The organism is Citromicrobium bathyomarinum (assembly GCF_038594605.1).
In the GTDB taxonomy this organism is placed as follows: domain Bacteria; phylum Pseudomonadota; class Alphaproteobacteria; order Sphingomonadales; family Sphingomonadaceae; genus Alteriqipengyuania; species Alteriqipengyuania bathyomarina_B.
Genome location: NZ_JBCFZM010000002.1, coordinates 668,991 through 779,894 on the forward strand (window position 1 = coordinate 668,991; position 110,904 = coordinate 779,894).

The 110,904-nt window shown below is 65.3% G+C and carries 117 protein-coding genes, 1 tRNA gene and 1 pseudogene (2 of these 119 running past the window's edge); 50 read left to right on the plus strand and 69 right to left on the minus strand.

What is annotated here, in order from left to right:
• Window positions 1–819, plus strand: the 3' portion of a protein-coding gene (locus tag AAG612_RS10335) for an electron transfer flavoprotein subunit alpha/FixB family protein (RefSeq protein ID WP_342509911.1). The gene continues 111 nt to the left of window position 1, outside the view; only the last 819 of its 930 coding nucleotides appear in the window; the start codon falls outside the window, past its left edge; it ends in the stop codon at window positions 817–819.
• A gap of 339 nt (window positions 820–1,158) precedes the next feature.
• On the plus strand, window positions 1,159–1,779 hold the full coding sequence (locus AAG612_RS10340) for an energy transducer TonB (RefSeq protein WP_342509913.1): 621 nt from the start codon (window positions 1,159–1,161) through the stop codon (window positions 1,777–1,779).
• A 19-nt stretch (window positions 1,780–1,798) separates the two neighbouring features.
• On the opposite strand, the gene AAG612_RS10345 is transcribed toward AAG612_RS10340, so the two are convergent.
• The 6 genes from AAG612_RS10345 to AAG612_RS10370 form a co-directional block, all read right to left on the minus strand.
• Window positions 1,799–3,019, minus strand: a complete 1,221-nt coding sequence (locus AAG612_RS10345) for a DUF445 domain-containing protein (RefSeq protein WP_342509916.1) — start codon at window positions 3,017–3,019, stop codon at window positions 1,799–1,801.
• Between the two features lie 74 nt (window positions 3,020–3,093).
• The gene (locus tag AAG612_RS10350; protein ID WP_342509918.1) at window positions 3,094–6,840 is read right to left on the minus strand and encodes an efflux RND transporter permease subunit; all 3,747 of its coding nucleotides are present in this window, start codon (window positions 6,838–6,840) and stop codon (window positions 3,094–3,096) included.
• A 6-nt stretch (window positions 6,841–6,846) separates the two neighbouring features.
• Window positions 6,847–8,055 (minus strand): efflux RND transporter periplasmic adaptor subunit, encoded by a 1,209-nt coding sequence (locus AAG612_RS10355; protein WP_342509919.1) that lies wholly within the window; start codon window positions 8,053–8,055, stop codon window positions 6,847–6,849.
• 258 nt (window positions 8,056–8,313) lie between these two features.
• Window positions 8,314–8,583, minus strand: coding sequence for a GlsB/YeaQ/YmgE family stress response membrane protein (locus tag AAG612_RS10360; protein ID WP_342509921.1), 270 nt, complete (start codon window positions 8,581–8,583; stop codon window positions 8,314–8,316).
• A gap of 125 nt (window positions 8,584–8,708) precedes the next feature.
• Entirely contained in the window at window positions 8,709–9,008 is a 300-nt protein-coding gene (gene sciP, locus AAG612_RS10365) for a CtrA inhibitor SciP (RefSeq protein WP_342509923.1), read from the minus strand.
• Entirely contained in the window at window positions 9,005–9,292 is a 288-nt protein-coding gene (locus AAG612_RS10370; protein ID WP_342509925.1) for a hypothetical protein, read from the minus strand. The genes sciP and AAG612_RS10370 overlap by 4 nt, the downstream gene beginning before the upstream one ends.
• A 122-nt stretch (window positions 9,293–9,414) precedes the next feature.
• On the opposite strand from AAG612_RS10370, the gene mnmA reads away from it, so the two are divergent.
• Window positions 9,415–10,569 carry a tRNA 2-thiouridine(34) synthase MnmA gene (gene mnmA / locus AAG612_RS10375; protein WP_342509927.1) on the plus strand — a complete coding sequence of 385 codons (1,155 nt, stop codon included), beginning with the start codon at window positions 9,415–9,417 and terminating at the stop codon, window positions 10,567–10,569.
• Window positions 10,570–10,596: 27 nt separating this feature from the next.
• Here the strand turns inward: mnmA and AAG612_RS10380 are convergent, their stop codons facing one another.
• A complete protein-coding gene (locus AAG612_RS10380; protein WP_342509929.1) occupies window positions 10,597–10,992 on the minus strand; it encodes a hypothetical protein in 396 nt (131 codons plus the stop codon).
• Between the two features lie 31 nt (window positions 10,993–11,023).
• Here AAG612_RS10380 and AAG612_RS10385 point away from each other — a divergent pair, with 31 nt between their 5' ends.
• Window positions 11,024–12,157 carry a serine hydrolase domain-containing protein gene (locus tag AAG612_RS10385; RefSeq protein WP_342509931.1) on the plus strand — a complete coding sequence of 378 codons (1,134 nt, stop codon included), beginning with the start codon at window positions 11,024–11,026 and terminating at the stop codon, window positions 12,155–12,157.
• 18 nt (window positions 12,158–12,175) lie between these two features.
• Here AAG612_RS10385 and AAG612_RS10390 read toward each other — a convergent pair whose 3' ends face one another.
• Genes AAG612_RS10390 through pdxH form a run of 3 tightly spaced genes read right to left on the minus strand, consistent with a single transcriptional unit; the run spans window position 12,176 to window position 14,600 of the window.
• Complete coding sequence (locus AAG612_RS10390) at window positions 12,176–13,000, minus strand: PhzF family phenazine biosynthesis protein (protein WP_342509934.1); 825 nt, start codon at window positions 12,998–13,000, stop codon at window positions 12,176–12,178.
• Window positions 12,997–13,974: a cation diffusion facilitator family transporter gene (locus tag AAG612_RS10395; RefSeq protein ID WP_342509936.1), complete on the minus strand. Its 978-nt coding sequence runs from the start codon at window positions 13,972–13,974 to the stop codon at window positions 12,997–12,999. The genes AAG612_RS10390 and AAG612_RS10395 overlap by 4 nt, the downstream gene beginning before the upstream one ends.
• A complete protein-coding gene (pdxH, locus tag AAG612_RS10400) occupies window positions 13,971–14,600 on the minus strand; it encodes a pyridoxamine 5'-phosphate oxidase (RefSeq protein WP_425341846.1) in 630 nt (209 codons plus the stop codon). Before pdxH ends, AAG612_RS10395 begins: the two co-directional genes overlap by 4 nt.
• 79 nt (window positions 14,601–14,679) lie before the next feature.
• Between pdxH and AAG612_RS10405 the strand changes: the two genes are divergently transcribed.
• On the plus strand, window positions 14,680–15,696 hold the full coding sequence (locus AAG612_RS10405) for a mannose-1-phosphate guanylyltransferase (protein WP_342509937.1): 1,017 nt from the start codon (window positions 14,680–14,682) through the stop codon (window positions 15,694–15,696).
• Window positions 15,693–16,493, plus strand: coding sequence for a class I mannose-6-phosphate isomerase (locus AAG612_RS10410; protein WP_342509939.1), 801 nt, complete (start codon window positions 15,693–15,695; stop codon window positions 16,491–16,493). Before AAG612_RS10405 ends, AAG612_RS10410 begins: the two co-directional genes overlap by 4 nt.
• A gap of 6 nt (window positions 16,494–16,499) precedes the next feature.
• Here the strand turns inward: AAG612_RS10410 and AAG612_RS10415 are convergent, their stop codons facing one another.
• Entirely contained in the window at window positions 16,500–17,528 is a 1,029-nt protein-coding gene (locus AAG612_RS10415) for a hypothetical protein (protein ID WP_342509940.1), read from the minus strand.
• Window positions 17,529–17,679: 151 nt separating this feature from the next.
• On the opposite strand from AAG612_RS10415, the gene AAG612_RS10420 reads away from it, so the two are divergent.
• From AAG612_RS10420 to fabI, 3 genes are read left to right on the plus strand one after another with little or no spacing between them, the layout of a single operon-like run.
• On the plus strand, window positions 17,680–18,663 hold the full coding sequence (locus AAG612_RS10420; protein ID WP_342509943.1) for a DnaJ C-terminal domain-containing protein: 984 nt from the start codon (window positions 17,680–17,682) through the stop codon (window positions 18,661–18,663).
• A gap of 7 nt (window positions 18,664–18,670) precedes the next feature.
• On the plus strand, window positions 18,671–19,705 hold the full coding sequence (locus tag AAG612_RS10425) for a YihY/virulence factor BrkB family protein (RefSeq protein WP_342509945.1): 1,035 nt from the start codon (window positions 18,671–18,673) through the stop codon (window positions 19,703–19,705).
• Window positions 19,702–20,526 (plus strand): enoyl-ACP reductase FabI, encoded by an 825-nt coding sequence (gene fabI / locus AAG612_RS10430; protein ID WP_342509947.1) that lies wholly within the window; start codon window positions 19,702–19,704, stop codon window positions 20,524–20,526. The genes AAG612_RS10425 and fabI overlap by 4 nt, the downstream gene beginning before the upstream one ends.
• A 3-nt stretch (window positions 20,527–20,529) precedes the next feature.
• Here fabI and wecC read toward each other — a convergent pair whose 3' ends face one another.
• A complete protein-coding gene (wecC, locus tag AAG612_RS10435; protein ID WP_342509949.1) occupies window positions 20,530–21,828 on the minus strand; it encodes a UDP-N-acetyl-D-mannosamine dehydrogenase in 1,299 nt (432 codons plus the stop codon).
• 109 nt (window positions 21,829–21,937) lie between these two features.
• Between wecC and AAG612_RS10440 the strand changes: the two genes are divergently transcribed.
• On the plus strand, window positions 21,938–22,939 hold the full coding sequence (locus AAG612_RS10440; protein WP_342509951.1) for an SDR family NAD(P)-dependent oxidoreductase: 1,002 nt from the start codon (window positions 21,938–21,940) through the stop codon (window positions 22,937–22,939).
• A gap of 109 nt (window positions 22,940–23,048) precedes the next feature.
• Here AAG612_RS10440 and wecB read toward each other — a convergent pair whose 3' ends face one another.
• The 9 genes from wecB to AAG612_RS10485 all read right to left on the minus strand — a co-directional run bounded on the left by wecB (window position 23,049) and on the right by AAG612_RS10485 (window position 30,442).
• Window positions 23,049–24,200, minus strand: coding sequence for a non-hydrolyzing UDP-N-acetylglucosamine 2-epimerase (wecB, locus tag AAG612_RS10445; protein WP_342509953.1), 1,152 nt, complete (start codon window positions 24,198–24,200; stop codon window positions 23,049–23,051).
• A 47-nt stretch (window positions 24,201–24,247) separates the two neighbouring features.
• On the minus strand, window positions 24,248–24,811 hold the full coding sequence (locus AAG612_RS10450; RefSeq protein WP_342509955.1) for a hypothetical protein: 564 nt from the start codon (window positions 24,809–24,811) through the stop codon (window positions 24,248–24,250).
• 113 nt (window positions 24,812–24,924) lie between these two features.
• Window positions 24,925–25,443, minus strand: a complete 519-nt coding sequence (locus tag AAG612_RS10455) for a demethoxyubiquinone hydroxylase family protein (protein ID WP_342509956.1) — start codon at window positions 25,441–25,443, stop codon at window positions 24,925–24,927.
• A complete protein-coding gene (locus AAG612_RS10460; RefSeq protein WP_342509958.1) occupies window positions 25,440–25,916 on the minus strand; it encodes a disulfide bond formation protein B in 477 nt (158 codons plus the stop codon). Before AAG612_RS10460 ends, AAG612_RS10455 begins: the two co-directional genes overlap by 4 nt.
• 17 nt (window positions 25,917–25,933) lie before the next feature.
• Entirely contained in the window at window positions 25,934–27,271 is a 1,338-nt protein-coding gene (locus AAG612_RS10465) for a S41 family peptidase (RefSeq protein WP_342509960.1), read from the minus strand.
• 118 nt (window positions 27,272–27,389) lie between these two features.
• Window positions 27,390–28,631 (minus strand): murein hydrolase activator EnvC family protein, encoded by a 1,242-nt coding sequence (locus tag AAG612_RS10470; protein WP_342509962.1) that lies wholly within the window; start codon window positions 28,629–28,631, stop codon window positions 27,390–27,392.
• A 6-nt stretch (window positions 28,632–28,637) separates the two neighbouring features.
• Window positions 28,638–29,060 (minus strand): 23S rRNA (pseudouridine(1915)-N(3))-methyltransferase RlmH, encoded by a 423-nt coding sequence (locus tag AAG612_RS10475; protein ID WP_342509966.1) that lies wholly within the window; start codon window positions 29,058–29,060, stop codon window positions 28,638–28,640.
• An 83-nt stretch (window positions 29,061–29,143) separates the two neighbouring features.
• Window positions 29,144–29,509, minus strand: coding sequence for a ribosome silencing factor (rsfS, locus tag AAG612_RS10480; RefSeq protein ID WP_425341847.1), 366 nt, complete (start codon window positions 29,507–29,509; stop codon window positions 29,144–29,146).
• Between the two features lie 138 nt (window positions 29,510–29,647).
• Entirely contained in the window at window positions 29,648–30,442 is a 795-nt protein-coding gene (locus tag AAG612_RS10485; protein WP_342509968.1) for a nicotinate-nucleotide adenylyltransferase, read from the minus strand.
• A 177-nt stretch (window positions 30,443–30,619) separates the two neighbouring features.
• Here AAG612_RS10485 and AAG612_RS10490 point away from each other — a divergent pair, with 177 nt between their 5' ends.
• Entirely contained in the window at window positions 30,620–31,780 is a 1,161-nt protein-coding gene (locus AAG612_RS10490) for a peptidoglycan DD-metalloendopeptidase family protein (RefSeq protein WP_342509970.1), read from the plus strand.
• The gene (locus AAG612_RS10495) at window positions 31,773–32,294 is read left to right on the plus strand and encodes a bactofilin family protein (RefSeq protein WP_342509972.1); all 522 of its coding nucleotides are present in this window, start codon (window positions 31,773–31,775) and stop codon (window positions 32,292–32,294) included. The genes AAG612_RS10490 and AAG612_RS10495 overlap by 8 nt, the downstream gene beginning before the upstream one ends.
• 85 nt (window positions 32,295–32,379) lie before the next feature.
• Here AAG612_RS10495 and AAG612_RS10500 read toward each other — a convergent pair whose 3' ends face one another.
• The 5 genes and pseudogenes from AAG612_RS10500 to AAG612_RS10520 form a co-directional block, all read right to left on the minus strand.
• Window positions 32,380–34,047: a long-chain-fatty-acid--CoA ligase gene (locus AAG612_RS10500; RefSeq protein ID WP_342509974.1), complete on the minus strand. Its 1,668-nt coding sequence runs from the start codon at window positions 34,045–34,047 to the stop codon at window positions 32,380–32,382.
• Window positions 34,048–34,293: 246 nt separating this feature from the next.
• Window positions 34,294–34,986, minus strand: a pseudogene (locus AAG612_RS10505) (cell cycle transcriptional regulator TrcR); the annotation flags it as partial.
• A 182-nt stretch (window positions 34,987–35,168) separates the two neighbouring features.
• On the minus strand, window positions 35,169–36,242 hold the full coding sequence (locus AAG612_RS10510) for a glycosyltransferase family 4 protein (protein ID WP_342509976.1): 1,074 nt from the start codon (window positions 36,240–36,242) through the stop codon (window positions 35,169–35,171).
• On the minus strand, window positions 36,242–37,174 hold the full coding sequence (locus tag AAG612_RS10515) for a UDP-2,3-diacylglucosamine diphosphatase (protein ID WP_342509978.1): 933 nt from the start codon (window positions 37,172–37,174) through the stop codon (window positions 36,242–36,244). The genes AAG612_RS10510 and AAG612_RS10515 overlap by 1 nt, the downstream gene beginning before the upstream one ends.
• A gap of 173 nt (window positions 37,175–37,347) precedes the next feature.
• The gene (locus AAG612_RS10520; RefSeq protein ID WP_342510341.1) at window positions 37,348–38,340 is read right to left on the minus strand and encodes an NAD(P)H-quinone oxidoreductase; all 993 of its coding nucleotides are present in this window, start codon (window positions 38,338–38,340) and stop codon (window positions 37,348–37,350) included.
• A gap of 138 nt (window positions 38,341–38,478) precedes the next feature.
• Between AAG612_RS10520 and AAG612_RS10525 the strand changes: the two genes are divergently transcribed.
• The 4 genes from AAG612_RS10525 (at window position 38,479) to AAG612_RS10540 (ending at window position 42,705) form a co-directional block, all read left to right on the plus strand.
• On the plus strand, window positions 38,479–38,685 hold the full coding sequence (locus AAG612_RS10525) for a DUF1192 domain-containing protein (protein WP_342509980.1): 207 nt from the start codon (window positions 38,479–38,481) through the stop codon (window positions 38,683–38,685).
• 138 nt (window positions 38,686–38,823) lie between these two features.
• Window positions 38,824–41,184, plus strand: coding sequence for an ATP-dependent Clp protease ATP-binding subunit ClpA (gene clpA / locus AAG612_RS10530; RefSeq protein ID WP_342509982.1), 2,361 nt, complete (start codon window positions 38,824–38,826; stop codon window positions 41,182–41,184).
• A complete protein-coding gene (locus tag AAG612_RS10535; protein WP_342509984.1) occupies window positions 41,144–41,521 on the plus strand; it encodes a hypothetical protein in 378 nt (125 codons plus the stop codon). Before clpA ends, AAG612_RS10535 begins: the two co-directional genes overlap by 41 nt.
• A gap of 152 nt (window positions 41,522–41,673) precedes the next feature.
• Window positions 41,674–42,705: a ligase-associated DNA damage response exonuclease gene (locus AAG612_RS10540; protein WP_342509986.1), complete on the plus strand. Its 1,032-nt coding sequence runs from the start codon at window positions 41,674–41,676 to the stop codon at window positions 42,703–42,705.
• Window positions 42,706–42,755: 50 nt separating this feature from the next.
• Here AAG612_RS10540 and AAG612_RS10545 read toward each other — a convergent pair whose 3' ends face one another.
• Together AAG612_RS10545 and AAG612_RS10550 are read right to left on the minus strand one after the other, a co-directional pair.
• Complete coding sequence (locus tag AAG612_RS10545; protein ID WP_342509988.1) at window positions 42,756–43,055, minus strand: hypothetical protein; 300 nt, start codon at window positions 43,053–43,055, stop codon at window positions 42,756–42,758.
• Between the two features lie 203 nt (window positions 43,056–43,258).
• On the minus strand, window positions 43,259–43,648 hold the full coding sequence (locus AAG612_RS10550; RefSeq protein ID WP_342509990.1) for a DUF1842 domain-containing protein: 390 nt from the start codon (window positions 43,646–43,648) through the stop codon (window positions 43,259–43,261).
• Window positions 43,649–43,797: 149 nt separating this feature from the next.
• Between AAG612_RS10550 and AAG612_RS10555 the strand changes: the two genes are divergently transcribed.
• The 3 genes from AAG612_RS10555 to AAG612_RS10565 all read left to right on the plus strand — a co-directional run bounded on the left by AAG612_RS10555 (window position 43,798) and on the right by AAG612_RS10565 (window position 47,191).
• A complete protein-coding gene (locus tag AAG612_RS10555; RefSeq protein WP_342509993.1) occupies window positions 43,798–45,390 on the plus strand; it encodes a cisplatin damage response ATP-dependent DNA ligase in 1,593 nt (530 codons plus the stop codon).
• A 102-nt stretch (window positions 45,391–45,492) separates the two neighbouring features.
• Window positions 45,493–46,128, plus strand: a complete 636-nt coding sequence (locus tag AAG612_RS10560) for a YoaK family protein (protein WP_342509995.1) — start codon at window positions 45,493–45,495, stop codon at window positions 46,126–46,128.
• A gap of 70 nt (window positions 46,129–46,198) precedes the next feature.
• The gene (locus tag AAG612_RS10565) at window positions 46,199–47,191 is read left to right on the plus strand and encodes a serine hydrolase domain-containing protein (RefSeq protein WP_342509997.1); all 993 of its coding nucleotides are present in this window, start codon (window positions 46,199–46,201) and stop codon (window positions 47,189–47,191) included.
• A gap of 9 nt (window positions 47,192–47,200) precedes the next feature.
• Here AAG612_RS10565 and AAG612_RS10570 read toward each other — a convergent pair whose 3' ends face one another.
• The 7 genes from AAG612_RS10570 to AAG612_RS10600 form a co-directional block, all read right to left on the minus strand.
• Window positions 47,201–47,479 (minus strand): DUF167 domain-containing protein, encoded by a 279-nt coding sequence (locus tag AAG612_RS10570; protein WP_342509999.1) that lies wholly within the window; start codon window positions 47,477–47,479, stop codon window positions 47,201–47,203.
• Window positions 47,480–47,624: 145 nt separating this feature from the next.
• Window positions 47,625–48,215, minus strand: a complete 591-nt coding sequence (locus AAG612_RS10575; RefSeq protein ID WP_342510001.1) for a gamma carbonic anhydrase family protein — start codon at window positions 48,213–48,215, stop codon at window positions 47,625–47,627.
• Complete coding sequence (locus AAG612_RS10580; protein WP_342510003.1) at window positions 48,215–50,449, minus strand: fused MFS/spermidine synthase; 2,235 nt, start codon at window positions 50,447–50,449, stop codon at window positions 48,215–48,217. Before AAG612_RS10580 ends, AAG612_RS10575 begins: the two co-directional genes overlap by 1 nt.
• Complete coding sequence (locus tag AAG612_RS10585; protein ID WP_342510005.1) at window positions 50,431–51,000, minus strand: GNAT family N-acetyltransferase; 570 nt, start codon at window positions 50,998–51,000, stop codon at window positions 50,431–50,433. The genes AAG612_RS10580 and AAG612_RS10585 overlap by 19 nt, the downstream gene beginning before the upstream one ends.
• The gene (locus AAG612_RS10590; RefSeq protein ID WP_342510007.1) at window positions 50,993–51,550 is read right to left on the minus strand and encodes a GNAT family N-acetyltransferase; all 558 of its coding nucleotides are present in this window, start codon (window positions 51,548–51,550) and stop codon (window positions 50,993–50,995) included. Before AAG612_RS10590 ends, AAG612_RS10585 begins: the two co-directional genes overlap by 8 nt.
• 7 nt (window positions 51,551–51,557) lie before the next feature.
• Window positions 51,558–52,553, minus strand: coding sequence for a porphobilinogen synthase (gene hemB / locus AAG612_RS10595; RefSeq protein WP_342510009.1), 996 nt, complete (start codon window positions 52,551–52,553; stop codon window positions 51,558–51,560).
• Between the two features lie 68 nt (window positions 52,554–52,621).
• Entirely contained in the window at window positions 52,622–54,310 is a 1,689-nt protein-coding gene (locus tag AAG612_RS10600; protein ID WP_342510010.1) for a M23 family metallopeptidase, read from the minus strand.
• 195 nt (window positions 54,311–54,505) lie between these two features.
• Between AAG612_RS10600 and AAG612_RS10605 the strand changes: the two genes are divergently transcribed.
• Genes AAG612_RS10605 through fdxA form a run of 3 tightly spaced genes read left to right on the plus strand, consistent with a single transcriptional unit; the run spans window position 54,506 to window position 57,859 of the window.
• Window positions 54,506–57,163 (plus strand): helicase-related protein, encoded by a 2,658-nt coding sequence (locus AAG612_RS10605; protein ID WP_342510013.1) that lies wholly within the window; start codon window positions 54,506–54,508, stop codon window positions 57,161–57,163.
• Between the two features lie 20 nt (window positions 57,164–57,183).
• Window positions 57,184–57,513, plus strand: a complete 330-nt coding sequence (locus AAG612_RS10610) for an RNA-binding S4 domain-containing protein (protein ID WP_342510015.1) — start codon at window positions 57,184–57,186, stop codon at window positions 57,511–57,513.
• 7 nt (window positions 57,514–57,520) lie between these two features.
• Entirely contained in the window at window positions 57,521–57,859 is a 339-nt protein-coding gene (gene fdxA / locus AAG612_RS10615) for a ferredoxin FdxA (protein WP_342510016.1), read from the plus strand.
• A gap of 40 nt (window positions 57,860–57,899) precedes the next feature.
• On the opposite strand, the gene AAG612_RS10620 is transcribed toward fdxA, so the two are convergent.
• Window positions 57,900–58,838, minus strand: a complete 939-nt coding sequence (locus AAG612_RS10620; RefSeq protein WP_342510018.1) for a tetratricopeptide repeat protein — start codon at window positions 58,836–58,838, stop codon at window positions 57,900–57,902.
• A gap of 107 nt (window positions 58,839–58,945) precedes the next feature.
• Here AAG612_RS10620 and AAG612_RS10625 point away from each other — a divergent pair, with 107 nt between their 5' ends.
• The 4 genes from AAG612_RS10625 to AAG612_RS10640 all read left to right on the plus strand — a co-directional run bounded on the left by AAG612_RS10625 (window position 58,946) and on the right by AAG612_RS10640 (window position 61,743).
• Window positions 58,946–59,737 carry a YihY/virulence factor BrkB family protein gene (locus AAG612_RS10625; protein ID WP_342510020.1) on the plus strand — a complete coding sequence of 264 codons (792 nt, stop codon included), beginning with the start codon at window positions 58,946–58,948 and terminating at the stop codon, window positions 59,735–59,737.
• 215 nt (window positions 59,738–59,952) lie between these two features.
• Entirely contained in the window at window positions 59,953–60,486 is a 534-nt protein-coding gene (locus AAG612_RS10630; protein WP_342510022.1) for a CarD family transcriptional regulator, read from the plus strand.
• Window positions 60,487–60,612: 126 nt separating this feature from the next.
• The gene (locus AAG612_RS10635; protein WP_342510024.1) at window positions 60,613–61,377 is read left to right on the plus strand and encodes a head GIN domain-containing protein; all 765 of its coding nucleotides are present in this window, start codon (window positions 60,613–60,615) and stop codon (window positions 61,375–61,377) included.
• Window positions 61,378–61,416: 39 nt separating this feature from the next.
• The gene (locus AAG612_RS10640; RefSeq protein ID WP_342510026.1) at window positions 61,417–61,743 is read left to right on the plus strand and encodes a hypothetical protein; all 327 of its coding nucleotides are present in this window, start codon (window positions 61,417–61,419) and stop codon (window positions 61,741–61,743) included.
• Here AAG612_RS10640 and AAG612_RS10645 read toward each other — a convergent pair.
• Window positions 61,740–62,699, minus strand: a complete 960-nt coding sequence (locus AAG612_RS10645; protein WP_342510028.1) for an L-threonylcarbamoyladenylate synthase — start codon at window positions 62,697–62,699, stop codon at window positions 61,740–61,742. The two genes, AAG612_RS10640 and AAG612_RS10645, sit on opposite strands and share 4 nt — an antisense overlap.
• Window positions 62,700–62,780: 81 nt before the next feature.
• On the opposite strand from AAG612_RS10645, the gene AAG612_RS10650 reads away from it, so the two are divergent.
• Window positions 62,781–64,520 carry an acyl-CoA dehydrogenase family protein gene (locus AAG612_RS10650; RefSeq protein WP_342510030.1) on the plus strand — a complete coding sequence of 580 codons (1,740 nt, stop codon included), beginning with the start codon at window positions 62,781–62,783 and terminating at the stop codon, window positions 64,518–64,520.
• Window positions 64,521–64,540: 20 nt separating this feature from the next.
• Here AAG612_RS10650 and AAG612_RS10655 read toward each other — a convergent pair whose 3' ends face one another.
• The gene (locus AAG612_RS10655; RefSeq protein ID WP_342510032.1) at window positions 64,541–66,004 is read right to left on the minus strand and encodes a PQQ-dependent sugar dehydrogenase; all 1,464 of its coding nucleotides are present in this window, start codon (window positions 66,002–66,004) and stop codon (window positions 64,541–64,543) included.
• 80 nt (window positions 66,005–66,084) lie between these two features.
• Here AAG612_RS10655 and AAG612_RS10660 point away from each other — a divergent pair, with 80 nt between their 5' ends.
• Window positions 66,085–66,567 carry a GAF domain-containing protein gene (locus AAG612_RS10660; protein ID WP_342510034.1) on the plus strand — a complete coding sequence of 161 codons (483 nt, stop codon included), beginning with the start codon at window positions 66,085–66,087 and terminating at the stop codon, window positions 66,565–66,567.
• A gap of 136 nt (window positions 66,568–66,703) precedes the next feature.
• Window positions 66,704–67,429 carry a hypothetical protein gene (locus tag AAG612_RS10665; RefSeq protein ID WP_342510037.1) on the plus strand — a complete coding sequence of 242 codons (726 nt, stop codon included), beginning with the start codon at window positions 66,704–66,706 and terminating at the stop codon, window positions 67,427–67,429.
• Window positions 67,430–67,492: 63 nt separating this feature from the next.
• Here the strand turns inward: AAG612_RS10665 and AAG612_RS10670 are convergent, their stop codons facing one another.
• From AAG612_RS10670 to AAG612_RS10695, 6 genes are all read right to left on the minus strand, one after another.
• Window positions 67,493–68,497, minus strand: coding sequence for a ParB/RepB/Spo0J family partition protein (locus tag AAG612_RS10670; protein ID WP_342510039.1), 1,005 nt, complete (start codon window positions 68,495–68,497; stop codon window positions 67,493–67,495).
• Window positions 68,494–69,273: a ParA family protein gene (locus AAG612_RS10675; RefSeq protein WP_342510041.1), complete on the minus strand. Its 780-nt coding sequence runs from the start codon at window positions 69,271–69,273 to the stop codon at window positions 68,494–68,496. The genes AAG612_RS10670 and AAG612_RS10675 overlap by 4 nt, the downstream gene beginning before the upstream one ends.
• A complete protein-coding gene (gene rsmG / locus AAG612_RS10680) occupies window positions 69,270–69,905 on the minus strand; it encodes a 16S rRNA (guanine(527)-N(7))-methyltransferase RsmG (protein ID WP_342510342.1) in 636 nt (211 codons plus the stop codon). Before rsmG ends, AAG612_RS10675 begins: the two co-directional genes overlap by 4 nt.
• Window positions 69,905–71,761, minus strand: a complete 1,857-nt coding sequence (gene mnmG, locus AAG612_RS10685; protein WP_342510043.1) for a tRNA uridine-5-carboxymethylaminomethyl(34) synthesis enzyme MnmG — start codon at window positions 71,759–71,761, stop codon at window positions 69,905–69,907. The genes rsmG and mnmG overlap by 1 nt, the downstream gene beginning before the upstream one ends.
• Before the next feature lie 66 nt (window positions 71,762–71,827).
• Entirely contained in the window at window positions 71,828–73,120 is a 1,293-nt protein-coding gene (gene mnmE, locus AAG612_RS10690; RefSeq protein WP_342510343.1) for a tRNA uridine-5-carboxymethylaminomethyl(34) synthesis GTPase MnmE, read from the minus strand.
• Complete coding sequence (locus AAG612_RS10695; protein ID WP_342510045.1) at window positions 73,110–73,382, minus strand: DUF6489 family protein; 273 nt, start codon at window positions 73,380–73,382, stop codon at window positions 73,110–73,112. Before AAG612_RS10695 ends, mnmE begins: the two co-directional genes overlap by 11 nt.
• 93 nt (window positions 73,383–73,475) lie before the next feature.
• Here AAG612_RS10695 and AAG612_RS10700 point away from each other — a divergent pair, with 93 nt between their 5' ends.
• Together AAG612_RS10700 and AAG612_RS10705 are read left to right on the plus strand one after the other, a co-directional pair.
• Window positions 73,476–74,171, plus strand: coding sequence for a dienelactone hydrolase family protein (locus AAG612_RS10700; protein WP_342510047.1), 696 nt, complete (start codon window positions 73,476–73,478; stop codon window positions 74,169–74,171).
• Window positions 74,168–74,569 carry a nuclear transport factor 2 family protein gene (locus tag AAG612_RS10705; RefSeq protein ID WP_342510049.1) on the plus strand — a complete coding sequence of 134 codons (402 nt, stop codon included), beginning with the start codon at window positions 74,168–74,170 and terminating at the stop codon, window positions 74,567–74,569. The genes AAG612_RS10700 and AAG612_RS10705 overlap by 4 nt, the downstream gene beginning before the upstream one ends.
• On the opposite strand, the gene AAG612_RS10710 is transcribed toward AAG612_RS10705, so the two are convergent.
• From AAG612_RS10710 to hemE, 4 genes are all read right to left on the minus strand, one after another.
• Entirely contained in the window at window positions 74,564–75,067 is a 504-nt protein-coding gene (locus AAG612_RS10710) for an AAA family ATPase (RefSeq protein WP_342510051.1), read from the minus strand. The genes AAG612_RS10705 and AAG612_RS10710 overlap by 6 nt on opposite strands.
• A 25-nt stretch (window positions 75,068–75,092) precedes the next feature.
• Window positions 75,093–76,358 (minus strand): transcription termination factor Rho, encoded by a 1,266-nt coding sequence (rho, locus tag AAG612_RS10715; RefSeq protein WP_342510053.1) that lies wholly within the window; start codon window positions 76,356–76,358, stop codon window positions 75,093–75,095.
• A gap of 192 nt (window positions 76,359–76,550) precedes the next feature.
• Entirely contained in the window at window positions 76,551–76,994 is a 444-nt protein-coding gene (locus AAG612_RS10720; RefSeq protein ID WP_342510054.1) for a CopD family protein, read from the minus strand.
• A gap of 18 nt (window positions 76,995–77,012) precedes the next feature.
• Window positions 77,013–78,044: a uroporphyrinogen decarboxylase gene (gene hemE / locus AAG612_RS10725; protein WP_342510056.1), complete on the minus strand. Its 1,032-nt coding sequence runs from the start codon at window positions 78,042–78,044 to the stop codon at window positions 77,013–77,015.
• Between the two features lie 314 nt (window positions 78,045–78,358).
• Here hemE and AAG612_RS10730 point away from each other — a divergent pair, with 314 nt between their 5' ends.
• From AAG612_RS10730 to AAG612_RS10775, 10 genes are all read left to right on the plus strand, one after another.
• Window positions 78,359–79,195, plus strand: a complete 837-nt coding sequence (locus AAG612_RS10730; RefSeq protein WP_342510057.1) for a pyruvate, water dikinase regulatory protein — start codon at window positions 78,359–78,361, stop codon at window positions 79,193–79,195.
• Window positions 79,195–79,779 (plus strand): Maf family protein, encoded by a 585-nt coding sequence (locus AAG612_RS10735; protein ID WP_342510058.1) that lies wholly within the window; start codon window positions 79,195–79,197, stop codon window positions 79,777–79,779. Before AAG612_RS10730 ends, AAG612_RS10735 begins: the two co-directional genes overlap by 1 nt.
• Window positions 79,776–80,633 (plus strand): shikimate dehydrogenase family protein, encoded by an 858-nt coding sequence (locus tag AAG612_RS10740; RefSeq protein ID WP_342510059.1) that lies wholly within the window; start codon window positions 79,776–79,778, stop codon window positions 80,631–80,633. Before AAG612_RS10735 ends, AAG612_RS10740 begins: the two co-directional genes overlap by 4 nt.
• Window positions 80,630–81,226, plus strand: a complete 597-nt coding sequence (gene coaE / locus AAG612_RS10745; RefSeq protein ID WP_342510061.1) for a dephospho-CoA kinase — start codon at window positions 80,630–80,632, stop codon at window positions 81,224–81,226. The genes AAG612_RS10740 and coaE overlap by 4 nt, the downstream gene beginning before the upstream one ends.
• Window positions 81,227–81,302: 76 nt before the next feature.
• Complete coding sequence (gene dnaQ / locus AAG612_RS10750; protein ID WP_342510064.1) at window positions 81,303–82,004, plus strand: DNA polymerase III subunit epsilon; 702 nt, start codon at window positions 81,303–81,305, stop codon at window positions 82,002–82,004.
• Between the two features lie 48 nt (window positions 82,005–82,052).
• Complete coding sequence (gene hpf / locus AAG612_RS10755) at window positions 82,053–82,619, plus strand: ribosome hibernation-promoting factor, HPF/YfiA family (protein ID WP_342510065.1); 567 nt, start codon at window positions 82,053–82,055, stop codon at window positions 82,617–82,619.
• Window positions 82,620–82,770: 151 nt separating this feature from the next.
• Window positions 82,771–83,199: a PTS sugar transporter subunit IIA gene (locus AAG612_RS10760; protein ID WP_342510067.1), complete on the plus strand. Its 429-nt coding sequence runs from the start codon at window positions 82,771–82,773 to the stop codon at window positions 83,197–83,199.
• A complete protein-coding gene (locus AAG612_RS10765) occupies window positions 83,174–83,656 on the plus strand; it encodes a PaaI family thioesterase (protein ID WP_342510344.1) in 483 nt (160 codons plus the stop codon). The genes AAG612_RS10760 and AAG612_RS10765 overlap by 26 nt, the downstream gene beginning before the upstream one ends.
• Window positions 83,653–83,991 carry a DUF1491 family protein gene (locus AAG612_RS10770; RefSeq protein WP_342510069.1) on the plus strand — a complete coding sequence of 113 codons (339 nt, stop codon included), beginning with the start codon at window positions 83,653–83,655 and terminating at the stop codon, window positions 83,989–83,991. The genes AAG612_RS10765 and AAG612_RS10770 overlap by 4 nt, the downstream gene beginning before the upstream one ends.
• Before the next feature lie 214 nt (window positions 83,992–84,205).
• On the plus strand, window positions 84,206–84,856 hold the full coding sequence (locus AAG612_RS10775; RefSeq protein WP_342510071.1) for a cell wall hydrolase: 651 nt from the start codon (window positions 84,206–84,208) through the stop codon (window positions 84,854–84,856).
• Window positions 84,857–84,910: 54 nt separating this feature from the next.
• Here AAG612_RS10775 and xth read toward each other — a convergent pair whose 3' ends face one another.
• The 3 genes from xth to AAG612_RS10790 are packed head-to-tail and all read right to left on the minus strand — an operon-like array spanning window position 84,911 to window position 86,518.
• Entirely contained in the window at window positions 84,911–85,687 is a 777-nt protein-coding gene (xth, locus tag AAG612_RS10780; RefSeq protein WP_342510073.1) for an exodeoxyribonuclease III, read from the minus strand.
• 38 nt (window positions 85,688–85,725) lie between these two features.
• Window positions 85,726–86,055 (minus strand): HesB/IscA family protein, encoded by a 330-nt coding sequence (locus tag AAG612_RS10785; protein ID WP_342510075.1) that lies wholly within the window; start codon window positions 86,053–86,055, stop codon window positions 85,726–85,728.
• Window positions 86,056–86,086: 31 nt separating this feature from the next.
• Entirely contained in the window at window positions 86,087–86,518 is a 432-nt protein-coding gene (locus tag AAG612_RS10790; RefSeq protein WP_342510076.1) for a CBS domain-containing protein, read from the minus strand.
• Between the two features lie 80 nt (window positions 86,519–86,598).
• Between AAG612_RS10790 and AAG612_RS10795 the strand changes: the two genes are divergently transcribed.
• Entirely contained in the window at window positions 86,599–86,907 is a 309-nt protein-coding gene (locus AAG612_RS10795; RefSeq protein ID WP_342510078.1) for a hypothetical protein, read from the plus strand.
• Between the two features lie 5 nt (window positions 86,908–86,912).
• Here the strand turns inward: AAG612_RS10795 and AAG612_RS10800 are convergent, their stop codons facing one another.
• The 5 genes from AAG612_RS10800 to AAG612_RS10820 form a co-directional block, all read right to left on the minus strand.
• On the minus strand, window positions 86,913–87,299 hold the full coding sequence (locus AAG612_RS10800) for a (2Fe-2S) ferredoxin domain-containing protein (protein WP_342510080.1): 387 nt from the start codon (window positions 87,297–87,299) through the stop codon (window positions 86,913–86,915).
• A complete protein-coding gene (locus tag AAG612_RS10805) occupies window positions 87,296–89,425 on the minus strand; it encodes a dipeptidyl-peptidase 5 (protein ID WP_342510082.1) in 2,130 nt (709 codons plus the stop codon). The genes AAG612_RS10800 and AAG612_RS10805 overlap by 4 nt, the downstream gene beginning before the upstream one ends.
• Before the next feature lie 65 nt (window positions 89,426–89,490).
• Complete coding sequence (locus AAG612_RS10810; protein ID WP_342510084.1) at window positions 89,491–89,952, minus strand: DUF2497 domain-containing protein; 462 nt, start codon at window positions 89,950–89,952, stop codon at window positions 89,491–89,493.
• Window positions 89,953–89,964: 12 nt separating this feature from the next.
• Window positions 89,965–91,464 (minus strand): TolC family outer membrane protein, encoded by a 1,500-nt coding sequence (locus AAG612_RS10815; protein WP_342510085.1) that lies wholly within the window; start codon window positions 91,462–91,464, stop codon window positions 89,965–89,967.
• A 2-nt stretch (window positions 91,465–91,466) separates the two neighbouring features.
• A complete protein-coding gene (locus tag AAG612_RS10820; protein ID WP_342510087.1) occupies window positions 91,467–92,084 on the minus strand; it encodes a protein-L-isoaspartate O-methyltransferase family protein in 618 nt (205 codons plus the stop codon).
• A gap of 167 nt (window positions 92,085–92,251) precedes the next feature.
• Between AAG612_RS10820 and AAG612_RS10825 the strand changes: the two genes are divergently transcribed.
• From AAG612_RS10825 to AAG612_RS10835, 3 genes are all read left to right on the plus strand, one after another.
• Window positions 92,252–93,772: a fumarate hydratase gene (locus AAG612_RS10825; protein ID WP_425341855.1), complete on the plus strand. Its 1,521-nt coding sequence runs from the start codon at window positions 92,252–92,254 to the stop codon at window positions 93,770–93,772.
• A 139-nt stretch (window positions 93,773–93,911) separates the two neighbouring features.
• Entirely contained in the window at window positions 93,912–95,111 is a 1,200-nt protein-coding gene (locus AAG612_RS10830) for a sensor histidine kinase (protein ID WP_425341856.1), read from the plus strand.
• Complete coding sequence (locus AAG612_RS10835) at window positions 95,101–95,835, plus strand: LytR/AlgR family response regulator transcription factor (protein WP_342510093.1); 735 nt, start codon at window positions 95,101–95,103, stop codon at window positions 95,833–95,835. The genes AAG612_RS10830 and AAG612_RS10835 overlap by 11 nt, the downstream gene beginning before the upstream one ends.
• 96 nt (window positions 95,836–95,931) lie before the next feature.
• Here the strand turns inward: AAG612_RS10835 and AAG612_RS10840 are convergent, their stop codons facing one another.
• The 11 genes from AAG612_RS10840 to AAG612_RS10890 form a co-directional block, all read right to left on the minus strand.
• A complete protein-coding gene (locus AAG612_RS10840) occupies window positions 95,932–96,285 on the minus strand; it encodes a UrcA family protein (protein WP_342510094.1) in 354 nt (117 codons plus the stop codon).
• Window positions 96,286–96,551: 266 nt separating this feature from the next.
• A complete protein-coding gene (locus tag AAG612_RS10845; RefSeq protein ID WP_342510096.1) occupies window positions 96,552–96,962 on the minus strand; it encodes a DUF3035 domain-containing protein in 411 nt (136 codons plus the stop codon).
• Between the two features lie 2 nt (window positions 96,963–96,964).
• Window positions 96,965–97,495 (minus strand): signal peptidase II, encoded by a 531-nt coding sequence (lspA, locus tag AAG612_RS10850; protein WP_342510098.1) that lies wholly within the window; start codon window positions 97,493–97,495, stop codon window positions 96,965–96,967.
• Window positions 97,495–100,320 (minus strand): isoleucine--tRNA ligase, encoded by a 2,826-nt coding sequence (gene ileS / locus AAG612_RS10855; RefSeq protein ID WP_342510100.1) that lies wholly within the window; start codon window positions 100,318–100,320, stop codon window positions 97,495–97,497. Before ileS ends, lspA begins: the two co-directional genes overlap by 1 nt.
• Before the next feature lie 276 nt (window positions 100,321–100,596).
• On the minus strand, window positions 100,597–101,526 hold the full coding sequence (locus AAG612_RS10860; RefSeq protein WP_342510102.1) for a bifunctional riboflavin kinase/FAD synthetase: 930 nt from the start codon (window positions 101,524–101,526) through the stop codon (window positions 100,597–100,599).
• On the minus strand, window positions 101,523–102,725 hold the full coding sequence (locus AAG612_RS10865) for a dipeptidase (protein ID WP_342510104.1): 1,203 nt from the start codon (window positions 102,723–102,725) through the stop codon (window positions 101,523–101,525). The genes AAG612_RS10860 and AAG612_RS10865 overlap by 4 nt, the downstream gene beginning before the upstream one ends.
• Window positions 102,722–103,213, minus strand: a complete 492-nt coding sequence (locus AAG612_RS10870) for a dihydrofolate reductase (RefSeq protein ID WP_342510106.1) — start codon at window positions 103,211–103,213, stop codon at window positions 102,722–102,724. Before AAG612_RS10870 ends, AAG612_RS10865 begins: the two co-directional genes overlap by 4 nt.
• The gene (locus AAG612_RS10875; protein WP_342510109.1) at window positions 103,210–104,283 is read right to left on the minus strand and encodes a 5-(carboxyamino)imidazole ribonucleotide synthase; all 1,074 of its coding nucleotides are present in this window, start codon (window positions 104,281–104,283) and stop codon (window positions 103,210–103,212) included. The genes AAG612_RS10870 and AAG612_RS10875 overlap by 4 nt, the downstream gene beginning before the upstream one ends.
• Complete coding sequence (purE, locus tag AAG612_RS10880; protein ID WP_342510111.1) at window positions 104,280–104,771, minus strand: 5-(carboxyamino)imidazole ribonucleotide mutase; 492 nt, start codon at window positions 104,769–104,771, stop codon at window positions 104,280–104,282. The genes AAG612_RS10875 and purE overlap by 4 nt, the downstream gene beginning before the upstream one ends.
• Complete coding sequence (gene gpmA / locus AAG612_RS10885; protein WP_342510113.1) at window positions 104,771–105,457, minus strand: 2,3-diphosphoglycerate-dependent phosphoglycerate mutase; 687 nt, start codon at window positions 105,455–105,457, stop codon at window positions 104,771–104,773. Before gpmA ends, purE begins: the two co-directional genes overlap by 1 nt.
• 34 nt (window positions 105,458–105,491) lie before the next feature.
• Complete coding sequence (locus AAG612_RS10890; protein ID WP_342510115.1) at window positions 105,492–105,641, minus strand: hypothetical protein; 150 nt, start codon at window positions 105,639–105,641, stop codon at window positions 105,492–105,494.
• A 125-nt stretch (window positions 105,642–105,766) separates the two neighbouring features.
• Here AAG612_RS10890 and AAG612_RS10895 point away from each other — a divergent pair.
• The 3 genes from AAG612_RS10895 (at window position 105,767) to AAG612_RS10905 (ending at window position 108,058) form a co-directional block, all read left to right on the plus strand.
• Window positions 105,767–105,841 (plus strand) — tRNA-Thr (locus AAG612_RS10895).
• 85 nt (window positions 105,842–105,926) lie between these two features.
• The gene (locus AAG612_RS10900) at window positions 105,927–106,448 is read left to right on the plus strand and encodes a PH domain-containing protein (RefSeq protein ID WP_342510117.1); all 522 of its coding nucleotides are present in this window, start codon (window positions 105,927–105,929) and stop codon (window positions 106,446–106,448) included.
• Complete coding sequence (locus AAG612_RS10905) at window positions 106,445–108,058, plus strand: PH domain-containing protein (RefSeq protein WP_342510119.1); 1,614 nt, start codon at window positions 106,445–106,447, stop codon at window positions 108,056–108,058. The genes AAG612_RS10900 and AAG612_RS10905 overlap by 4 nt, the downstream gene beginning before the upstream one ends.
• A gap of 7 nt (window positions 108,059–108,065) precedes the next feature.
• Here the strand turns inward: AAG612_RS10905 and AAG612_RS10910 are convergent, their stop codons facing one another.
• The gene (locus AAG612_RS10910; RefSeq protein ID WP_342510121.1) at window positions 108,066–108,365 is read right to left on the minus strand and encodes a GNAT family N-acetyltransferase; all 300 of its coding nucleotides are present in this window, start codon (window positions 108,363–108,365) and stop codon (window positions 108,066–108,068) included.
• Between the two features lie 83 nt (window positions 108,366–108,448).
• Between AAG612_RS10910 and AAG612_RS10915 the strand changes: the two genes are divergently transcribed.
• Together AAG612_RS10915 and AAG612_RS10920 are read left to right on the plus strand one after the other, a co-directional pair.
• A complete protein-coding gene (locus tag AAG612_RS10915; RefSeq protein ID WP_342510123.1) occupies window positions 108,449–109,444 on the plus strand; it encodes a threonine aldolase family protein in 996 nt (331 codons plus the stop codon).
• Window positions 109,441–110,397: a DMT family transporter gene (locus AAG612_RS10920; RefSeq protein ID WP_342510126.1), complete on the plus strand. Its 957-nt coding sequence runs from the start codon at window positions 109,441–109,443 to the stop codon at window positions 110,395–110,397. Before AAG612_RS10915 ends, AAG612_RS10920 begins: the two co-directional genes overlap by 4 nt.
• Window positions 110,398–110,412: 15 nt before the next feature.
• Here AAG612_RS10920 and AAG612_RS10925 read toward each other — a convergent pair whose 3' ends face one another.
• On the minus strand, window positions 110,413–110,904 hold the 3' portion of the coding sequence (locus AAG612_RS10925) for a Rossmann-fold NAD(P)-binding domain-containing protein (protein ID WP_342510128.1). It continues 291 nt past the right edge of the window; 492 of the gene's 783 nt are visible here — the last part of the coding sequence; its start codon lies off the right edge, out of view — the gene reads right to left on this strand; the stop codon is at window positions 110,413–110,415.

Sequence of the window (110,904 nt, forward strand, 5' to 3'; positions counted from 1 at the left end):
GCGCATTGCGCGGGCGTTGCCGATCAAGCCGCCAAGATCGCGGGCGTGGGCAAGGTCCACCTCGCCGACGACGCGGCCTACAAGGACATGCTGGCGGAGAATATCGCGCCGCTGGCCGCCAAGCTGATGGCCAACCACGACGCCTTCGTCGCGCCTGCCACCACGACCGGCAAGAACATCGCGCCGCGCGTCGCCGCACTGCTCGACGTGATGCAGATCTCCGAGATCATGAGCGTGGAAGGCGAGAAGACCTTCACCCGCCCGATCTACGCGGGCAACGCGATCGCCACGGTCGAAAGCACCGAGGACAAGCTCGTGCTGACCGTGCGCGGCACCGCATTCGACAAGGCCGAGGCCGAAGGCGGCAGCGGCACCGTGGAGAAGGTGGAGACCACCGGCGATGCGGGCACCTCCGAATTCGTGAGCCGCGAACTCGCCGAAAGCGAGCGCCCCGAACTGACCAGCGCAAGCGTGGTCGTGTCGGGCGGCCGCGCGCTGAAGGACGCGGAGACCTTCGAGGAATACATCACTCCGCTGGCCGACAAGCTCGGCGCCGCGATCGGCGCGAGCCGCGCGGCGGTCGACGCGGGTTATGTGCCCAACGACTATCAGGTCGGCCAGACGGGTAAGATCGTCGCGCCGGAAGCCTATTTCGCAATCGGCATCTCGGGCGCGATCCAGCACCTTGCGGGCATGAAGGACTCCAAGGTCATCATCGCGATCAACAAGGACGAGGACGCCCCGATCTTCCAGGTCGCGGACATCGGCCTGGTGGCGGACCTGTTCAAGGCGGTGCCCGAGCTGACCGAGAAGCTCTGATTGGCAAGTGCCTTGATCCGGCCATGAAGCGGGAATAGCCTCTGCCGGATGATCAGAGGGATATCGAGATTCACAGCCGCCGCCGGGGTTTTTGCCTCGGCGGCGGCTTTTTCGTCGATGGCCAGCGCGCAGGACGTTTCTGAAATCATTCAGCCATCCTCACCCTAGAATCTCGATTATGGGGAAAGCAGGTGCCGGATCGGTCGTACTTTCGGAGAGGGCGACAACAAGCACGTTTTCATCCTGGATCGCTTTGGGCCGGCCGATAGCTTTGACCTGATTGTGGCGGGACCGGCTGTCGAACGTCTCAAGCCCGACAGAAGATCGCCGGGTCTATCCGTGAAATTTGGCCCGGACGAAGCCCTTCAGGATAGGTCCTTCTTCCTCTCGACCTTTCCGGAAATCGGCGCGGCTGTGACAGGGACGATGACATCTGCACCTCGGGGAGAGAAAGAGACGGAGCGAGAATCAGACGATAACCCGATGGTTTATCGCATCTCTTCCGAAAGAGAGGATGCAATCCAATGGTTCGGCATGCGAACCGAAGATTCCAGCGGCTTTCGTTTTGAAACGGGATCGATGGGCAAGATCATGGAGGCGATGCGGGAATGCACGCTCGACCTGATGTCGGGATGGGGAATCGATCTCGAACGTCATAAGAGCATGACGCGCCGGCCCAAGCCAGCAAACGATGCGAGCGACTGGGTGACGGTCTCCGATTACAGAAGTTCTTTGATCAGTCGGGGCGATCAAGGAATTATACGGTTCCGGTTGAGCATCGATACTGATGGACGCCCCACGCAATGTCACATCCAAGGGGGCGATGCGTCGGAAGCTCTGGAGGACTATGCTTGCGGATTGCTCGTTCGAAGAGCTCGGTTCGAGCCCGCCTTGGACAAGAACGGTGAGGCCATGGAAAGTTTTTATCGCGGGTCGGTGCGCTTCACGATCCCAAGGTGATCCGAGTTCCTGAGCGCGCCTAGAACACCTGCACCACCGCATGCAGCGTGATCCCGACCAGCCCGCCGACCAGCGTGCCGTTGATACGGATGAACTGGAGGTCGCGGCCCACGGCGCTTTCGATCCGGTCGCTTACCGTACCAGCATCCCAGCGCTTCACCGTCTCGGACACCAACGCGACGATCTGCGCGCCGTAGCGTGAGGTCATCCCCACCGCCGTGCGCCGCGAGAAGCGGTTGATCTGCGATTGCAGCCGGGCGTCCTGCTGCAGCGCGCGGCCGATCTCGCGCATGCCTTCGCGCAGTTCGGTGCCGATGCCGCTTTCGGGGTTTCGCGCGCGGGCGATCAGCGAGCGGCGGATGCGTTCCCACACGCCCATCCACCAGTCGGCCAGCGCGGGATTTTCCAGCAGGTCCATCTTCACCGCTTCGACCTTAGCCTGCAGCTCAGGATCGGTCTTCAGTTGCGCAGCCAGCTTGACCAGCGCCGTGTCGATCCGCCCGCGCATCGGATGCTCGGGATCGACCAGCACTTCGGCCAGCAGGCGATACACGCCGTCGAGCACCGAGGAGGAGATGCGCGCGTCGAGCCCGGTCCAGCGCAGCACCGAATTGGCGCGGCTGCGGATGATCTCGCGCACCGCCTCCTCATTGTCTTCCAGCGTCAGGCCCGCCCAGCGGATCAGCCCGTCGAGCAACGGGCGATGGCGGCCGTCAGCGATGAGGTTCTCCAGCAGGCTGCCGAGTAGCGTAGCGAGTTCGATCTTGGAAAGCTGTCCCGCAAGCCCGGCGCGAACCCGCAGGCCGAGCCGTTCGGGATCGAGCGATTCGAGCACTTCGGCAATCAGCTCCGCGCCCCCGCCCATGAACCGCGACCGCTCGCCCCCCTCGCGATTGACGAGGAACCCGCCGAGCGCTTCGGCGACGTTCATGCGCCGCATCCGCCGCGCGACCACCGAGGGGGTGAGGAAATTGTCGCGCAGGAACTGCGCCATCGTGTCCGCGATCCGATCCTTCTTGCGCGGGATGATCGCGGTATGCGGGATCGGCACGCTCAGCGGGTGGCGGAACAGCGCGGTCACCGCGAACCAGTCCGCCAGCCCGCCGACCATCGCGGCCTCGGCGAAGGCGTTGACGTAGCCGAGGCCCGGTGCCCATTGCGGGTAAGCACCCATCGCCCAGTGGCTGACCGCGAAAATCGCCGCCATCAGCACCAGCATCGCCGTCGCCGTACGGCGCATGGTCCTGGCCCGATCGGGATCGGGGGGGGCCGGCGTCGCGCCACCGCCGGACAGGGCGATGATGGGCTCGCGCGTCACTCGGCGGGTTCGGGATCCGCTGCGCCGCCAGGGTGGCGGCCGGCCGTGTCATCGCCGGGGCGGTAGCTGAGCATACGCTCGCGCAACCATGGCCCGACGCGCTTCTCGAACCCGTCGGCGAGGCTGAAGCCAGCGGGCACGATCAGCAACGTCAGCACGGTGGAGACGACCAGCCCGCCGATGACCATCGTGCCCATCGGGGCGCGCCATGCTCCGTCGCCCGAGCCGAGCACGCCGGAGAGCGCGGTGGGGATCATCCCGGCGGTCATCGCGAAGGTCGTCATCACGATCGGCTGGGCACGCTTGTGGCCGGCATCGAGGATCGCGTCCATCTTGTCGCGCCCTTCGGCCATCGCCTCGATCGCGAAGTCGATCAGCAGGATCGAGTTCTTGGAAACGATCCCCAGCAACAGCAGCACCCCGATATAGACCGGCATCGACTGCGGCTGGCCGACGAACCAGACGAGGAAGATACCGCCCAGCGGCGCGAGCGCGAGACTGGTCATGTTGACCAGCGGGCTCATCAAGCGCTTGTAGAGCAGCACCAGCACCGCGAACACCAGCAGGATACCGGCGATGACGGCGTACATCAGGCTGACCTGAAGCTCGTCCTGCCATTGCTCCTCGCCAACCGCATCGCGGGTGACGCCTTGCGGGAGGTCCTGCAACGCAGGAAGGCCATCGATCTGCTCGCGCGCGGTGCCGCTGACGACACCCTGCGCAAGATCGGCACCGACCAGCACGCGGCGGCTCTGGTTGTAGCGCTGGATCGCGGTCGGGCCGGAGCCGAAGCTGATATCCGCCACGCGCGACAATGGCACGGTGTTACCGCCCAGCGTGGGCACGGGCAGATTCTCGATCGTGGTCAGGCTCTCGCGCGAGGATTCGGGCAGCTTCACCGTGATCGGGATCTGCCGGTCTGAGAGCGAGAACTTGGCCGCATTCTGCTCGATCTCGCCCAGCGTTGCGATGCGGATGGTCTGGCTCAAAGCTGCAGTCGACACCCCAAGGTCCGCCGCGAGGTCGGGACGCGGCTGGATGATCAGCTCGGGCCGGTTGAGGTCAGCCTCGATCCGCGGCGCCACCAGCGTGTCGAGCCCCTTCATCTGTTCGACCAGCTGCGAAGCGGTCTCTTCGAGCACGGCCGGGTCCGATCCGGCGAGCATGACGGTGATGTCGCGCCCGCTGCCGCCACCGCCGCCCTGCTGCGACTGGAAGCGCACGCGGGCATCGGGGATCTTGGCGAGTTCGGGCGCCAGTTCCCGCTCGAACTGATAGGACTTGCGCTCACGGTCGGGCGACAGCGTGATGTAGAGCGAGGCATTGCCCACCCGCACCCGTTCGAGTGCGCGTTCGACCTCGGGCTGCTCGTAAAGGATTGCGGCAACGCGGTCGGCCACCCTCTCGGTGTCCTCCAGCGTGGTGCCCGGCACCATCTCGATCTGGACCTGGCTGTTGTCGCTATCGACCAGCGGCTGGAACTGTGCCGGTACGCTCATGAACAGCTGGACGGTCAGCAGCAGTGCGAAATAGCCGATCATCAGCATCCACACGCGGTGATCGTAGAACCGCGCGGTCATGTAGCTGACCGCATCCGGGCGACGCCCGAGCAGACGGACGCCGAGGAAGCCGGCCCATCCGCCACCGATCGCGGCGAGCAACGCGAGGAAGCCGACGAAAATCTGCCCGGCCGTCACGGAGGCGAAGTCGAACCCGGCCTGCGCTGCCTCCTGCCCCGCTTCGGGCGCGGCGGCGCCAACGCCGAACAGCATCGAGAAAATACCGCCGACGATGAAGAAGGATGCCGCCGCGGCGAGGAGCACGCCGATGATGCCCAGCACGAACGCGAAAATGCGCGCGATGGGATGCCCCGCCTTCAGCAGGAGCCGCAGCAGTTCGATGCCCTTAACGAGCACCCAGCCCACCAGGAAGGCGCCTGCGATTGCGATGGCGAATTGAACGATCCCGATCAGGCGGTTGTAAAACATGCCCGCCGTGGATTCGGGCGAGGATGCGACCGCGCTGCCCACCTTCTCCGCCAGTCCGAGACCGCCGAGCAGCGAGTGCAGAACGAAGAACGTATAGCCGGTCGCGCCAATCAGCAGCAGCACGGTCAGCAACAGCATGAACATGTAGGCGAAGCGGTTGTGCGGCGCTTCGACCGCCGCGCGGCGGGTGAGCATCTTGCCGCGGTCGAGCGACCAGTGGAGGATGCTCATATAGCGGTCCATCATCGGGCCTTCGCCGTGTTCGGCGTGGCCCTTGGACTTGAGGAAATAGGCTGCCAGCATTGGCGTGATAAGGCGCGCCACGGCGAGCGACATGAGCACCGCGACCACCACGGTGATCCCGAAGTTCTTGAAAAACTGCCCCGAAATGCCGGGCATCAGGCCCACCGGCAGGAATACCGCAACGATGCAGAAACTGGTTGCGACCACGGGCAGGCCGATCTCGTCGGCCGCCTCGATCGATGCCTGATAGGCATTCTTGCCCATTCGCATGTGTCTGACGATGTTCTCGATCTCGACGATCGCATCGTCGACCAGCACGCCTGCGACCAGCGCCAGCGCCAGCAGCGACAGCGAGTTCAGGTTGAACCCCAGCAGATCCATGAACCAGAAGGTCGGGATCGCGGAAAGCGGGATGGCGACGGCGGAAATGAAGGTCGCGCGCCAGTCGCGCAGGAAGAAGAACACCACGACCACCGCGAGCAGCGCGCCCTCGATCATCATCGCCATCGAGCTTTCGTACTGCTCTTCGGTATATTTCACCGAGTCGGTCAGCTGGATGAAGCGCACACCGGGGTTTTCGGCCTCGATCTTTTCAATCTCCGCCAGCGCGCCCTGGAAGGTCGACACGTCCGACGCGCCCTTGGCGCGCGACATGGCGAAATTGACGACCTCCTTGTCCTGCACCTTGCTGATGGAGGTCCGTTCGGAAAAGCCGTCGCGCACCGTGGCGACATCGGCGAGCTTCACGGTCCGCCCGTCGCCGAGCTGGATCTGCTGCTGCGAGAGGGCGTAAGCATCATCGCTGTTGCCCAGCACGCGGACCGACTGGCGCGTTCCGCCCACTTCGGCGGCACCGCCGGCGGCGTTGATATTGTTCTGCCGCAGCACGTTGTTCAGCTGGCTGGCGGTGATGCCGTAAGCCTGGATCCGCTCCAGATCGAGGATCACCTCGATCTCGCGGTCGACCCCGGCAAAGCGGTTGACCTCGGCCATGCCCTCCACGCCCAGCAGGCGCTTGGCGACGACGTCGTCGATGAACCAGCTGAGCTGTTCCAGCGTCATGTCGTTGGCTTCGACCGCGTAAATGCCGAGGAAGCCTCCCGAAACCTCCTGTTTCGAGACGCGCGGCTCCAGAATTCCATCGGGCAGCGATCCGCGGACCGTATCGATCGCGCTGGTCACTTCGGACACCGCATCGTCCGGGTCGATGCCGATCTCGAATTCGATGAAAGTGCTCGAATTGCCTTCCGAAGCGGTCGAGTTGATCGTCTTCACGCCATTGATCGAGCGAACGGCGGATTCGACCAGCTGGGTGATCTGGTTCTCGATCTCGGTCGGCGCAGCACCCGGCTGCGAAATGCTGACGTTCACGGCCGGGAATTCGACGTCGGGATTGTTGACGACGTCCATCGACCGGAAGCTCAGCAAGCCGGCGAACAGCAGCGCGGTGAAGAACACCAGCGGGATCACCGGATTGCGGATCGACCATGCGGAGATATTGCGGAAACCCATGGTCGGTTACTCGTCCCGTGTCACAGGGTCGACGCGTTCGCCCGGATTGAGGAAGCCGCCTGCACGCAGCACGACGCGTTCGTTGCCGGTCAGGCCGCTGGTGATGGAAATGCCGTTGGCGGTGACCATGCCGGTTTCGATCGCGCGGCGCTGCACCGTGTTGTCCTTGTCGACGATATAGACATAGCTGCCATCGCTATCCGCCAGGACCGCGCTTTCGGGCAGCTGCGGCGCCACGGTGGTCCCGCTGCGGATGGTCGCGGTGGCGAATCCTCCGGGGCGCAGGCCGGGCGCGTAGGACAGCGCGATGCGCGCGGTGCCCTGACGGCTCTGTTCGTTCACGGTCGGCTCGATCTGCCAGACCTGCCCGGTGTAGCTTTCGGTCGATCCGACCGGCGAAACATCGGCCTCGACCCCGACGGAGAGCCGCTGCAACTCGTTTTCGCCGACCTGCGCGCGCAGCTCCATCTGGCCACCCTGCGCGATCACGAAAGCGGACGAGGTGCCCGCGCCGACCGTCTGGCCGGGTTCGATATTGCGTTCGAGCACCAGCCCGGCGGCGGGCGCGACGATGTTGAGCCGGGCGGTCCGCTCGCGCAGTTCGCCCAGCTGCGCCTGCGCCACATCGACGCGGGCGCGCGCGGCGTCGCGCGTTGCGGTCAGGCGATCGACGTCGGCGGTCGAGACGAAGCCGCGCTCGACCAGCTGGAGCGCGCGATCGAGATTGTTCTGCGCCAGTTCGGCATCGGCCCGGGCAACCGCGACCTGCGCGGCCTGCGCGCGGGCCTGCTGGTTCTGGACCGAGCGGTCGATCGATGCGAGCACCTGGCCTGCACGGACCCACTGGCCCTGCTCGACATTGACCGAGACGACCCGGCCGCCTTCGCCGACGACGCCCACCGGGAGCGATCGGCGCGCGCCGATCGTGCCGGTGGCGGTGATCGTACCCTCGATCGTCGCGCTGCCCGGCTGCATCACGGTAATCTGCGGGGCCTGCGATTCGGTACCCTCTGCCGCGGGGGTCTGGTTGGCCGAGCGGAGGAAGAACCAGCCTGCGATCAACGCGGCAAGGATCAGCACGGCGACGATGATCGCAATGCGCAGGGCCCCGCCGTTCGACGGTTCAGCTTCCGATGGGTGATCGGCGATCGTTGCGGTGTTCTGGATCATACGGTCGTCTGTGTCCTCATGGCCGACCGGCGGTTGATAATTCATCAGCTGTGATGTCCGTTCGCAGTGGCCTACCCGATGGAAGTGTTCGCCCGGCCCGCGAAGTGGCCGGTTTGAGTTCCCATTTATCAAGGGCGCCTTACGCGTCGCGCATGGCGCAGGCAATCGGGTGCTCTACCAACGGCAGAGGCAGTGGGACGAAGGATTGGCAGAAAACCCGGCCCGTTCGCCTTCGCACATGCAAAAAAGGCGGCCCGACCAATGTCGGACCGCCTGCTTGTTCAGCCTATCTGTTTGGCGCGGTTAGCGTACGCGCCCACGCTGGACGAGATTGGCGATCGCCAGCAGAATCACGGCGCCGACGATGGCAACAAGAAATCCGGTCAGGCTGAATTCCCCGATCGGTCCGCCGACACCGAAAAAGCTGTTGCCGACCCAGTTGCCGATCAGCGAGCCGATCAGGCCGACGATGATGTTCCAGAAGATACCCATCGAGGCATCACGGCCCATGATCATCGAGGCAATCCAGCCCGCTACACCGCCGATGATAATCGCGATAATCCAACTTAGCATATCCCAACTCCTGTTTTTATTGCACCCGTTCGGTTTACGAGGCTGCAACGGAGCCGGAGGATAGGGAGTTCCCGAGCCGCGACGAAATGTCGGTCACTTGCCGCCACCGCGGCGGCATGCGGGGTTCAGTATTTCAGCTGGCGCTCGTAAAGGTCGCGATAGTGCTGGATGCGCGTCACCCGCAGGCCCTGCATGCCCGAACGATCGACCGCGCGCTGCCAGGAAGCGAATTCCTCCAGCGTCAGGCCATAGCGTTCGAGAACCTCTTCGATGGTCAGCAGGCCGCCATTGACGGCAGCCACAACCTCCGCCTTGCGGCGAATCACCCAACGCTTGGTGCGGGGCGAAGGCAGGTCGGCCAGCGTCAGTGGTTCGCCCAGCGGGCCAATCACGTGGTCGGGTTTGATTTTCTGGTTCTCGATCATGGTTTCTCTCGGTCACGCCTAGGGGGAACGCTCTTGGTGGAACCAGCATTGCCCCAGGGTGATTTGCGGCGCGCTAAAGAGCTAAGGTTAACGCCGCGTTGTTCTTTGGCTTCGGCACGGTCGAAGATGGGCCCCACGCGGTCGAGCAGCCCTTCCTCCTCCTCCTGGCCGAGTCCGCGCGAAAGACTGATCGCGGCGGCCAGTTCCGGCCAGCCGACGCGCCTGAGCCCGTCTTTGTCGACCGGCTCGTCGGGTGCGGCAACAGGATTAACGTCTTGAAACATGCGCAGTATGTAACCGCAAGATGGTCAACAACGGGTAAATTTGCCGCCCCCTGAATCATCGCGCGTGCCCCCCTTCGCTTGTCTCGCCCCCGGGGCAGGCTATATGCGCTGGCCTGGTACCTATGGCCGACACCACCTTCCTCTCGAACGCCGAACAGGCCGCGAGCCTGTTCGATCTGCCGCGCGCCGCCGCCGACTGCCGCATCGTCGTCGCCATGTCGGGCGGGGTCGATTCCTCGGTCGTCGCGGCGCTGGCCGCGAAAACCGGCGCCGATGTCGTCGGCATCACGCTCCAGCTTTACGATTACGGCGCGGCGACGGGCCGCAAGGGCGCGTGCTGCGCGGGCGACGATATCGCCGATGCGCGCGCCGTGGCGGACCGGCTGGGCATCGCGCATTATGTGTTCGACCACGAAAGCGCCTTTCGCGAATCGGTGGTTGAACAGTTTGCCGACGATTATCTCGCAGGCCGGACTCCGGTGCCGTGCATCCGTTGCAACATGGGGCCCAAATTCACCGATCTGCTGACCATGGCGCGAGAGCTGGGCGCGGATTGCCTTGCCACCGGGCACTATGTCCGCCGCGCGATGGGCGCGAGCGGGCCCGAACTGCACCGGGCGCAGGACGCCAGCCGGGACCAGTCCTATTTCCTCTTCGCGACCACGCAGGAGCAGCTCGAATTCCTGCGCTACCCGCTGGGCGGCATGCCCAAGACGCTGGTACGCGAGCTGGCCGAGGATGCCGGCCTGCGCAATGCAGCCAAGCCCGACAGCCAGGATATCTGCTTCGTCCCCGACGGAAATTACGCCAAGATCGTCAAGGGCTTGCGCCCGGAAGGCGGGCGCGGGGGCCGGATCGTGCATGCCAAGACCGGGGAGACGCTGGGCGAGCATGCCGGCGTGATCCATTTTACGGTCGGCCAGCGGCGCGGGCTCGACATCGGGGGCCAGCCCGAACCGCTCTATGTGGTGGAGCTGGACGCCGATGCGGCGGAAGTGCGCGTGGGCCCCAAGGCGATGCTGGCGACCGCATCGGCTCGGCTGGTCGAAACCAACCGGATCGGCCCGCTGCCGGATATGCCGCAGAGCGCAAAAGTCCGCTCGCTCGCCAAACCGGTGCCGATCACGCTCGAAGGTTCGCTGGGCGACGAAGCGCCCGTCACCCTGACCTTCGGCGAGCCCGAATTCGGCGTCGCGCCGGGGCAGGCGGCGGTGATCTACGCGGGCGAGCGTGTGGTCGGCGGCGGCTGGATCGACAGCACGACGGCTGCGGCCTGAAAAGCGGACGCCTGAACCCGTGCGGGCCTAGTTTTCGTACGGTTCCAGCACGCAGCCATAGCCTTCGCGAAAGGTCGCGGTCTGACTGGCGACGAGCGGGAAGGTCGCGGTGACGCTCTTTTCCGCGGGATCGTCCGACAGGCGAACCAGTTCCATCCCCGCAACCTTGTCCTTCGCGCAATCGCCGATGTCGCGCCCGCCGATATAGACGCACGAACAGCCGACGCGGGCGGCGTAGGACGCACCCGTCGTCGCATAGCCGTTGATGGCCGTACGGTTCGCGAACCACGCCACCGCCAGCACCGTCACGAGCACCAGCACCGCCACCAGCAGCACACGCGGCCACAGCCTGCGCTTGCCCGACGGCGCGGGTGCGGGCCCGCCCAATTCGGGTCCGTCGGAAAAGGTATCTGTCGTTGCCAAGCGTGCGTCTCTCGTGCGAATTGCTGAGCCCATGTTGTCGCGTCGCACCCTCCTGCTTGCAAGCCCTGTCTGCCTCGTCCTCGCGCTGACCGCTTGCGGTGGCGGAGCGGAGCCCGATCCCGGCCCGACCGAAACCGAGCTGGCGGCGGTTGCGCAAGCTCCCGGCGTGGGCCGCGAACGGCTGGCGATGGAGTTCGGCGACCTGTTCGATGGCGAAGAAGGCCTCGGCGAAACGCGCGCCGCCATCGTCATGCACCGGGGCGAGATCGTGGCCGAGCGCTACGCGCCCGAATACGGCGCGGACACGCGCTTCATCAGCTGGTCGATGGCCAAGACCGTCACTGCGGTGATGGTCGGCATGCTCGTCGCAGATGGCGCGCTGGAACTGGATGCACCCGCGCCGATCGCGCGCTGGCAGCGCCCCGGCGACGCGCGCGCGGAAATCACGCTGCGCCACCTGCTCCAGATGCGGTCCGGCCTCGACCATACCGAAGGCGGCGAGGTGCCCTACGAATCGAGCGAAGTGCGCATGCTATTCCTCGACCAGCGCGACGACATGGCGAAGTTCGCGGAAGAACAGCCGCTGGAGGCCGAGCCGGGCGAGAAGTTCGAATATTCGAGCAACACGACCGTCATTCTCGCCGACATCGCGGCCGATGTGCTGACCGACGGGAGTGGCGATCCCGATAGCCGGCGCGACGCGGTCGACACATATCTGCGCACCCGCCTGTTCGGCCCGCTCGGCATGACCTCGATGGTGCCCGAGTACGACGCTGCCGGTACGCTGATCGGCGGCAGTGCGATCCACGCGACCGCGCGCGACTGGGCGCGCTTCGGCGAATTCCTGCGCAACAAGGGCAGCTATCGCGGCACCCAGCTGGTGCCCCGCAAATGGGTCGAGTTCATGCTCGAGCCGAGCCCGCCAGCGCCCTTCTACGGCGGACAGACCTGGCTGAACACGCAGGCGAGCGATCCGCAGAACCAGCTCTATCCGATCGACAAGCCGGAGGGGGTGTTCGCCGCGATCGGCCATATGGGCCAATACATCGTCGTCTCCCCGAAACAGCGGCTGACCGTCGTGCGGCTGGGCCATTCGGACGCGGAGCAGCGGCGCGCGCTGCTGCGGCAGATCAACGACGTGGTCGAGCTTTATCCGACCGAATAGGCTTTACCCGGATCGCACCTATTCCGGCAGCCTGAACTGGCCCTCGACCACGGTGACGCAGGGGCCACCGAGCCATACGCGCTCGCCATCCATCCGGCATTGCAGCAACCCGCCGCGCCTGGAGGCCTGAAAGGCGCTCATCGTATCGCGCCCCAGCCGCTCGGCCCAGAACGGCGCGAGCGCGGCATGGGCGGAACCGGTCACGCTATCCTCGGGCACGCCCCAGGCCGGCACGAAGACGCGGCTGACGATGTCCGTGCCCGACTCGCCCGGGTCGCCGGGCGCGGTACAGATGACCATCCGGTCGATCTTGGAAAGCGCGCGCATATCGGGATGGAGGGCGCGCACTGCTGCTTCGTCTTCCAGCAGCACGATGGTCGTCTGCTCCGCCCCGCTGACCGATTCGAACAGTGGCGCTTTGACATGCAGGGCGCTGAGCAGAGAGGAATACTGCCCCTCTTCGACCCGCGTGATCGGCAACGCCAGTTCGTAACCCGTATCGGTGCGGCGCACTTCGAGCACACCCGCCTTGCGGGTGCGGAAGGTGACCGTATCGCCAGCGCCGAAGCCGTTCTTCGGGTCCAGCAAGACATGGCCCGCCGCGAGCGTCGCATGACCGCACAGCGCGACCTCGCTGGTGGGCGTGAACCAGCGCAGCTCCCAGTCCGCCGTGCCGGTGGTGTCGCGCACCACGAAGGCGGTTTCGGCAAAGGCGTTTTCTTCGCCGATCGCCTGTAGGGTCGCATCGGGCAGCCACGAGGAAAGCGGCATCACCGCCGCCTGATTGCCCGCAAAGGGGCGGTCCGCAAAGGCATCGACATGCCAGTAGGACAGCCCGCTCATTCCGGCTTTCCGTTCGTGTCGGGGTTCATCGCTGTCTCTCCAAGCTTCTTGAACTGGTCTTCCTCGACCAGCGTATTGGCGGGATCGTCGACATGGCCTTCGGGATCGATATGGATCAGCACCTCCGCATCGGGGAATTCGGCGTGCAGATCCTGTTCGACCCGTTCGATAATGTCGTGAGCCTTCTCAACGGTATAGTCGCCCGGAAGGTCCACATGGAATTGCACGAAGTCGATTCCGCCACTGGTACGCGTCCGCAGATCGTGCAGCCGCGACAGCTCCGGATGGCGCGCAGCCACCGCGACAAAGCGCCGCCGCTTGTCCTCGGGCCATTCGCGATCCATCAGGTGGTCGATCGCCTCGGCCCCGGCGCGCCATGCGCCCCACAGCAGCCATGCAGCGATGGCGAGGCCGAACAGCGGGTCGGCCCCGGCGACGCCGACATAGCGATCGAGCACCAGCGCCACGATCACCGCCAGATTAAGCAGCAGATCGGACTGGTAGTGAACATGATCGGCATGGATCGCGACCGACCGCGTGCGCGCGATGACGAAGCGCTGGTAGGCGAGTAGCGCGAAGGTCGCGAGAATCGCGATCACGCTGACGACGATGCCTTCCTGCGCGGCGGCCACGCGCTCGCCCCCGATCAGCGCCTGGCCTGAGCGCATGGCGATGCCGGTGGCGGAGACCGCGATCAGCATCACCTGGAATATCGCCGCCAGTGCCTCCGCCTTCCCGTGGCCGAAGCGGTGGGTGCGGTCCGCCGGCCGCGCGGCGATGATCACCCCGGTCAGCGTGGCAAGGCTGGCCACGAGGTCGAGCGCGCTGTCGGCCAGGCTGCCGAGCAGCGCCATCGAATCGGTCTGCCACACGGCCCACAGCTTGAGCCCGACCAGCAGCATCGCGGTGGCAATGGAGGCGAACGCGGCGCTCCGCCCGAGGATCGCCCTGTCGCTCGCCGCGCCGTTCCTCATGGATACAGCAGCGTGCTGGTCCAGCCATCGCCGCCGTCACCAACCTTGCGCACGAAAAGCCGCCGGTCGTGCAAACGGTTCTCCCGGTCGAGCCAGAATTCGATCCGCTCGGGCGCCAGCGTGAAGCCGGTCCAGTGGGGCGGACGCTCGACCTCGCCCCCGGCGAAGCGTTCCTCGGCGGCACGATAGCGCTCCACGAAGGTGGCCCTCTCATCGAGCGGGCGCGACTGGTCGGACGCGACCGCGCCCAGCTGCGCAGCGCGCGAACGCGAGTGGAAATATTCGTCCGCGACCTCGTCCGCCACCTGGCTCAGCGGGCCCTCGATACGGATCTGGCGGCGCAGGCTCTTCCAGTGAAACAGCAGCGCGGCGCGCGCATTCGCGCGGATTTCCTCGCCCTTGCGGCTCTGCGCATTGGTATAGAAGGTGAACCCTTCCGGCCCATGGCTTTTGAGCAGCACCATCCGGACCGAGGGGAAGCCATCGGGCGTCGCGGTCGCCAGCGCCATCGCGTTGCCGTCAGCGGGCTCGGCCTCGCGCGCCTCGGCAAACCATCTGGCGCACAGGCCCATCGGATCGTCGGTCGGCAGCGCGCTTGCGGTGGGGGTCGGCTCATGTTCGCTCATGCCGATCTCCTAGCCCCGGCGCGAGACGTGGGCAATTAGGGCATTCAATTTGCGCCTCCCGCTCGCTAGAGCAGCCGCCATGACGGGGACCATCCAGCCAGTAATCCTGTGCGGCGGCGGAGGCACGCGCCTGTGGCCGCGCAGCCGTCGCGCCAAGCCCAAGCCGTTCCTGCCGCTGCTCGGCGAGCGGACGCTGTTTCAAAAAGCGATGGACCGCGTGGGCGATGCGCAGCTGTTCGCCCCGCCGATGGTGGTCGCAGGTGAAGCGCATGTCCCGCTGGTGCTCGAACAGGGTGGCGACACGCTGTCGATCATTGCCGAGCCGATGGGCCGCAACACCGCCCCCGCCATCGCGCTGGCCGCCCTGCGCGCGCGCGAGGGCAGCGTGCTGCTGATCTGTCCCAGCGATCATCACATCGCCGACGAAGCCGCCTTTCGCGAATCGGCGCAGGCCGCGGCGCGGCTGGCGCAGGATGGCTATCTGGTCGCCTTCGGGATCGAGGCGGTCAGTCCGCATACCGGCTATGGCTACCTGCGGCGCGGCGCGGCGCTGCCCGGCGGCTATGCGCTCGACGCGTTCGTCGAGAAGCCCGACCTCGAAACCGCGCAAGGCTTCCTTGCCGACGGGCGTCACAGCTGGAACGGCGGCATCTTCGCCTTCGGGCGCGAACGCCTGCTGGATGAACTGCGCACGCATCGGCCCGAAATGGCGCGACTGTGCGAGGCGGCGGTGGCGCAAGGCGCGCAGGACGGCGCGGTGTTCCGTCCGGCGCAGGCGCCTTTCGCCGAGATCGAGGGCGAATCGATCGACTATGCGGTGATGGAAAACACGACACGCGCCGCGATGGTGCCGGTGTCCATGGGCTGGTCCGACATCGGCAACTGGGACGCCCTGCGCGAAGCGCGCGGCGGGGCCTCTACCGGCCCGCACGAACTGCGCGACTGCACCAACGTGATGGTCGATAGCGACGGGCCGCGCGTCTGCGTCGTGGGCATGGAAGACGTGATCGTGGTGGTCGACGGGGACGATATCCTGGTCACCAGCGCCCGGCGCGCGCAGGATGTCGGCAAGCTCGACGGCGTGTCGCGTCCGTGAGGCAGCTGCCGACCCATCTCGTGCAGAAGGTCTGGGGCCGACACACCCCGCCCCCGCCCTTCGTCAATCCGGGCGCGGAGCCGCTGGGCGAGATCTGGTTCGATCCGCCACCCGAAATGGCGCGCCTACTGGTCAAGTTCATCTTCACCGATGCCGCGCTCAGCGTGCAGGTCCACCCCGACGATGCCCATGCGCCCGAGGGCAAGCGCGGCAAGAACGAATGCTGGTACATCCTCGATGCCGAGCCGGGCGCGAGGATTGCGGTCGGGCTCAACCGCGAGATGGGCGTCGAAGACCTGCGCGCCGCCGCGCTCGACGGGTCGATCGAGGATGCGCTGCACACGATCGAGGTGGCGCCGGGCGATTTCTTCTCGATCCCCGCAGGCACGATCCATGCGATCGGCGCGGGCATCAGCCTGCTGGAGGTCCAGCAGAACAGCGACATCACCTATCGCCTCTACGATTACGGCCGCCCGCGCGAGCTACATCTGGAGGATGCGCTGCGGGTTGCGAAGCGCTGTCGCTACGACCCCGCGCTGCAATCGGGCGCGTCTGCATCGGGCTATGACGAACTGATCGACGGGCCGTATTTCCGGCTTGCGGTGCTTGGCGGCGGTGGCGCCGTCCCCGCGGGGCGCTTCGCGGGAGACGCCTTGCTGCTGCCGCTGGCCGAAGGCGTCACGCTGGGCGAGACCCCGCTCCCCGTTGGCAGCTGCACGCTGGCGCACGGCGTTGCGGGGCTGGCCCTGAGCGAGGATGCGCGGCTGATGCTGGTCGAGGATACTGCGCGCGGTTAGCCGCGCTCAGCGCGCCGCGTCGCGGATTGCGTCGGCGATATAGCCCGCCAGGTTGGGTCGATCCGCGATATAGGCATCGCGCGCGGTCCTCACTTCTTCACGTCGCCGCTCGCCCAGCATATCCTCGACCGCCGCACTCAATGCGCCGATCCCCGGCTGCCGCAGCGCCGTCAGCATGCCGTGCGCCGCCAGCTCTCGCGTCGTGCCGGGATGGTCGGCCCCGTCGTAGATTGCAGGCACGCCGAGGAACGCCGCCTCGTGCGCCATCGTCGCGCTTTCGCCCACATAGAGGTGGCAGTGCGCCATCACGTGATGCAGCGCGCTACGCTCCCCGCGATAGAGGTGTCGGTCGAGATGCGCGGGCAACGCACGCTCGGTCGAGATATGGACGGTGCCGCGCGCCGACAGCATTTCGACCAGCGCCGAGAGATCCTCGTCCGACCAACCCGACTTGCCCAGATCGTGGTTTGCGCCCCAGCCGACGGTGCGCAGGAAAAAGTTCTGCTCCCCTTCGACCCAGCCATTGGCACGCGCCACATCCGCGTCGCCACGGAAATTCTCGGGGTGGAAGTAGGACAGCTCCTTCACGCCGGGGAAGCGCGTCGTGCGCCCCTCGGGCACCGGCCCAGCATAGGGTTCGGGCACATAGAGGCGGGTGATGAAGGGCCAGGTCAGGCGGGTCTGCAGGCTGGCGGTGTCCGCCGCATAGAAGCTGACCGAGGGGATGCCGGTCAGCTTGCCGACATGGGCGATCGCGACCCCGCCGAAGCCGACCATCACATCGGGCCGGAAGCGGCGCGCCATGCGCAAAATCGCGGCGTCGCGCAGTACCAGCTCTCGCGCCAGTCCGACCGTACCCTTGCCCGCCTTCGATGCCACCTCGTGCGGCAGGCCGAATTCGTCGAGCAGCGCGCAGGCCACGTCTTTCTCGCGCGAAGCGATGCGAACCTCGGCGCCTGCATCCATCAGCCGGGCGAGCGGGTGGCGGAAGAACAGCACGTCGGCGGGATGGACGATGTCGACGAGGACTTTCATGCCCCTGTCCTGAGCATCCCCGGGCCCCGCGCGCAATCGCCTGGCGGGGGCTGTTCCCCGCCCTCTCGCGAAAATGCAGTCCGATCGGGCAACAGCATCAATATGGTGAAGCGCCTTGCGCGGGGGGCCTGCCAATTCTAGCTAGCAGGTGATGGCGGATCCTTATGACATTCTCGGCGTCGGGCGCTCCGCATCCGAACAGCAGATCAAAAGCGCGTATCGCACGCTGGCAAAAGAGCTGCATCCGGACCGCAACAAGGACAAACCCGACGCGGCCGAGCGATTTTCGGACATCACCAAGGCTTACGACCTGCTGTCCGACAAGAAGCAGCGGGCGCGCTACGACCGGGGCGAGATCGATCTCGAAGGCAACCCGACGAACCCCTTCGCGGGGGCCGGAGCGGGGGGAGGTGCCGGATATGCCGGCGGGCGCGGGTCAGCAGGCGGCTATTCGAACCAGGGCTTTGGCGGCGAGGAAGTGGATCTTGGCGATCTGTTCGAAGGCCTGTTCGGCGGCGGTCGTGCTGGCGGGATGGGTGGCGGACCGCGCGGTGGCCCCGGTGGTATGGGCGGTGGGATGGGCGGCGGCTTCGGTCGCGGCGCACCCCCTCCGCGCAAGGGAGCGGACACTGCCTATCGGCTGGTCGTACCCTTCATCGACGCTGCCCGGCTGAGCGAACAGCGGATCACGCTGTCCGACGGCAAGACGATCGACCTCAAGCTGCCCGCTGGGGTGGAGAGCGGCACGCAAATGCGGCTGCGCGGCAAGGGCGAACGGGGCCCCGGCGGGGCGGGCGATGCGCTGGTGACGATCGAAATCGACCGTCATGCCTTCTTCGAACGCGATGGGGACCGGGTGCGGCTCGACCTGCCGATCACGCTGACGGAGGCCGTCAATGGCGGCAAGGTGCGCGTGCCGACGGTCGATGGGCCGGTGATGCTGACGATCAAGCCCGGCACTTCAGGGGGCACCACGATGCGCCTCGCGGGGAAGGGATTTTCGCGCAAAGGTGGTGGACGCGGCGACCAGCTGGTGACGATCCAGATCGTTCTGCCGGACGATATCGGCCCGCTGAGCAAGGCGCTCGAAGGGTGGACGGACAACACGAATCCGCGCGCCAATCTGGGCACCTGACCTGCCGATGCGCCGCATCATCCCTCGCTTGAAACGGGCACTGCCCGACCGCGAATCGCGACAGATACACTCGCTCACACCGGAAGACCGGCGGCGCGAAGCGCTGTCCATCCGCAGCGGCGCGGCGCGGCCACTGCCCGCCCACATCAAATCCTACGAAGTCGGACGCAGGGTGGTGGTCGGGACGTTCAACGACGGATTTCTCTACGCCGGAAACCTCGCCTACATGTCGATGCTGGCGATCTTCCCCTTCTTCATCACCGCCACCGCGATCTTTGCCGCACTGGGCGAGGGGAACGAGCGTGCGGCCACGATCAACGCCCTGCTGCTCGCGATGCCGCCAGTGGTGGCCGATGTGATCGAGCCGGTCGCGCGCAGTGTGATCGATGCGCGGCAGGGCTGGCTATTATGGGCAGGCGGGGCGATCGGGCTGTGGACCGTGGGCAGTCTGATCGAGACGATCCGCGATCTGCTGCGCCGGGCCTACGGCACCGAAGCGACGCAGGCCTTCTGGCGCTATCGCCTCGCGTCCACCGCGATGATCATCGGCGCGGTGATCCTGCTGATGCTCTCGCTGATCGCGCAGGTCATGATTGGCACCGCGCAACAGGTGATCGAGGCGTATTTCCCGCTGCTCAGCGATGCGCTCGACAAGCTCGCGCTGGCGCGATTCGTGCCCGGCTTCGGACTGTTCGGATCGATCTACGCGCTGTTCTACATCCTCACGCCGGGCCCCTATCGCCGCAAACGCTACCCCAAATGGCCTGGCGCGGTGGCAACGACATTGTGGTGGGTGGGCGTAACCGTCGCCCTGCCGCCGGTGCTGCGCAGCTTCTTCGCCTACAGCCTCACCTACGGTTCGCTCGCCGGGATCATCATAACGCTGCTGTTTTTCTGGCTGGTGGGCCTCGGCCTCGTTATCGGTGCGCAACTGAACGCGGCGCTTGCCGAAACGCCGGAGGAGGAACGCCTCAGTCGGCTCGGCGGCGGGGAACCGCGCATCGCGCCAGAAGCTCTCGCTTACGAAAGGAAAGATCCATGACCGGTCTTATGGAAGGCAAACGCGGCCTCATCATGGGCCTCGCCAACGACAAGTCCCTCGCCTGGGGGATCGCGAAGAAGCTGGCCGAGCACGGCGCGCAGCTGGCCTTCACCTATCAGGGCGAAGCGCTGGAGAAGCGTGTGCGACCGCTGGCCGACCAGCTGGGATCGGACATCGTGATCCCCTGCGATGTGAGCGACATGGACAAGCTCGACGCAGCCTTCGATGCGCTGAAGGAACGCTGGGACGGCCTCGATTTCGTGGTCCACGCGATCGGCTTTTCGGACAAGAACGAGCTGCGCGGGAAGTATCTCGATACCAGCCTCGACAATTTCCTGATGACAATGAACATCTCGGCCTACAGCCTGGTCGCTGTGGCCAAGCGCGCGGCGGCGATGATGCCGCCCAAGGCAGAGGACGGGACAGGAGGCGGATCGATCCTGACGCTGACCTATTATGGCGCGGAAAAAGTCATCCCGCATTACAACGTGATGGGTGTCGCCAAGGCCGCGCTGGAAACGAGCGTGCAGTATCTCGCCAACGACCTGGGGCCGGCCAACATCCGCGTCAACGCGATCAGCGCAGGCCCGATCAAGACACTCGCCGCGAGCGGGATCGGCGATTTCCGTTACATCCTGAAGTGGAACGAGCTGAATTCGCCGCTGCGCCGCAACGTGACGATCGACGATGTCGGGGGATCAGGCCTCTATTTCCTGTCCGACCTCTCTGCCGGGGTGACAGGCGAGGTGCACCATGTCGACGCGGGCTACCACGTCGTGGGCATGAAGCAGGAAGACGCGCCCGATATCGCGCTGGACTGAGGCCTAGCTCGCGAGGCGCAGCGGGGCGCGGCCATCGCGGTCGCCATCGCCTCCCCATGCCCCGCGCGTGTCGTAGACCACGGCATTGCGACGTTCCTCTGCCGGGATGGAGCGGAACAGGTCATGGTCGACCAGCAGGATCATGATCCCGCAGGTTTCCAGCGCGGTGTCGATATCGATCAGGCGCGCCCCGGTGTCGCCGAACTCGACCGGCAGCTCGCGCGCATAGGGCTCCACAATATTGATCCGCTCGCCGAACCGGCGCGCCAGCCGCGCGGCGATGAAGCGCGCGGGGCTTTCGCGGAAATCGTCGATATTGGGTTTGAAGGCGAGGCCGAAACAGGCGACCGGCACGCCGGGATTCTCCGCGATCAGCGCGCCCGCGCGGGTCAGCACGTGGTGCATCTTCGCATCGTTCACCTCGCGCGCGGTGCGGATCACGCGCGCTTCCTCGGGCGCGCCGTGGACGATGAACCAGGGGTCGACCGCGATGCAGTGCCCGCCCACACCCGGGCCGGGTTGGAGTATGTTCACCCGCGGGTGCCGGTTGGCGAGGCGGATCACCTCCCACACGTCCAGCCCCTGCTTGTCTGCGATCATCGACAATTCGTTGGCAAAGGCGATGTTGACGTCGCGAAAGGCGTTTTCGACCAGCTTCGTCATCTCCGCCGCGCGCGCATCGGTGGTCACGCATTCGCCGCGCACGAAGCGCTTGTAGAAGGCGAGCGCCTTGCGCGCACAGCGCGGGGTGATCCCACCGACCGAGCGGTCGTTATGGACCAGTTCTTCGAGGATGCGTCCCGGCAGCACGCGTTCGGGGCAATAGGCGATGGCGATGTCGGGCGTGCCCGATGCGATTTCCGGCATCGCGAGATCGGGGCGGAGCGCCGCCAGCCGATCGCGCACCGCATGGGTGGTGCCGACCGGGCAGGTCGATTCGACGATGACCAGCGCACCGGCGCGCATCACGGGCGCGATCGCATCCGCCGCCGCCATCACATAGCCGGTGTCGGGCGTGTGTGCGCCGTCCTTCTCGAACGGGGTCGGCACCGCGATCACGTAGACGTCGGCGACCGGCATCTCAAGGCTCGCCTGCAAGGTGCCGCGCGCGACGACCGCCTGCACCAACCCGTCGAGATCGACCTCCTCGATGTGGATGTCGCCGCGATTGATCGTCTCGACCACCGCCTGCGACGTATCGACGCCGATCACCTCGCACCCGCTGCGCGCGATGATCGCGGCGGTCGGCAGGCCGATATAGCCGAGGCCGACTACGGCGACCTTGCATGTGTCTTTGGTCATGGGGGCGTCCTTGTCGCGCTCGAAAAGTCTCGGCCCCTTTTGCATGGCGGCGGTAAAATTTATGGTAACGGCCCGTCTGCTAGACCCCGCCACAAGCAAGGAGCCTCGTGTGAAGATTCTGGTTACCGGAGCGGCCGGATTTATCGGCGCGGCGCTGTCGCAGGCGCTATGCGCGCGCGGCGACCGGGTGATCGGGCTCGATAACCTCAACGATTACTACCCGGTCTCGCTCAAGCGCGACCGGCTGGCGCGGGTGGCGGAAGCGGCGGGCGAGGCCTTCCGCTTCGTCGAATGCGACTTTTCGGACGAGGCGGCGCTCGACCGCGCGCTGGAGGGGGAGCGTTTCACCGCAATCGTGCATTTGGGCGCACAGGCGGGCGTGCGCTATTCGCTCGAAAATCCGCGCGCCTATGCGCGGTCGAACCTCACCGGCCATCTCAATATCCTCGAACTGGCGCGCGAGCGGGGCATCGGTCATCTGGTCTATGCCAGCTCGAGCTCGGTCTATGGGGGGAACGAGAAGGTGCCCTTCTCGGTCGACGACCGCGTCGATCACCCTTTCTCGCTCTATGCCGCGACCAAGAAGGCGGACGAGCTGATGAGCGAAAGCTACGCCCATCTCTACCGCCTGCCGCAGACGGGCCTCAGGTTCTTCACCGTCTATGGCCCGTGGGGCCGACCCGACATGATGCCGTGGATCTTCACCTCGAAGATCCTGAATGGCGAGCCGATCCCGGTCTTCAACCACGGGAAGATGCAGCGCGACTTCACCTTTATCGACGATATCGTGCGCGGGATCGTGGCCTGCCTCGACAAAGCCCCGGCGGACGACGGCGCAGCCAAGCCGGGTGGCAGCGTGGCCCCGCACGCGATCTACAATATTGGCAACAACCGCCCCGAAGAGTTGATGCACGTGATCGGGATCATCGAGGAGGCCTGCGGTCGCAAGGCGCAGATCGACATGCACCCGATGCAGAAGGGCGACGTGCCGCGCACCTTTGCGGATATCGACGCGATCGCGCGCGATCACGGTTTCGCCCCGCAAACCACCGCCGAGGAAGGCTTCCCGCACTTCGTCGCGTGGTTCAAGCGTTATCACGGGATCGGCTGAAGAGCCGGGATGGGGCCGAGGCTGACTAACGTTCGTGCTGAGCTTGTCGAAGCGCGAACGCCGCCCCACGCCCGCCCTTCGACAGGCTCAGGACGAGCCGATTTAGGGGCTAATTCATGGCATTTCGCTGCGCCATCAGCTCGGCGATGCGGGCGGAGGACTTGCCATCGCCGAAGGGATTATGCGCCTGCGCCATCGCGGCATAGGCGGCTTCGTCGTCGAGCAGGCGGGTGACCTCTTCCACGATCGCGTCGGGATCGGTGCCGACCAGCTTGGCGGTCCCCGCCTCGACCCCTTCGGGCCGTTCGGTCGTCTCGCGCATCACCAGCACCGGCTTGCCCAGCGCGGGCGCCTCTTCCTGCACCCCGCCACTATCGGTCAGCATCAGCGTGCTCGCCTGCATCAGCGCCGCGAAATTGGGATAGTCGAGCGGTTCGAGCAGCGCGACATTGTCCAGCCCCGCCAGCTCGCCCATCATCGTCTCGCGCACATTGGGGTTGAGGTGGACGGGGAAGATCACCGCCGTGTCCTCGCGCGAGGCGATCCGGCGGATGGCGCCCGCAATCGCGCGCATACCCTCGCCGAAATTCTCCCGCCGGTGGGTGGTCACGCCGACGATGCGCTTGCCTGCGAAGCGCGCGGCGGCGGTATGCAGCTCGGCGGCCAGCGCGGGCTTCTGCGCGATCGCATCGAGCACCCAGTGCAGCGCATCGACCACGGTGTTGCCGGTAACGTGGATATCGCCTTCGGCCACGTTCTCGCGCCGCAGGGCGGCGGCGGAGGTTTCGGTCGGCGCGCAATGCAACGCGGCCATGGTGCCGATGATCTTGCGGTTGACCTCTTCGGGCCATGGATGATGGATATCGCCGCTGCGCAGCCCCGCCTCGACATGGGCGATGGGAATCTTGCGATAGAACGCGGTCAGCGCACCGCACATGGCGCTGGCGGTATCGCCCTGGACCACCACCCAGTCGGGCTGTTCGCTATCGAGCACATCGCCGATGCCGGTGAGCAGCCGCGCGGTGAGCGCATCGAGCGACTGGTCGGCCCGCATCACTGCGAGGTCGTGGTCGGGGACCAGCCCTGCAATATCGAGCACCTGGTCCAGCATCCCGCGATGCTGGCCGGTGACGATCACCACCGGATCGAAGCGGTCGTCGGCCTTCAGCAGATGAGCCAGCGGGAAGAGCTTGATCGCTTCGGGCCGGGTGCCGAATACGAGCGCGATTTTCCGGCGGGCGGATGTGTCGATGCTGGCCATGCGGCGATGCTTACGCAAAGCCTCGCGCCAAGCCTAGAGCCCCGGGCTCAATCGTCGGAGGCGGACGGTGCGGGAAGCGCCTCGGCGGCGACTTCGCTCTCGCGCTCTTTCTCCAGCCGTTCCATATATTCGCGCTCGATCATCTCGACCCGCTCCTGCTGCGCGGCGGCATCTTCATCGATGGTCGACAGGCGCTCGGCCCGCGCTTCGGCAATCAGCTGGCCGAAGCGGGCGGATGCACCGCTTTCGCGCGCCTCGTAGGCCGCATCGATCATCTTCTGCGTGCAACCGGTAAAGCCGGCCGCGCCCGACGGGGAGCAGCTCATCGCGCCGAAATCGCCGACGAACTTGAAGCCTTCGACGCGCTGCGCCCAGGCGGTATTGTCGGGATCGTCGCTGTGCCGCAGCGGAGCGGGGATACGGTATCGATCGCCCTCGACCACGATGGTGCAGACGACGATTTCGTTCTCCGCGCTCTGATCGGGGCATTCGCTCTCGTCGTAGGCGATGACCATATTCACACGGTCGCCCGCCTCGTCCTGCGCAAGCGCGGGGGCTCCGGCCCCGAGAGCGAGGATGGCGGCGAAAGTGGCGGTGGCGAATGTCTTCATGGTGGACCTCTGCGGGTGGGCAGGAAAAGGTGTCTGCGTAGCTCGCGCCATAAGCGACGCGAATGGCTGAACTGTGACTGAAGCGGAGACGCGGGACGTCAGGTGCGCGCGCATCACACGCGCTCGCTGAGCCGGATGGCGGCGCGGCAGCCCAGCCGGATCGCGGCGGAGAGCAGCGGATAGGCCGGCGTTTCCTCTGCCCCTGCGGCGATCGCGGCATCGTGATGCTCGCGCTCTTCCTCGCGGAACTGCGCGATCATCGCCTGCAGTTCGGGTTCCTCGTCGGCGTCTTTGAGGGTGTCGAGCTGCTTGGAATAATGCAGGTCGATCTCGGTCTCGACCGCTGCGGTGCAGGCCATCGCGGCCTTGGGGCCGATCAGCGCGGTCGCCGCGCCCAGCGCGTAACCGGCGGCGGACCAGAACGGGTGCAGCGCGGTCGGGCGCACGCCGCGCTCCGCCATCAGAGCGTTGAAGGCATCGTGATGAACGTCTTCCTGACGCGCCATCGCGGCAATCTCGCCCGAATGCGGGCCGCGGTCGCCCATCACCGCCAGCTGCCCGGCATAGATGCGCGTGGCACCGAACTCACCCGCCTGGTCGACCCGGATCATCCGTTCGATATGGTCTTTCATAGAGCCTTCCGCTTTCTCGTCAGCAGCGCCAGCGCGGCCACTCCGGCGGCGCACGAGACGATGAAGTTATATCCTGCCAGAGAAACGCCCAGCAGCGTCCATGGTGCCACGTCGCACCGGATCAGCGGCGCTTGCATGATCTCATCGAGCGCGCTGCCGCCGCTCGCCGTGGTCGTTTTCGCGCAGCCGGTGATCCCTTCCCACCAATCATATTCGACGCCCGCATGGAAGCCTCCGATCAGCCCGGAGACGATGATCGCGAGGGCGCCAAGCGCGATCCACAACCGCTTCGGCGGTGCGAGGAAGGCGAGCGCGGCGAAGCCGAGTGCCGCGAAATGCGGCCAGCGCTGCCACCAGCACATTTCGCACGGATAGAGCCCGAAGCCATACTGGCTGAGGTAAGCCCCGCCGAGCAGGAGCGCGGGCACGATCAGGACGATCCAGCGCGCGGTGCGCGATTGCGTATCGAGCATCCCCCTTGCGCTCCCGGTTACTTACGCAGGGCGACCGTGCTCGCCGTGGTGCGGCGGAGCGTCTTGATCGCATAGTCGAGCTGGAAATCGTCGATCCCCTGCTCCTCGAGCTCGGCGGCGGTTTGCGAGAAGCGCGGGTCCGCCTTGAGGTCGCGTTCCATGTCGTCGTCCTTCAGGTCCGCCTCGTTGATGAGGTGGCCACGCAGGTCGCTCTCGCGCAGCTGGTATTTCATCCGCCGGGCAAGATCGGGGTCGGAAATTTGCGGCACGCGGATATCGGGCTTGATCCCGCCTTCCTGCACCGAGTGGCCGGACGGCGTGTAATAGCGCGCGGTGGTGAGCTTGAGCGCCGCATTCGCGCCGATCGGCACGAGCGACTGGACGCTGCCCTTGCCGAAGCTGCGTTCACCCATGATCAGCGCGCGGCGATGATCCTGCAATGCGCCCGCCACGATCTCGCTGGCCGAGGCGGAGCCTGCGTCGATCAGGACGATCATCGGGACATCGGCGGCGATCTCGCCGCGATAGATCGTCTCCGCATTATAGGTCAGCGACTCGCCCTGCGCGCGGCCGCGCTGCGAGACGATGCGTCCGTCCTCGAGGAACAGGTCCGACAGGGCAACCGCTTCGTCCAGCGCGCCGCCGGGGTTGGACCGCAGATCGAGCACCAGGCCGTTGACCCGCCCGTTCGCTTCCTTCTCGATCTCGTTCCACGCGGCGAACACGTCCGCACCGACATCGCGCGAGAATTCGTTGACCGTGATGATCCCCACGCCACCGTCGGCGAGGGTGTGCGTCACCGGCTCAAGCTCGATCACGCCGCGCGTCACGCTGGTCTCGATCGGTTCGTCGCTGCCGGGGCGGAAGATCGTCAGGTTGATCGAGGTGCCTGCCTCGCCGCGCATCTGCGCCACCGCCTCGTCCAGATCGCCGCCGTAGATCAGCTTGCCATCGAGATGCGTGATGAAGTCGCCGGCCTTGATCCCTGCCTTTTCGGCGGGGCTGCCACGGAACGGGCTGACGACTTTGACCGCGCCGTCTTCCATCACGACCGACAGGCCTAGCCCTGAATAATTGCCGTCGATCATGGTTTCGAGCCGCTGCAGATCGCTGCCGTCGAGATAGGCCGAATGCGGATCGAGGCTGGCGAGCATCCCGTCGATCGCGCCGCGGATCAGCTTCTCGTCGTCGACCGGGTCGACATAGCTCGCCTTGACCCGCTGATAGGTCGCGAACAGCTTCGCGAATTCGGGGGCCACCCGGCTGTCGACCTGCGCCATCCCTGCGGTCGCGATGGGAATCATGGCGAGCGCGGAGACGAGGGCGAGCGAGCGTGCGACGACGGGCAGTTTCATATCTGAGGCCTTTTGAACAATCTGCGTCTGTTTATCGCGCACGAGAGGTTAACACCAGATGGCGCGGCAACGCCCGGCAAGCCTGTATCGGGCCGGGCCGAGTCGGTAACGGCACCGCTCAGCGCGCCAGATGATCGAGCGGGTTGGCCGGGCGCCCGCCCAGCCGTAGTTCGAACCCGATCGCGCCACCGCCGGGCGGGGCGACACCAATCGGCGCGCCCGCGGTCAGTTCCTCGCCCACGGTCACATCGGTCCGCGCAAGGCCGGTGACCAGGCTGGTCCAGCCATCGGGATGTTCGACGATCACGATCCGCGAATAGCCGCGAAACGGCCCCGCAAAGGCGACGCGGCCCGGCGCGGGCGTGACCACCTGTGCGCCGCCGCTCGCGCGCACGGTCAGCCCTTCGGAACGCGAGCCATTGCGATCGACCGAGCCGTAGCCGCGCAGCGTGCGCCCATCGACCGGCAGGCGCAGACCTGCAGGCGAGCGGGCGCTGGTTGCCTTTGTCGGCGGAAGCGGCGTTGCGCGGCCCGGAGCGCGTGCCTGCGAAGGCTGCGTGGGGCGGATCACAGGGCCGGGGAGTGCGGCCAGCTCCTCGCGCAAGGACCCTGCGGCATCGATTCGCGCGACCAGACCGTCGAGGTCGCGCGCTTCTTCGGCCAGCGCCAGCGCGCGTTCCTCCTGCCGGTCGGCCTCGCCACCGCGCCGCCGCGCCGCGAGGCGCTTGCGCGTTTCGATCGCCGCGAGCTGCTGCCGTCGCAAAGCCAGCCGGTCTTCTTCCTCGGCGAGCGTGCCGAGCACGGTTTCGGCCTGGTTGCGCAGCGCACGGCTACGATCGATCTCGGCGCGCAGCGCGGCCGTGCGGCCCTGTACCTCGGGAATCGTGGTTTCGAGCACCGCGCGCAGATACATGCTGTCGCGCACCGAGCCGGGGCGGAAGACCGACAGGATCAGCGGGCGGCGCGAGAAATTCTGCAACGCGCCGGTCAGCCGGATCAGCGGCTCGCGCCGTTCGCCCAGCCGCGCATCGAGCGCGCGTTGCTGGCGCGCGATCAGCGAAAGGCGACCCTGCGCGACCGCGATTTCGGCCTCGGTTTCCTGAATTCGCGCGGCGAGCGCGGCCGATTGCTGCGCAATCTTCTCGGCCTCTTCCTGCGCCTGCGCCGCTGCTGCCTCCAGCGAACGGCCCCGCTGGGCCGCGCGCGCGGAAGCCTTCTCGGCGCGCTCTATCGCGGCGCGGACATCTTCGGTGGTTTCGAAAGCGCTCGCGGCCTGTCCCTGGCCACGCACCTGCGGCGCCAGCGCGAGGGCGGCGAGCAGGCCGAGCGGCACGGCGAAAAGGGCGAGGCGTCCGAGCATCGCGTGCTATCCTGCCCGATGATAGGGATGCCCGGCAAGGATGCTCGTTGCGCGATAGAGCTGTTCGGCCAGCATCGCGCGCGCCATCAGATGCGGCCAGGTCGCGCTGCCGAAGGCGAGCAGCAGGTCGGCCTGGCTGCGCTGCGTATCGCTGTGCCCGTCAGCCGCACCGATCACGAAGCGCGTTTCGCGGATCCCACCATCGCGCCAGTCGCCGAGGATTTCGGCCAGTTTTTCGGAAGGAAGGTCACGCCCCTTCTCGTCCAGCGCGACGGTGCGGACCGGCTCTTTGGGTGGCGGGATGCGCCCGCCGGTCTCGGGCAGTTCGGTCAGCTTCGTGTCCCACGCAATGCGCGTCAGGTAGCGGTCGACCAGCTCGGCCTCGGGCGAGCGCCCGATCTTCCCGCGCGCAAGAATGTGGAGGAGCATTTGATTTTCCGTCGGGTTGGTGTGTGTTGCGGTTGGCCAAGTGTCACCGACTCAGCGGTGCCGAACACAATGAAGACTGCCCCTTACGCAGTGCCGCCCGCTGTCTTTTTGTCATCGTCGCCGAACGACCACATGCGCTCGATATTGTAGAAGCTGCGCACTTCGGGGCGGAACAGGTGGACGACGACGTCGCCCGCATCGAGCACGACCCAGTCGGCGGCGGGCAGGCCTTCGAGCCGGACCGGGCCGTAGCCGTCCGCCTTCAGCGTCTCGGCCAGTTTTTGCGCGATCGAGGCGACCTGGCGTGTCGATCGGCCGGTCGCGACCACCATGTGGTCGGCCATGCTCGACTTTCCTTCAAGGTCGATGGTGACGATATCCTGCGCCTGATCGTCGTCGAGATGCTGCATCACCAGCGCGTGCAGCGCATCCGAACGGTCTTCAGACACGCGCGCACCCTGCTTCGAGGCTGCGATCCCGGCGGGGGCGCCGGCGGATAATGATGTGGCTTGCGCATGTGTTGTCATGGGCGAGGTCGATACTCCTGTCATTCCAAGGATATGGGAATGGCCGGGAGCAGATGCGAGTCATGCGCTGCCCGGCGCTGTATCGGCACCCTGGATGAGCCGATGGGTTATCTGGTCTCGAAGAGAAGCGGATGCGTATCCCGCAGCTCGATCCTGGGCCCAATCGGGCTCCCCAGCGCGGATCGCGGTGGCCGACCGGTCGTCGGGATCGAATCGCAGGGTCACCAGGGTCGGTGCGCTCCATTCGCCCCTGTTGGCAAAACGTGCCGCGTCCATCCGGAAGCGCCGCAACATGGCCGCCGCGGGGCTTGCGACGGTTGCCATCTCATACCCCGGTCTGGCGATCACCGCAATCGGCAGCCGCCATGCGATCCGCCGCCACGCCTTCCACTTGTGGAATTGGGCGAGATTGTCTGACCCCATCAGCCACACGAATTCGCGCTTGGGATAGCGCATTTGCAGGGCTTCGATGGTGTCGATAGTGTAGCGGGTGCCCAGTTCCCGCTCGATCGCAGTCGCCCTGATCGGTGCCCGCCGCGCCATTTTTGCCGCCGAGGCGTAGCGTGCGTGCAACGGTGCCATGCCCTCCTTGGGCTTGAGCGGATTGCCCGGCGAGACGAGCCACCACACCTCGTCCAGCCCCAGCGCCTCTAGCGCGAACAGCGAAATACGCCGATGCCCGCCATGCGCGGGGTTGAAGCTGCCGCCCAGAAGGCCGGTGCGCGGGCCGGATGGGTTGGTCCGCCGGTCCGCACGCCCCGCCAGACCGACTCGCGAGGCGCTTTGCGCGGTTAAAAGGGAGTGATCGCGACGCGACAAAATCCACGGCGCTTCAAGCGGTTCCGGAAAAAACATAGTTAATGAGACACTTTTTTTCAGTTCGTCGCGGCCAGACTTCGATTCGTCCTAACGACTCGGCGCACGATTCGACCGATCCGATACCCCTTGCTAGCCCGGGCGAAGGGACCGGAACAACGGTTAGGGGTTGCATTGGATAATCGGACGGAACAGCGCGTCACGTGGGCGCAGCGCATGGAACAGTGGTTTCCCGAACGCGAATTCTTTATGCGTTCGCAAGGCCAGGTTCGTTTCATCAAGATCAGTTCCAAGTTGCAGAAACGCTCTGCGGCATTGGCGCTGACCGCCTCGGTCGCCTTCGTCGGCAGCATGGGTGTGATGAGCGTCCTCCAGTATCAGGCCAGCGTCGAGCGCGCCTCGCTCATGCAACGCGAAACCACCGTGGCCACCTCCGAAGAGCGACTGCAGGCCTATCGCGACAATATGGACGACGTCGTTCTCGACCTGAACAAGCGGCAGGATTTCATCGAGGAAATGATGAAGGTCTTGCCCGCCGACGCGGTCGAGCAGGGCGGGGTGCAGCCCACCGATGCCGACGACGGGTCGAGCGAAACCGACGAACTGGTCGAGAAAGTTTCCGAGGCCGTGCCCGAAGCCGCCGAACTTGCGCGGATCGAGGCACGCCAGCTGGCCTTCGTGGAAGGCCTCACCCGCTATGCCGACCAGCGTTCGCGCCAGGCCATGTGGGCGCTGCGCGAACTGGGGCTCGACCCGCAGGGGATGCTCGCCAATGCCGAACGCGAAGCACGCGGCGGCCCGTTCGAAGCGCTGTTCGGCAAGGACGAGATCGATCCGCGGTTCGAACGCCTCGGCCTCAGCCTGTCGCGCATGGCGACGCTCGAAGCCACGCTCGAAGGCGTGCCGCAAATCAGGCCGACCGATGTGGCGGCGGCGAATTCGTCGTACGGCTATCGCCGCGATCCGTTCACCGGCCGCGCTGCGATGCACCGGGGGCTCGACTTCCCCGGCGCGATGGGTTCACCCATCTACGCAACCGCACGCGGAACCGTGACCTTTGTGGGTCGCCGGGGCGGATATGGTAACGTGGTCGAAATCAGTCACGGGCAGGGGCTGTTAACCCGTTACGCCCACATGTCGCGTTTTGAAGCGAAGGTGGGCGACCGGGTTGAAGCGGGCGCCGTAATCGGCGCTATTGGCAGCACGGGTCGATCGACCGGCCCGCACCTGCATTTCGAGGTTCGAGTGAACGGCACCGCAGTCAATCCGCGCACATTCTTGGAGTTAGCCCCCGATGTTCTCAAAAAAGCCCGCCGAAACCCCGGCCCCCAGCGCACCGAGTCGGCCGACAACGCCGAAGGCGTCGCCGGTGTCTAAGAGCAACTCCTCCTCGGGCAGCTTCTCGGTGCTGGGTGCGGATGTCACCATCACCGGCAACATCTCCGCCTCGACCGAGCTGCATATCGATGGCACGGTGGAAGGCGATATCGACTGCGCTTCGCTCGTCCAGGGCGACGGCAGCCAGATCACTGGCGAAGTGAAGGCCGACAGCGCGCGCCTCGCAGGCCGTGTCGACGGGTCGATCCACGCGAAAGAGCTGGTCATCCTGCGCAGCGCGACGATCAATGGCGATGTCCATTACGAAGCGCTGACGGTGGAACAGGGCGCGTCCGTCCAGGGCCGCTTCGCACCGCGCGAAGCCGGGACCCCGGCACCCGCGAACACCGCGTCGAGCGGCACGGGCAGTGGGTCGGACGCACAGGGGACCGGCATGGGCTCGCCCTCGTCGTCTTCGGGCTCGACCACCGCCGATCTGGGCATTTCGCCCTTCGCGGCGGATAGTGGCGCCGCCAACGACGGCGAGAAGAGCACCAGCTCCAACTATTACTGATTCTCTGGCGGGAGATGGAAAGGCGCGCAGCAGCGATGCGGCGCGCCTTTTTCTTTGCGCGGCGTGGTGCCGCAGGGCCGCCTCCCTAGCCGAGCACTTCCTGCCGCAGCGCCTTGCGGTCGAGCTTGCCCACCATCGTCACCGGCAGTTCCTTGCGAATCACCACTTCGTCGACCCGCTCGTGCTTGCCGACCCGGGCGTTGAGCCAGTCGCGCAGCACTTCAGCCGATGGCGCGCGCTGGTCGGGCTGCAGGCTCGCATAAGCGCGCGGCACCTCGCCCTTGTAGTCGTCGGGCACACCGATCACGAGCACGTCGCGAATCGCGGGATGCTCCTGCAACACGTCTTCCACCTGACTGGGGAAGACCTTGAACCCGCCGACCGCGATCATGTCCTTGATGCGGTCGACGATCTCCACGAAACCGTCTTCGCCGATGATCGCCACATCGCCGGTGCGCAGCCATTTGCGGCCCTGATGCTCGACGAACACCTCCGCATCGGCTTCGGGCAGGTTCCAGTAGCCTTGCATGATCTGCGGTCCGTGGATCGCCAGTTCGCCCGGCTCGCCTTCGGGGGCGAGCGTGGTCTCGTCTTCCTTGTCGAGCAGCAGCAGGCGGGTCTGCGGCAGGACCTGACCGATGGTGCCGTTCTTGCGCTGCGCCTCGTAAGGATTGGTCGAGACCACGCCCGAACTTTCGGTCAGGCCATAGCCTTCAACCAGCCGGACGCCCGAGACCTTCTCCCACTTGTCGCGCAGCGGATCGGCGAGCGGAGCGCCGCCCGAGATGCAGATCCTGAGGTGCGAAAAGTCCTGCCCCGCGACCTTGGGATGGTCGAGCAGCGCCTGAAACATTGTCGGCACGCCGGGGAATCCCGTCACCTTCGCGCGCTTCATCGTCGCCAAGACATCGCCCGCATCGAACCGCGGGACCATCGCGATGGTCGCGCCGCGCACGATGCTGCGATTGAGCACGCAGGTGTTCGCGAACACATGGAACAGCGGCAGCGCGCCCATGATGATATCGGGCTCGTCGCGGTCGATCGGATCGATCGCGTTCACCTGCTGCGCATTGGCGGCGAGGTTTCCATGGCTGAGCATCGCGCCCTTGGGGCGCCCGGTGGTGCCCCCGGTATATTGCAGCAACGCGATCTCGTCGGGCGTGATGTCCAGCCGCTTGGGCTCGCTACGGGGCAGCATGTCCTGCCAGCGCACGATCGAGTCGCCATAGGCGGGCTTGGCAACCGCCTTGGCCTTGAACAGCTTGAGGCCGATGCTCTTGAGCGTCGGCAGCATCCCCGCCAGCTCGCCCACGACCAGCGTCTTGAGCGAGGATTTCTGGAGGACTTCGGCCGCAGTATCGTAAAGCTGCGCGACATCGACGGTCACCAGCAGCCGGGTGCCCGAATCCTCGACCTGGTGCGCCAACTCGTCGACCGAATAGAGCGGCGAGAAATTGACCAGCGTCGCGCCCGCCATCATCGCCCCGTAATAGGCGGACAGATAGATCGGCACGTTGGGCAGGAACAGCCCGACCCGGTCGCCGCGACCGATCCCGGCTTCCTGAAGGCCCGCCGCGAAGCGCCGCGCCTCGGCATGCATCGCCTGATAGCTGAGTTTCCGGCCCATGAACTCGACCAGCGTGCGGTCGGGATGGGCATCGACCGCCCGCCCGAACAAGGCGGGCATGGTGGTCGTTTCGATGGCGAAATCCCACGGGCGGGGATGGTGATACGGGAGCTTGCTTACATCCATGTAAACACAGATGCCGCGCGCAGGCCCCGCCCGCAAGCCTTAGCGTGACGGGGCGGGCGTTTCTTAAGCCTGTTCGTCGGTCTCGGCCGCTTCGGTTTCGCCGTCGGCTTCGGTTCCGGTTTCTGCCTCAGGCGTGGGCTCTACCTCGGCCTGCTCCTCGGCTTCGGCCCCGGTTTCGACTGCGGCCGGCTCCTCGCTGTCGGCTTCGCTGGCAAAGCCGGTGTCGAGCGGTGCGCCCGAAAGCTTTTCTTCCTCGCTCGCGCGCTTGGCTTCGAGCCAGGCGGCGGCTTCGGCTTCCTGCGCGGCTTCGGCGGCGGCCTTCTCGTTCTGGTCGCGCTCACGGCGCAGTTCCTCGATCAGGCGCGCCTTGTCGCCCGCTTCGACCTGCGGATCGGCGACGGCGTTTTCGAGGCCCGCCTTCTTCGCGGCGGCCTTGACCACCGCGTCGAGCTCGCGCTGCGAGCACAGGCCCAGCGTCACCGGGTCCTTCGGCTGGATGTTCTGGATGTTCCAGTGGCTGCGCTCGCGCACAGCGCCGATGGTGTTGCGCGTGGTGCCGATCAGCTTGCCGATCTGCGCGTCGGTCACCTCGGGGTGGTTGCGCAGGATCCACGCGATCCCGTCGGGCTTGTCCTGCCGCTTCGATACCGGGGTATAGCGCGGGCCCTTGGTGCGGGTGACTTCGGCCGGGGCCTTCTGCATCTTGAGGCTGTAGGTGCTGTCTTCCTGCCCGCGCTCGATCTCGGCCTGCGTCAGCTCGCCGGCATAGACCGGGTCGCGACCGGTATATTTGCTGCCCGCCAGATCGTCCGCCATCGCCTGCACTTCGAGGATGTGGAGGCCACAGAACTCCGCGATCTGCTCGAAGCCGAGGCCGGTATTGTCGATCAGCCAGGTGGCGGTCGCGTGGGGCATCAGCGGGGTGGGTTGATCGGCCATGGTCGGTATTCCTGAAAGTGTGCGCCCCGCGTCGTCGCGAGGGCCTGAAAATGAAAGGGCCGCCCCATGCAGGAGCGGCCACGTATGCCTTAGTGTAAGGTTTCCGCCGCGCGGGGGCAAGTATCATCACGCGGGGCGCAGTGTGTGTCGGGCGCGCGTCGGGCGCGTATCGGCGGCCGCGCTCAGGGAGTCAGCGTCTCGCCGTCGAATTCCTCGAGCCCGGCGAGAAACTGCACGGTCGCCGCCTGCCAGCTGAACTGCCGTCCGAAAGCGGCGCAGGCCTGCCGGTCGCGAGTCAGCGCGGTGGCGATCGCTTCGTCCAGATCCTCGCTCATCGCGCCTGCCTCGTCGGTCAGGATGTCGCGCGGGCCGGGCACCGGGTAGGCGGCCACCGGGGTTCCGCAGGCCAGCGCCTCGATCATCACCAGCCCGAAAGTGTCGGTCTTGCTCGGGAAGACGAACACGTCGGCATTGGCATAGCAGCGCGCCAGATCGTCGCCCGAGCGTTTGCCGAGGAACACCGCCTGGGGGTAGCGCGCCTTGAGGTCCGCCAACGCCGGGCCGTCGCCCACCACCACCTTGGTGCCGGGCTGGTCGGTCTTCAGGAACGCCTCGATATTCTTCTCCACCGCGACCCGGCCGACATAGAGCTGGATCGGGCCCGCCAGACCTTCGTAATCGGCACTGGGCCCCACATCGGGCCGGAATGCCTCCAGATCGACGCCGCGGCCCCAGTGATGCAGCCGGGTGAGGCCCTGCTCGCGCAGCTCCTCGCGGATGCTCTCGGTCGCCACCATCACCCGCTGCGCGGGGCGGTGGAACCAGCGGATATAGGGCCAGAAGGCGTCCGGCGGCAGGTAGGTGCGGCGCGACACATAGTCGGGGAACTGCGTGTGATAGGCGGTGGTGAAGGGCACCGCCTTGCTCATGCAATAGCGCCGCGCGGCAAGCCCCAGCGGGCCTTCGGTGGCGATATGGACCGCATCGGGCTGAAGCGAGGCGAGCCGCCGCCCCACCGCGCCGGGCAGCGTGAGGGCAAGGCGGATTTCGGGGTAGGTCGGGCAGGGAACCGAAGGATACTGATCGGGCGTGATGACATCGACCCTGTGGCCGCTCGCGCGCAGCAGGTCGCAGGTGGTCGTCAAGGTCCGGACGACGCCGTTCATCTGCGGATGCCAGGCATCGCTGACGATCGCGATCGACTTGGGCGGGGCACCGACCAATTCAGCCATCCCGCCCGGTTCCAGCAGCAGCATCAGGCGACCGCGCGCGCTTCGTTCCCGCCAGCGGCGACCGGCGCGTTGCCGGTCCGCTTGGCGATCTCGTCCGGCCAGTGGAGGATTTCCATCCGCCCGTCGAAATGCTCGACCAGCGCGTTGCACCCTTCGACCCAGTCGCCGTCGTTCCAGTATTCGATGTCGCGGCCGTTGTGCTGGAAGATGCGATGCTCGGCGGTATGGATATGACCGCACACGACGCCGTCGACACCGCGCTCTCCGGCTGCGCGGGCGACGATCTCTTCGTATTTCGAGATGAACTCGACGGCATTCTTCACCTTGTGCTTCGCCGCCTTCGACAGCGACCAGTATGGCATCCCCATCGCCTTGCGGGCCTTGTTGACCCACTCGTTGAGCGACATCATCAGGTGATAGGCGGTGTCGCCGACGAATGCGAGCCACCTGTGTGTGAGCATCACCGTATCGAATTCATCGCCATGCAGCACCATCAGCCGACGGCCGTCCGCCGTATCGTGAAATGCCGCGCGGCGGATTTCGACATCGCCGAAGTTCATCCCGCAGAACGGGCGCACGACCTCGTCGTGATTGCCGGGGATGTAAACGATCCGCGTGCCGCGCTTCGAACGCTTGAGGATGCGCCAGACGATATTGTTATGTGCGGCGGGCCAGTAGAGCTTCTTCTTCAGCCGCCAGCCGTCGATGATATCGCCGACGAGATACATTGTCTCGCTATCGGTGCTGTCAAGGAAATCGATCAGCATCTGCGCATTGCAGCCCTTGGTGCCGAGGTGCACGTCGCTGATCCAGATCGTGCGATAGCGGCGGCGCTTGCCGTCCTCGGGCTCGGGCACCGAAGGTTCGACCGGCGGGAAAGCGGCGACATTGCCGAAATTGCCTGCAAGGTCGGACAGGCCCGATGGCAGACCCGGCGGCGAAGCTTGGTCGAGCATGAAGGTCGCTCCCTTTCCTCGTCGGAATCACGCCCGGCGAAGACACGCCCTCGCCGGGATATGCTCGCCCGAGCTTAGCCTGCCATTGTTACAGCAAGCCCACAGGACCGTGACATTTCGGCGACTAACCACAGCAAGTGGGCCACAGCAACTGAGCCACGGGAGACGTGACGTCAGAGCGTCTCGTCGATTGCGAGCACGATCTTGCCGATGTGATCGCCGTTTTCCATCCGGGCATGCGCCTTGGCGGCATCGCCCAGCTCGAAAATCCTGTCCATCACCGGGCGGATCGTGCCGTCTTCCACCAGCGGCCAGGCCTCGCGCGAGATTTCGTCGCGCAGCGCGGTCTTGAAGGCATCGGAGCGTGGGCGCAGCGTCGATCCGGTCAGGGTCAGGCGTTTTGACATGACCAGCGCCATGTTGATCTGCGCCTTCATCCCGCCGAGCACCGCGATGGTCACATGCCGCCCGCAAGGTTTGAGGCACTGGAGGTTGCGCGCGACATAATCGCCCGACACCATGTCGAGCACGAGGTCCACGCCGTCGCCGCCGGTAATCAGGCCGACCGCCTCGACGAAATCGGTGGTCTTGTAATCGATCGCGTGATCGGCGCCCACGCGGCGCGCGGCATCGCATTTCTCTTCGCTCCCCGCGGTCACGATCGTGGTCAGGCCGAAGGCCTTGGCCAGCATGATCGCCATCGTGCCAATCCCCGAGGTGCCGCCGTGGACCAGCAGCGTCTCGCCGTCGCGCGCCATGCCGCGCTGGAAGACATTGTGCCACACGGTGAACAGCGTTTCGGGCAGCGCCGCCGCCTCCGCCATGGTCAGCGCTTCGGGCACCGGCAGCACGTGCCCCTGGGGCACGCAGCAATATTCGGCATAGCCCCCGCCGGGCGTCAACGCGCAGACCTGTTTGCCGACCCACCCGGCATCCACGCCTTCGCCGACCGCGACGATCTCTCCCGAAGCCTCCAGCCCGAGGATCGGCGAGGCGCCCGGCGGCGGCGGATAGAGCCCCTGACGCTGGATGCAGTCGGGCCGGTTGACCCCGGCATAGGCCATCTTGAGCAGCATTTCGTCCGCGCCCGGCTGCGGCACGGCCACGCCCTCTTCAAGTGTGAGCACATCCGGGCCGCCGGCTTCGGCAAACCCGATCGCTCGCATGGTTTCGGGAACGGCTGCCATTCGATCTTCCCCCCTCCGCGTCGGCCCCCTCGCGGGCCGGGCCCGCCACTAGCCGCGCGGTGGATTGACAGCAAGCGATGCTGGGAGGACAGTGGCAAGCATGAAAGCGCGCGCCTAATGGAAGAAGCGGAAGGCCCCCGGCCCGGCTGCGATGCCGCCAGCATGCTGGCCGCCGAGGATCTTTCGCGCCTGTCGCAGTTCGAGCTGGATGAGCGGATCCGCACCCTGCAGGTCGAGATTGCCCGCGTCGAACAGCACCGAAACCGCTATGCGCAGCAGCGCGACGCGGCAGAGGCGCTGTTTTCAAGGAAAATCGACGAGTGACCTGCGCCCGCCCTTCACAGGTGCGCGGCGCAACCCAATATCATTCGCAAGTCATTCACCGCGCGCTAAGCCCATGGCGCGATTCTGCGGTGATCTTCCGCAGCGCGTCCCTGCGCTGCCAAACCGACCGGAAAACCTATGCCTAGCTTTGCCCAGAACCTCGAGAAGACCCTTCACGCCGCACTCGACGGCGCACGCGAACGGCGCCACGAATACGCGACGCTGGAGCACCTGCTGCTCGCGCTGATCGCCGACGAGGACGCGGCCGAGGTGATGGGCGCGTGCGGGGTGGACATGGCCGAACTGGCCGACGTGGTCCGCACCTATCTCGATCAGGAATACCAGTCGCTGAAAGCCGACGAAGCAGGCGAACCCCAGCCGACCGCCGGTTTCCAGCGCGTGGTCCAGCGCGCGATTCTGCACGTGCAGTCGTCCGGCAAGGACACCGTCACCGGCGCCAACGTGCTCGTCGCGCTGTTCTCCGAACGCGATTCCTACGCGGTCTATTTCCTCCAGCAGCAGGACATGAGCCGGCTCGATGCGGTCAGCTTCATCAGCCACGGCATCGGCAAGGGCGGCCAGGCGATGGAACCGCGCAGCCCCCGCGGGGCCGAGGACGAGGCGGCGGAAGAAAAGGAAGACACCAAGAACAAGAAGGAGACCGCGCTCGACCAGTTCACGGTCAACCTCAACGCCAAGGCGCAAAACGGCAAGATCGATCCGCTGATCGGGCGCGGGCCCGAGGTGGACCGCACCGTGCAGATCCTATGCCGCCGCTCGAAGAACAACCCGCTCTATGTCGGCGACCCCGGCGTCGGGAAGACCGCGATCGCCGAAGGCCTTGCGCGCAAGATCGTCGAAGGCGACGTTCCCGAAGTGCTCGAGGAAGCGGTGATCTACTCGCTCGACATGGGCGCGCTGCTCGCGGGCACACGCTATCGCGGCGATTTCGAGGAGCGACTGAAACAGGTCGTCTCCGAACTCGAAAAAATGCCGCACGCGATTTTGTTCATCGACGAGATTCACACCGTGATCGGTGCGGGCGCGACCAGCGGCGGGGCGATGGATGCCTCGAACCTGCTCAAGCCCGCATTGTCGAGCGGCGCGATCCGCTGCATCGGATCAACCACCTACAAGGAATTCCGCAACCACTTCGAAAAGGATCGCGCGCTGCTGCGCCGGTTCCAGAAGATCGACGTCAACGAACCGACGATCGAGGATACGGTCAAAATCCTAAAGGGTCTCAAGTCCGCCTTCGAACAGCACCACAAGGTGACCTACACCGCCGATGCGCTGAAGACGGCGGTGGAGCTGAGCGCGCGTTACATCAACGACCGCAAGCTGCCCGACAAGGCGATCGACGTGGTCGACGAGGTCGGCGCGATGCAGATGCTGGTTCCGCCGAGCAAACGCCGCAAGAAGATCACTGCGCGCGAGATCGAGGCGGTGATCGCCACGATGGCGCGCATTCCGCCGAAGTCGGTGAGCAAGGACGACAAGGCCGCACTCGAAAACCTCGACCGCGATCTGAAGCAGGTCGTCTTCGGGCAGGACCCGGCGGTGAACAAGCTCGCGACCGCGATGAAGCTGAGCCGTGCTGGCCTGCGCGATCCGGACAAGCCGATCGGCTCGTTCCTGTTCTCGGGCCCTACCGGCGTCGGCAAGACTGAGGTTGCGCGCCAGCTCGCCAGCATCATGGGGATCGAATTGAAGCGCTTCGACATGTCCGAATATATGGAGCGCCACAGCGTTTCGCGCCTGATCGGCGCGCCTCCGGGCTATGTCGGTTACGATCAGGGCGGTCTGCTGACCGACGCGGTCGACCAGAACCCGCACTCGGTCCTGCTGCTCGACGAAATCGAGAAGGCGCACCCCGACCTGTTCAACATCCTGCTGCAGGTGATGGATAATGGCCGCCTGACCGACCACCACGGCAAGACCGTCGATTTCCGCAATGTGGTTCTCATCATGACCACCAATGCGGGCGCGGCCGACATGGCGAGCCAGGGCATCGGCTTTGGCGACGTCAGCCGCGAGGATGCGAGCGAGGAGGCGGTGAAGCGGATGTTCACGCCGGAATTCCGCAACCGCCTCGATGCGATCGTGCCGTTCGGCTATCTCGGCAAGGACACCATCGCGCGGGTGGTCGACAAGTTCATCATCCAGCTCGAGCTCCAGCTGGCCGACCAGAATGTCGACATCCAGTTCGACGAGGCGGCCAAGAAGTGGCTCGGCGACAAGGGCTATGATCGCCTCTACGGCGCGCGCCCGATGGGCCGCCTGATCCAAGAGAAGATCAAGCAGCCGCTGGCCGAGGAACTGCTGTTCGGCAAGCTGGCCGATGGCGGCGAGGTCAACGTCACGATGAAGGACGGCAAGCCGCACTTCGAGCTGACGCCCGCACCGCCCAAAGCGAGCAAGCGCAAGAAGGCGGCGCCGAAGAAGAAGGCGGCGTCGGGTGAAGGCGCGGGCGAAGCGGGCGACACGTCGGAAAGCTGAAGGCTTTGGCGATGAAAGCCAGCGGACGGTGCTGACAAAAGACCCAAAGGTCCCTGGAATTCAGGACACAGAGGGTCGTGTCGACTTCGAAAATCTCGGCGGAAGTAATGACGGGGCCATCCACCGAAAGATGACTGCGGATGGAATGAGCGTTAGATTTACATTCCGTGCGATGAATTTCGATGGCCGCACCGGATTCAGAGTCGATTTTTGGGAACCTCTTCCCGAAGGGGCCGACCGCCCGATGATCGAGCAATATATCACGCGATATATCTCGCTGTTCAATTTCGTACCGCAGATTATGGACGAGCCCATCGACTACGAGGTTCGATTCTAGGCGGGGATTCGAACGGTTCGGTTCGGTCGGCAATCGGCTAGACGTCTTCATCGCATGGCGGACGCAGATCGAAACGCGCTGACTATCCTGGGGTTGCCGCGCTCGAGATCTGCAAACGGGAACAGGCCGTATGGGCAGGCGGTTGATCGCGCATGTCCGCCCCCTTCTCCTGGATCCAGCCGCACCCGCACGGCATCCACGTGCTGCCCGCCGATGCGTGGATCGATCCGTCGCGCGCGGTCGACAATGCGCTCGTCACGCATGGCCACGCCGACCACGCGCGTGGTGGGCACGGGCAGACCGTCGCCACGCCCGAGACGCTCGCAATCATGGAGCTGCGCTACCGCACCGGGGCCGAGGATGATGCGGGTACGATCCGGCACAAGGCGGTGCCGGTCGCGTATGGCGAGAGCATTCGCCTGAAGGGCGACGTCACCGCGACCTACATTCCCGCAGGCCATGTGCTCGGCAGTGCGCAGATCCTGCTCGAACATGCGGGCGAGCGGATCGTCGTCACCGGCGATTACAAGCGCCGCGCGGACCCGACCTGCCCGCCCTTCGAAGTGACGCCATGCGACATCTTCATCACCGAGGCGACCTTCGGCCTGCCGGTCTTCACCCACCCGCCGATCGCGAGCGAGATGGCCAAGCTGACCGATCGGCTGGCCGCGCATTCAGATTCGTGCGTGCTGGTGGGCGCCTATGCGCTGGGCAAGGCGCAGCGCGTGATCGCCGAGTTGCGTGCGGCGGGGCACACCGACACGATCTATCTCCACGGCGCGATGGAGAAGATGTGCCGCCTGTACGAAGAACACGGCGTCGATCTGGGCGAGCTGCGGCTGGTGAGTGACGCCACGAAGGACCAGATGCGCGGGAGCATCGTCGTCGCGCCACCCTCGGCCCTGAACGATCGCTGGAGCCGCCGCCTGCCCGATCCGATCACCGCCATGGCGTCAGGCTGGATGCGGGTGCGCCAGCGCGCGCGGCAGCGCAATGTCGAACTGCCGCTGATCATCTCCGACCATGCCGACTGGGGCGAGCTGACCGACACGATCCGCGAAGTCGATCCGCAGGAAACATGGATCACGCATGGCCGCGAAGAAGCGCTGCTGCGCTGGTGCCAGCTGCACCAGCGCCCGGCCCGCGCCCTCGCGATGGTCGGCTACGAAGACGAGGACGATTGATGGGACGAGTGACCGCTATGGCCGACCCGTCCCCTCCCTCGCGAGGGATATCAGTCGAGTTCGGCGAGTCCCGCCGAGATCTTTTCGAGCATCTCGTCGGTGATCATGCCCTGCGAATAGGGCTGCACGGCCTTCAGGCTCATGCCCTTGATCTGGCCGTAGTAGGGGCTCTTGTCGAGGTCGGGCAGCGTTTCGAGCACGACTTCGCGGGCCTTCTCGTCGGCCATCAGCTTTTCGATCGGCGTCTCGATCGTGAACTTCGATTCGGCGGCTTCGGTCGCGGTGTCGTCCTGCGCAAGCGCCGGAACGCTCGCCAGCAGCAGCGGCAGGGCAATAAGGGCGGTCTTCAAGGTCGTCTCTCCCGTCGGGTAACAGCGCGCAGCACGCGCCCTGCCCCGATCATCGCACGGTGTCCGCGCGAAGCAAGCGGTTTTGCATGATGGAGCATTTCCGCATCATCCGACGAAGCCTCGCTCTGCGGTCCGGGCAAGCGGAAATACGCCATTCCGCGCGAGGTCGGCGCCGCTCCCCATGCGGGAAGCGGCGCACGCACTCAGTTGCCGGTGTTTGTCACCTTGCAGCGGCTCATCCGGTTGTTGCCGTAGGTATAGGTGCCCGTGCCGTTCCAGCTCTTGTCGACCGCGAGCGCGATCGACACCGGCACCTGCCAGGTGCCGATGGCGGGCGGCGGGACCGACTGGCCGTAATGCCCGGTCAGCGAAACGAGCAGCTGGTCCTCGCCGAAGCCCGTATGATGGATGACGCCGCTGACCGGGAATTCGTGCGTCCCGTCCTTGACCGCCTGGCTCAGCGTGGCCTGCCCGTTGACTTCGCCATTGGTGGCGTTGACCCCGAGTTTCAGCGTGAGATTGGGTGCCCCCGGCATCGATCCGCCTTCCGGAGCGACTTCGAGATCGACAATGTAATATCCGACTTCAGCCATGTGCTTGTCTCCCGTTACGAACCGCCGTTGATCGGCGTCCGTTCGGTCAGGATACCGGGGCATGGGCGGATGGAACGCGCGACTGGATCGGGAGTGGAGCGAAACACGCACCAGATACGTCCATTTCGGGCGATTGGCGAGGCGGTCTGATGGAAGACTTCGCCGCCCTGATCGATGCGCTGGTCTATACCCGCAGCCGGAACGAGAAGCTGCGGCTGATCGGCGAGTACCTGAAGCGCACGCCCGATCCGGATCGTGGCTGGGCGCTCGCCGCATTGTCCGACGGGCTCGATTTCCCGGCGGTAAAATCCTCGACCATCCGGACCATCCTGAAAGACCGCGTGGACCCGGTTCTGTGGACGCTCAGCCGCGATTTCGTGGGCGACACGGCGGAGACGGCCAGCCTGCTGTGGCCCGCCCCCGACGAGGCGCCCGCGCCGCCGGGGGTCTCCGAAGCGGTCGATCTGTTGCAGGGGATGACCCGCAAGACTGTGCTGAGCGAACTGCCCGCGCTGCTCGACCGGCTCGACGTCTCGGGTCGCTATGCACTGCTCAAGCTTGCGACCGGCGCGATGCGGATCGGCGTTTCCGCGCGGCTTGCCAAGGTCGCGTTTGCCCAAGCCTTCGATGTGCCGGTCGAGGACGTGGAGGAATACTGGCACGGCCTCAAAGCCCCTTACCCCGAACTGTTCGCCTGGGCCGCCGAAGGTGCGGACCCGCCTGATCTGGCCGGAGTGCCGCTGTTCAAACCCTTCATGCTCGCCCATCCGCTCGAAGACACCATCGTCAGCCTCGACGATTATGTGGCGGAATGGAAGTGGGACGGGATTCGCGTGCAGCTGGTTCGCGCGGGCGCGGAGACGCGGCTCTACTCGCGCGGCGGCGACGATATCTCGCATAGCTTCCCCGAGATGCTCGATGCGCTCGACTTCCCCGCGATCCTCGATGGCGAGCTGCTGGTACAGGGCACAGTCCAGGGTGGCGAGGCCGGCGGCGCGGCGAGCTTCAACGCGCTGCAGCAGCGGCTCGGGCGCAAGACCGTTTCGAAGAAGATGCTGAGCGAGAGCCCGGCCTTCGTGCGCGTCTACGATGCGCTCTCGCTCGACGGCGAGAACCTGCGCGAGAAGCCGTGGTGCGAGCGGCGGGCGATCCTCGAAGGGCTGATGGCGCGATTGCCGGCCGAGCGATTCGACCTCAGCCAGATGGTCGAAGCGCGCGATTTCGAGCATCTGGCGCAGATCCGCGAAGGCGCGCGCGACGACGCGATCGAAGGTCTGATGCTCAAGCGCCGCGATTCGCCCTACGTGCCGGGCCGCCGCACCGGCCTGTGGTACAAGTGGAAGCGCGATCCGCTGCTGATCGACTGCGTGCTGATGTATGCCCAGCGCGGCAGCGGCAAACGGTCGAGCTTCTATTCGGACTACACCTTCGGCTGCTGGGACGGCGATCCCGATGCGGGCGCCGAACTGCTGCCCGTGGGCAAGGCCTATTCGGGCTTCACCGATGCCGAGCTGAAAAGAATCGACCGGCACGTGCGTCAGAACACCGTCAACCGCTTCGGCCCGGTGCGCGAGACCGACAAGACCCTCGTCTTCGAGGTCGCCTTCGATTCGGTGCATAGCTCCAGACGCCACAAGAGCGGTCTCGCCATGCGCTTCCCCCGCATCCACCGCATCCGGTGGGACAAGCCCCCGCACGAGGCGGACCGGATCGAGGCATTGCAAGCGCTGGTGAGGGACTGACGTCACCGCGGCGTGACCGATTGCCTAAGCCTCCCGCCACAGTCCGATAAGATCGCGCTACCGCGTCTTCAATCGCCAGACGTGACGGTGTACCGGGCTTTCATGCAGCGTTTCACACCCGGCCAGCGTCGTTTCGCCTATTCGGTCGCCGCCCTTGCTGGATTCGTCGACATTACCGGCTTTCTCCACCTCGACGGCTATTTCGTCTCTTTCATGACCGGCAACACCACGTTGCTCGCGCGCGATCTGGCGGGAGGGATGCACCGCGTGGCGGTGCCCGCGCTGCTGATCGCAGGCTTCGTCATCGGTGTGATGGTCGGCACGCTGGCGGGCGACCGCTGGCCGGCGCGGCGCAAGGTGGTGGTGACGGGCATGGTCGCCGCTGCGCTGCTGGGCGCTGGGCTGGCGCGGATTGCCGATCTCGACGCGCTGTCGCTGGCGCTGCTGGTCACCGCGATGGGCGCGCTCAACACCGCGATGAGCGGCAATCGCGAAAGCCCCGTGGGGCTGACCTACATGACAGGCGCGCTGGTGCGCACCGGACAATTGCTGGCCGACCGGATCGCGGGCAACCGCAGCGCCAACCCGCTTACCTTCGCAGGCCTGTGGGCCAGCCTGCTTATCGGCGCGCTCGGCGGTGCGATCGTGGGGATGCAATGGGGCACTGCATCGCTGTGGGTCGCGGCGAGCGGCGCACTGGTGCTGTGCATTGCTGCAACGCGCTTCGCTGCGCGCTGATCGGCCAAGCGGGCACGCAGTCTGACGAGCGTCCCTTTTGGGAGGTGTCTTGGCGCGATAACACATTGGCATGAAACACCTGCTCTCTCTCGTTGGTGCAGCGTTGGCGACCGTTCCTGTCGCCACCGCTGCGCAACCGGCTTACGTCGAGGCGCAGCTCGACAGTGACGGCGTCTTTCACAGCAGCGCGGGCAATGGCGGGCGGCCCGGTGCGCGATACCAGGCGGGTTCGACATCGAAATTCGCCTGCTCGCTCCTCGCGCTCGATCTGGAGCGCGACGGGAAGCTGAACCTGGACGATAGTCTCGCGGATCTGCTGCCTGGCTATGCGGCGCGCGATGCAGGCGCGATTACGCTGCGCAATCTGCTCCATAACCGCTCGGGCATCGCCGACGGGCTAATGGACAGCTTCAGGAAGGATGCCGCGGCGGTTACGGCGCTCGAAATTTCGCCACTGGAGGCCGCGAACCGCTTTGCCCTCGGCCGGACCGATGCCGCCCCCGGCACCGCCTTCGAATACGTCAACACGAACTGGATCGTCGTGCAGGCCGTGCTGGAGCGGGCCGGTGGCGCACCGCTGGCCGACCTGATGCGGGCACGGATTTTCGATCCTGCCGACATGTCCACCGCCGTCATCATGACCGATGGAAGCCTGCCCGGTTCGGCGCCGGTCACCACCGAAGGGCCGGTGATCGAGATACCCAGCTTCGTGCTGTGCGCGGGTGGCCTGGCGGCGGCCCCCGCCGATCTGATCCGGCTCGCGCGCTTTGCGCACCATGCGGGCGCGTTCACGCCGGCCATGCTGGAGGATCTGGAGACGATCGCCAGTCCTGCCAGCCACTACGCTCTGGGCGGCCGGATTCGCCATGCGATGGTCGATGGCGAAATGCACACGATACATTGGGAAAGCGGCAGCAACGGCCCGTTCAAATCCTACACCGTCTACGACCCGGTCGCAGATGTCGGCTATGCGATCATGACCAACGAGGATGCGTTCGACTTCATCGGCGAACGCCGCGACCGCTGGGTGAGCGAGGACCTGGGCGGCGAGCTTCTGGAATAGCGGTTCGCGCTAGGTTTCGACCCCCAGCACCTTCTCGCGCGAAGTTGCGCCGCGCAACAATCGGCAGTGCGATTTGGGAATGCCCAGCGCTTTCGCCACCAGCGCCTCGACCGCCGTATTGGCCGCTCCGTCCTGCGGCTTGGCACGAACCTTCACCTGCACGCCGCCATCGATAATCGCGATCGATTCGGTCCGCGCGCCCGGCGTCACCCGCACGCGCAGCTCGCCCGCCTGCACAAGCGCGCGCATCGCCCCGGCATCGGGCAGGTCGGGCTTAGCGCGCGCCATGTGCCGCTGTCCTACACGGGCGGGAGCGTGGCATGGTCGGATCGTTCTTTCGCATCGTTGTCGTCCGCCGTCTTACCGGCCGAAACGCCCTTCCGAACCGGGTCGGGTTTTTGGACCCTGGACACTGTGTCAGGTGTGTCAGGCGTCACTCGCTCTCGGCAATCGCCGCCCCGTGGTGCTTGGCGTTCTCCGCATAATGCGCGACGCCCAGCTGCATGCCCGCAATCGCCGCATCGTCGAGATCGCGCATCTTGCGCGCTGGCCGCCCGCCCCACAGCTCGCGCGCGCCCATCACCTTGTTCTCGGTCAGCATCGCGCCCGCCGCCAGCATCGCATCGCTGGCGATCACCGCATTGTTCATCGCGATCGCGCCCAGCCCGACGAAGCCACGATCCTCGATCCGGCAGCCGTGGACCATCGCCATATGGCCGATCAGCACATCGTCGCCGATCAGCAGCGGGCAGCCATCGGGATATTGCGGCGAAGGCCCGTCGCAATGGAGCACGCTGCCATCCTGCACATTGGTCCGCTCGCCGATAACGATGCGGCTCACATCGGCGCGCAGCACGCAATTGTACCAGATCGAGCTGCCCGCCCCGATGGTGACGTCGCCCACGATCACGCTGCCCGGCGCGATGAAGGCGCTCTCGTGGATCTTCGGCGCCTTGCCGTGAATCGCGATCAGCCGGACGCCTGCTCTGGTTTGGCCCGGCCGGTCTTGTGTCGTCTCGCTCATCATCTCTCTCCCAGGATCGCGCCCCAGTCGAGATAGGGCAGGATGGAGGCATAATCGTCGGTCCACGGATCGGCGATGGGGTCGCCAAGCTCGATCCAGTCCGCGTCCGTATTCGACTGGAGCAGCTTTGCCATGGGTAATGCATCGCTCGCAATCGCGACCCAGAAACTCGCCGAAATGCCGTTGGCGGGGTCGCCCGGGTCGTCGCGCATCAGCGCGATCCAGCCGTTCTCCAGCGCGTGCGCCGCGATCACCGGACGCAGATCGGCATAGCGGTTGGAGATGTGGATCAGCAGCAGCCCGTCGGGCTTCAGCGCGCGGCCATAGGCATGCATCGCCTCGCGCGTCAGCAGGTGGAGCGGGATCGCGTCCGAACTGAAGGCATCCACCGCGAGGATGTCGTACTGGCGCGGCGGCTCGCCTTCGAGCGCGAGGCGCGCATCGCCCATGTGGATTTCCGCATCCGGCGCGCAATCGCGCACGAAGGTGAAGATGCCCTGCCGCGAATAGTCGAGCACCATCGGGTCGATTTCGTAGAAGGTGTAGTCCTGCCCCGGCTGGCGATAGCAGGCGAGCGTGCCCGTCCCGAGGCCGACCACGCCGATATCCGCGCCCGGCCCGTAAATGTCCTGCGCCGCGCCCAGCGCCAGCCCGACGCCCGAGGTCGGGCCGTAATAGCTGGTCGGTTCGCGCCTGCGCTCGGGGTCGAGGAACTGGCGCCCGTGGACCGTGGTCCCGTGGAGCAGCACGCGCATGTCCGGGTCGGCGTAGTCGCGCACGGTATAGACCCCGAAATAGCTGCGCTCGCGAATAGCGTCGGCGCTGTCCTGCAGCGTGCCCCACCCACCGCGCGCGAGCATCAGGATGAGGAGGATCGCAAGGAAGGCCCAGCGGCTCCCGAGCGCGAGCACGCCGAGCAGCGCGATGGCGAGCAGCAGCAGATGGACGGCGAAGTCGCTTTGCGCCTCCAGCGCGGCATGCATCCACAGGCCCAGCGCGGCGGCCCCGGCGACCAGCGCGCCCCTCGCGATGAGTCGCTGCCGGGCATCGAGACCCAGCCGCTCCATCCACGCGATCAGCGGCTTTTGCGGAAGGAGCGCCCCGGCGGCGAGGACCAGCAGGGGATGCTCCCACACCCAGTCGAACATCAGTGGCGCGATAATCGCCGCGAACAGCCCGCCCAGCGCACCGCCCGCGCTCATCACGAGGTAGAACAAGGTCAGCCGCGCCGGGCTCGGCCGGTCGGCATAGAGGCGGCGGTGCAGCGCGGTCGCGACCACGAACAGCATCAGCACTGCGGCCAGCGCGACCGATACGCCGTCGGTTCCCCGGCTGACCATCGCCATCGCGCCCGCCAGCAGGAGAATCGTAGGCGCGGTGCGGGCGAGCGCGTGGCCGAGCGCGCTGCGTTCGTTGAAGGCGAATACGAAGCTCAGGAGGTAGAGTCCCAGCGGCACGACCCACAGCAATGGCATGGCGACGATGTCGGTCGTCAGGTGGGTGGTGGTCGACAGCATCAGGCCCGAAGGAACCGCCGACAGCGCGAGCCAGAAGGCGATCCGCCGCCAGCCAATCGGTTCGGGCGCATCCTCGGGCGAAGGATCGGCCGCACGGTCGGCCACGCGCCAGCGGCTCCAGGCGAGCAGCGCCATGAACGCGATCAGCACGCCATAGCCGACCGCCCAGGCCGCGCTCTGCCGCTCGAGCGGAAGGTTCGGTTCGAGCAGCAGCGGATAGCTCAGCAGCCCCGCGAAGCTTCCGATATTGGATGCGGCATAGAGCCAGTAGGGGTCGCCCGCGGCGCGGTCGGCGGCATACCAGCGCTGGATCAGCGGGGCCTGCGCCGCGACAAGGAAGAACAGCGGGCCGATCGTGGCGAGCAGCAGCATCGGCACCCAGAACACCTCGAACCCGCTGGGGTGCGGCACCTCGGCCAGCGCGATGGGCAGGAACAGCAGACCCAGCGCCATCAGCGCGAGATGGACCAGCGCCTGCCGCCGGATCGCGAGGCGCGACAACAGGTGCGCATAGGCATATCCGGCGAGCAGCAGCGCCTGGTAGACCAGCATTGCGCTGTTCCAGACCATCGGCGCACCGCCGAGCATCGGCAGCGCCAGCCGCGCGACCAGCGGCTGGACAAGGAACAGCAGGAAGCTGCCGAGCAGGATCGTCACGACGAACAGCGCGCGGGAGGCCAGCGATTGCGCGGGCAGGTTCACCGCGACCTCTCCCACGCATCGCGGTTCAAAGAATAGAGGATCGTCGGATTGTCCTCGGGCGGGAAGCGCGGATCGTCGAAATCGAGATCGCTGCGCCGCTCCATCCCGAGCCGTTCCATCAGCCGCCAGCTCGGCTCGTTGCTCTGCGACGTCAGGGCGACCACATGCGGCGCGTCATGCGTCACAAACGCCCATTCGAGGACGGCACGGATCGCTTCGATCGCATAGCCCTGACGCCAGCGATCCTCGCGGATCAGCCAGCCGATCTCGACATCGCCGGGATTCTTCGCACCCACGCTATCGACGCGCTTCAAGCCGCAATGGCCGACCAGCTCGCCGGTTTCGCGCTCGATCGCGAACAGGAAGCTGAAGCCTTCGCGGGCGTGGAATTCCATCGTCTTCGTGTGCTTTTGAGCGATTGCCTCAAGCGTCAGCGGCCCGCCCAGGCGCGCCATCACCGCAGGCGTGTTGAGCACGCGATACTGCAATTCCGCATCGCCGGGGCGAATGGCGCGCAGATCCAGCCGCTCGGTCCGCAGGATCGGTTCGTCGCCCGCATCAGCCATGCGCTGCGGCCCATGCGTGGGGAGCGATCGAATAGACGATGATCGTGGGGTCTTCGGGATCGAAATCGGCATTTGCGAAGTCGAGATCCTCGCGCCGCCGCATGCCCAGCCGCTCCATCAGGCCCCAGCTGGCGGTGTTGCGCGCGACGGTCAGCGCGACCACTTCGTCGGCTCCAAAGCGGTCGAAGGCGAGGTCGAGCGAGGCGGTGGCAGCTTCCTTGGCATAGCCGTGGCCCCACGCATCCTCGCGCAGCCGCCAGCCAATCTCCATCATGCCCACCGGCCCGCCTGCCTGGTTGCAGCGCTTCAGCCCGCAAAAGCCGAGGATCGCGCCATCATCCTTGCGTTCCAGCGCCCAGAAGGTGTGGCCATGCTCGGCCTCGTAGGAGAGCAGGCGATCCTGCGCACCCCGCTGCTTTTCGGCATCGCACACCCCACCCAGCCAGCGCATCACCGCGGGCGTGTTGGTGCCTTCCCAGAAGCGCGGCCAGTCGGCGCCCTGCCAGTCGCGCATGACCAGCCGCGCGGTCTCGTGCCGGAAATCCGCCATTGAAACGTCAGCCGGCGAGCAGGCGCGCGGCATAGGGCGCATAATAGGTGAGTATGCCTGCGCATCCGGCGCGCTTGAACGCCATCAGCTTCTCCATCACCAGCGGCTCGCGCTCGCCCACACCCGCCGCGACTCCCGCTTCGAGCAGCGCATATTCGCCGCTCACCTGATAGGCGAAGATCGGCACGTCGAACCGGTCGCGCGCCATGCGGATGATGTCGAGATAGGCGAGGCCGGGCTTCACCATCACGCTGTCGGCGCCCTCGGCAATGTCGAGCGCGATTTCGCGCATCGCTTCGTCGCTGTTGCCCGCGTCGAGCTGGTAGGTGCGCTTGTCGCCCTTGAGCCGATCGCCCGACCCCACCGCATCGCGGAACGGGCCGTAGAAGGCCGAGGCATATTTGGCCGCGTAGCTCATGATCTGGACGTTGACGTAACCTTCGCCCTCCAGCGCCTGCCGGATCGCGGCGACGCGCCCGTCCATCATGTCCGACGGGGCGATCACGTCCGCGCCCGCCGCCGCCTGGTTGAGCGATTGCTTCACCAGCGCATCGAGCGTCGCGTCGTTGGTGACATAGCCCGCATCGTCGAGCAGGCCGTCATGCCCGTGGCTGGTATAGGGATCGAGCGCGACGTCGCACATGACGCCGATACCATCGCCGAACCGGTCACGGATCGCGCGCACCGCGCGGCAGATCAGGTTGTCGGGGTTCCACGCTTCTTCCGCTGCATCGCTGCGGCGTTCGGCGGGCGTATTGGGGAACAGCGAAACGCACGGAATGCCCAGCTCGATCGCCTCGCCCACACGATCCAGCAGCAAATCGACCGACCAGCGGCTGACACCGGGCAGGCTGCCGACCGGCTGCTCCTCGCGCTCGCCTTCGATCACGAACATCGGCCAGATCAGGTCGGCGGGGGTGAGCACGGTCTCGCGATGAAGTCGGCGGCTCCATTCGTGCGTGCGGGTGCGGCGGAGGCGGGTTGCGGGGAAGGACAGCGTCATGGCGGCGAGGTGTGGCCCAAGGCCGCGCGCCTAGCAAGAGTTGGCCGCAAGAAGGGGCCGCTAGAGGATCAGCCGCCGCGGCGATGTTTGGCGCTGAGCGCGATCCGGTCGATTTCGCGCACCGGCTCTTCGAATACCGGGCGTGTCGGATGCATGTCTTTCAGGGCTGCGCCCGCCTCGACCGTCTTGAGCGCGTCGAGCCGCGCACGGAACTGGCGCAAATCCTCGCCGCTCAGCTGCGCGCGGGTGACATAGCGGACCGACAGCGGATCGACATGGCGGCCGCCGCGATACATCTCGTAATGCAGGTGCGGGCCGGTAGAGAGACCGGTCGATCCGACATAACCGATCGTCTGCCCACGCTTCACATATTGCCCGGGCGAAACCGCCATCCGGCTCATGTGGCAGAAGCGCGTGCTCAGCCCGCCACTATGCGACAGGCGCACGGCATTGCCGCAGCCGCCCGCGCGGCCCGCGCTGGTCACGCGGCCGTCGGTCGGGGCGACGATCGGCGTGCCGTAGCGGGCGCGAAAGTCGACGCCGGCGTGCATCCGCTTGTACCGCAGGATTGGATGACGCCGCATGCCATAGCGAGAGCCGATCGGCCCCGGCACCGGCGCGACGAGGCCCGCACGCTGCTCGCCCACGCCCGACGCTTCGAAGAACTGGCCATCGCTGCCCCAGCGCATCAGCTGGATGGTCGGCTCGCCCTCGCGCTCGACCCCGGCATAAAGCAGTCTGCCGGCCTGCCGCTCGCCCGTCGCGGCGCGGCGGTAGGACACGATCATGTCGAAGGTGTCGCCGGGCTGGAGCGCCTTATCGAGCTCCTCGTGATCGCCGACCGCTTTCAGAAAGGCCTGGATCGCGCTGGCAGGCGCACCAACCGCGCGTGCCGAGCGATAGAGGCTGCCATTGACCGTGCCACGCAGACGCAGCGGGGTCTCGTCCACCTCGATCGGTTCGCGGATCAGCGCGAGATTGCCATGATCGCCGCGCGCCACTGCCAGCGACAGGTCGAAACGGGCGCGAAAACGCATTTCGTCGAGCGGTCGCTGCGCGCCGGGTTCGGGGCGGCGACCCAGCGTCACGTCGATCTGCGTGCCGGGTTCGATCTCGTCGAGCGTGATGGCCTGGGCCACCAGATCCGCCGCGCGGGCAGCATCGGCCTGGCCGACACCCTGGCGCGAGAGGATCGAGGCGAGGCTGTCGCTGCGCCCGAAGGTTGCGGTGGTCTCGAGCTGCGGGCGCTCGGGCGCGTCGGCCAGCGGAAGGACCAGCGCGGTGGCGGCCATCCGGGTGCCGGTATCGCCGCCCAGCGCCAGCGGCTGGATCGTCTGGCTGCGAAACTCCTCGCGCGCCTGCTGGTCCAGCCGCAGCGCAGGCGCAGCCTCGAGCGGCGAGAAATCGGGCCAGAAGGCGAGCGCGACGGCGGACAGCGACAGGAAAGTGGCGGCCCCGCGAAACCAGCGCAGGCTGCCGATGTTCTGGGCGAGATCGGGCGCGAGATCGGCGCGTTCGAATTTCGCGACACCCGCCGCCGCCAATTTGCGGCCCGACTGCGCAAGCCCGGCCAGGCGCACGCGCGCGCCGCCATCGGCCTTGCCGACCGCCGCCCGGAATTCCGCCGGGGCATCGGCGTTATGCTGTGTGTCCGTCGGCTGCACGCCATCGTCTTCCGAATTCGTTTCCGGCACGTGCAATCCCGACTGCTCGGCGTAGTTCAGATCCCGTCTCCGATAGCCCTGTCTGCCGCTCAAAGACCCCCGGTGTTCAACCCCGGTATTTCTAGGGAACGGCTCATATTGGGTGAGGCGCGTTAGTGCCATGGCATTCTTAATCGGCGTTTAATCCTGCCGGTCGATCGGGGCGTCTCGTCGATCATCCGAGTGTTGCTTGCGGCGAACCGGGCACTTCGCTTGCGGCATCCTCACGCACTTGCCACATTGGCTGCCATGTCCGCGCCTGCGATCAAGGCTGTCCTCGGCCCGACCAACACCGGCAAGACGCATCTCGCAATCGAGCGGATGTGCGCCCATTCGAGCGGAGCGATCGGCTTTCCGCTGCGCTTGCTGGCGCGCGAGGTTTACGACCGGGTGGTCGCGATCAAGGGCGAAAAAGCAGTCGCGCTGATCACCGGCGAGGAACGAATCGAGCCCAAGGACGCGCGCTATTTCCTCTGCACCGCCGAGGCCATGCCGCATGACGGCGGCGGGCACGCCTTCGTGGCAGTCGATGAGGTCCAGCTCGCTGCGGATCGCGAGCGGGGACACATCTTCACCGACCGCCTGCTCAACGCGCGGGGGCGCGAGGAGACCATGCTGCTCGGCTCAGCCACCGCAGCGCCGGTCATCAGGTCGCTGATCCCCCATGTCGAGATGACCGAGCGGCCGCGCTTTTCCACCCTCACCCATGCCGGCGCCAAGAAGCTCTCGCGCCTGCCCAAGCGTAGCGCGGTGGTCGGCTTTTCGTCCGATCAGGTCTACTCCATCGCGGAGATGCTGCGGCGGCATCGGGGCGGGGCGGCGGTGGTGATGGGTGCCCTCAGCCCCGAAACGCGCAACCGCCAGGTCGAGCTGTTCCAGAATGGTGAGGTCGATTACATCGTCGCGACCGACGCCATCGGCATGGGGCTCAATCTCGACGTCACGCATGTCGCCTTCGCCAGCCTCGCCAAGTTCGATGGGGTCAAACGGCGGCGGCTGATGCCTGCCGAAATGGCGCAAATCGCAGGCCGCGCGGGGCGCCACCACCGCGACGGCAGCTTCGGCGCGCTGATCGGTGCGGGCGGGCAGGACGCCGAATTCACCGAGGAAGAGATCTACGCGATCGAGGAGCATCGCTTCCAGCCGATCACCAAGCTGTTCTGGCGCGAGCCCGAACCACGCTTCGATTCGGTGGGCGTGGTGATCGAGGATCTGAGCGCCGGGCCGGGCGAGCGCGAACTGGCCCCCGCCCCCGAAGCGATCGACCTCGCGGTGCTGCGCAAGCTCGCCGACCAGCCTTTCGCGCGCGCAATTCGCGGCCCCGCCAATGTCCGGCGCTTCTGGGAGGTCTGCTCGCTGCCCGATTTCCGCGCCTCGGGCGTCGATACGCATGCCCGCTTCGTCACGCGGCTGTGGCAGGATTTGCGTCAGGGGTATATCGGGGCCGATTATGTCGCTGCGCGGATCGCCGAACTCGATACGGTCCGTGGCGATATCGCCATACTCCAGGGGCGGATAGCCGCGATCCGATCCTGGGCCTATATCTGCCAGCGGCCCGACTGGGTGCTCGCCCGCGACGAAATGGCGGCGCGCGCCCGCGCGGTCGAGGCCCGCCTGTCCGACGCACTGCATATGCGCCTGACCGAACGATTCGTGAATCGAAGGACGTCCGTACTGATGAAGCACCTTGGCAATGACCCTGCCCTCCTCCCGATTTCGCTGGAGGACGACGGCACCTTGCTGGTCGAGGATCAGGCCATCGGCAAGCTGGAGGGGTTTCGCTTTTCGATCGACCCGCACGCGGCGGCGGGCGACCGCAAGATGCTGCTTTCGGCGGGCGAGAAGGCGCTACCGCGCATCCTCGCCGCACAGGCGGAGAAGCTGCGCGAGAATGGCCTCGCGGGCATCACGCTCGACAACGGCCGGGTGATGTGGGGCTCGCAGGAGATCGCCCGGCTGGAACATCCGGTCGACCCGGCCGAGCCGCGGCTGAAGCCTGCGCGCGAACTCGACCGGCTGCCCGATGGCGCGCGCGAAGCCTTTGTCGATGCGCTCACCGCGAAGGTCCGCGAATGGCTCGCCCCGCTCGAGCCGCTGCGCAAGCTGCAGCTCGCTTCGAAGAGCGAGGATGCGACATCGTGGGCGCGTGCGCTGCTGCTCAACTTGCTCGACGGGCATGGCATCGTGACGCGCGAGCATGCGGGGCTCGAGAACCTGCCCAAGGAAGCGCGCCCCTATCTGCGCAAGGTTGGCGTGGTGTTCGGCGCGCTCGACATCTTTGCGCCCGCGCTGCTCAAGCCGGCCCCGCGCATCGCCATGAAGCAGGCGGGAATCGATTCGCGGCCGATCGACGAGGCCATGCGCTCGGTCGTCCCGGCCAGCAGCCCGCTGCCCGCCGGATACCGCCCCGCAGGCGAGCAACTCGTCCGGGTCGATATCGCCGAGAAACTGTTCAAGCAGGCGCACGAGGCAAGAGCGAAGGGTCCCGCAGCGAAGGGCGGTAACGAGAAACGCGGGCGCGGCGCCCCCTTCATGCTCGATACCGCACTGGCCGTCTCCACCGGGCTCACGCCCGACAGCATCAGGCGGTTGCTGGGCGCGGCGGGCTTCCGCTTCGTCGAAGGCAAGCCGCTGGCCGAAGGCGCATTCGGACCTGCGCTGCCCGACCGCTGGCGCTGGCTGCCCCAAAGGGCAGGCGCGCGGGCAGGGGCGCGGGCAGGCACGGGACCGGGTGCGCGCAGGGGCGATGGCGAGCGGCGCACCCAAGGCAAGCCCCGCCATGCCAAGGGTGGGGCCAAGGGCAAACCGCAGGGCAAAGGTCGCGGACCCAAGCAGGGCGCAAACACCAAGCCGAACGAGCCGCGGCCCGAAAATGCCTTCGCCGCGCTGAAAGACATGCTTTCCTGATGCGGTCGGCCTGATGCAGCGTGGCTCATGACGCGGGCGGCTGCCTGATGCGGCTCGACCTGGTGCTGTGTCGCCTGCGCTTCGTTCGTACCCGCAGCAGTGCCCGCAAGCTCGTCGAAAGCGGCCACCTGCGCCTCAATGGCCAACGGGTCGCGCGGATTGCCCGCCCCGTGGCGCCCGGCGATGTGCTCACCATTCCGCGCAGCCAGGGGGTCACGATCATCCGGATAGAAGCCCTGCCCGAGCGGCGCGGACCGCCCGAAGAGGCGCGCGGATGTTACAGCCTGCTTGACCGGGCAGGCTCCAAGCCACTAGCAGCACCGCGAGATACAAACGGCGCGCAAGGATAATCGCACCATGACCTACGTCGTCACCGACGCCTGCATCAAATGCAAATATACCGACTGCGTCGAGGTTTGCCCGGTCGACTGCTTCTACGAGGGCGAGAACATGCTCGTCATCAACCCCAGCGAGTGCATCGACTGCGGCGTGTGCGAGCCCGAGTGCCCGGCCGAAGCGATCCTGCCCGACACCGAAGACAATCTGGAAAAGTGGCTGGAGCTCAACACCAAGTTCTCCAACGAATGGCCCAATATCACCCAGAAGAAGGACCCGCCCGAGGATGCCGACGAGCATAAGGGCGAAGAGGGCAAGTTCGAAAAGTTCTTCACCGCGGAACCCGGCGAGGGCGACTGACCCCCGCTAAGCCGGTTCGACCGCGCGGGTCCTCGATCCGTCAGTCGGTAGCCTGTGCAGCGGCGAGGATACGCCCGATCGCTTCCGGGGCTTCCCGGGCTAGTTTGCGGTGCGCCGGATCGGGCTCCGTCTCGGCAGCGATTCGCGCCCATTCGATCGCTTCTTCGAGCACGCCCGGATCGATGCTCGCGCGCTGGGCGTCGCTCACATAGCCGCGCTGGAAAAGCATGCGGAAGATCTGGAATGCGGCATCCGGGCGCCCAGATGCATGGGCTCTTTCAAACCACGATTGCGCGCGGTCGAGATCGCGTTCGACCCCGTCGCCCTTCTGATAGATCTGGCCAAGGAGGAAGCTGGCGTTGGGCTGGCCCTGCTCGCCTGCCCGCTCGAGCCAGGATCGTGCCGCGACCGGATCGCGCTCGATATGCTCGCCGATCAGCAGATAGGTGCCGACATCGGCCTGCGCGTGCGCGATGCCCGCCTCGGCAGCCTCCCGGCATAGCGCCATGCCGCGGGTGACGTCGATATCGCCCCCCTGTCCCCGGATCAGCATATTGCCCAGCGCACAGCGCGATTGGGTATAACCTGCCGCGATCGCGCGGCGGTAATGCAGGCGCGCCCTGACGTAATCCCGAGGCCGGCCCACGCCATCATAGAAACAGGTGGCGATATTGTGCTGGGTATCGCCCCGTTCGGCCTCGACCTGCTCGAAATAGTCGCATGCGCGGTCGGGATCGCGCGCAATGCCACTCACGCCCTTGCCGAACAATTCGCCCAGCGCCTCCAGCGCAGAGGCATCGCCAGCTTCGCCGAGCGCTTCCAGCGACGCTATGCTGGGTTGTGGGTCCGCCGGGTCGAGAGTTTCGATGACCCCAAGCGTTGCGGCGCTATAGCTCTGCTCGCTGCCCGCAATCTCTACTTCGTCCGCGGGAACGTCGGCAGCGACGGGCTGCACCAGGGCAAGGACGAGGAATAACATAGGGCGAACGTATGGCCTGCGGGCCATGGAATCGATGGCGTCGCGGCCGCGCAAGTGGAACCGAGCGCGAGCGGCTGAGTCGTTTGGCATAGAACCGAAGGAATCGAATGATCAAAACGCTCAAGCGGACCTGGCAGGGGGCCACGCAGGATAATGCGGGCCTCGTTGCGGCGGGTGTGTCCTATTATGCCTTCCTCGCGATGGTCCCGCTGCTCGCGGTGTGCGTGCTGCTTTACGGGCTGGTGGCCACGCCCAAAGCGGTGGCGCGCGACATCGAGGCGCTGGGCCGGGGCCTGCCGTCCAGCGCCGCATCGCTGATCGGCGACCAGCTGCGATCGGTGACCGAGGCGAACGACAATACCAAGGGCTTCGGGCTGCTGCTGGCGCTGGCCGTTGCACTGTTCGGGGCGCGCAACGCGGCACGTGCGGTGATCGGCGGTTTGAACGTGGTCTTCAATGCAGAGGAAGATCGCGGCTTTCTGAAGAGCAATGCGATCGCTCTAATCGTTACGCTCGGCGCCGTGTTCGCGCTGGCGGTGGCGGGAACGGCGATCTCGCTCGCTGCGGCGCTGCCCGGTGCAGCCGCCCCGCTCGCCAGTTTCGGGCTGATGTTCCTGGCCGGGATGCTGGGCGCCGGCTTCCTCTATCGGTTCGCCCCCAACCGGCCCGACCCACCGTGGAGTGCGGTCTTGCCGGGCGCGGCGCTCTTCGCGCTGGTGTGGGTGGGTGCGACTGCGCTGTTCGGCAGCTACGTGGCGAATTTCGCGAGCTACAACGCGACTTACGGCTCGCTCGGCGCGGTGATCATATTGCTCACCTGGTTCTATCTCAGCGCCTATGTACTGCTGCTGGGCGGCGAATTCGTCCAAGCCAGATTCGAAGCGGACTGGCGGGCGTAACCGACGCGCCGCATTTGTTTCATCGACTCGCAATATTCGCAGCGACATGCTATATAGTGCGGCACCGCTGCGATTGTGGTCGTTGCGGGCATTGGAAGTTGAAAGGCAGGTTCCCCCGGCATCACGACGCGATTGGACCTTCGCCCCCTCGGGGCGCACGGTCTTTTGTTGCGCCCGATGCACGCACCTGTCCTTTCGGTATGAAAGGAATTTTCATGGCAGCCAAGGCTCTCGCCTTCGATGTCGGCGACTATGTCGTCTATCCCAAGCATGGTGTCGGCCGCGTGGTCGAAGTTCAAAGCGAAGAAATCGCCGGGATGAACCTCGATCTTTACGTCCTGCGATTCGAAAAAGAGCGGATGACGCTGCGCGTCCCCGTCAACAAGGTCGAATCGATCGGGATGCGCAAACTTTCCAGCGACAAGACCCTGAAAGAGGCGATGGAAACGCTCAAGGGCAAGCCCAAGGTCAAGCGCACCATGTGGAGCCGCCGTGCGCAGGAATACGAAGCGAAGATCAACTCGGGCGACCTCGTGTCGATCGCCGAGGTGACGCGCGACCTCTTCCGCCCCGAAGACCAGCCCGAGCAGAGCTATTCCGAACGGCAGATCTTCGAAGCGGCCTCCAGCCGCCTCGCCCGCGAGCTGGCCGCGATGGAAAAGACCGACGAGCCAACCGCGCTGACCAAGATTCTCGACGTGCTCAAGGAACATGCGCCGCAATATTACGAAAGCACCGAAGAAGCCTGATCGGCGCCTGATCGACAGGCGACATTCGGACTTCGATGGGGGCCGTCCTGCAAGGGGCGGCCCTCTTGCTTTGTGCCACCACCCTCCTGTATTATGCCGCTAACACACAAGCGGAGGGATCTGGTTATGAAGTTCTGGTCGGGAATCGCCATCGCCGCAGCGGCAACGCTGCTGTCAGCCTGTGGCGACATCAACATCAGTTCCAGCAGCAGCGGCGTGCCGCTTGCCGAGCTGGACTACGAAGGCGCGCGGCCCACGGGCATTACGCTGGCAGGGCCGGACCGGATGATCGTGACCTCGGGCGACACGCTGACGATCGACGTTGAGGGCGATCCCGATGTCGTCGAAAAGCTGCGGTTCGATCTCGAGGACGATACGCTCTCGGTCGGGCGCGAGGGCGACTGGCGTCAGCGCGGCGTTGCCACCATTCGCATTACCATGCCCACGCCGAGCGACCTGACGGTGGCCGGTTCGGGCGAGATCCAGCTCGACCGGCTGGGCACTGGCGGCAATGCAGACGTTTCCATCGCCGGATCAGGTAAGTCGACGGTCGCGCGGATCGATGCCGACACGCTGGAAGTAAACGTGGCGGGATCGGGCTCGCTCGAGGCGGCGGGTACGGCCAAGAAGCTCGACCTGTCCATCGCAGGCTCGGGCGATCTGAACCTGCGCGATCTCGAGGTCGGCGATGCCGATGTCGCGATCGCCGGTTCGGGCGACGCGGTGTTCGCGTCCAATGGATCGGTCGATGCCAGCATCATGGGATCGGGCGATGTCGAGGTGATCGGCAACGCCAAGTGCTCGGTCAGCTCGATGGGATCGGGCGATGTGAAATGCCGCACGCGCACGAGCGGCGGCGGCGGCCAGGCCGCGGCCCAGGAATCCGAATAGGATTTGCGGTTCGGGCGGCGTGAGGCATAAGCTGGCGGCATGAAACCGATCGTGCCGCTCGCCCTGATCGCCGCCCTTGCCCTGCAGGGATGCCTCGCCAAGACCGCGTTCGACGTGGTCACCCTGCCCGTGAAGGCCGGGTCCAAGGCGGTCGACCTCGCCACCACCAGCCAGAGCGAGGCAGACGAAAAGCGCGGGCGCGAGCTGCGCAAACGTCAGGAACGGCTCGGCAAGCTCGAACGCCGCTATGCCCATCAGCGCGAGGATTGCGAGGACGGGGACCGCAAGGCCTGCGACAAGGCGCGCGAGACCTATGCCGAGATCCAGCAGATCCTGCCGACGATCCCCTACGAGCCGGAAGACTAGGCGAGCGGCGCTGCGGCGCGTTTCAAGCGGTCGTTGATCGCCCGCCCGATGCCCGCATCCGGAATCGGCGCAACTGCAACGCGTGGCTTGGCTGATTCGGCGGCGAGATGCAGACAGGCATAGAGGTTGCGCGCGGCCTCTGACAGGGAGCCGCCCACCGACAGCGTGACGTCACCTCCGATGGCCCCGAAGCCGATCGCGAATTCGTCGTTTTCGGGATCGGTGACGCCAAGCCGCACCGGCTTGCCCGGCGAATAATGGCTCGCCATCTGGCCCGGCGCCTCGAGCGTCTCGCGCGTCCCGCCTTGGGAAAGGCCGACATCGTAATAATGCCGGTGGAGCGCATCGAGATCGATGGGGCCGGGCCGCAGTTCCTCCCACGATCCATCTTCCCGGATCGCGAGGATGCTCGATTCCACCCCCGCCTCGGTCGACCCTCCATCGAGCACCATGTCGATCCGCCCATCGAGTGACGTCATGACGTGCTGCGCCGAGGTGGGGCTGACGAAGCCGCTGCGGTTGGCCGAGGGGGCTGCCAGCGGGAAGTCCACGCTTTCCAGAAGGCGTTGCATCACCGGATGCGCTGGACAGCGCAGGGCCACAGTCGGCAGGCCCGCCGTTACCGCTGGCGCCAGTCCAGCATTCGCCTTGCGGGGCAGCACGAGGGTCAGCGGGCCGGGCCACACCAGCGTGGCATTCACGACGTCATCGCTCCAGTCGGCATAAAGCGCAGCCTGCTCCGCATCGCGCACATGCACGATCAGCGGGTTGAAGCTCGGCCGTCCCTTCGCCTCGAAGATCCGCGCGACCGCATCCGCGCTATCCGCGCGCGCCGCGAGGCCGTAGACCGTCTCGGTCGGCACGGCGACCAGCCCGCCATCGCGCAGGATTCGCGCCGCGCGCGCGATTCCCGCCGCGTCGGCCAATACAGCTTCCGTAACGTATTTGCGGTCCATCCCCGCGCGCTATATCCGGGGGCAGAGAAATCCAAGAGCCGGAAGCCCCGAGCCGGCAAACCAAGAGGACGCACCGCCGCGATGACTTACAAGCCCGCCACCCAGGACCAGCTGCTCGCCATTCGTGCCAATGCGGGGATCGCGGAGCTTGCGCAGAGCGAACGCTATGCCGCCGCCGAGCCCGATCTGGTCGAGGCGATCGTCGAGGGCGTCGGCCAGTTCGCCGCGGGCGAATGGGCACCGCTCAACCGCATCGGCGACCTCGAAGGTGCCAAGCTGGAGAACGGCGTCGTGCGCCTGCCCGACGGGTTCGAGGCGGCCTACCAGGCCTATGTCGAGCAGGGGTGGAACGCCATTGCAGGCAGCGCGGAGCATGGCGGACAGGGCCTGCCCTTCACGCTCGCCTGCAACGTGCTCGAAAACCTAGGCACCGCCAACATGGCGCTCAACCTGCTGCCGATGCTGTCGGTCGGCGCGATCGAGGCGCTGGAGGCGCACGGCACCGACGCGCAGAAGGAAACCTACCTCCCCGATCTCGTCAGCGGCGCATGGTCGGGCACGATGAACCTGACCGAGCCGCAGGCGGGCAGCGACGTGGGCGCGCTGCGCACGACCGCGCACCTGATCGAAGAGGGCGAGCATGCGGGCAAATACCGGATCAAGGGCCAGAAGATCTACATCACGTGGGGCGAGCACGATCTGGCGGCGAACATCATCCACCTCGTGCTGGCGCGCCTGCCCGATGCGCCCGAGGGCAGCCGGGGCATCTCGCTGTTTCTGGTGCCGAAATATCATCTGAAGGACGACGGCACGCCGGGCGCACGCAACGATGTGCGCTGCGTCAGCCTCGAGCACAAACTGGGCATCAACGCCTCACCCACCTGCGTGATGTCCTACGGCGACAACGACGAATGCATCGGTGAGCTGGTCGGGGCCGAGAACCGCGGCCTCGCCGCGATGTTCACGATGATGAACAATGCGCGGATCAACGTCGGTTCGCAGGGTGTCCAGATCGCCGAACGCGCGACGCAGGCGGCGGTCGCCTATGCGCTCGACCGCGTGCAATCGGCGCGCGCCGGGGCGGAAGACCGCAGCCCGGTGGCGATCAGCGAGCATCCCGATGTGCGACGAATGCTGCTGCGGATGCGCAGCCTCACCGAAGCGATGCGCGGGCTGCTCTATTACACCGCCGGGCAGGTCGACCGGGGCGATATCGGCGAGCCGCAAGCAAAGGCGCGCGCCGAAGTGCTGGTCCCGATGCTCAAGGCCTGGGCGACCGACACGGGGATCGAAGTCGCCTCGCTCGGCATCCAGGTGCATGGCGGAATGGGCTTCGTCGAGGAGACCGGCGCGGCGCAGCACTGGCGCGACAGCCGGATCGCGCCGATCTACGAAGGCACCAACGGCATCCAGGCGGCGGACCTCGTGACCCGCAAGCTCGGCCTCGAAGATGGCGAAGCGTTGCAGAACCTGTTCGCGGATATTGCGCGGGCCGCTGCCGACGAACCGCAGCTGATGGCGCTGGCGGGCGAATGTGCGGCGATCGCCAAGTGGATGCGCGAAGAGGCCTCGCTCGACGACCGGCTCGCGGGCAGCGTGCCCTACACCGCGATGTGCGCGGTCGCAGTATCGGCATGGTGCCTGATGCAGCAGTATGATGCGCTGGATGATTCGAACGATGCAGACCGCAAGCACGCGAAGCGCGTGACGATGCGCTATTTCCTCGACCACATCGTGCCCGAGGCGATCGGCCTCAAGGCGTCGGCCACGGCGGGCGCGGCGTTGCTTTACGAGCTGGATAGCAGCGTTCTCGCCGCCTGATCCAGCCGTCGCGCGGTGCGCTAGTTTCCTAAGGGGTTGTAATCACGGGCAAACTCGTCCGTGAAAGCATCGCGCGGGTCGCCGCGAAGTTCGGTCTGCGCTTCCAGCCGTTCGCCCGTGACAGGTTCCAGAGCCGGTGCCGGATCGGCATCGGGCGCGATCACCTGCCAGATGATCCCGGCGGTATCGTCGCTCACCAGCAGGCCGCCGGTATTGCTCCATTCGACCCAGGTCGGCCGACCGCGCGTCTCGCCATCGCCATCGAGGAAGCTCTTCAGGACCGGCACCGGCTTGCCCGTCGGATTGCCGCGCTCGTCGAATTGCACGAAGACCACATCATATCCGGCAGCCGGTTTGCGGTTCCACGATCCGTGCCGGGCGATGAAGGCGCCGCGCGCGAATGTGTCACCCATGCGGTTACCCTCCTCGCTGAACACAAGGCCCAGCGCCGCGACGTGCGGCCCCAGCGCATATTCGGGGAAGCGCGCATATTCGGTGAGGTAATTGGGCATTGGGGCTTCGACCCGCCGGTCGATGTTGTTCTTGTAGTAGACCCATGGCCAGCCATAATTCACGCCGATGGGGACATTGGTGAGGTAATCGGGGACGAGATCCCCGCCGAGCATGTCGCGCTCGTTCACCGTGGTCCACAATTCCTCGGACAGCGGATTCCAGGCCATCCCGTTGGCGTTGCGCAGGCCGGTGGCATAGAGGCGCGCGGTGCCGTTCGTGGTATCATATTCCCAGATCGCGGCGCGGTTTTCTTCCGCTTCCATGCCGTTTTCGCCGATATTGCTCGCCGATCCCACCGCGATGTAGAGTTTCTCGCCATCGGGGGAGAGGATGATGTTGCGCATCCAGTGGTTGCCGCTGCCCGGCAGGTCGATCAGCTTGCGCGGCTTACCCGTGACCTTCGCCGATCCCAGTTCGTAATCGAACGCAAGCAGCGCATTGTGGTTGGCGATGTAGAGCGTGCCGTCGTCGTAGGCGATGCCCGAAGGCGATTCGAGGCCGTCCTCGCGCAGCACCTGCTTGATATCGGCGCGCCCGTCGCCATCGGAATCGCGCAGCAGCACCAGTTTGTCGGGCGATGGCACACCCGCCCCCGCCTTGCCCATCAGGGTCTTCATGATGAAGCCTTCGATCCCGCCGACGTCACGCGGCGGACTGTTGGTCAGCGTCACCAGAACGTCGCCGTTGGGCAGGGCATAGACGACGCGCGGATGGTCCAGCCCTTCGGCAAACCGCACCACCTGCAGGCCTTCGGCCGCCTCGGGCGCTTCGCCTTCAGCCCAGCCGACGGGTTCGGCGACCCTGATCGTGGGGAACCACTCACTGTCGGGTTCGACCAGCGTCGGGTCGGTGCCGGACACCTCGTCGACGGTGAGCTCCGCCTTGCTGCCGCGCAGCAGCAGCGCGATGGCGATCGCGGCGAGGACAAGGATGACGAGCAGGCCGATGCCGATATTGCGAAGTGTGGTCATGCACCCGAAATAGGCCGCGAGCGCCCCTGCGGCAATCGCGAAAGGCGGGCGCGCATTTCCCCAGCCGCAAAGGAGCTTCGATGTTCGATTTTCAACTGCCCGCCGACACCCCGGATGAAGAGCGTTATCGCGAGCTCGCCAATGCCGCCGATGCGCTGACCGATGGTGAGCGCGACGGCGTGGCGAACATGGCCAACCTCGCGGCGCTTATCTGGAGTTTCGTCCCCGATCTCAACTGGGCGGGTTTCTATCGGATGGTGGAGGGCGAGTTGGTCCTTGGCCCATTCGTGGGCCGCCCGGCGTGCATCCGCATTCCGCTCGGCCAAGGGGTGTGCGGGACGGCGGCGCAGAGCGGCGAAACCCAGCGGGTCGAGGATGTGCATGCCTTCCCCGGCCATATCGCCTGCGACGGCGCTAGCGCGTCCGAGCTGGTCGTGCCGGTGGTGCGCGAGGGCAAGGTCATCGCGGTGATCGATCTCGACAGCCCGAAGAAGGCACGCTTCTCGCAAGGCGACGCGCAAGGCGTGGAGGCGCTGGCCGCGCGCATCGCCGACAGGATCTGACGAACGCACGGTGCCCCAGCACGGGACAGGTCGCGCACGCGCACAATCCGTACGGGACCGAATTCGCTAACCTTTTCTTAATCATTTGTGAGGGCGGCTTTTCCCGACCGCCCTACAAGAAGGGGTGCGTGTTTCCATGCGTTCGATCATCATCACCTGCGGCGCTGCACTGGCATGCCTCGCTACGCCTGCCAGCGCACAATATTACCGTGCTCAGCAGACCTACACACCGCCCCCCTCCTACGAGCGTGGCGATTGGGAAGCCGACTGCCTGGACTACCTGCGCGATCGGGATCGACGGGGCGACAGGGGAGCCGTGGTCGGCGGTCTGGTCGGCGGAGTTGGCGGCGCGCTCATCGGCAACGAGGTGGCGGGCGACGGGTCGCGCCTGGCCGGAACGCTGATCGGGGGCGGCGTGGGCACACTCGCTGGTGCGGCCGCGGGCCGCTCGATCGCGCGTGGCGGCGACGATGGCTACTGGCAGGACTGCGAGGCGTGGTACGATTCGCGCTATGGCGGCGGCAGTTGGCAAAGCAACGGCTACAGCTATTACGACGACGCTCCGCGCACCTTTTACAACGACCGCTATTCTTACGGCTCGCGCGGCGGACGCGCGCACTATGGCGGGTCCGGCTATGGCTACTCTTACGGCGGAGGATACGCCTCGGCGCAGTCTGGCGGCGTGGTCGTGATTATCGAAGAACAGCGCGGACAGCGCTATGTCCCTGTAATCAGGGAAGAAATAATTGAAGAATACTACGAGGTCGAAGAGTGCGAGGTTATCCGTGAACGGGTCATCACGCGTGTGCCCCAACCTCGCCCCCGGCCGGACAAGCGGATCAAATACATCAAGCAACGCTAGGCGACTGCTGCGAGAAAGCTACGCTGTCCCGCGTGGCAGCTTACGCGCGCAAGGCCGGAAAGCTCAGATCTCTCCGCCAGTCAGGCGCTGGCAGAGCAGATCGAGCTGGTCGAGCGTCTTGTACCGGATCGTAATCGCGCCCGAACGCGGATCGGCATCGGGCTTGATATTAAGCGACATCCCCAGAAATTCCTCGAGATGGCGCTCGACCGCCTCGATATCGGCGCTGGTCCCCGGGGGCGCATCATTGGCGGGCGTTTTCGGTGATTTCTCCGTCGCCGGCTTGGCCTTGACCCGTTTTTCGATCTGACGGACCGATAGGTTTTTCGCGATGGCCTCTTCGGCCAGCGCCTCTGCCCGCTCGTGCCCGATCAACGCGCGCGCGTGGCCCATGCTCAGCTTGCCGACCTCGACCAGCTGAATCACCGGTTCCGGCAAGGCGAGCAGCCGTTGCAGGTTCGCGACATGGCTGCGCGACTTGTCTACCAGCGCCGCAATATCGGCCTGGCTCATGTCCTCTTCCTCGGCGAGGTGCTGATAAGCCCGTGCCTCTTCGATCGGATTGAGGTCTTCGCGCTGGATGTTCTCTATCAGCGCGATCGCCATGACCTCGCGCCGATCCAAATCGCGGATGATCGCGGGGATCTCGTGCAGCTTGGCACGCTGTGCGGCACGCCAGCGGCGTTCACCCGCCACCAGCTGATAACGGCCCTTGCGCTCCAGCGGGCGTACGATGATCGGCTGGATCACCCCACGCTGCGAAATCGACTGCGCCAGCTCGTTCAGCGCATCTTCGTTGAAGACCTTGCGCGGCTGGCCGGGCAGCGGCTCGATCCGGGCCACCGGAATAGATGCAAGGCCGGTGCGCGAGCTCGCGCCTTCCGCCCCACTACCCTGCCCACCAACCGATAGCGTCGTTCCGCCCTCGGGTGGCGCAATGCTCTCTTCGCGCTGCGTCTCGCCCAACAGGGCACCCAGCCCGCGGCCGAGCTTGCGCTTGGCGCGATCATTCGCGAGGCTTTCGTCGGCTATTTTCGGTGAGGGGGTCGTGGCGGGCTTGCTGCTCATGCGGCTTTCCTCTGGGGCGGCAGGCGGCCGATAAGCTCGCGCGCCAAAGACATGTAAGCGCGGCTGCCCGCGCAGGAATGGTCGTAGATCAGCGCAGGCAAGCCATGGCTCGGCGCTTCGGACAGCCGCACGTTACGCGGGATGACCGAATCGAACACCAGCCCGCCGAGGCATTCGCGCACATCCTCGGCGACCTGATCGGTCAACCGGTTGCGCCGGTCGAACATGGTCAGCGTCACGCCGATGATCTTGAGCGAAGGATTGATGCCCTGCTGCACTCGCTCGACAGTCTGGAGCAGCTGGCTGAGCCCTTCGAGCGCGAAGAATTCGCATTGCAACGGCACGAGCAACGAATCGGCGGCGCTCAGCGCATTGAGGGTGAGCAGACCCAAGGACGGCGGGCAGTCGATGAAGCAGACATCATAATGGCTATCCGCACTCGCGAGGGCATTCTTCAGCCGATCGATCCGGTCGCTCTCGCTTACCAGCTCGACTTCGGCGCCGCTCAGATCCTGCGTCGCGGGCATGACATCGAGGTTGGGAATGCGCGAGGTCTGGGTGCACTGTGCAACCGTGCCCTCGTCCATCAGTACGTCGTAGGTCGAATAGTCGCGATCCTGACTGTGGATGCCCAATCCGGTCGAGGCATTCCCCTGCGGGTCCATATCGACCAGCAGCGTGCGCCAGCCGGTCGCCGCCATCGCCGTGGCAATATTGATCGCGGTGGTGGTCTTGCCCACCCCACCCTTCTGATTGGCAATCGCAATGCAGATCATTTGCGGCCTCCACCTGGGGGTCGGCCCGCGCCGACCAGAATGGCAGCGTCCCGGCTCGTTACCGATTGTTTCACGTGAAACATTGCGCGCTGCGGAGATTCAAGCTCATCCCTTTCCTGCGCTGCCGACCGCCCCTTCGGCAAGAGCCAAGTCGTCCGGTCGGTGGAAAAGCGTGCGGACAAGTCGAGGAGTTCCTTTAGCGGAGCGAACGCCCGTGCCGTTATGGCACCGGCCTCGAATGTCTCCACCTTCTCCAGCCGCGATCCGATCACACGGCAATTTTCGAGACCAGCCAGCGCGACCATCCGTTCGAGCCACTCGATCCGCCTTCCCCGCGATTCGACGAGAACATGGGGCATATCGGGCCGCATGATCGCCGTTATGATCCCAGGGAAGCCTGCGCCAGTTCCCAAATCGAGCCAGGGGCCCGTTTCACGTGGAACATGGTCCAGAAGCTGCGCGCTATCTGCCATATGGCGTTGCCAAAGCGTATCGACCGTCGATCGCGCGATCAGGTTCTGCTTTTCGGACTCGATCAGAAGCTCGCTGGCAAAGCGTTCGAGTGCGCTCAGCGCCCCGGGTGAGCATCGCTCGGCGACGAAAGCTTTCGCCTGCTCTTCAGTCTCAATCATCATGCAGCGGCTGCCGATTGTTTGCGCGCGAACACCAGCAGTGCGGCCATGGCGGCGGGCGTGATCCCCGGCACGCGCGCGGCCTGTGCCAGACTGTCGGGCCGCGAGTTCGAAAGACGTTCGACCATTTCGTTCGACAGACCCGGGACATCCGCGAAAGGAAAATCGGCCGGAAGCGCGACCCGCTCATTCGCGCGCAATTCGCGCAGCTCAGCATCCTGCCGCGCCACATAGGGCGCGTAGTGAAGATCCTCGGCTATCTCGTTGAGCAGGTCGCCATCTGTTTCACGTGAAACGAGCTGCCGCTCCATCAGTGCGGCAAGATCGATGCCGGGGAAACGCGTCCAGTCTTTCAAGGCCTGCCGCCCCGCATCGTCAGTGACAGTGAAGCCATGGGAGCGCATCTCGGGCGGAGAATGCTCGAATGCAAGCGACTCCTCGACGACAGCCCGGCTTGACTGGCGCCGTTCGAACCACCCACGGCGCTCTTCGCAAACACAATCCGCTTCCATGGCAAGAGGGGTCAGCCGCGTGGTCGCATTATTGGCGCGCAGTCGAAGGCGGTACTCGGCCCGCGCAGTCAGCATCCGATAGGGTTCGGTCACCCCGTGCAGCGTCAGATCGTCGACCATCACCGCCATATAGCTATTGGCACGGTCGAGCTCCGGCAGTTCCCGGCCGGCCGCAATGCATCCGGCATGAAGGCCCGCGATGAGGCCCTGCGCGGCCGCCTCCTCATAACCGGTCGTCCCGTTGATCTGGCCGGCACAATAGAGGCCCTTGAGGCTGCGCATCTGCAACGATCGGTCGAGCGAGCGCGGATCGACATGATCGTATTCCACCGCATAGCCCGGTTCTGCGACCACCACCTGCTCCAAGCCCTCGATGGCGCGCAGGAATTGCTCCTGCACGTCAACAGGCAACGAGGTGCTGATCCCGTTGGGATAGACCAGCGGCGTATCGAGGCCCTCGGGCTCGAGGAAAATCTGGTGCCCGTCGCGATCGCCGAAGCGATGGATCTTGTCCTCGATCGACGGGCAATAGCGCGGCCCCTGCCCCCCGATTGCGCCCGAGAACAGCGGCGAGCGATCGAGGTTGGCGCGGATGATATCATGCGACGCAGCGTTGGTGCGGGTGATGGCGCAAAAGACCTGGGGGTTCTTCCGGCGCTCTGTCAGCGGCGACATGGTCCAGGCTTCATCATCGGACGGCTGCTCGGCCAGGCGGGACCAGTCGATGGTCCGCCCGTCGAGACGGGGCGGCGTTCCGGTCTTGAGGCGGGCAAGCGGCAAAGCCGCCTCGCGCAACTGATCCGCGAGCCGCGCGGCGGAGCCTTCGTTGACCCGGCCACCGGTCAGGCGCTCTTCGCCACGGAACAGAATACCGCCGAGGAAAGTCCCGGTGCAAAGGATGGCCGCTTCACATGAAACATCGGTGCCATCGGCGAACGTCACTCCGCACACCCTCTCGCCCTCGATACGCAGGCCCGCAACCTCGCCCTCGATCACCTCCAACGACGGTTCGGCAGCGACCGTGCGTCGCACTTCAGCCCCGAAAAGCTTGCGGTCGGCCTGCACGCGCGGGCCCCAGACCGCGCTTCCCTTGGACCGGTTGAGCATGCGGTAATGGATCGCCCCTGCGTCCGCCGCTCTGCCCAGCACTCCGTCGAAGGCATCGATCTCGCGCACAAGGTGCCCTTTGCCCAGTCCGCCAATGGCCGGATTGCAGCTCATCGCGCCGATCTTTCGGGCCTCCAAGGTGACGAGCGCGACGCGCACGCCCATGCGCGCGGCCACGCAGGCCGCCTCGACGCCGGCGTGCCCGCCGCCGATCACGATGATTGGGTAGTGATGCATTGTGCCCCTATAGGGACCGCGCGCGGTCATCGCCAGTGGGCGCGATGTTCCACGTGAAACGTGCGGCTACTTGCCGATGCAGAAGCGCCCAAAAAGCGCGTCGAGCATATCCTCGGTCGCCACGTTGCCCAGCATCGCATCCAGGGAATGCCGTGCCTGGCGCAGCGACTCGCCCACCAGCAAAAGGTCATCCTGCTCACCCGCAAAACGCAGTGCCGTATGGGTTTGATCAAGAAGCTCCCGCTGCCTCCGCGAAACGGCGACCTGTCCTGGCTTGGGAAGCTTATCCCGTCCAAGCTCCGCAATCTGCGCGAGCAAATCGGCGAGACCTTCTCTTGTCTCGGATGAAACACGGGCCGCGCCCGTACCCTTGCGCGGCGCTTCGGGCAGATCGATCATGCTCGCAACCTCCAACGCGCCCGCCGGGCCCTCACCCTCTGCGCCAAGCCACAGGACAACGCCCGCCCGCGCAACCTCCGCTTCGGCGCGGGCAATCCCAATTCGCTCGATCTCCTCAGCCCCATCGGATCGCAGTCCAGCTGTATCGACCAACAGGAACGGCACACCGCCAATTGCAATCGGACGCTCGATCGCATCGCGCGTTGTCCCGGCAACCGGCGAGACGATCGCAGCGGCTTCATCAAGGATCGCGTTAAACAAACTAGACTTGCCCGAGTTTGGAGGGCCCGCGAGCACGATGCGCAGCCCCTCCCGCAACCGGTCGGTCGAGGGCACTGCCAGCCATGTAGAAATCTCGGCCCGAGCCTCGCTCACCGCAGCGCGCCATTGCGATGGGGGTGCGGTGCCCTCCTCATCCTCATCGGCGAAGTCCAGCTCCTGCTCAACCGCCGCCGATGCGGACAGTACCGTCTCACGCCACTGCGCCACGCGCCGGGATGCTTCACCCTGCGCCGAGCTCGCCAGAACCGCACGCTGCAGCTCGGTTTCGGCCGAGAGCATATCCCCCAAGGATTCGGCTTCGAGCAGATCCATCCGCCCATTCACAAAGGCACGCCGGGTGAATTCGCCCGCCTCCGCTCGCCGCAGCCCGCAACCATCCTCGAGTGCACGTTCGATCGCGCGGATGACCGCACGACCACCGTGACAATGAATTTCGGCGCAATCCTCGCCCGTCGCACTGTGTGGACCTACAAACCAGAGGACCAGCGCTTCATCCAACCAGCTTCCGTCGACATCGCGCACCTGTCTCACACTCGCCTTGCGCGGCGGCGGGAGCGATCCGGTGAGCCGCTCTAGAGCCCTGCCCGCCTCGGGGCCGGACACCCGCAGCACCGCCACGCCACAAGGTGGCGCGCCGGAAGATAGCGCGAAGATCGTCTGGGAAAATTCAGTCGCCAGATTTCGTCTCACTGCCGGTTCCCTTCGCGCGGCCCATATTGCCGGCGCTGCCTTCCATGAAGGCCTGGAACATCTTCAACCCGGCCTGTCCCATCGGAGCCATCGAGCGAGCAAGCTCCTGCAATTGGTCGGGATTCGACACCCCGCGCATCGCCTTCTCCATGCTTTCGGAATAGGCGGCCTGAGCCTTGGTGAGATCGGGCAAACCCATGAAGGCTCGTGCCTCTTCGGGCGTACAATCGATTTCCACGTGGACCTTCATCGCATGTTCTCCGTTACCTCTCTTGCAGCCCTATGTGGGCCACGCCACAAGGGCCTGCAAGCGCATGAACCGACGAACGACGGGAGCATTCCGATGAGCGAGACGACACGCATTTCCACCCTGAAGGGGAACACGGATTTCATGGCCTATGTCGCGAGGCCGGAAGGCACACCGAGAGCAGCCATCGTGGTCATCCAGGAAATTTTCGGAGTGAATGCCGGGATCCGGCGCAAGTGCGATCTGCTCGCCGAAGACGGCTATCTTGCGGTTGCCCCCGACCTGTTCTGGCAGCTGGGCGAGGGAATCGAGCTCGATCCCGATATCGAACCGGAGTTCGAGAAGGCCCTCGATCTGATGGGCAAGTTCGATCAGGACGAAGGTGTCCGAGATATCGAGGCCACAATCAAATGGGCTCGCAAGGACAGTAGCAAAAAGGTCGGCGCCGTCGGTTACTGCCTCGGTGGTCGCCTTGCCTACATGACTGCGGCACGAACAGATTCGGACGCAACCGTCGGCTATTATGCGGTCGGAGTGGACGAATTGCTGCGAGAGAAGCACGCCATCTCCAACCCGCTGATGCTCCACATCCCGACAGAGGATGGCTTCGTCGACAAGGACACGCAAAAGGCGATGCATGAAGGCCTGGACGATCACGACAAGGTCACGCTGCACGATTACGAAGGCATGGACCACGGCTTCGCCACCCAATTCGGAAAACGCCGCGACGAGGAAAATGCGCAACTGGCCGACAAGCGGACCATGGACTTTTTCGCCGAGCATCTCGAATGACACCGACCCAAAAAGGTCTGGCCCAATGGCATGAGCTTGCCACCACACCCGATCCGGCGCGCCTTGCGACACTGGTGGCGAAAGATGCGGTCTTCCACTCCCCGGTCGTACATACGCCGCAGGAGGGCCACGCGCTGGTGGTGACCTATCTCAGCGCGGCTGCGGCCACGCTCGGACAGGGAGAGTTCGAATACGTCCGCGAGATTGTGCAGGGCCAGGACGCGATGCTCGAATTCACCTGCGTACTCGATGGTATCCACGTCAATGGAGTGGATATCATCCGCTTCGACGAGAGCGGAAAAATACGCGATTTCAAGGTTATGATCCGCCCGATCAAAGCAGTGAACAAGGTATGGGAGCTGATGGCCGCGCAGCTTGAAAATGCGCGTAGCTCATAGTCTCTCGATTACGTACCGGGCACGTTCGGCCGGGTCGGCAAAGGGCAGCTCGATCGGGTCGTATCCATAGTCGCGCCAAGCCTCGATGACCGCCGCATCGCTTTCGACGGCCTCCTCCCAGCTCTGAATACGCTCGTCGTCCTGCCGATAGATTGCGCCCCATGGCGGCGCATGGAACACCGGACCCTCATAGCGGCATCCGCGACAGACCGCGTCAACCTCGTCCGGAACGCGAAGCCCTTCCAGACGCAGGAAACCGACAATATCCGCAAAGCCGCGATCGAACAGGATCGGCCCGTCCTCCGGCCCGACCCGATCCCATGAAACCTTCTGCGCATCGAGCATGGCCATAGCGAACTCGGCCGGGCGAGCCGCACGCAGTTCCATCCCTCCGGGAGACTGGAGGATAGCGCGAGCGACCTCTTCGCCGGTCGCGATGCCATGCCGTGCGACTTCGGCCAGCAAGGTCGATTTACCCGATCCCGGGGCCCCGGTCACAACGGCGCGGCGCACCGATGCGATTCTACTGGTTCATGGTGTCGAAGAAGTCTTCGTTGGTCTTCGAATCCTTCATCTTGTCGAGCAGGAATTCCATCGAATCGATGGTGCCCATCTGCATGAGAATGCGGCGCAGGACCCACATCTTCGAGAGCTTATCCTTCTCGACCAGCAGCTCTTCCTTGCGCGTGCCGGACTTGCCGACGTCGAGCGCGGGGAAGATGCGCTTGTCCGCAACCTTGCGGTCGAGCACGATCTCGGAGTTACCCGTGCCCTTGAACTCCTCGAAGATGACTTCGTCCATCCGGCTGCCGGTATCGATCAGCGCGGTGGCGATGATCGAGAGCGAACCACCCTCTTCGATGTTACGAGCCGCACCGAAGAAGCGCTTCGGCCGCTGGAGCGCATTGGCATCGACACCGCCGGTCAGCACCTTGCCCGAGCTGGGCACCACGGTGTTGTAGGCGCGGCCGAGGCGTGTGATCGAATCGAGCAGGATCACGACGTCGCGCTTGTGCTCGACCAGACGTTTGGCCTTTTCGATAACCATTTCAGCCACTTGGACGTGGCGCTGCGCGGGTTCGTCGAAAGTTGAGGAGATCACCTCGCCATTCACCGAACGCTGCATGTCGGTGACTTCCTCGGGCCGCTCGTCGACCAGCAGGACCAGCAGGAACACCTCGGGATGATTATCGGTGATCGCTTTCGCGATGTTCTGCAACAGCACCGTTTTACCGGTCCGCGGCGGCGCGACGATCAGCGCCCGCTGGCCTTTGCCCTGCGGCGAAATGATATCGATCACCCGCGCGCTCTTGTCCTTCACGGTCGGATCGAGCGTGTCGAGATTGAGCTTCTGCTCGGGATAGAGCGGCGTCAGGTTGTCGAAATTGGTGCGCATCCGCACCGCTTCGGGATCGTCGAAGTTCACCGAAGTCAGCTTGGTCATCGCAAAATAACGCTCGCCTTCGCGCGGCGCACGGATCTGGCCTTCGACAGTGTCGCCGGTGCGCAGAGCCCATTTGCGGATCTGGTTGGGCGAAACATAGATATCGTCGGGCCCGGCAAGATAGTTCGCCTCGGGCGAACGCAGAAAGCCGAAACCATCCTGCATCACTTCGATCGTGCCGATCCCCATGATCTGCTCGTCGTATTCCTCATCCTCCGCAAGCTCGCGCAGGATACAGAACATCAGGTCCTGCCGGCGCATCGTGCCCGCAGCCTCGACCCCGAGCTCTTCCGCCATGGAAACCAGCTCAGCCGGAGCCTTCTTCTTTAAGTCTTTGAGATGCATAGATATTTTATTCCGAGGAAATTCGTGCCCGAAGCTTAGAAATGCCCGGTACAGTCTGAAAAGCTTGGGGAAAGCAGTATGCGGCAGCAGCGCCGTGCCACCAGTACCCGGACGGGTATGGAACCGAAATAGGTCGCTCGTCCGCTCAGGTCAATCGAGCTTGGAGCACAAAACGCCATCGCGGCGCTTCGTTCAAAAAGGCTTCACGATGACCAGGACAACGATCAGCGCGAGGAGCAGCGCGGGAACCTCGCCGAACAGCCGCAGCCGCTTCTCCTCCATCGGACGCTCGCCCCGCGACATCTTCTTCGACAGCACGACCAAGTAGCCGTGATACCCGGTCAGGATCAGAACGAGCAGCAACTTTGCATGGAACCAACCCTGGTCCCACGCGCCGATCGTGATCGACAGCGTCAGGCCGAAAATCCAGGTCACGATCAAGCTGGGCGTAAGGATGATGTTGCGAAGCTGGCGCATGCGCCCTGCCCACAGCGATTCCTCGTCCGACCCGGCTACGGTACCATGCATGTAAACCAGCTGGCGCGGCAGCATGAACAATCCGGCAAGCCAGAACACCATGAAGATGATGTGGCCGGCCTTCATCCAGAAGTAGAGCATTCCAAGCGTTTCCTGCATGGCTTGCGCCTCTACCGACTAAGCCGACCGTTGCCAATTGCGAAGGGTCGAAAGTGCTTGCTCGACATGCGCGATGGGAGTGCGTCGATCGATCCCGTGACCGAGATTGAAGATGTGCGGGCGTCCCTTCAGGCTCTCGAGGATGTGAATGATCGCACTATCCAGCCGCTCGCCACCGGCCAGCAGCAACAGGGGATCGAGATTGCCCTGCACCGGCAGGCCCTCGGGCAGCGCCCCATGCGCCCATTGCGGGTCGAGCGTCTCGTCGAGCCCGATTGCATCCACGCCTGTGCGTTCGGCATATCGGGCCAGCTTCTCGCCCGCACCCTTCGGAAAACCGATCACCGGAGTGTCGGGATGGGTGTCCTTGAGCGCAGCGACGATCGCGGCATTGGGCTCGATCACCCAGCGGTCGAACTCGTCGGGCGCCAGGCTGCCAGCCCAGCTGTCGAACAGCTGCACGGCTTCGGCACCCGCCTCTATCTGACCGCGCAGATAGCCGACCGTCTGATCAGCGATGGCTCCGAGAATCTCGTTCATTTTGCTCGGATCGCGATAGGCCATCGCGCGCGCATCGTGCTGGTCACGGCTCCCTTCGCCTGCGATCATGTAAGTCGCGACGGTCCACGGGCTGCCTGCAAAACCGAGCATGGTAACATCGGCGACCAACTGACCGCGGCACTGCCGCACGGTCTCGTAAATCGGATCGTAGCGCGACTTATCGCCCTGCAGGCTGGACAGCTCGCATTCGGTCAGCGGGGGGGAAAGTTTCGGACCCTCGCCTGCCAGAAACTCCAGCTTCTGCCCCATGGCATGCGGCACGATCAGGATATCGGAAAACAGGATCGCGCCATCGAAACCAAAGCGCCGGATCGGCTGGATCGTGACTTCGCAGGCTGCCTCGCTGTCGTATACGAGGTCGAGGAAACCGCCCTTTTCTTCGCGCAAGGCACGATATTCAGGCAGATATCGCCCTGCCTGGCGCATGAACCAGACGGGCGGGACGGAAGCGATATTGCCGCGCAGGCAATCGAGAAGTGGGCCGGGCATTTCTCTAATTAACCCAATAAATAATATTATTAATAGGTGGATGTAGGAAGTTGGCCCTGTGGACAGGGAGGATAACTCGCCATCCACACAGGAGCGCGAAAAATCCGCCTCCCCTCGCCAATCTCCGACTCATGAAGAACTCGTCGTCAATCGAAACTTGTCCCCGTTGTAAGCAGCATGTCGAAAATGGCCATCCTTGTTGGCAGACTCCCGGCGCAAATCCGGCGCGAGATGGGCAGGACTTTCGTGCCGGACTTGTCCTTCCATCGGTGAAGTGGTTTATCCGCAAACCTTTCCACAGGCCGGAGCCACCCTTGGCGCGCACTCATCTCCACCTGTTCTCCGATTCGACCGGCGAGACGCTCCAGATGGTTGCCAATGCCGCGCTCGCGCAATTCGAGAATGTCGATGTCGTACGTCACTTCTGGCCGATGGTGCGTTCTCGCCAGCATCTCGAGCGGATCGTGCCCGAGCTGGAGAAATCGCCCGGGCTCATCCTCTATACGCTGGTGAACGAGGATATGCGCAAGGTTCTGGAGGAAAAGTGCCGTCAGCTCTCCTTGCCCGCGGTCGACGCTCTTGGCGAGGTGACCAATGTGCTCGAAAGCTGCTTCGGACAGGAAGCACACGGCCGGCCCGGCCGCCAGCATCGAATGGACGATGCCTATTTCCGGCGGGTCGACGCCATCCATTTCACGATCGCGCATGACGACGGCATTGCCAGCGACGACTGGCACAAGGCCGATATCGTGCTCGCAGGGGTGTCGCGCACATCCAAGACGCCGACGAGCATCTATCTCGCCAATCGCGGTTACAAGGTCGCCAATATCCCGCTGGTGATGGAGAGCCCGCCGCCGCCGGTCCTCTTCGAACTCGATGGCCCGCTGGTCGTCGGGCTGACCACCGCGCCCGAGCGTCTGGTCCAGATCCGCCGCAATCGTCTGCTCTCGCTCAACGAAGCGTCCGAAACCGCCTATGCCGAACATGAGCGGGTCGAGGAGGAGATCCGCTTCGCTCGCCGAATGTTCGCCGACAACAACTGGCCTGTCATCGACGTGACCCGGCGATCGATCGAGGAAACCGCCGCGGCAATCATCAAGCTGATGAACGACCGCCGCGAGAGGACAAAACCACAGGAGAAACCGATCTGATGCTGGTCCTCGCATCGAACAGCGCCTCGCGGCGCGCCATGCTGGAGGCTGCGGGCCTATCGGTGGAATGCGTAGGGGCCGACGTCGACGAACGCGCGCTCGAAGCCGAGATGGCCGATGCGCCCCCGGCCGAGATCGCGCAGGCGCTTGCCGCTGCAAAGGCCAGCGCGGTTTCGGCCGCTCGGTCCGCTGCGCTGGTGCTGGGCGGAGACAGCCTGGTCGTGTGCGAGGGGCGACGTTTCGATAAGCCACGCAGCCGCGAAGAGGCGGCGGATCATCTGCGCTTCTTCTCGGGCAAGGTGATGCAACTCCATAGCGCGGCGGCACTGGCACGAAACGGCCGGATCGTGTGGCTCTCGGAAGACTGCGCTGCGCTGCATGTCCGCGAATTGAGCGACGCGTTCATCGCCGAGTATCTCGCCGCGGAATGGCCCGCCGTCGGCCAGACCGTCGGCGTCTTCCGGATCGAGGCGATGGGCGTGCAGCTGTTCGACCGTATCTATGGCGACCACTTCACCATCCTTGGCATGCCGCTGCTTCAGGTGCTCGACGCGCTCCGCGAAGAAGGCGCTCTGACGACGTGACGATGCCTTTTGCAGAAGTGATCGGCGATCCCGTTGCGCAATCGAAATCGCCCGTGATCCACGGCTTCTGGCTCAACCAGCTGGGGATCGACGCCGATTATCGCGCGACGCGGGTGACCGAACCGGAACTGGCGAACTATCTGGCCGAGCGCCGCACCAATGCGGACTGGCGCGGGTGCAACGTGACCATGCCGCTGAAGCAGGCAATCATCCCCCATCTCGACCATGTCGTTGGGCCTGCCGATATCATCGGCTCGGTCAACACGGTTACCCGCGATGGCGACGGGCGGCTGGTCGGTACTTCGACCGATGGCGCAGGATTTCTCGAACCGCTGAGGAGGCAGCTCGAAACGCCGCACCTCTTTCGGATGGCGCGGATCATCGGTGCAGGCGGAGCGGCGCGCGCCATTGCCCACGCACTCGCCGAAAAGAACTTCACTCTTGTGATTGCCGCAAGGCGACCGGAACAGGCGCAGGACGTGGTCGCGCAGTTGCCCGATGACACGCAGCATCATGTCGTCCCGCTCGATCATTTTTCCGCGCCTACCGATTTCGCCTTCGACGACCGTCAGGGTCTGCTCGATCTGGTGGTCAACGCCAGCCCGCTGGGAATGCGCGGCAAGGCGCCGCTCGCTTTCGACTGGACGCATGCCCCGCCCGGCGCGATCGCCTATGATATCGTGACCGACCCGCTCGACACCCAATTCCTGCAGCTTGCGCGCGATGCAGGGCACGAAACGATAGACGGTCTGGCGATGCTGATCGGTCAGGCGGGCGCGGCGTTTCGCCTGTTTTTCGGAGAAAATGCACCGCGACAGCATGACGTCGAACTCCGGGCACTGATCACCGCATGAACTGCCCGCTCCTTATCGGGCTCACCGGATCGATCGGGATGGGCAAGTCGGCCGTGGCGGCGATGTTCGAGGCGCAGGGCGTGCCGGTGTTCGATGCGGATGCCGAGGTTCGGGCGATGCAGGGGCTTGGGGGCGCAATCCTTCCCGCCATCGAGGAAGCCTTTCCCGGCACGACCGGGCCCGAGGGCGTGGATCGCGAAGTCCTCGGCCAGCAGGTATTCGGAAATCCGGAGGAGCTCGCCCGGCTCGAAGCGATCATGCACCCCGCGGTGGCCGAGCGACGCGCTGCCTTCCTCACCGCCAATCGCGATGCGCCGATACTGGTTTTCGACATCCCGCTTCTGTTCGAGAAAGGTGGCGCTGCCACACTCGACAAGGTCGTCGTCGTCTCCGCACCGCCGGAGGTCCAGCGCGAGCGGGTGCTTGCCCGCCCTGGCATGACCGAGGAAAAATTCGAGCAGATCCTCGCGATTCAGACCCCGGACGATGAAAAGCGCGCGCGTGCGGACCATGTGATCGACACCGGCACGCCGCTGGTCGAAACCGAAGCGGCGGTGGCGGCGCTGGTCGCGCAATTGCGAAACGGCGCCTGACGGCCGTCGATTTCTCGTGGGGTCAATCGCCTCACCCGACCTTGCAAGAGCCTCCCGGGAAGCCGATAGTCTGCTCATGCGCGAAATCGTCTTCGATACCGAAACCACCGGCATCGATCCCAAGCAGGGCCACCGAATGGTCGAAATCGGCTGTGTCGAACTGATCGACCGGATGCCGACCGGCAAGACCTTCCATGCCTATTACAATCCCGAACGCGACATGCCCGCCGAAGCAGAGGCGATCCACGGGCTGAGCACGCAATTCCTCGCCGACAAGCCGTTCTTCCGCGACGAGGTTGATGCGTTTCTGGAATTCGTTGGCGACGACATGCTGGTCGCCCACAATGCGGGCTTCGATTTCACCTTCATCAACAGCGAACTCGATCTTTGCGCGCGCGAGGCGATCTGTCTCTCGCGCAAGATCGATACGCTGGAGATGGCGCGCCGCAAGAACCCGGGCGGCAAGCATTCGCTCGACGCGTTGTGCAGCCGCTACGGCGTGGATCGCAGCCACCGTGTTTTTCACGGCGCGCTGCTCGACGCCGAATTGCTCGCGCAGGTCTATATCGAACTGACCGGCGGGCGGCAGATCGCCATGGGGCTGGTCCCCGAAAGCGCAAACGAAGGCGACACCGCCGCACAGCAGCATGCAGTGCCGCTCATGCCCTCGTCCGATCGCCCGGTTCGCCCGGCCCGCCTGCATTCGGCGAGCGAAGCGGAACTGGCGCGCCACGCGACCTTTCTTGAGCAGATCGCAAGACCTATCTGGAACAGGTAGGGCGCGCCCGCATTGGGTGCTGCGCAAGAACAAAAGGAGAATTGCCACATGGATATTCGCATTTCCGGCCACCAGCTCGAAACTGGCTCCGCATTGCAGGATAGCGCCAGCGACCGCCTCCAGGCGATTGTCGACAAGTATTTCAGCCGCGCGATCTCGGCAAAGGCCACGTTCGGCAAGCAGCCGGGCGGCGCGTTCTCCTGCGATATCGTGGCGCATATCATGCAAGGGCTGACCCTCAAGGCGCGGGGGGAAGCACACGATATCCATCAGGCTCTGGATGCGGCGGCGGGGAAGCTCGAAAAGCAGCTGCGCCGCTACAAACGTCGGCTGAGCGAGCGCCATAACGAGCGCGTTCTCTCCCCCGAGGCGGAAGAGGCCGCCTATCGCATTTTTGCGGCCCGGCCGGAGGAGGACGAGACCGAGGTGGGCGATTCCGCCCCGGTTGTCGCGGAAACCAAGACCGACATCCCCGAAGTGTCGGTCGCGGATGCGGTCATGGAGCTCGACCTGCGCGATACCAATGCGTTATTCTTTAAAAACGCTGGCTCGGGCCGCCATAATATGGTGTACCGCCGCCACGACGGTTCGATCGGCTGGGTCGAACCGCATTGAGTGGTTACGGCCATTCCCACCAGGAATGGCCGCAAACCCACCTTGCCGCGACTTTTGCGGCGTTAACGGTCCCCTCGGGATCACTCCGGATTTTGAAAAGCAAGGCAGGCTAACCCCCGTGTCGTCCCCGTTTCGATTGTTGCCCCAAGCTGTGCGGCAGGCACCCTGTGCGACCAAGCCGGCAATCCTGACCGAACTGGCGCAAGGGTTTGCCGATGCTTACGCGCTCGATCCGGAAGACGTGCTCGAGGCGTTGCAGGAGCGTGAGGCGCTCGGCAGCACCGGGTTCGGTCGCGGTGTCGCGATGCCGCATGCGCGACTGGATGTCGTCGACGAACCGGTTGCGATGCTCCTCCACCTCGAGCGCGATGTAGACTACAACGCGGCCGACGGCGTGCCGGTGCGGCTGGTGATGGGCCTGATTTCGCCGCGCGACGCCGGCGCGCTCCACCTCCACGCTCTGGCCGCCATGTCCCGCCTGACGCGTGACGAGCGCTTGCTGCACCAGCTGTTCGAAGCGACCGGTGAGGAAGAGCTGTTCTCGATCGTTGCCAATGCGGGCTTGCGTGACGCAGCCTGACACCGACCCGGGCCGCGCCGCCCATCATCGCGCGCTCGAGCGGCTGTACCGCTCGGCCCCGATCAACCACGCCTTTGCGTCCGAGCTCGCGATCGAGGGTGAGGGGCGCGCGCGTATCACCTTCGACGTGACCGAGAATGTCTTCCACGCAGCGGGCGCCGCGCATGGCACGATCTATTTCAAGATGCTCGACGATGCGGCCTTTTATGCCGCCAACAGCCTCGTCACCGACCGCTTCCTGCTGACCACTGCGTTCAACGCGCATTTCACCAAGCCGGTGCGCGGTGGGCGAGTGACCGCTACGGGCGTGTGGATCAGCGGCAAACGGCGCGTGCTCGTGGCCGAATCGCGGCTGGTCGACGAGGAAGGCGACGAGATCGGGCGCGGTACGGGCACCTTCATGCGGTCGCGAATCGCGCTCTCGGGCCTTGATGGCTACGCGGATACGGCACCGTGAGTGATTCGCGGTTGCCGACTCACCTCGTCGTGAGTGGGCTCTTGCGGCAAATTTCGTCGCAAGGCGGTACGGGAGTTATCCTTGCCAAAGGTGACCGGGACAGCGGCACCTATGTTCTATTGCTGCGCGATCGTGGCGGGACCACGAAACTAGTCGAAAGACGCCCATCAGCGGACTACGCCTTCGAATGGCAGGTGACTCGTGAAGAACCGCCTGAAAAAGAAAAAGAAATTTACGAATATTGCGATCGCAGATCGGCTCAGGATTCCGATTTATGGATCGTGGAAGCGCAGATCGACGATGCAGAACGGTTCGTCGCAGAATTGCGGCCTTAACTTGACCTCATGCCGCGCGTAGTCGAAGGGCCCGCGACTTCGAATTTGCGCAGGCGGTCGAGGCGGCAATGAGGCCGCATTGATTAGCACGCAGTCGGGGAACGGCCGGCAGGCCTTTTCGAACCCTCACATTTGTACAAGTAGTAAAAGCGCTTCGGCGCCTGATGGTTCCAGCCTGCGTCTGTGTTCGTTCACCGCCCTTTGAACGGGATCAATGGGTAGAAAGACGACTTTCGGTTTCGCGGCTTCTGCCGCCGCCGTCCTTATCGCTTCTGCGGGGCTCAGCTACGCGGATGCGCAGGCCCAGCAGGGCCAACCTGAAATTTCCGAGCCGCAACCTGTCGTTGCGGCCGATCCGGCCTTTATCTCGGAAGAAGTGGTTCAACCGCTGCCCGAGCCGGAAGAAACCCCTGCACCCGAGCTGGCCGAGCCGGCCGTGCCCAGTGCCAGCTCGCTCCGCGAGCTTATGGCCGAGGTGGATGCTCCGCAGACGCTTTCGCGCCAGCTGGAATGCCTGGCGGGTGCCATCTATTTCGAATCGCGTGGCGAGCCGATCGAAGGCCAGCTCGCGGTGGCGCAGGTCATCATCAACCGCAGCGAATCCTCGGTCTTTCCGTCGGACTATTGCGGTGTTGTGACCCAGCGCGCGCAGTTCTCCTTCGTGAAGAACGGTCGCATCCCCAGCAATCGCGGCAATGCGATTGCCTGGGAGAAGGCTCGCAAGATCGCGCGCATCGCGCATGAAGGCCTGTGGGACAGCGAAGCGGGCGATTCGCTCTATTTTCACGCGACCTACGTGAAGCCGCGCTGGGCGCGCAGCAAGGTCGCCCGCGCCACGATCAAGACGCACATCTTCTACCGTTAAGCGTCGGGCATCGGAGCGTGTCGAGGCCGCCCGTGGCCCGCACGCACCGGAAAATCAGCCGGCGACCTGGACCCAGACGGGGGCATGGTCGCTGGCTTTTTCTTTGCCGCGCGCATCCTTGTCCACGCCTGCTGCCTCCAGCCGATCGGCCAGTTCGGGCGAGAGCAGGCAGTGATCGATCCGGAAGCCGTGGTCGCGCTGCCACGCGCCGCGCTGATAGTCCCAAAAGGTCCACACCCCGCCGCGCGGGTTGAGCGTGTCCAACGCGTCGGTCCACCCGTCGTCGAGCAATCGCCGATAGGCATCGCGCGATGCGGGCTGCATCAACGCATCGTCCTGCATAGCCGGCGGCGACCAGACATCCTTGTCTTCCGGGATGACGTTGAAGTCGCCGAGCACGATGGCGGGCTTCTCTTCAGCCCAGAGCTGCGCCATGCGGACGCGCAAGCGCTCCATCCATGCAAGCTTGTAATCGAACTTGGGTCCGGGCTGCGGATTGCCGTTGGGAAGGTAGAGATTGGCGACGATGACGCCGTTGACCTCGGCTTCGAGGTAGCGCGCGTGATCGTCGCTGTCGTCGCCTGGCAGGCCACGCTGGCGCTCGGTCAGATCAAGGCTGTTCTTGGCGAGGATCGCGACCCCGTTGAAACTCTTCTGGCCGTGCCAGATCGCCTGGTAGCCGATCTTTTCGAACTCGGCGGCCGGGAAACCCTCATCCTGCGACTTGATCTCTTGCAGGCAGGCGACATCGGGCTGGGTCTCTTCCAGCCATTCGAGGAGGCGCGGGAGCCGAGCCTTGATCCCGTTGATGTTGAAAGTGGCTATGCGCATGCGGGAACCCGTGCCCGATGTGCGCCGCGTAGTCTAACCTAAATCCCGAAGCTCGAGCCGCAGCCGCAGCCCGCAGCGGCCTGCGGATTCTCGACCCGGAATGCCGCTCCGCCCAGCGATTCGACGAAGTCGACCTTGCTTCCAGCCACGAGATCGAGGCTGACGGGATCGATGACCAGCGTTGCGGCGCCCGTCCTGCTCACCGAATCCTCGCCATCGGGCGCATCGGCGAGCTCGAAACGGTACTGGAAGCCCGAACACCCGCCCCCATCGACCGCGAGTCGCAAGATCGCCGGCTTGCCCTGCTTTTCGGCAATGGCGGCAACGCGGGTGGCGGCGGCTTCGGTCAAGGCGGGGGTGGTGCTCATATGTCCGATATGGGCGTCCGGGCGCCACACCTCAAGCGGTCTGGATATAGCTCCGCATGTTCTCGGCTTCCTGCTGCACTTGGTCGAAGCGGAATTTCACCAGATCGCCGATCGAAACGAAGCCGGTGAGCCGGTCGCTCTCGACCACCGGAAGATGGCGAATCCGGCGCTTGGTCATCAGCGCCAGCGCCCGGTCGACCGGCTCGTCTCCCGTCACGGTGATGGCGGGGGCCGTCATGACCTCGCCCACCGGCCGATCGAGGCACCCGGCGCCTTGGCTGGCCATGCAATAAATGACATCGCGTTCGGAAAAGATGCCCGCTACGCGCTCACCTTCCATCACCGGCAGCGCGCCGATTCGTTTCTCCGCAAGCAGCGCGACCGCGTCGCGCATCGGGGTCTGTATCGTGCAGGTCAGGACATTGCCTGCCTCGCGATCTGCAATCAGCCGCGCAATCGTCATCCCTTCGTGCTCCTTTCCCAAGGCCCGGGATAATGGCACGAAGGCGCAGACTTGGCGAATCGCCATCACAGGAGGCACGTTTGGCGCCCAAATCCCCCCTCGACGACCCCGAAAAGGCCGCGTTCGCATGGGCCCGCTACAAGCGGATCATGCGCTTCATGTTCGCCCTGACGATCCTCGTCGTCGGCGCTGCGATGGTTGCGATCTACTGGAGCGAGGCGGAAGTCAGCCCGCATTTCTTCATCGCGGTCGCGCTGGGAATCGGCTTCACCATGCTGCTGACGAGCGCGCTGATGGGTCTCGTGTTTCTTTCCAACGGCACGGGACACGACGAATCGATCCACAATCCGCTCGCAGACCAAGACAAGTGGAACGACGATCGCGAGTAAGCGGATCAGCTCGCCGGGTAGAGCCGGTGCGCCTCCACCGGCACGCCACCGATCAGGTGCTGCTGGATGATCTGCTCGAGCACTTCTGGCGTGCATGAGTGATACCAGACACCATCGGGCTGGACGAGCGCGATCGGCCCCGCCTCGCAGATCTGCAGGCAGTCGGCCTTGGTCCGGCGAAGGATGAGGTCCTGTCCGTTATCGCGAGCAGGGCCGATCCGCAGTTCCTTCAGGCGCTTCTTGAGGTAGTTCCAGGACTCTTTCCCCTGCGCCCGGCCGCAGCACTTCGCCTTTTCCGGCATCGCGCACAGGAAGATATGGCGCTCGGCCCGTTCGCCGCCGGTCTTGGCCAGAGCGCCCTGCGCCTTGCGCAGTTCCTTATCCGAAGTCACTCGGCGTCCTCAGCAAGCCAGCGATCGAGCCATGCGAAGACCGTGTCGTGCCATTGCAACGAATTCCTCGGCTTGAGCACCCAGTGGTTTTCGTCCGGGAAAACGAGCAGCTGCGAGGGAATGCCCCGCTCCTGCAGGGCCGTGAAGCTCTGGAGGCCCTGCGTGTAGGGCACGCGGAAATCCTTCTCGCCGGTCACGACCAGCATCGGCGTCCGCCAATTGTCGACGTAGTTGACCGGGTTCCAGCGCTCGTAAAGTTCGCGTTGCTCGGCATAGGAGCCGCCGAAGTCCCAGCGGGGAAACCACAATTCCTCGGTCGCGTAATAGAAGCTGCGCATGTCGAACAGGCCGTCGTGCTGAACGAGGCAGTCGAACCGCTCGGGCCAGTTGCCGGCGATCCAGTTCATCATGTAGCCGCCGTAGGACGCGCCCATGGCGCAGGCGCGGCTGCCATCGATCTGGGTGTCGAGCGCGAGCGCGGCAGCGAGGCCCTTCTGCAGATCCTCCAGCGGCTTGCCGCCCCAGTCGCGATTGATCGCGTCGGTGAAGGCCTGCCCGTATCCGGTGGAACCGTGGAAATCGACCGAGATCACCGCATAGCCTTGGCTCGCCAGAACGCGCGGGTTCCACCGGCTCGACCAACCGTCGTTGAACGAACCTTGCGGTCCGCCGTGGACGTAGAGGATTGCGGGCAGATTGCCTTCGACGCCGGAGGGCTTGGTAATCTGGCCCCAAACGGTGTCGTCATTGGCCCCGGCGAAGCTGAACCGACGTGTCTCCACCGGCGCAAGTGCCGCCATTCGGCTGGCTGCAACGTCGGTCAGACGGCTCGCTTCGTCCCAGCCTTCGGAGACGTAGAGCTCTGCCGGAGCAGCAATCGAATCGCGCGTGAATACCAGCCGCGTGTTCCCCGCCGGGGTCACGTTCCCGATATGCGCCTCGTTTCCGCGCAGCAGGTCCAGTTCGGTGACCTTGCCGCTGCGCGGGTCGATGCGGAAGGCGGGCGTATCGAGCACATCCTGCGCCGTGGCAACGATCCAGCGCGAATCGGGCGTCCATGCCAGCGACCCGAAGCTGCGATCGAAATCGGCGGTTAGCGAACGGGTCGCGCCGGTGGCGAGATCGCGCAGCATCACCTGCATGCGATCCGATTCGTAGCCCGGGCGTTCCATCGCCAGATAGGCGAGCCACTTGCCGTCGGGCGAAGGCGACGGCGTCCCGTCGCTCGCCTTGTTGGCGACAGTGATGTTGGTCGGGCGGCTCTCGCCCATGGTGAAGCGATAAATGTCGGTATTGGTCGAGGTCGGCTCGCTGGCGCCGGACTGCCGCGCCACGAAATAGAGCGCGTCTCCGGCGGCTTCCCAAGCGATGTCCTCCATTCCGCCGAACGGCTGGACCGGAGTGTCGCCCGTCAGCGCGCCTTCACCGGCCGGCCCGTCCGCCGCGACGCCCGGCCCCGTTGCGAGACCATTCTCGATCGGGAAGACGAACACACGGCTGAAGGTGCCGGGGGTCTCGTAGGTATCCCAGTGGCGCACGAAGCCATCCGAGCCGTCGAACAGCATGCCGGTACCCGGGCCGGGGAGGTAGCGCGAACTGTCGCTCTTGCACGCGAACTGCGCGCATTCGCGCGGCACGTTGCCGATCACCGCGATGCTCTTGCCGTCGGGCGCGACCTTGAAGCCGCCGATCTCGCGATTGACGCGGGTCACCTGCGTTTCCTGCGCCACCACGCCGTTCGAAAGGAGGATCCCCGTGAAGACCTGCATGCCTTGCGAATTGCGCCCGCCCGGAGCGAGGAAATAGATCCGCTCGTCATTGAAGAACACGATCGAGGATGCATCGTCGCGAATCCGCACCTCGACTTCTTCACCGGTCGCGAGTGTCTTCACGCGGTAGGTCGTGCTGCGGTCGAGCGACTTCTCGTCGGTTGTGGTCACCGAATAGAGCGCCCGCTTGCCGTCCGGGCTGACGCTGGCGAGGCCCAGGCGCGGCATTGTGACCAGATCGCGCGCGGTCATGGCGCGCTGGGCATCGGCCTGCGGCGGGTTCTGGGCGATAGCGGGGGTGGCAAACAACGCTGCGGACGCAGCGAGAAGGGCGAGCGATTTCGGGGCTTTGCGCATGGGCGCGGAAACTACGCCTAAGCGCGGCCCCCGCAAGCGAAAATTCTCTCGGGAATAGGGTTGGCTCAACCCTGCTTCTTGACGATCCGCGCGATTTCCTGCCGCACGAGATCCTCGACCATCGGGGGCAGGTTCTTGTCCAGCCACTCGGCCAGCATCGGGCGCAGCATCTCTCGCGCCATTCCTTCGAGCGAGGTTTCACCCGACCGCACGATCTGCGGCTGGGCGCCGGGCTCGGCGAGGAGGGCCAGCGTGGCCAGATTATCGCGCATCGAATCGCGGGCTGCCGTGCTCGTCAGGGGCTCGTCCGAATCGCGATCCTCATCTACCAGGTCGGCTTCGGCGAGGTCGAAGACCTCTTCGGCTTCCTCGTCGAGCACAGGATCCTGCGCGAGAGGCCGCGAATCATCGGGGCGAGAGCGTTCGCGACGGCGTCGTGCATCCATCGCGCCCGCGCGATTGTCGCGCGCGATCACCTTCTTGATGGAATCGAGAATTTCCTCGACCGACGCTTCGCCATCCCGCACTTGGCCCGTCCCTCAGTTGCCGTCCGATTCCAGTACCGGACCGTAAGTATCCCGGACTTCCGCGTCTGCAGGGGGAATGTCAATGGTGCGCGTGCCCCGCGCCTCGGGCTCGGGGTCCCGGCTCCAGTCGTTCCATTTGCCCGATACGCGGTCGAAATTGACCAGCGGATCGTACAGCGCACCGCCCTCGATCCCGAGGTCGCGTGCCTCGGCCAGGCCCATCGCGGCGAGCAACGAAAAGCCTGCCACGTAGGCGTTGCGCCGCGCGGTAACGAGATCGACGCGGGCGAACAGCAACTCCTGCTCCGCATTCAGAACGTCGAGCACGGTGCGGTTGCCGATCGAGTTTTCCGCGCGCACGCCTTCGAGGCTGAGCTCGGCGGCGGCTACGGCCTCGCGCGAACTGTCGATGATGGCGAGTGCGGCGGAATAGCTGGCGAAAGAGGCTCTCACCTGGGCAATCACGTCGCGCTCGGCGGCGATTACCTGGTCGAGCGCGGCGGACGCGCGGGCCTGTGCCTGGCGTTCGAGCGCGGCGGGCCGGCCTCCCTGGAACAGTGGTATCGTGAGCGAGATACCGGCCGAAGAAGCGGTCGCGGTCTGCGAGCTTGCAATAATCGGACTGGTCGGATCGTTTGGATCTGCGGGGCCACCCGGGACGCTGCCGAGGAAGTTCTGATAGTCGTATCCGGCAAAGGCCGAAATACGAGGCAATCGGCTGGAGCCTGCAACCTTGATGTCGAACCCAGCCGCCTGCGCACGTTCGCGCACCGCAATCAGGTCCGGATTGCTCTCCAGCGCCACGGTGACCGCCATACGCGGATCGTTTGGCAGGTTGGGAAGCGGCGGCGGCGGCTCGAGCTGGCCCGGCGCGGAACCGACCAGCTGGATATAGGTCTCGCGCGCCTGGATCAGGCCGGCCTGGGCCGAACGCAGATCGCCGCGTGCGAGCGCAAGGCGCGATTGCGACTGTGCGACATCGGTGCGGGTCAGATCGCCAATCTCGAACCGGTCGCTGGTCGCTTCGAGATTGACCGTCAGCACCTCGACCTGGTTGGCGCTCAACCCGACCAGTGCTTCGCTGCGCAGAACGTCCATGTAAGCGGCGACGACCTGGCTGAAGATCGCGCTCTCGGTCCCCCGAAGATCGGCACGGCCCGCCTGCACCCGCTCTTCGGCGGCGCGAATCGAATTCTTCACCGCACCGCCAGAATAGAGCGGCACGCCCAGATCGACCCCGGCGGTCAACGCGCGATCGGGTGCGAAGAAGCTGGTCGAGTTCTGCTTGATGAATTCGGTGACCGCCGCCTGCCCGGTGACATTCGGGCGCCCGTCGGCCTTTTCGATCGGCACGTTCTCGTCTGTCGCGCGCAGCTGCGCACGCGACGCCTGCAGTGTCGGATTGGTACGGTAGGCTTCGGCCAGCGCTTCGCGCAGCGTATCGGCGTGAGCCGGAGCGGCCAGCGCGACGGCTCCGAGTGCGAGCGATGCGAGAAGGGCTGGACGGATCATGGTCAGAAAGTCCAGCCTTGCGGCTTGTCGAACGCCGGGAGACGCGGAAGCTGCGTCTCGTTGAGCGGGATCAGCGAGATCGCATCGCCGCTGCGGCGCCCCAGCTCCAGCCGGATGACGCCCTTGCGGATGACGCCGGTCAGCAAGCGGCCTTCGGGTGCCAGCGCGGCGATCAGCTGCGCAGGGACATCCTCTACCGCGCCGTCGACCACCACCAGATCGAATACGCCATCGACATCGCCGGAAAGCAGCTCGTCGGGGGTCGCTTCGCGCAACTCCGCAACCAACGGACCCATCAATGCTGCAAGATAAGCGGTTGCGGGGCCGACGATCAGCGCGTGTTCGCCCTTGCCCGGCCGTGCCTGGCTCAGGATCTGGCCATGTGCGAGCGGCGGGGCGAGGGCTGCGCCGCTCGCGAGCGGGATCATGCGATCGACATAGGCCGCGGCGCGCATGCCTTCGGGCACGAAATCCTCGCGCGGAACATCCGCCATCCGATCGAGCACATAGCGATCATTGATCCCGCTGGTGCGCAGCTGGCTTTCGATCATGTGGCGGCGTGCGGCTGCGAAGTCGGGCGCTTTTTGCGCGGTCTCGATCATGGTTCTCGTCTCGTCCAATGGGTCGGCCGCGTCGGGCGGCCTGCGGGTCTCGGCGATCGTGCCTTGGGGGCGCCATATAGGGGGTGGAATGGCTCGCCAAGACCCGCATGACTTGTCGCATAGGCCAAGGCTGCTCTATCGGCGCTTGGGTTTCGATTAGCAGAAGGCGAGTGTCGATGAGTGACATGGTGAAAATCAGCGAAGACGATCTCATCGAGAGCGTCGCCGATGCGCTGCAATTCATCTCCTACTACCACCCGATGGACTACATCCGGGCATTGGGAGACGCCTACGAAGCCGAGCAGGGCCCGGCAGCGAAGGACGCGATTGCGCAGATCCTGACCAACAGCCGGATGTGCGCCGAGGGGCATCGACCGATCTGTCAGGACACGGGCATCGTGAACGTGTTCGTGAAGTGGGGGCAGGAGTGTCGGCTGGACAGCAAGCGATCGCTGCAGGAGGTCGTCGATGAAGGCGTGCGCCGCGCCTACAACCACGACGAGAACAAGCTGCGCGCCTCGATCCTCGCCGATCCCGCCTTCACCCGCCGCAACACGCGTGACAACACCCCCTGCGTTCTGTCGGTCGAGATGGTGCCGGGCAACACGGTGGGTATCGATGTCGCCGCGAAGGGCGGCGGCAGCGAGAACAAGAGCAAGTTCAAGATGATGAACCCGAGCGACAATATCGTCGACTGGGTGGTCGAACAGGTGCCCAGCATGGGCGCGGGCTGGTGCCCGCCGGGGATGCTCGGCATCGGCATCGGCGGCACCGCGGAACATTGCGTAAAGCTCGCCAAGCAGAGCCTGATGGACCCGATCGACATGGGTCAGCTGAAGGCGCGCGGGGCGCAGAGCGATATCGAGCAGCTGCGGATCGACATTTTCGATGCGGTCAACGCGCAGGGGATCGGCGCGCAGGGGCTGGGTGGCCTTTCCACCGTGCTCGACGTGAAGATCCTCGACTGGCCTTGCCATGCCGCGGGCAAGCCGGTCGCGATGATCCCCAATTGCGCCGCGACCCGCCACGCGCATTTCACGCTCGACGGATCGGGGCCTGCGTATCTCGAGAAGCCCGACCTCGACCAGTGGCCCAAGGTCAACTGGCAGCCTGACAGTTCGGCGAAGCGCGTCGACCTGAACAACCTCACCAAGGAAGAGGTCGAAAGCTGGGAGCATGGCGACCGCCTGCTGCTGTCGGGCAAAATGCTGACCGGGCGCGACGCGGCGCACAAGCGCATCAAGGACATGTTGGAGCGGGGCGAGGAGCTGCCGGTGAGCTTCAAGGACCGCGCGATCTACTATGTCGGCCCCGTCGACCCGGTCATGGGCGAAGTCGTCGGCCCGGCAGGCCCGACCACCGCCACCCGGATGGACACCTTCACCGAAATGATGCTCGACCTCGGTCTGCTGGCGATGATCGGCAAGGCAGAGCGCGGGGCCGACGCGGTCGACGTCATCAGCCGCTTCAAGACCGCCTACCTGATGGCGACCGGCGGTGCGGCCTACCTCGTCGCGCGGGCGATCAAGGAGGCGAAGGTCGTCGCGTTCGAGGAACTGGGCATGGAAGCGATTTACGAATTCACGGTCGAGAACATGCCGGTGACGGTCGCGGTCGATGCGGCGGGCAACAACGTCCACACGCTCGCGCCAGCGCAGTGGAAGAAGCGGATCGCGGAAGAGAAGCTGCTCGAAAAGTCCCGATAGCTGCTCGACCAGCGCCCTTCCGCACTCGACCGGCGCTGTTGCCTCGCACGCCTGGCGCGCGCAATCAGGGCGTATCGTGACAGACAATTACCCCGACCAGGATAGCCCGCGCATATCGGCCCGCCTGCCGCTGCGGTTGGTGCTGATTTCCATCGTCGGCCTGTGGGCGACCTATTTCCTGCTGGTCACCCTGCGCGGCGTGATCGTGGGGCTGGAGCTGCAAGAGGCGCTGCTTTGGCGGCGTTTGCTGGTATGCCTTGCAGGCGCCGTGATCACGTTCGGCATGTGGCTCGTCCTGCGGCTGGTCGATTCGCGATCCCTGATGGTCAAGACCGCCACTGCATTGGTTGTGGCGTTGCCCGCCGCGCTGATGATCGCGCAGGTCAACCAGATGGTCTTCGCCGATATTCAGGAAAAGATGATCCGCAAGATCGGCGAGAGCCAGGGCGTGGTCATCCGCCGCGACGAAGCGGGCAACCTGCTGGTCGATTTCCCCCAGATACCCAATGCCCAGGCGACCGGCGACACCGCGGGGCAGTCGGTCCAGAACACCGGGGGCGCCCGCAGCTTCATCCTTGCGCCCGCGCCCGTTGGTGCCGAGCGCTGGCGTCAGCTTTCCGACATTGCGCTGGGCCGCTATTTCCTGCTGCTCGCCTGGGCGGCGCTGTATCTCGCGATGCTTGCCGGAGCGCAGGCCCGCACGGCACAGGCGCGCGAAGAACGGTTCCGCAGCGCGGCGAAGGCGGCCGAACTGCGAAGCTTGCGCTACCAGATCAATCCGCACTTCCTGTTCAACACGCTCAACTCGCTCTCCTCGCTCGTCATCACCGGCAAGGAAGCGCGGGCGGAGGCGATGATTCAGGCAGTGTCAAATTTCTATCGTCACAGCCTCGCCGAAGAGCCGACCGAGGATGTCGCGCTGGAGGACGAGATCGCCCTGCAGCGCGACTATCTCGCGATCGAGGAGGTCCGCTTCCCCGAACGCCTGCTGGTCGCCATCGACCTGCCCGACGATCTGGAGCGCGCGCGGGTGCCGGGCATGATCCTGCAGCCGCTGGTCGAAAACTCGGTCCGCTATGCTGTCGCACGCTCGACCACCCCGGTGCAGGTCTCGATCGAGGCTTTTGCTGCCGATCAGAAACTGCACCTGGTTGTGGCCGATAACGGCCCCGGCCTGCCCGAGGGCACCGGAGGCGGCTTCGGCATCGGCCTGTCGAACGTGCGCGACCGGCTGAACGCCCGCTTCGGCGCCCGCGCGCAGGTCCGCTCCGGACAGGCCGAAGGCGGGGGCTACCGCACCGAACTCATCATGCCACTGGATTTCAACGATGGACGATAATGGACCCATGCGCGTCGTACTGGTTGACGACGAACCGCTCGCGATCGAGCGTCTGGAGGCCCTGTGTGGACGAATTGCCGACGTCGAAGTGGTGGGCAAGGCCGATCACGGCGAAGCCGCGCTGGAGGTGATCGGCGCGACCGCGCCCGATCTCGTCCTGCTCGATCTGACCATGCCCGGCATCGGCGGCATCGAGGTCGCGCGCAAGCTGGCGGGACAGAAAACGCCTCCCGCAGTGATCTTCGTCACCGCGCATGAAAGCTTCGCGGTCGAAGCCTTCGATCTCGACGCCGTCGACTACGTGTTGAAGCCCGTCGCTGCCGAACGGCTGGAGCGGGCGATCGCCCGTGCACTGGCCAAGCGCGGCGAGCCTGCGAGCACGGGTGAAACCAAGTGGCTGCAGGAACTGTGGGTTCCGCACCGCTCCGAACTGGTGCGCGTGTCGGTGTCCGACGTTCGCCGGATCGACGCCGAGCGCGACTATGTGCGGCTGTTCGTGGGCGACAAGACCTACCTTTTGCTGCAGACCATCGCCGGGCTGGAGGAGAAGCTGGATCCGGACGCCTATATCCGCATCCACCGCAGCACGATCCTGAGGAAGGACAACATTGCCGGGCTTCGTCACGACGGGCTGGGCGTGTGGTCGGTCGAGCTGGAAGACGGCGAGACCTTGCGCATCGGGCGCACTTATCTGCCCAAAGTGAAGGCGATGGCGGGGCGCTGAGCCTCGTAGCGCCAAGCCACACGGTGGCTTGGCTGCAAACGAAAGGCCCCCGCCGGAACCTGTCCGGAGGGGGCCGTTGCGTTGGTCATGCTGTTATCAGCCGCCGAGGCGCTCTTGCTCGATCTTGGCAGCGATCTGCGTGCGAACCTGCTTCTTCGCGCTCTTCACGCAGCGGCGCACTTCGCGGCTCTTGATGCGGGAGCCCATCTCGCTTTCATTGGCACCGCAGACGTCCTTGGCGGCCTGAGTGATCCGGCGATCCAGCGTCTCCTGGCCCTCTTCCGAGGACAGGTCGAGATCGGCATATTCCACTCCGACGGACTGCTGCTGGGCCAGCGCGGGAGCGGCGGGCAGGGCCAGGCCGAGGGCGGCGACCATTGCGAGGGCAGCTTTGGGGGCGCCGGACTTGGGAGCGCCGGACTTGAGAGCGGGGGTGAAAGTCGTCTTCATGAGTGTTTCCTCCATGGTTGCGGCGCACCTTGGGGGAATTTGGGGGTGGTGCGCCGCTACAGGAGAAATGGGCGATGGCAGCGCCCCGCGCACGCCGCTTTCGACGGGCGGCGTGATTCTTAGACGGACGTTACGGAATCCAGGACTAACAGCCGATAGGGACCGATGAACTACAATTGTAATCGTTCGTCCGTCCCTATCGAATGGCTTGGGCCGATTCGTTTCGGGAGGGGCGCCGTCAAACTATGTGAGCGCCCAGGTATCGGTCAGCCCGGGATCACGGCCTGCGCCGAACCGCCATCGCCTTCGGGCGCTGCGATGATGTCCTGCGTCACGCGGCCCTTGGCGACCGTTTGCGTCTGCGTGTCGCCCACCGAGGAGCGGATGCCGGGGGCTGCTTCGCCTGCACGGTCGAGAGCGGAGGCTTCGACCGCGCTGCGCGCAGCGGGGCCGCCGAACAGCGCCTCGAGTGCCTGCTCCGCAGCGGTGCCTTCGGTCGGGCGCGGAGCGCCGGGCTCGGGCGGGGCGAGGCTGAAGTCGGGCGGGACCACCAGCGGCGCCTGGCGCTGAACCGCGAATTCGTCGGGCCGCTCACGACCCAGAAGGCCGCCGCCGCTGCCGCAGGCGGACAGGCCCATCGCGAAGGTGGCGAGGATGAGGAGGCTCTTGGTGCGCATATTCAGCTCTCTTTCGCAGCTAACTGCATGTCATCGTCTTCCGCGCCCTTGTCGCGCAGGAAGAAGGAACGGGCAAGGATGATGAGGACGCCGATGGTGATGGCCGCATCGGCGACGTTGAAAATCAGGAACGGGCGGAAGGTGCCAAAGTGCAGGTCCGCATAATCGATCACGTAACCAAACAGTACGCGGTCGGTAATATTGCCGAGCGCGCCGCCAAGGATCAGGCCGAGGCCGAAAATGTCTCCGCCCGCGCGTTCGCGCAGCATCCACAGCAGCACGATCACCGCGATGAGGGCGGTGCCGGCCACGAGAATCCAGCGTGTCTCCACGCTGTTTGCCTCGAACAGGCCGAGCGAGATGCCGAAGTTCTGGGTGAACCGCAGGTCGAAGAACGGCAGCACGGTCTGGACATCGCCCAGCGTGTCGATCCCCAGCGGCCCGGTGACGAGCCATTTCACGAGCTGGTCGAGCCCGAAAACGAGCGCAGCGAGCGCGAGGCCGCCCATGCGGCGATTCCAGGCACAGTCCATCAGTCTACTACTCCCTCGCAGCGGCTGCACAGGTCGCCATCTTCCAAAACGCTCGGCAAAAGGCGCCAGCAGCGCCCGCACTTATTACAGGAGGAACGGGTTACGGTCACCCCGTCTCCATCATGGGTGGAGACTGACGCAGCGATGAACAGTTCGGCGAGATCGTCCATGTCGAACCCCTGCGGGACGGAACCGGCTGGCACAGACACCGCAGCCTCGTTGCTCGACCGGATGGTCTTTTCGCGCCGGAGCGGTTCGATCGCCTCGGTCACGTCCTCCCGCAATTCGCGCAGCGCGGCGAAGCGGGCGGCGAGGGCTTCGTCGGTCCAATTGTCGGGCAATGCGTCGATTTGCTGGAGGTGGATACTCTTCCCCTCGGGGAAGCGCGTGGTCCAGACTTCCTCGGCGGTGAAGACCAGCACCGGCGCGGCATAGCGCACCAGCGCGTGGAACAGCGTGTCGAGCACGGTGCGATAGGCGCGCCGCTGCGTCCACGCAGGATCGTCGCAATAGAGCCGGTCCTTGCGGATATCGAACAGGAAGGCCGAGAGGTCCTCGTTCGCGAACTCGGTCAGCAGGCGAGTGTATTCGTTGAAGTCGTAGTCCGCGATGCACTGCCGCAGCTTGGCATCGAGCTGTGCGAGCTGGTGCAGCGTGTAGCGCTCCAGTTCGGGCATCTCGGCATAATCGACCGCTTCCGAAGCCTCGTACCCTTCGAGCGCGCCGAGCAGGTAGCGGAAGGTGTTGCGCAGCTTGCGGTATTGGTCGGCCACGCCCTTCAGGATTTCGTCGCCGATGCGGTGATCCATCGTCGAATCGACGCTGAGCGCCCACAGCCGCAGGATATCCGCGCCGTACTGGTCGACGATCTTGAGCGGATCGACCGTGTTGCCGAGGCTCTTCGACATCTTGCGCCCGTTCTGGTCCATGGTGAAGCCATGGGTCAGCACCTGGTCGTAAGGCGCGCGGCCACGCGTGGCGCAGCTTTCGAGCAGCGAAGACTGGAACCAGCCGCGATGCTGGTCACTGCCTTCGAGGTAGAGATTCGCGGGCCAGGTCAGCGCGGGCCAGCGGTCACTTTCGAGCACGAAGACATGCGTGCAGCCCGAATCGAACCACACGTCGAGGATGTCATGCACCATCTCGAAATCGTCGGGATTGTGGTCGGAGCCGAGGAATTCGGCCTTGCGCGCTTCGTCCCACGCATCGACGCCGCCCTCGCGGATGGCATCGACCACGCGGCTGTTCACGCCAGAGTCCTGCAGGTAGGTGCCGTCCTTGCGGACGAATAGCGTGATCGGCACGCCCCACGCGCGCTGGCGCGAGAGCACCCAGTCGGGCCGCCCTTCGACCATCGAGCGGATGCGATTGCGCCCGCGTTCGGGCACGAAGCGCACGCGTTCGATCTCGCCCATTGCGCGGCTGCGCAGCGTGCCGCCGTCGCCCAGATCCTTGTCCATCGGTACGAACCACTGCGGCGTGCAGCGGTAGATGATCTTCGCCTTGGACCGCCACGAGTGCGGGTAGGAGTGCTTGTAGTCCGCGCTCGCGCTCAGCAGCGCGCCCACTTCGGAGAGGTCCGAGCAGATCGGACCATCGGGCGCGTTGAAATTGGGGTTGATGACCGAGCGGCGGCGCTCGTCGCGCCCGCCCAGCCACGGCCAGTCGTCGCGGTACACCCCGCCATCGTCGACCGCGAAGACCGGGTCGATCCCGTTCTCGCGACACAGATAGAAATCGTCCTCGCCATGATCCGGCGACATGTGGACGAGGCCGGTACCCTGCTCGTTATCAACGAAATCAGCCTTTAGTACTGGGCGAGGGGTTGCGAAAAACCCACCAAGCTTATGCATAGGATGAAGAACTTTCATCCCATCAAATGCGTCCGAAGGAATTTCCTCCGTGTGCCCAATCTCGGCATTATCTACCGCTGATTGCTCAAATGGATGTGACCCATGCTGGAGGCGCTCGATAAAATCGGAGCCGATCTGGATACTCTTCTCCATGATCAGGCGCTTGCCGCCGAACTCTAGCACGCGATATCGATAGTTATCGCCGTAGGCGATCGCCTGATTGACGGGTATGGTCCAAGGAGTTGTGGTCCAGATGACGAGGTTTGCGCCGACCAACTCAGGCGCATTCGGAGCCTCGACGATCTCGAACGCCACATCGATCTGCGTGCTCGTGATATCCTCGTACTCGACCTCCGCTTCGGCGAGCGCGGTCTTCTCAACGGGCGACCACATTACCGGCTTGGACCCGCGATAGAGGTTGCCCGCCTCTGCGAACTTCATCAGCTCGGCGACGATCGTCGCTTCGCTGTCGTAGTCCATGGTGAGGTACGGCTTGTCCCAGTCGCCCATGATACCGAGGCGCTTCAACTGTTCGCGCTGGGTATCGACCCACTTCTGGGCGTAGGCGCGGCATTCGGCGCGAAATTCGGCGCGCGGCACCTCGTCCTTGTTGAGCTTCTTCTTGCGGTATTGCTCCTCGACCTTCCACTCGATCGGCAGGCCGTGGCAGTCCCACCCGGGCACGTAGGGCGCATCCTTGCCGAGCAGGCTCTGCGTGCGGACCACCATGTCCTTCAGGATATGGTTGAGCGCGTGGCCGACGTGGATATCGCCATTGGCATAGGGCGGGCCATCGTGGAGGATGAACTTTTCGGAACCCGCACGCTCGGCGCGCAGCGCGCCGTGCAGGTCGTCCTGCTGCCACCCGGCCAGAATGCCCGGCTCCTTCTGCGGGAGCCCGGCTTTCATGGGGAAATCGGTTTTCGGCAGGAAGACGGTGTCCCGCCAGTCCTTCTTTGTATCGTCGCTCATCAGGCGCGAGGCCTTAGCGGGGCCTTGTGCATCGCGCAATTTTTCGATTGCCGTGCCCGCTATCGGATTGCGCGGGATCGGGGTGCGCGGAGACCTCTCGCAACCTGTCCTACATGACACCGACTGGCTAACTTCGCTGCCGCTCTTTCAAAATGTCGATCCCCCGCGACTTGCTCATCCGCTTTCGCGTGATGAAATCCACCCCTGCGAGAGGGGCCGGTTTTTTGACCTCAGGACACTGTGTCAGGTGTGTCAGAAGGCGCTGAGCGCCAATCCCTACTCCGCCAGCAACCGCCGCGCTTCGGCGCAATCCCGGTCCATCTGCGCGATCAGCGCATCGAGCGAGTCGAACTTGGCTTCGGGGCGGATGAAGTGGTGCAGCGCGACTTCGATTTCCTGCCCGTAGAGGTCGCCTGAGAAATCGAAGAAGTAGGGTTCGAGCAGTTCCTTGGCCGGCTCAAATTGCGGGCGGATGCCGATATTGGCGGCGCCTTTCAGCTCCTCGCCCGAAGACAGGATGCGTCCGGTCACGGCGTAGATGCCGTATTTTGGGCGCAGGTAATCCTCCAGCGCGAGGTTGGCGGTGGGGTAGCCGATTTCGCGCCCGCGCTTGTCGCCGTGCTCCACGATCCCCCGAATCGCGAAGGGGCGGGTCAGGAGCTGCGCGGCGGCCTGCGGCTCGCCCGCCTTGAGCAATTCGCGAATTCGGCTGGAGGAGACGACCGTGTCGTCCTCACTCACCGCCGACACGGTGCGCGCTTCCAGCCCATGCTTCGCGCCGTGCTCTTTCAGCAGCGCGGCATTACCCTTTGCGCCCTTGCCGAAGGTGAAATCCTCGCCCGTCAGCACGCCATGCGCGCCGAACCGCTCGACCAGGATTTGCTCGATGAAGTCTTCGGCGCTGGTGCCCGCCAGTTCGGCATCGAAGTGGAAGACCAGCATCGCGGTCGCCCCGAAGGCGAGATAGAGCTCGTGCCGCTGTTCGAGGCTGGTCAGGCGGAAGGGCGGGGTTTCGGGCTTGAAGAACTGCACCGGGTGCGGATCGAAGGTGGCGACGATCACCGGCCGCTCTTCCTCGCGCGCCCAGCGGATCGCCTCGCCCGCGACCGCCTGGTGGCCCTTGTGGAACCCGTCGAAATTGCCGAGCGCCACTATGGCTCCGCGCAAGGGCGCAGTCACCGGTTCGCGATGGTCGAGCCACCTCATGGGACGGGCTTCATGTCTACGGCCATGCGCAGGGGTTTCAGGTCTTCGCGCAGCACGCGCAGTGCATTCTCGCCCATCACCGCGCGAATCTCGTCCTCGGTAAAGCCTTCGTCCATCAGCGCCTGCGTCACCTGTACAAGTTCGGAGGTGTCGAACCGCACGGTGGTCGCGCCGTCGTAATCGCTGCCCAAGGCGACATGTTCGATCCCCACCAGATCGCGCACATGCTTCATCGCTCTGGCCGCATCGCGCGGAGATGTGCCGCACACAGCGCCTTCCCAGTACCCGATGCCGATCACGCCGCCGGTCTTGGCAACGCCGCGAATTTCGCCGTCGGTCAGGTTGCGATTGACTTCGCAGGTCGCCTGAACCCCGCCGTGGCTGGAGACGACCGGGCGGCGCGCCATCGCGATAATGTCCGCCACGCAGGCATGGCTGCAATGCGCGATGTCGACCACCATGCCGAGCTCTTCCATCCGCCGGACGGCCTTGCGACCCTTCTCGGTCAGCCCGCCCTTTTCGATGCCGTGCATCGATCCGGCGAGGTCGGTGTCGAAGAAATGCGTGAGGCTCGCCATGCGGAAACCGACCGTACGCAGTTCGTCGAGGTTCAAGAGGTCTCCCTCGAGATTCTGCAAGCCCTCGATGCTGAGCAGCGCCCCAACCGGTTCGGGCGTCTCGCCGGACCGTTCGCGCAGCAGGCGATCGAGATCCTTCGTGGAGGCGACCTTTAGCAGCCCGCCGTCGGACTCCGCCACCGCCCGGTCGAGCTTCTCGGCGTGCCAGAGCGAGCGTTCAAGCAGGCTGGTCCAGGTGCGGGTCGGCTGCAGCTGGGCGATGGTGAGCAGCGTGATGTTGTCGCTGTCCGCTGTGTTGGCGTCGTAGTTCTGGCCCTTGGGGGTCTTGGTAACGCTGGAGAACACCTGCAGCGCGACATTGCCCTCTTCGAGGCGCGGCACGTCCATATGCCCGCGATCCGCGCGATTCAGAAGGTTGCGGTTCCACAGCAGCGTGTCCGAATGCAGATCGACGATGGTCAGCGTTGTGTGCAGCGCCTTCGCCTCGTCCGACACCTCGATCAGCGGCTCGCCGTCGATCTGGTTCATGCTACGCTCGGCAATGCCGGGAGCGAACTGGAAGAAACCTGCAATGCCGATGAGCAGGCCGAGCCCGACAATAATCAGAACGGTCTTTTTCACGTGCGACGCTCGTAGGTTATGAAGGAGAAGGCGGGGGTGTCGCCGCTGGCCTCATGATCCTCTCGCGCAGCTTCCTTCCAGCGCGATTCGTCGGGTGCGTCCATGAAGGTGTCGCCTTCGTAATCGGCATGAATCTGTGTCATCTCGATCCGCTCGGCTTGCGGTTCGAACAGCACGAACACGTCCGATCCGCCGATCACTGCGGTTTCCTCGCCTCCTGCCGCCGCGAGCGCCTCGGGGACCGACATCGCGCGCTCGGCACCATCGGCCTGCCACTCACTGTCGCGGGTAAGTACGATATGGCGGCGATCGGGCAGGGGAGAGGGAAAACTCTCGAAAGTCTTGCGGCCCATGATCATGGGCTTTCCTGTCGTGAGCGACTTGAAATGCCTGAGGTCCGCCGGGATGTGCCACGGCAGGCCGCCATCCTTGCCGATCGCGCCATTGGCGGCGCGCGCATAGACGAGGAAGAGGCGATCCTGAATCATTCGCTGCCTTCTCCATCGGGCCATTCCAGCCGCGTGATGTGGCCCATCTTGCGCCCTTCTGGCGCTTGCGTCTTGCCATAAAGGTGCAGATGTGCGGCCGGATCGGCCAGCGCTTCGTGCGCGGTCGCGGCGGCGGGGCCGATTATGTTCTCCATCACCACGCGCGGCGCGACGCGGCGGGTATCGCCCAGCGGCAGCCCGCAGATCGCACGGACCTGATTCTCGAACTGGCTGGTGGCCGCGCCCTCGATCGTCCAGTGGCCCGAATTGTGCGTGCGCGGGGCCATCTCGTTGAAGATCGGCCCATCCTCGCTGGCGAAGAATTCGAGCGTCAGGACCCCGACATAATCAAGCCTATCGGCGACGGCCTGCGCCAGCTTGCGTGCCTCGTCCACCTGATCGCCGATGATCGCGGCACCCGGCAGGGTGGAGCGAGCGAGGATGCCGTCCTCGTGCCCGTTCTGCGAGCTTTCCCAGAAAGCGACCGCACCATCCGCACGCCGTGCGAGGATGACCGAGAACTCGCATTCGAACTGCACGAAACCTTCGAGGATGCACGGCGCGTCGGGAAGGTCGAGTGCCTCGGCCTCTTCGCGCGAGGCGATCCGCCACTGGCCCTTGCCGTCGTATCCATCCCGCCGCGTCTTGAGGATCGCGGGCGTGCCGAGCGCGTCGATACCGGCGAGCAGGTCTTCGCGCGAATCGACCGCGTGGAAAGGCGCGGGCGTTCCACCGAGATCTTCGACGAACCGCTTTTCCGCCAGCCGGTCCTGCGCGATCGCAAGCGCGCGCGGGTGCGGGGCAAGCTTGTCCGCGATGGCCTCCAGCGGAGCGGCAGGCACATTCTCGAATTCGAGCGTGACCACGTCGCACTGCTCGGCAAAGGCCTCGAGCGCGTCCGCATCGTGCCAGTCGGCGCTAACATATTCGTTGCACACCTGCGCGATCACCGCACCCTCTTCGGGCGCATAGGCAATGACATGGTAACCCATCTGGGCGGCGGAAATCGCGAGCATCCGGCCAAGCTGGCCGCCGCCGAGAATGCCTATAGTGCCACCCGGCTCGATCATGCGTCGCTGGGCTTCTCTGCCACCGAGGCGCTGCGGGCGGCGCGCCATGCGACCAGCCGGTCCATTACCGCCGGATCGTGCGCGCCGAGGATCGAGGCCGCGAACAGCGCGGCATTGGTCGCTCCTGCTTCGCCGATGGCAAGCGTGCCGACCGGGACCCCTGCGGGCATCTGCGCAATCGAGAGAAGGCTATCCATGCCCGACAGCGCTTTCGACTGCACCGGCACGCCGAGCACGGGAAGGGGGGTCATCGATGCGATCATGCCTGGCAAATGCGCCGCGCCGCCTGCGCCCGCGATCACGACCTTGAAGCCATCATCTGCAGCGCTCTTGGCAAAATCGTACATCCGGTCGGGAGTGCGGTGGGCGGAAACGATGCGCGATTCGTGCGCGACGCCGAGTTCTTCGAGCACATCGGCCGCGCACTTCATCGTCGACCAGTCCGACTGACTGCCCATGACGATTGCAACGAGAGGACCGCGCGTCATCAGGTTTCGTCCAGATAGCGGCGTTCGGCCGTCACCGCGCCATTTTCGAACGGGTAGATGATCGGGCGACCGGTCGGGATCTCGAGCCCGGTGATCTCGTCGTCCGAAATGCCCGAAAGGTGCTTCACCAGCGCGCGCAGGCTGTTGCCGTGGGCGGAGATAATGATCGTCCGGTCGCCGGTCAGCAGCGGCAGGATATGCTCTTCCCAATAAGGCAGTACGCGCTCGATCGTCAGCTTCAGGCTCTCGGTATAGGGCACGTCGATGCCCTCGTAACGCGGGTCCGCGCCCGGATCGTACTCGCTGCCCGGCTCCATCGGCGGGGGCGGCGTATCGAAGCTGCGGCGCCAGATATGGACCTGCTCGTCGCCGTGCCTGTCGCGGGTTTCCTGCTTGTTCAGCCCGGTCAGCCCGCCATAGTGCCGCTCGTTCAGGTGCCAGTCCTTGGTTACCGGCACCCACAGGCGACCGCATTCCTCGAGCGCGAGGTCGAGCGTGCGGATCGCGCGGGTCTGGAGCGAGGTGAAGGCGCAATCGGGCAGCACGCCCTTGTCCTTCAGCAGGCGACCCGCCGCGCGCGCTTCGTCGACGCCCTTGTCGGTCAGGTCGACATCCCACCACCCGGTAAAGCGGTTTGCGAGGTTCCATTCCGACTGCCCGTGACGGACGAGGATCAGCGTGGCCAAAGTTCAAGCTCCCTTGCGGATAGGTGGCGAGCCGTTAGCGCTCGTCGTCGTCTTTGGAAAGGTCGCGCTCCAAAGCGTCGTCGGCGCGCGGGCGCGGCTTGCCCGCCTGCATCTTGCGCCGCCGCAGATTGGTGCGCAGCTGCTGCGCCAGGCGTTCTTCCCTCGTATGTGTCGGCTCGCTCATCGCGAACCGGAATGCTATCTGTGCGGGCCGGACGCAAGCTTTGCTTGACTTGGGCGCGCCACACGACAATAGCGCGCGGCCTGTGGCGGGCGTCCGTTTGTTTGGGGCCCGACGCGAATCCCCATGCTGCTGTAGCTCAGTGGTAGAGCGCACCCTTGGTAAGGGTGAGGCCGGGAGTTCAATCCTCCCCAGCAGCACCACCACTCCCGTCCTTTGTCGATGCCCGACCAGGCTGTGCCCAAAAAGGCTTGCGGCCCTGCGCACGCTTGGCCATTCACAGCAATCATGGACGAGGGCGCAAACGAGACCGGCGGGGACTGGGGCGATAATCCGAGCAGCGAAGCCGATGACCAGCCGCTGAGGCAAGGACATCCCAACCACACCAAGGCCATGCGCGTGTCGGCGCTGTTGTTCGCCATCCCGCTGCTGATCGGCGCACTCGTTGCGGAATATGCGACTCCATTCCCCAATTTCATCATCGCCGGGCCCGTGGCCCTGATCCTGCTGGCGCTGGTCGTGTTCCTGCCGCACCGCCGCTACGCCGCGCGCGGCCACGCGATGAGCGACGACCGGTTGCGCGTGGTCAAGGGCATCATGTTCCATTCGGATACCATCGTGCCTTTCGGCCGGGTCCAGCACATCGACGTAGGTCGTGGGCCGATCGAGCGGTATTATGGCCTCGCCACGCTGCAGCTCTACACCGCCGGTTCGCATGGCGATGTCGTCTCCCTGCCGGGCCTCGCGCACGAAGACGCGCTGGAAATGCGCGAGACGATCCGCGCGCACATCAAGCGCGAATCGGTGTGACCGAGAATCCCGCCAACGCTCCGCTCCGTCCGGAGCAGGCCGATGTCCGGCCCGGCACGCAATCCGAGGCCGAAGCAGCGGACGGCCTGCCCAAGCGGACCGATCCGCGCACTTTCATCGTGCAGGCCCTGCAGACGCTGCCCAACATGGTGCTGCCGATTTTCGCGCTCGCCTTCGCCATGCGCGACAACGGGCCTTTCGCCATTCCCGTGCTGCTCGGGCTCGCCGCGCTGTTCATCATTTTGAGCAGCGTGTTCACCTTCATCGCCTGGCGTCGCCAGACCTACCGCCTCGGCGAGAGCGACATCCGGCTGGAAAGCGGCGTGCTCTCGCGTGCCGCACGCTCCGTCCCCTATGATCGCATTCAGGATGTCAGTCTGGAGCAGAGCTTCATCCCGCGCCTGTTCGGCCTGACCATGGTCAGGGTGGAAACGGGTGCAGGCGGGGCGGACGAGATCAAGCTCGCCTATCTGACCAACGAGGAAGGGGCTGCGCTGCGCGAGCTGGTGCGCGAATTGCGCGACGAGGCGGACGGGGTCGTGAAGGCACCTGCGGCATCGCAGGAGGCGAGCGAGGCCGAGGACGCGCCGGTGCTGTTCGCGATGGGCCCGCGCCGCCTGTTCGTTTTCGGCCTGTTCGAATTCTCGCTCGCGCTGGTCGCCTTTCTCGGCGCGGCTGCGCAGCAGCTCGATTTCCTGCTGCCGTTCGACATCTGGGACTTCGACATGTGGCAGGGTCTGGTGGCGGGGCCGGGCGAGCGAATCGCGGAGCTTGGCCCGATCAGCCAGGCGCTGGGGGCTGCGGCCGCGATCCTGACCCTGCTCGTGATCGGTTTTGTTTCGGGCCTGGTGCGCACCTTCACCCGCGAATGGGATTTCCGGCTGGAGCGCAATCCGAAGGGCTTCCGGCGGCGGCGCGGTATGTTCACGCGGACCGATGTGGTGATGCCGGTCCACCGGGTGCAGGCCGTTCGGATCAGTACGGGTGCGATCCGCCACCGATTCGGTTGGAAGAGCCTGCAACTGGTCAGCCTTGCGCAGGATGCGGGCAATGCGAGCCACGTGGTCGCCCCTTTCGCCAAGGCGCACGAACTGACCCCGATCCTGAAGGTCGCGGGTTTCCCGCTGCCGCCGCGCGGGCTCGACTGGCACCGGACGACCGCCAGCTATCGCGTGCTATCGGCGATCTTCGGCGCGGCCGGCTATGCGATCCTCGCCGGGATCGTGGTGGGTGTGACGCTTTATCTCGCCGATTCGCGTTACGACTGGCTGTGGCTGGTCGCGATGGGCTTTGCCGCGCTGTCTGCTTTCGCCGCCGTCCGCCAGCTTTTCCTGTGGCGGGTGGAGCGACATGCACTATCCGGCAGCCATCTGTACAAGCGGCGCGGCTGGCTGGCGCCCGGTTTTGCGATCGCAAGCCGGGTGAAGCTGCAATCGGTCGAGATCGCGCGCGGGCCATTGGGTCGCCTGTTCGGGTACGTCACGCTCAATCTCGGACTTGCGGGTGGCAGCTACTCGCTGCCCGGCATTCCCCGCGCCGAGGCGGAGCGGGTACGTCAGGCGCTCCTCGCCAGCATGATCGAAACCGATTTCTCGCGGCTGGTGCGCTAGGAGCTGCTTAAGCGCGCAGATCGCTCCAGTCCGGGTTCTCGTCGAACTTCTTCTCGACATAGGAACAGCGCGGATCGATCTTGAAGTCGTGGTCGCGTGCGTCACCGACCAGCCGGGCGACCAGTTCCGCCGCGACACCGCGACCGCCGATCTCCTTGGGCACGATGGTATGCGTGGCGACGCGCACTTCCTTGCCGTCCTGCTCGGCGCCCGGCTCCCACTCGAGCGTGCCTTGCGCCGTCTCGCCTTCCAGATGAGCGACATACTTACCGCCCTGGCCGATTACGTGGTGAGTAATGGTCGTCATAATGCGTCGATCCTTTCATGCAGGGGCTCTGGAGGCCTTTAGCCGCTCTTGCATCGAACGGCGGGCTGCGTAGGGGCGTTCCGATGCGATTTCTTTCCGACAATGCCGCGCGTGTCCATCCGAATGTGTGGGAGGCGATGCGTGCCGCCGATGCTGGCGATGCGCCCTATGACGGCGATGCCCTGTCGCAGCGTCTGGACGAGGCGTTCAGCGGGCTCTTCGGGCGCGAGGTGGCGGTGCTCTGGGTTGCGACCGGAACTGCGGCGAATTGTCTTGCGCTCAGCGCCATGGTGCCGCCGCACGGCGGCGTGGTGTGCCACCGCGAAGCGCATATCGAGATGGACGAGGGCGGGGCGCCGGGCTTCTATCTTCACGGCGCAAAGCTGATGCTGGCCGATGGGGAGGGCGCGAAGCTCGCTCCGCAAGCCATTTCGGCGGTGATCGATCCGATTCGCGACGATGTGCATCAGGTGCAGCCCCACGCGATCTCGATCACGCAGGCGAGCGAATATGGCCGCGCCTACCGGCCGGACGAAATCGCGGCGATTGCCGATCTGGCACGTTCGCGAGGCCTCGGCCTGCACATGGACGGCGCGCGCTTCGCCAATGCCGCCGCCTTCCTCGGTCTTTCGGCGGCGCAGGCCGCCGGCGATGTCGACGCACTCAGCTTCGGGTGCGTCAAAAATGGCGGGATGACGGCCGAGGGAATAGTGTTTTTCGATCCCGCTCTTGCAGATGTCGTGCGGTACCGTCGGAAGCGGTCCGGGCACCTGCAATCGAAAGGCCGTTTCCTCGCCGCGCAGTTGCTGGCGATGGTCGAAGGCGACCTGTGGCTCGACAACGCGCGCGCGGCCAATGCTGCCGCGCAGGCCATTACCGAACAGGCGAAACAGCGGCTGATGCACCCGGTCGAGGCCAATGAGGTGTTCATCCGGCTGAATCCCGACGAACGCGAGGTTCTGCGCGGGATCGGCTACCAGTTCTACGACTGGGGCGCGGATGCGGCGCGCTTCGTCGCCTCGTGGGATAGCGATCTGGGCGAGGCGCGCGCGCTGGGCCAGGCCATTGCCGACCTATGAGCAGTCCGCAAAGCGGCATGCTGCGGCCCCGCGTCATCCTGCCCTTTATCATCACCGGGACGATCTGGGGCTCTACCTGGCTGGTCATAACCGGCCAGATCGCCGACGTGCCTGCGGCGTGGTCGGTGTTTTACCGCTTTGCGCTCGCGACCCCGGCGCTGTTCCTGGTGGCCGCGCTGATGAAGCGACGCCTGCGCCTGACCCGGCCCGAGCACCTGCTGGCAGCGGTGGTGGGGATCTTCCAGTTCAGTGGCAATTTCCTGTTCGTCTATCACGCGGAGCTCTACGTCACCTCGGGCATCGTCGCGATGATGTTCGGGCTTCTGATGGTGCCCAACGCGTTGTTCGCACGGGTCTTTCTGGGGGAGAAGGTGAAGGGCGGGTTCGTTCTCGGCAGCGCCATCGCCATTATCGGCGTGTCCTTCCTGCTGATCCACGAATGGCGCGCCAATCCGGAGGCCGGGGTGATCGGCGGGAACGTGGTGCTGGGGATCGTGCTCGCGATGCTCGGCATTCTCGCCGCCTCGATTGCCAATGTGGTGCAGGCCAACCCGACCGGGCGAGCGGTGCCGATGGTCAGCCTGCTCGCCTGGGCGATGCTCTACGGGACCCTGGCCGATCTTGGCTTCGCATGGCTGACCGCCGGACCGCCGCCGGTGCCGAGCGCGCCCTCCTACTGGGCGGGGATCGTCTACCTCGCGCTGATCGGATCGGTCGTCACCTTCCCGCTGCACTACAATCTCGTGCGCGAAATCGGCGCGGGCCGGACGGCCTATAATTCAATTCTGACGATCTCGGTCGCGATGCTGCTGTCGACCTTGTTCGAAGACTATCGCTGGACCTGGCTGACGGGCGGCGGGATGGTGCTGGCGGTGGTCGGCATGGTGCTTGCGCTGACCGCGCGGCGGCAAAAGGCGGTGCAGGTGCAGCAGTCGGCATCGTTGCGGCATTGATTCCGGTACCGCCAGTTACAGCAAGTCGCGTAATCCTTCGCGATACGTCGGATATTTCGGCTGCCAGCCGAGCACGCGTTTCGCCTTGAGATTCGCGACCCGCCGGTTCTCCGCATAAAAGCCGCGCGCCATGGGCGACAGGTTCGCCTCCTCCAGCGAAAGCAGCGGCGGTGGTTCGACGCCGAGCAGGCGGCATGCTTCCTCAACCACCGCGTTCTGGCTCGCGGGCAGATCGTCGCCGAGGTTGTACGCGCCTTGCGGGGCATCCCCGGTAAGCGCGGCGATTACACCGCTGGCAATATCCTCGACATGCACGCGGCTAAAAACTTGCCCCGGCATGTCGATCTGGTGCGCCTTGCCCTCTTCGATCCGCTCGAAAATGCTGCGCCCCGGCCCGTAGATGCCGGGCAGGCGGAAGACCCGCGCACCCAGTTTCAGCCATTGCGCATCTGCATCGGCGCGTGCGGTCCGCCGTCCGCTGCCGGTGGGCGAGCTCTCATCGACCCA

Excerpts from the sequence above, each read along its gene's own strand:
- AAG612_RS10910 (WP_342510121.1), bottom strand. The coding sequence starts at position 108,365 with ATGACGACCATTACTCACCACGTAATCGGCCAGGGCGGTAAGTATGTC.
- AAG612_RS10585 (WP_342510005.1), bottom strand. The coding sequence starts at position 51,000 with ATGGCTGATGCGGGCGACGAACCGATCCTGCGGACCGAGCGGCTGGAT.
- AAG612_RS10555 (WP_342509993.1), top strand. The coding sequence starts at position 43,798 with ATGGAAGACTTCGCCGCCCTGATCGATGCGCTGGTCTATACCCGCAGC.
- AAG612_RS10665 (WP_342510037.1), top strand. The coding sequence starts at position 66,704 with ATGCGTTCGATCATCATCACCTGCGGCGCTGCACTGGCATGCCTCGCT.
- rho (WP_342510053.1), bottom strand. The coding sequence starts at position 76,358 with ATGCATCTCAAAGACTTAAAGAAGAAGGCTCCGGCTGAGCTGGTTTCC.
- AAG612_RS10525 (WP_342509980.1), top strand. The coding sequence starts at position 38,479 with ATGGAAGAAGCGGAAGGCCCCCGGCCCGGCTGCGATGCCGCCAGCATG.
- AAG612_RS10845 (WP_342510096.1), bottom strand. The coding sequence starts at position 96,962 with ATGCGCACCAAGAGCCTCCTCATCCTCGCCACCTTCGCGATGGGCCTG.
- AAG612_RS10785 (WP_342510075.1), bottom strand. The coding sequence starts at position 86,055 with ATGAGCACCACCCCCGCCTTGACCGAAGCCGCCGCCACCCGCGTTGCC.
- clpA (WP_342509982.1), top strand. The coding sequence starts at position 38,824 with ATGCCTAGCTTTGCCCAGAACCTCGAGAAGACCCTTCACGCCGCACTC.
- AAG612_RS10465 (WP_342509960.1), bottom strand. The coding sequence starts at position 27,271 with ATGAAACTGCCCGTCGTCGCACGCTCGCTCGCCCTCGTCTCCGCGCTC.
- AAG612_RS10425 (WP_342509945.1), top strand. The coding sequence starts at position 18,671 with ATGCGCCGCATCATCCCTCGCTTGAAACGGGCACTGCCCGACCGCGAA.
- AAG612_RS10700 (WP_342510047.1), top strand. The coding sequence starts at position 73,476 with ATGAGCGAGACGACACGCATTTCCACCCTGAAGGGGAACACGGATTTC.
- AAG612_RS10485 (WP_342509968.1), bottom strand. The coding sequence starts at position 30,442 with ATGTTTTTTCCGGAACCGCTTGAAGCGCCGTGGATTTTGTCGCGTCGC.
- ileS (WP_342510100.1), bottom strand. The coding sequence starts at position 100,320 with ATGAGCGACGATACAAAGAAGGACTGGCGGGACACCGTCTTCCTGCCG.
- hpf (WP_342510065.1), top strand. The coding sequence starts at position 82,053 with ATGGATATTCGCATTTCCGGCCACCAGCTCGAAACTGGCTCCGCATTG.
- AAG612_RS10470 (WP_342509962.1), bottom strand. The coding sequence starts at position 28,631 with ATGCTCGGACGCCTCGCCCTTTTCGCCGTGCCGCTCGGCCTGCTCGCC.
- purE (WP_342510111.1), bottom strand. The coding sequence starts at position 104,771 with ATGACGCGCGGTCCTCTCGTTGCAATCGTCATGGGCAGTCAGTCGGAC.
- xth (WP_342510073.1), bottom strand. The coding sequence starts at position 85,687 with ATGCGCATAGCCACTTTCAACATCAACGGGATCAAGGCTCGGCTCCCG.
- pdxH (WP_425341846.1), bottom strand. The coding sequence starts at position 14,600 with ATGAGCGAACATGAGCCGACCCCCACCGCAAGCGCGCTGCCGACCGAC.
- AAG612_RS10490 (WP_342509970.1), top strand. The coding sequence starts at position 30,620 with ATGGAACAGTGGTTTCCCGAACGCGAATTCTTTATGCGTTCGCAAGGC.
- mnmA (WP_342509927.1), top strand. The coding sequence starts at position 9,415 with ATGGCCGACACCACCTTCCTCTCGAACGCCGAACAGGCCGCGAGCCTG.
- AAG612_RS10415 (WP_342509940.1), bottom strand. The coding sequence starts at position 17,528 with ATGAAAGTCCTCGTCGACATCGTCCATCCCGCCGACGTGCTGTTCTTC.
- AAG612_RS10630 (WP_342510022.1), top strand. The coding sequence starts at position 59,953 with ATGGCAGCCAAGGCTCTCGCCTTCGATGTCGGCGACTATGTCGTCTAT.
- AAG612_RS10915 (WP_342510123.1), top strand. The coding sequence starts at position 108,449 with ATGCGATTTCTTTCCGACAATGCCGCGCGTGTCCATCCGAATGTGTGG.
- AAG612_RS10900 (WP_342510117.1), top strand. The coding sequence starts at position 105,927 with ATGGACGAGGGCGCAAACGAGACCGGCGGGGACTGGGGCGATAATCCG.
- AAG612_RS10355 (WP_342509919.1), bottom strand. The coding sequence starts at position 8,055 with ATGAATTATCAACCGCCGGTCGGCCATGAGGACACAGACGACCGTATG.
- AAG612_RS10840 (WP_342510094.1), bottom strand. The coding sequence starts at position 96,285 with ATGAAGACGACTTTCACCCCCGCTCTCAAGTCCGGCGCTCCCAAGTCC.
- AAG612_RS10550 (WP_342509990.1), bottom strand. The coding sequence starts at position 43,648 with ATGGCTGAAGTCGGATATTACATTGTCGATCTCGAAGTCGCTCCGGAA.
- AAG612_RS10515 (WP_342509978.1), bottom strand. The coding sequence starts at position 37,174 with ATGCTCGACCAAGCTTCGCCGCCGGGTCTGCCATCGGGCCTGTCCGAC.
- fabI (WP_342509947.1), top strand. The coding sequence starts at position 19,702 with ATGACCGGTCTTATGGAAGGCAAACGCGGCCTCATCATGGGCCTCGCC.
- AAG612_RS10825 (WP_425341855.1), top strand. The coding sequence starts at position 92,252 with ATGGTGAAAATCAGCGAAGACGATCTCATCGAGAGCGTCGCCGATGCG.
- wecB (WP_342509953.1), bottom strand. The coding sequence starts at position 24,200 with ATGGCCAGCATCGACACATCCGCCCGCCGGAAAATCGCGCTCGTATTC.
- AAG612_RS10645 (WP_342510028.1), bottom strand. The coding sequence starts at position 62,699 with ATGGACCGCAAATACGTTACGGAAGCTGTATTGGCCGACGCGGCGGGA.
- AAG612_RS10860 (WP_342510102.1), bottom strand. The coding sequence starts at position 101,526 with ATGAGGTGGCTCGACCATCGCGAACCGGTGACTGCGCCCTTGCGCGGA.
- AAG612_RS10705 (WP_342510049.1), top strand. The coding sequence starts at position 74,168 with ATGACACCGACCCAAAAAGGTCTGGCCCAATGGCATGAGCTTGCCACC.
- AAG612_RS10875 (WP_342510109.1), bottom strand. The coding sequence starts at position 104,283 with ATGATCGAGCCGGGTGGCACTATAGGCATTCTCGGCGGCGGCCAGCTT.
- AAG612_RS10735 (WP_342510058.1), top strand. The coding sequence starts at position 79,195 with ATGCTGGTCCTCGCATCGAACAGCGCCTCGCGGCGCGCCATGCTGGAG.
- AAG612_RS10575 (WP_342510001.1), bottom strand. The coding sequence starts at position 48,215 with ATGAGCGAGACGACACAAGACCGGCCGGGCCAAACCAGAGCAGGCGTC.
- AAG612_RS10570 (WP_342509999.1), bottom strand. The coding sequence starts at position 47,479 with ATGGCGCGCGCTAAGCCCGACCTGCCCGATGCCGGGGCGATGCGCGCG.
- AAG612_RS10765 (WP_342510344.1), top strand. The coding sequence starts at position 83,174 with ATGCGGGCTTGCGTGACGCAGCCTGACACCGACCCGGGCCGCGCCGCC.
- lspA (WP_342510098.1), bottom strand. The coding sequence starts at position 97,495 with ATGGACTGTGCCTGGAATCGCCGCATGGGCGGCCTCGCGCTCGCTGCG.
- AAG612_RS10520 (WP_342510341.1), bottom strand. The coding sequence starts at position 38,340 with ATGCGAGCGATCGGGTTTGCCGAAGCCGGCGGCCCGGATGTGCTCACA.
- wecC (WP_342509949.1), bottom strand. The coding sequence starts at position 21,828 with ATGACCAAAGACACATGCAAGGTCGCCGTAGTCGGCCTCGGCTATATC.
- hemB (WP_342510009.1), bottom strand. The coding sequence starts at position 52,553 with ATGACGCTGTCCTTCCCCGCAACCCGCCTCCGCCGCACCCGCACGCAC.
- AAG612_RS10370 (WP_342509925.1), bottom strand. The coding sequence starts at position 9,292 with ATGTTTCAAGACGTTAATCCTGTTGCCGCACCCGACGAGCCGGTCGAC.
- AAG612_RS10835 (WP_342510093.1), top strand. The coding sequence starts at position 95,101 with ATGGACGATAATGGACCCATGCGCGTCGTACTGGTTGACGACGAACCG.
- AAG612_RS10540 (WP_342509986.1), top strand. The coding sequence starts at position 41,674 with ATGTCCGCCCCCTTCTCCTGGATCCAGCCGCACCCGCACGGCATCCAC.
- AAG612_RS10395 (WP_342509936.1), bottom strand. The coding sequence starts at position 13,974 with ATGAGGAACGGCGCGGCGAGCGACAGGGCGATCCTCGGGCGGAGCGCC.
- AAG612_RS10775 (WP_342510071.1), top strand. The coding sequence starts at position 84,206 with ATGGGTAGAAAGACGACTTTCGGTTTCGCGGCTTCTGCCGCCGCCGTC.
- AAG612_RS10605 (WP_342510013.1), top strand. The coding sequence starts at position 54,506 with ATGTCCGCGCCTGCGATCAAGGCTGTCCTCGGCCCGACCAACACCGGC.
- AAG612_RS10660 (WP_342510034.1), top strand. The coding sequence starts at position 66,085 with ATGTTCGATTTTCAACTGCCCGCCGACACCCCGGATGAAGAGCGTTAT.
- rsmG (WP_342510342.1), bottom strand. The coding sequence starts at position 69,905 with ATGATTGAGACTGAAGAGCAGGCGAAAGCTTTCGTCGCCGAGCGATGC.
- AAG612_RS10805 (WP_342510082.1), bottom strand. The coding sequence starts at position 89,425 with ATGCGCAAAGCCCCGAAATCGCTCGCCCTTCTCGCTGCGTCCGCAGCG.
- AAG612_RS10890 (WP_342510115.1), bottom strand. The coding sequence starts at position 105,641 with ATGAGCGAGCCGACACATACGAGGGAAGAACGCCTGGCGCAGCAGCTG.
- AAG612_RS10460 (WP_342509958.1), bottom strand. The coding sequence starts at position 25,916 with ATGCTCGATACGCAATCGCGCACCGCGCGCTGGATCGTCCTGATCGTG.
- AAG612_RS10510 (WP_342509976.1), bottom strand. The coding sequence starts at position 36,242 with ATGCTGCTGCTGGAACCGGGCGGGATGGCTGAATTGGTCGGTGCCCCG.
- AAG612_RS10475 (WP_342509966.1), bottom strand. The coding sequence starts at position 29,060 with ATGCTCCTCCACATTCTTGCGCGCGGGAAGATCGGGCGCTCGCCCGAG.
- AAG612_RS10590 (WP_342510007.1), bottom strand. The coding sequence starts at position 51,550 with ATGGCGGATTTCCGGCACGAGACCGCGCGGCTGGTCATGCGCGACTGG.
- AAG612_RS10345 (WP_342509916.1), bottom strand. The coding sequence starts at position 3,019 with ATGCGCCGTACGGCGACGGCGATGCTGGTGCTGATGGCGGCGATTTTC.
- AAG612_RS10565 (WP_342509997.1), top strand. The coding sequence starts at position 46,199 with ATGAAACACCTGCTCTCTCTCGTTGGTGCAGCGTTGGCGACCGTTCCT.
- AAG612_RS10650 (WP_342510030.1), top strand. The coding sequence starts at position 62,781 with ATGACTTACAAGCCCGCCACCCAGGACCAGCTGCTCGCCATTCGTGCC.
- fdxA (WP_342510016.1), top strand. The coding sequence starts at position 57,521 with ATGACCTACGTCGTCACCGACGCCTGCATCAAATGCAAATATACCGAC.
- AAG612_RS10385 (WP_342509931.1), top strand. The coding sequence starts at position 11,024 with ATGTTGTCGCGTCGCACCCTCCTGCTTGCAAGCCCTGTCTGCCTCGTC.
- AAG612_RS10625 (WP_342510020.1), top strand. The coding sequence starts at position 58,946 with ATGATCAAAACGCTCAAGCGGACCTGGCAGGGGGCCACGCAGGATAAT.
- AAG612_RS10640 (WP_342510026.1), top strand. The coding sequence starts at position 61,417 with ATGAAACCGATCGTGCCGCTCGCCCTGATCGCCGCCCTTGCCCTGCAG.
- AAG612_RS10620 (WP_342510018.1), bottom strand. The coding sequence starts at position 58,838 with ATGTTATTCCTCGTCCTTGCCCTGGTGCAGCCCGTCGCTGCCGACGTT.
- AAG612_RS10360 (WP_342509921.1), bottom strand. The coding sequence starts at position 8,583 with ATGCTAAGTTGGATTATCGCGATTATCATCGGCGGTGTAGCGGGCTGG.
- coaE (WP_342510061.1), top strand. The coding sequence starts at position 80,630 with ATGAACTGCCCGCTCCTTATCGGGCTCACCGGATCGATCGGGATGGGC.
- AAG612_RS10815 (WP_342510085.1), bottom strand. The coding sequence starts at position 91,464 with ATGATCCGTCCAGCCCTTCTCGCATCGCTCGCACTCGGAGCCGTCGCG.
- sciP (WP_342509923.1), bottom strand. The coding sequence starts at position 9,008 with ATGATCGAGAACCAGAAAATCAAACCCGACCACGTGATTGGCCCGCTG.
- AAG612_RS10560 (WP_342509995.1), top strand. The coding sequence starts at position 45,493 with ATGCAGCGTTTCACACCCGGCCAGCGTCGTTTCGCCTATTCGGTCGCC.
- AAG612_RS10405 (WP_342509937.1), top strand. The coding sequence starts at position 14,680 with ATGACGGGGACCATCCAGCCAGTAATCCTGTGCGGCGGCGGAGGCACG.
- AAG612_RS10790 (WP_342510076.1), bottom strand. The coding sequence starts at position 86,518 with ATGACGATTGCGCGGCTGATTGCAGATCGCGAGGCAGGCAATGTCCTG.
- AAG612_RS10920 (WP_342510126.1), top strand. The coding sequence starts at position 109,441 with ATGAGCAGTCCGCAAAGCGGCATGCTGCGGCCCCGCGTCATCCTGCCC.
- AAG612_RS10350 (WP_342509918.1), bottom strand. The coding sequence starts at position 6,840 with ATGGGTTTCCGCAATATCTCCGCATGGTCGATCCGCAATCCGGTGATC.
- AAG612_RS10635 (WP_342510024.1), top strand. The coding sequence starts at position 60,613 with ATGAAGTTCTGGTCGGGAATCGCCATCGCCGCAGCGGCAACGCTGCTG.
- AAG612_RS10450 (WP_342509955.1), bottom strand. The coding sequence starts at position 24,811 with ATGAAGACATTCGCCACCGCCACTTTCGCCGCCATCCTCGCTCTCGGG.
- AAG612_RS10455 (WP_342509956.1), bottom strand. The coding sequence starts at position 25,443 with ATGAAAGACCATATCGAACGGATGATCCGGGTCGACCAGGCGGGTGAG.
- AAG612_RS10420 (WP_342509943.1), top strand. The coding sequence starts at position 17,680 with ATGGCGGATCCTTATGACATTCTCGGCGTCGGGCGCTCCGCATCCGAA.
- AAG612_RS10655 (WP_342510032.1), bottom strand. The coding sequence starts at position 66,004 with ATGACCACACTTCGCAATATCGGCATCGGCCTGCTCGTCATCCTTGTC.
- AAG612_RS10390 (WP_342509934.1), bottom strand. The coding sequence starts at position 13,000 with ATGAGCGGGCTGTCCTACTGGCATGTCGATGCCTTTGCGGACCGCCCC.
- AAG612_RS10720 (WP_342510054.1), bottom strand. The coding sequence starts at position 76,994 with ATGCAGGAAACGCTTGGAATGCTCTACTTCTGGATGAAGGCCGGCCAC.
- hemE (WP_342510056.1), bottom strand. The coding sequence starts at position 78,044 with ATGCCCGGCCCACTTCTCGATTGCCTGCGCGGCAATATCGCTTCCGTC.
- AAG612_RS10500 (WP_342509974.1), bottom strand. The coding sequence starts at position 34,047 with ATGGATGTAAGCAAGCTCCCGTATCACCATCCCCGCCCGTGGGATTTC.
- AAG612_RS10695 (WP_342510045.1), bottom strand. The coding sequence starts at position 73,382 with ATGAAGGTCCACGTGGAAATCGATTGTACGCCCGAAGAGGCACGAGCC.
- mnmG (WP_342510043.1), bottom strand. The coding sequence starts at position 71,761 with ATGCATCACTACCCAATCATCGTGATCGGCGGCGGGCACGCCGGCGTC.
- dnaQ (WP_342510064.1), top strand. The coding sequence starts at position 81,303 with ATGCGCGAAATCGTCTTCGATACCGAAACCACCGGCATCGATCCCAAG.
- AAG612_RS10670 (WP_342510039.1), bottom strand. The coding sequence starts at position 68,497 with ATGAGCAGCAAGCCCGCCACGACCCCCTCACCGAAAATAGCCGACGAA.
- AAG612_RS10870 (WP_342510106.1), bottom strand. The coding sequence starts at position 103,213 with ATGATTCAGGATCGCCTCTTCCTCGTCTATGCGCGCGCCGCCAATGGC.
- AAG612_RS10675 (WP_342510041.1), bottom strand. The coding sequence starts at position 69,273 with ATGATCTGCATTGCGATTGCCAATCAGAAGGGTGGGGTGGGCAAGACC.